The sequence below is a fragment of the Paraglaciecola sp. L1A13 genome (genome assembly GCF_009796745.1).
Taxonomy (GTDB): domain Bacteria; phylum Pseudomonadota; class Gammaproteobacteria; order Enterobacterales; family Alteromonadaceae; genus Paraglaciecola.
In genome coordinates this window covers 2190612-2305954 of record NZ_CP047024.1, presented here as the reverse complement: position 1 = coordinate 2305954, position 115343 = coordinate 2190612, and the positions used below count along the sequence as shown (strand labels likewise).

Genomic DNA, 115343 nt, shown 5'->3' with positions numbered 1-115343 from the left:
CGGCGCTAACCACGGCTGTTTTTATTAAAATACAAAATGGCGCACAAGGGTATGGGTTATCTGCGTTGCCCCCTTACGGCGAACAACCTATCTATTTACGGGGTGAATTTAATGAGTGGGACACGTCCTTACCCTTTGGTTACCAAGGTAACGACACCTATGCGGTGGATACAAACCTATTACAAAGAGATTATCAATTCAAAATTGCCGATCTAGACTTTGCCGCGGTCAATATAGGTGGAGAATTTACCGTACCTGTCGCAGAGTCAGCAATCCTAAGTAACGGAGCCAATAATTTAAGCTTGAGCTTAATTGCTGATGGTAACTATCATTTTGTATTAGATGCTGCCAATAGCGCTAATCCCACATTAACAATTATTCCTGATGATCCTAATGCGGTGCCGCCCCCCTATGGCAATCATGTGCCATTATTAAGAGGCGACATGAACGGCTGGGGCACTACTTCGCCACTAAACTATGAAGGTAACGGTATATATCAAGGGGGGTTTACACTGGATGCTGGTGGCTATAACTTTAAAATTGCCGATCAAGATTGGGGCGGTAGCGGGGGCTTAAATTTGGGGGCCGATATAGATGTCGCACTGGCCACTACCATCACCCTTTACCCAGACTCTGGCGATAACCTGTTTATCAATTTATTCAATAGCGCCGAATGGGTGTTCACCTTAGATGCCAGCGATCTGGCTAGCCCCACCCTAACGGTGACTGAGCAAGCGCAGTGAATAAAAAAAAGGAGCCCACGGGCTCCTTTTTTATGACTTACCGTAGATTCGTTTTGCCTAAAATCATATTTATACATTCGCTATCTTAAAGCGACGTTTAGCCACTATTTTTTCTACTATTAGCAAATCTCGGGTTTATTCCACACAATCAGCCGGCAAACGCAGCGCATTTTGGTCTACAGTATGTTGGCAACTGGGTTGCTCTTTGCCGCGATAATTGACGCAGCCCCAAAATGCCCCTCGGGCACTTTTACGCAATTGCATGTCGCCATCACACTCAGGGCACAGCGGCACACTATGTCCACAACTTATATCCAAGCACACTTTAAAACCCATATAACGAGTACGCGTCATGGGGCTTTGACATTGCGCACAACTCGGCTCCGTATGGTCACAAATAGGAAAGTGAGAACAACCATAAAAGGTGCCAAATTTTCCTAATTTCTCATTCAGGATCCCAGTTTCACAACTTGCACAGTTAATGTCAGCGAATAAGCGCTGCACCAACGAGCATGTGAATTCCGCTAATTCTACTCCGCCCGTCCCATTGCCCACGTTGGCTTGACTGGCTTGTTCAGTCAGCTCCACCACAAATGCACTCGCATTGGTCATATCCGCTAACACGTACACCCTATGTTTGGCTCGGGTAAGCGCAACATAAAACAATCGTCGTTCTTCTGCAAACGGGTAGACTTCAGCCTGAGGTAACAAAGCATCAAGCAATGGCGGAGTCACTTTGCTGGACGGAAACCCATTTTTTCCTTTGGTCATACCCATGATCACCCCATAATCCGCTTCCTTGCCTTTAGCGGCATGAAAGGTTAAACAGCTAATATGCATGCTTGGAAACTGGGCATTCAATACTCGTAAGGCTGATGCGTCCGGCAATTGAAACCAGAAACGCGCCAACAAATACACGGTCGGTTTGAGGTGATGACTAACAGGGTTGGGTTCAAACTCAGCCTGCGCGGGCTGCGTGTTCTCGTTAATCCGCTTAGTGATAGCTGCCAACGCTTGGGACAGCGCATCTGAGCTTGGCTCTTGGGACGTAGGGCCTTGCTGCGCGCCTCGGCGTAATATCGATACAGCCGGCTCGGAAACCTGTACCAGTGAGCGAATGTTTTTATTGATTTGGCCTGGATTTTGGCTCACAAACGCGGTAGCGACCTCTGCGATTTGGTTATTAAAACGAAACGTCACATCTAACACGCTCCCAGTGGTTGCACCAAAATATTGTGTAAAGTGGGTTGTTAAACTGACATCTGCACCGCTAAAGCGGTAAATAGCTTGCCAATCATCCCCTACACAAAAAAGTGATGCAGGATACGTTGTGTTCTGGCCGCTAGCATCTCGCAGGGCGCGCACTAAGCGTGCACGCGGCTCTGAAATATCTTGAAATTCATCCACCATAATATAGCGCCACGTGGGTACGTATTGCTTTTGCTGAACGTATGTTAGAGCCTTGGCGATCATATCTTCAAAATCAATCTCGCTATTTCTCGACAAATGCTGCTGGTAGCGGTTGTAAACCGGGTTGAGTAAAGTTAATGCCATGCGTATTTGTTCACTATCAGTTGCATTGGCAATCCGCTTTTTAAGACCCTGCTCGTCCAGACATGCCCCTTTGTACACGCCAATTAATTGGCCGAATAATGATGCCAGTTCGGTGATCCTGTTTAATTCGTGCAAAGTGGCGAGTATGGCTTCATCGGGTAAGGGTGAATACACCACTTCATAGGCTTGCAACGCACGCTCAAGCTCGGGTATCAACTGGCCTAAAACATGTTGGTGGTAAAACAGTTCAATACAAGTGGTGCCGTTGCTCTGGTGTAATTGGCGCTTCCAACACATTGCTGCGTGATAAGCATCTTTATCGATATAGTCGGCCGTATTACCCTTTTCATCAATGCCGTAATACTCGATATAAACGCCGTATTCAGGTAAATAAAAGTCAGGCTGATATTGGCGAAAATCAGTACTGGCTACATCGAATTCATATTTAGCTTCATAGCAATATTCAATGCCGTTTCTGAACAACCAATTAGCAATATATAATTCACCAAAGCTCTTAACACGCTGCCCTTTGAACGTGCGAATATCATTGTCGGTTAGGTAAGCGTAATACTCCCCTTGGGTAACAAAATCAAAAGGGCTCTTTTGCACGTAATAATAGTGGCTAAAGTATTCAAATAACTGCTGACGATAAGTTGGCTCGTTAAGCAAAGTTTCAAGGATGCTTTGTATCCATACATTTTTGGCTTTTTCGTCATTCACCCAGGCAGACATGCTGGGTTTTCGCCCTTCTACCTCGGCGATAATTTTCAGGCCCAAGCTATGAAAGGTGCTGGCTTTAATATTATCAATGCCCAGTTTAGCTTTGATACGTTCGTCCATTTCACTGGCGGCTATTTTACCGTAGGCTAGCAATAATATTTCCTGTGGCTCGGCTTGCCCACTTGCCAGTAAATAACCAGCCCGCCCGACCATAACACTGGTTTTACCTGTACCGGCACCGGCTAACAACAGATTATTATCGTCATCTATCACGCACGCACGGCGCTGTTTATCCGTTAACGGATTTGATTCCACCTGATCAAAATAATCGCCGTAACGGACAAGTTGCGTGTTTATAAAGTTTTGCCGAATACTTTCTAGCGCCTCATCATTCCAGCAGTGCATAGCGGTAAGTTTACGCAAAGCCGTTTTAACCTCTTCGCTTACGACTGCGTTTTCGCCCCATGGCAACCAACGCTTATATTCTCTAGCCACTCGCCCCTTGATTGCAGTTAGCCGAGACTGGCGCAAATAGCGCGTTTCAATCGTCTGCTCAATTTTGCCCACTAACGTGAGCAACGTATGTTGATGATACGCCGCCCATAATCGCTGAACTTGCTTGGCGCACCGTGCGGTGCTGCGATAACCCAAAAAGTGGTTTTCGTAAACGACACCTTTTGCCCTAATGATCATCGTAACCCCCAACCAGCGCCACTCGAACTGGGGTGGCGAGTCCAGTTGCTGCCACGATAAAGACTGGCCATTCGCTTGGCGGCTAACCGCATTTCCATCAGGTAAGGTAATACCTTGTGAATTAAAGACAACCGAGCCTCGTTGCCCTGAAAACCAGCGGCCAAACCAGCTCAATGCAATGCTACAGTCGGCTGCGTCATGTTGAGTACTATTTGCTTGCTTGGTGGACTGCTGCTTCGTACTCGCCGAGGTAATAACTGGGGTGGGTTTCGAACGCAAAGGTAACCTACTTCATAATGGTGTTGAGTTTAGCGGAAAATTAATCTGTGGTGATCACCACGTTCAGCCCAAAGGCTATAGATATCACGCGCTATTGTAGCAGTTACTAGGGGGTATACGCACAGTACTCTTTAAGCAAAACCGTGAATTTTAAAACAGAAGTTGGCCACGGTTATTTTGTCGTAAAGACGATATACCAATGACCAAAGAAACTCAGCATGTCCCTGTAGTTACCGTTCTAAAATAGCTTAAGCCTGAGGCAGTCTTCGAATTTGATTGGCGCATTCGGCTAAGACAATCGCCCCAGCGGTGGCCACATTTAACGAGTTACCCATGCCAAACATGGGAATATGGATATGTTGATGACTTAACTTCAATACCCCTTCACTGACGCCCTTGCGTTCATTGCCTAACACCAAAACGCAAGGTGAAGGGTAAGCAACCTCGCTGTAATCCACTGATGCTTGGCAAAGCTCAACACTGTAAATGCCGTAACCCTCATCCAATAGGATTTGCAAGCTTTCAGTGGCACTGTCGCTGTATTCAACACACACCCATTTGGCTTCATTTCTAGAGGCTTTTTTAAACTTTTTGTCAGAAATGGTTAGCGAGCCACAGACAATAACCTTCTCAATCCCAAATGCATCCGCCAAGCGAATAAACGCCCCAATATTATAGCTATTAGTCACATTATCTAACACCACCACTAATGGGATTTTACGCTTGCCGAGGTATTCATTACGGGTAGGTTTATTTTTTCGAAGTTCGTCTTTGCTAAGTTGTATTTTTGACTGCAAGGTGTTTTCTCTTTTAACTAAATGAATGTGCTTGTATTGCTAAAATGCTGTTTAAGCCTTCGTGCGACACTAAAAAACCAAATTAACAAGCTAGTGTTACTTTTACCTAATTTGCTATAAACAGGGACAATAACGTTATTGCCATGCACTTATCTTAGTGCCTTTGGTAACGTAAATAGAATAATCGTCTTACCCTAAACTGCCCATACAAATCCACCATGAAATTATAGGGATACCTTAGCTAGATGACCACCACCTATTACTAAATTCGGTTTATGCTTATCGTTCATGTTATGCAGATAGATTAGCAATTTAGAATTATTATTTGAAGTAACAAGAAGTTGGGTTTACGTCATGGTTGCCAGCATATAGATACGCGGACTAATCTAAAATACAGGACTTAAAATATGACGGTTTAAAATATAAGGGGTAAATTAATGGAAACACCATTTACCTTTTACGCAAAAAGAAATTTTAAGCGCCTGCGCACGGTCAAGTAACTCATAGAGTCATTCTTCAAAGGTGTATTAATGCGACAAAAAATAGAGTTTACCAGCGGGAAAAATCAGTTAAGTGGTTTGCTAGAGACACCAGAAACAGACATTAAATTCTATGCCTTATTCGCGCATTGTTTTACCTGTGGAAAAGACGTGGCGGCGGCATCGCGTATCAGCCGCGCATTAATGGCAAAAGGAATAGCAGTACTGCGTTTTGATTTTACGGGGCTAGGCAACAGCGACGGTGACTTTGCCAATAGTAATTTCTCTTCCAATATTCAAGACTTAGTCGCTGCGGCTGATTTTTTACGCGCAAACTATCAAGCACCTAAAATATTGATTGGACACAGTTTAGGGGGCGCAGCGGTACTGGGTGCTGCCAAAGATGTGCCGGAATCGACTGCCGTGATCACTATTGGCGCCCCATTTGAAGCAGCCCATGTCGCCCACAATTTTGCCATGCATATCGATGAAATAGAGCAAAAAGGTCAAGCCGAAGTGAGTTTAGGTGGGCGTAAGTTCACCATCCAAAAACAGTTTTTGGACGACATTAACAGTTATGACACCAACCACCTGCGTCAACTTAGAAAAGCGCTATTGGTGATGCACTCACCGGTCGACACGACAGTGAAAATAACCGAGGCCGAAAAGCTCTATCGTGCTGCAATGCACCCAAAAAGTTTTGTTAGTTTAGAAAATGCAGACCACTTACTTAGCAACAAACGTGATTCTGAGTATGTGGCAGAGGTCATCTCAGCCTGGGCATCGAGATATGTGCTAACTGAAAATGAAAGCTACCACGCGAATGTACGTCAAGGTCACGTTTTAGTAGAAGAAAAAGACCATAATTTTATGCAACACGTAAGCACAAATAGCCACTATTGGCTGGCCGATGAACCACTAAAAGTGGGCGGCAAAAATGCAGGCCCTGATCCTTATGAACATCTTCTTGCTGGGTTAGGTGCATGCACCGCGATGACGTTGCGAATGTATGCCCAGCGCAAGCAACTACCCGTGCAACATATCAAAGTAGAACTTACTCACACCCGGGATTATCAGCAAGATTGTGTAGACTGTGAAACGAAAGCGCAGGGTATTGAAGCTATTGTTCGCAGTATTAGTTATGTAGGTGATTTAGATGAGCAACAACAAAAACGCTTTTTAGAAATTGCCGACAAGTGCCCAGTACATAAAACGTTGCACAACAGCGTGATGGTAAAAAGTCAATTGTTGAAATAGAGCGGTTTCAATTGGCAATAAACAGCCGATAGCGACGAGAAGCAAAGAAGTATGCTTGTTACAGGTAATGTGATGAATGATGTCAAACCTTTGGGGTAAGGCGCAATGATTTAATCAACTAAAGCAAATATTCTTTCCTTAACTACTTGCCACTTCGACCGATAAAGGCCCGCGAGTAACCTTCGTGTGCCTTTATCGGTCAACATTTTTCTGCTTTAATCAGGCCTATAAAGGCGCTGTAAAACCGTTCATCGCTTTCTATTATGAAATTATTCAGTTACTTAGAAGTGTTTATATTTTGAATAATTGAGCGTTATATTATATTGCAATAATTTTATAGCCAACGCGTGGAAAGTGAACGTAAACCTCACCCGCTATTTCATCAATTCGTTTAATCGCAACTTCATCAGTCTTTGAAACGACCAATTTGCCGATAACGGGTGCAATACCGTAGTCATTGGGTACAATTTCAACACGATCACCAAACGTAAAGCCGTTAATCACTAAAAAATTATCTTTTGAAAACACGCCCTTCTGTGCCAACCGCGCGATATCAATTGCAGCAGTTGCATCGATATGGGTTTGTGACCCGTGCCCAATGGCCTTTATCATTTCAAACCACTGCTTAAGGTTTGGATAACCTTCTAATAATGGACTAACGCCCGCGTTATTATTGATAAACCAGAGGCAGTGATAAATTGAAAAATCTGCAATACTAATGTGTTCGCCACAGACATAAGGACCTGCATTACTAAGTTGTTGCTCAAACTGTTGTAAATAAATGGGTATTAGCTGCAACGCAGTATTAGCATCCATTGATAAGCCGGTGCCACCCTCACGCATTTTCGCTCGATCGTCAACGAAGGCTGCGACAAATTTTTCGGGAACCCGTTGACGAAACGCTTCAAATCCTGCGGGAGAAAATGCAAGCGCTGCAGCAACACTAAACAAGTGTTGATCAGCCCATTGAGCCAAGATATTTGACGTTAGTGATAATTCTTTCGGGAAAATGCTCTGCGTGGAAAATTGTTCATCAATCACTCGGGCCATTAGACGGGTGTCACAATAAATGTGCTTATTATGCTGCAGTACGGGTGTTTTACGATACCCTCCCGTAAGCGCAACAAGGTCTGGTTTGGGCATAATTATCGGTATGTTAACAACATTATAGCGCGCATTTTTATACCCTAACAGAATACGAATTTTTTCCGCAAAGGGAGAGGCGTCATAGTGATGTAAAATAAAATCATTCATCGACAGTAACCTTTTTGATTATTCTGACGCATCGCACCAGATTACATTAGTGATTGACTATAACGTGAGCGTGCGGTGAAGACTCATTCAAACATTGAATAATCGATTATTGATACAGACAATAGTGAAGTTAAACAAAATAACGCAAGAATTGGCTCAATCGGCACATATAAAACACCTACGCGAATTTTTTTTACTGAATAGAAGCCGCAGATGAAATATCCATCCACGGCTGCGCAGCCCAAAACATTACTTTCACGCTATACGTAAATAAGACCAATTTAACCAATCAATGTATATCGTTGCACTTTTAGCAATCTCGAAAAATGGTTTGTGTTTATGAAAGTCCCAGTTCCTTTCATTTCCTAATCGCACTAATACACGTTTAGTCACTACTATTAATTTTCATTATCCACAAAGCCATAACAAATATACCCAGCGAGCCGTTTGGGATTTTTATTCATATACAAGAAGTGCTCAAAGCCGATGGAAAAAGCAAATGGGTTAGCGTTGTAATCAGCGTAATATTGATCTCGCCCTAAACGAGCCTCATTCACGCCCGAGGCGAAGCCACTTAAAAAGTCTTCACGGTTGTGTAGCGTTATACTCGTAGCACCCTCACCACTTTTCACAAGTTCAAAAACACCTTCGTTTACGAACTTGTTGAGCAATGTTTCGTTAAACGATCCCGTGTAAAACTCGGTTTCAGGGTCAAAATCAACAACAGCCATGCTGTTATTGCTGCTTGCTTCCATTAATGAAGCAAACAGTTCACGTGTTTTTTTTGATATCACTTAATTACCCTTTTCAACTTTAACAACTTCGCATTGCCGATTGATCAGAAAATGAGCTAGGGCCTCTGGGCAGGCTTATCTGGCTTGCAATTATAAACATTTTCGCTGTGGATTTTACCAAATTTAACAAATGTGGTTTGTTAATCTTCATCCTCGATGTATCCCACCCAAGATAAATACTCAATAAATAACAAGTCTGATGGTTACTATTTTGGCTACTGAAGACTAGACATCGCATGGGATCTGAAGACCAAAAGATAACCTAGTTATTTTGGGGGTTTAGCTCATTCCTGCCAAAGGTTCTGTCCAATGCTTTCTCTTCCTAATTCGAAACACTAACATATATGTCTTGGTCTGCTATCCGTTTAACATGTTCGTATAGATTAATGGGAATACCTAAATGGCACGTTTCTTCCAGATAATTAATGCTGCCATCCCTTAGTGACTCGCGTCAGTTTTATTTATGCCATGGGCAATATTAAATTCAGAATAACGCCACGGTTTAGCTACGAGATACAAAATTACGATGTTGCTGTAACCCTATAACCAAATCCGAAAAAATAATCATAAAGTTGATTTAAAAAACACCAATACTGTATATAATTACAGTATATGTTGAAATTTATCCCTATTAAGGCCTCTGCAGGTATTGTCGGTTTTGAATCACCTGCCACAGAGTACACCCAGTTAAGTCTAGATTTAGACCAGCTGCTTATTGATCATCCGTCTGCTACCTATATTGGTATTGCACAAGGAAAGTCGATGATGGGCGATGGTATCTTCTGTGGAGACTTATTGATTGTTGATCGTGCCCAAGAGATTAAAGATCATGACGTGGTTGTGGCTAATCTAAACGGCGTTTTTGTCTGTAAGAAAATCGACAAGGTACAAGGTTGCCTAAGATCTTCTAGCAAACACTTCCCACCTTATTTTCTGAGCGAAGAAGATGAGTTTCAAATAGAGGGCGTTGTCACGCGCTCTATCCGATTACACCGACCATTCAAGAAACAGCTGTAATATGTATGCCCTGTGTGATGTAAATAGTATGTATGCGGCCTGCGAGAAGGTCTTTGACCCAAGCATTCGCAATAAACCGGTAGTGGTACTGACCAACAATGACGGCTGTATCTGCGCCGCTTGTGGCATTGCCAAGCGCATGGGTGTGGGAAAGAAGTTCGTGCCCTACTTTCAGGTCAAAAAAGAACTTGAGGCCGTCGGTGCTGTTATTCGCTCCAGTAACTATGAGCTGTACGCGGATTTAAGTCAGCGCATGATGGACACCTGCGCGCGCTTTGCCCCTGACATCAACGTTTACTCTATTGATGAATGTTTTTTGTATTATGGTAAACATGCCTCGTCCCCCTCAGTTGGCTGGGAAACCCTAGCGAAAAAGATCAGGCAAACGGTATGGCGAGAAGTCAGGTTACCCATATGCGTAGGCGTGGGCCCTACGCCTACTCTAGCGAAAGTAGCGAACCATGCGGCAAAGAATATTGAGGGCTTCAAAGGCGTAGCGGTAATCGATAAGGAAGATATGCGTAAAGCTGTACTCTCTCAAATGCACGTTACCGATGTATGGGGCATCGGCAAGCGCTTAGGCTTACGCTTAAATGCATTAGGTATTCATACCGCGTGGGAGCTAGCCAATCGAGACCCATCCCAAATCAGAAAAGAGTTTTCGATTGTCGTTGAAAACACAGTGCGTGAGCTAAACGGTGAAGTTCGCCACAGCTGGGATACGGTGCGCGCCGCCAAAAAAGAAATATACAGCACGCGCAGTTTCGGACAACGCATCACTGACTATCAACAGTTACGCAGCGCGTTAGCAAGCCATGGTGAAACCGTCGCAATAAAGTTGCGTAAACAAAAAAGCTTGGCGGGTAGCATGACGTTGTTTGCGACCAGCTCCCCCCATGACGATGAAGGGTATTTCAGGCGCTCATATTTTCATCACTTTATTGCGCCCACCAGTGATACCCGCAATATTATCAAAGTCGTCGAAGCTGCCATGTCACAGCTGTTTAAATCCGGGGTACGTTACTATAAATGCGGCGTAGGCTTAATCGATTTACACGACCAAGGCTTGGTTCAATTTGATATGTTTAATCCGTCAAATGACAACCCTCAACTGATGGCCTGTATGGACACCATTAACGCCAAATATGGTCGGGCAACTGTGCATGTAGCGGCCAAAGGATTTGAACAAAAATTTGCTATGCGACGCGCTTTTCTGTCCCCCCAATACACCACAAAATGGAGCGACATTCCGAAAATCATTTGTTAAGTTGCTCGAATATATGGCCTTGAGCGTATTAACCTAAACGACCTAACATTATGCTTATTTGCTATAATCTACTTTAAATGGACAAACACCGAGGCATGGTACTTAAATGAATAAACGAGGTTATGTTAGCTGGCTGATGTTTCTTACAGGGGCGTTATCAATAGGTAATACCAGCGCCGAAGACAAGTTGGCTGACTTTCAATGGCAGCATAGAGTCTTGATCACTCAATTGCCTTCTAAAGACGCGCTGGCAAAATGGCGGGCATATTTTACCTATCAACAACCCGACCTTGCGGCCCGTAAACTAGTTGCATTTGTACAAATTGATAAGACTGTCTATCGACTGACCCCAGAGCAAGCGCAATTTACATCTGTGCATTTACGCCAAGATATACTCGCCCTGCTCGATCGACATCCTGATACCGTGTTATTAATCGGCTTAGACGGAGGTATTAAAGAAGTCTACCCATTAAGAGACTTTAGCTTGGAGCAGGTGTTTGCTGACGTTGATTTGATGCCGATGCGCAAAGCTGAAATTGGCCGCTAAATAGATTACTCAATCATCGTTGGAATAGAGTCACAGTGGCGCAATGAGCCAATATCTATGGGTACATTGATTGGACCTTTAAACACACTAGAAACCAACTCCGCCATATTTTATATTCTAGTAGAAGCCGCGCTGCGTTAAGTTATAAAAATGAATTAAAGCGTAAAAGTGAGTGGCAGCAGCTTAGTCAAGAATACGATCAGATGATTTAGCTACAGTGGTGCACGACGCGCAATATTTGTCTCGGTATTTTTTGCCATTCCAGCTGGAGCGATGCGGTAAATGCAAATAAACTTGTTAGTTTCTAATGTTTATTGCAAAAATCATATAGAGTTAGATAACTATTGATTTATATAGGTTAGCCCTAACTATTATCTTGCTGGACTTGTGCAAACTGCTAAGCTGCAGCCCATAATATAGAATAGGAATACCCTTGATGTTACTGGCAGTTTTGGCGTTAATATTTGGCCTAGGACTTTTGGTGTGGAGCGCCGATCGGTTTGTTGACGGCGCTGCGGCTGCGGCCCGCTATGGTGGAATGCCTCCGTTATTGATTGGTATGTTGGTCGTTGGGTTTGGGACGTCAGCGCCTGAAATGGTGGTATCCGCTATGGCGGCTGCGGATGGAAATCCCGCTTTGGCGCTAGGCAATGCCTACGGATCAAACATTACCAATATCGCGTTAATAATCGGCTTAGTGGCTTTGCTTAGCCCTATTAATGTGCACTCTCAAGTACTTAAAAAAGAACTACCGCTGGTACTGGCCATTACCCTATTTGCTGGCTGGCAAATGTTTGACCACCAATTAAGTCGGTTCGACGGTTGGTGCTTACTGGGCGTATTTGCTGTTGTCATGACCTGGTCGGTTTGGCAAGGCATGCGCAATCCCCATGATCAAATTTCAAACGAAATGACCACTGAGTTAGGCGGTAATAGTATGACACTAAAGCAAGCCCTTAGCTGGTTGGTGCTGGGTTTGGTGTTGCTCGTTGTCGCCTCTCGTCTGCTGGTATATGGCGCTGTCTATATTGCACAAAGCTTAGGGGTGAGCGACTTAGTCATTGGTTTGACCGTCGTTGCGATTGGTACCTCTTTGCCAGAATTGGCCTCATCGTTAATGGCCATCAAAAAAGGTGAGCATGATATTGCGCTCGGTAACATTATTGGTTCGAATTTATTTAACACCTTAGCGGTAGTCGGTATTGCAGTGGTAATTGAGCCGATGCATATCGATGCGATATTCTTAAGCCGCGATTGGACCTTGACCTTTGCTTTAACAGTGGCCTTGTTGGTGTTAGGTATAGGTTATAAAAAACAGGGACGGATCAACCGGCTAGAAGGCGCTTCACTGCTGATAGTATTTTTTGCATACACGGGGTATTTGATCAGCAGCGCATTCTAAATTCGAGGTGAAGCAAGTCTAATTCTTTATTAGGCTTTTTTCCCTACGCTATTTCTTTACAGGAATATCTTGCAGCAGCTTTAAAATAGCGGGATTGTTGTTTAATTTAGCTAGGTCAATTAAATAGCTTTTTTCAAGTTCTTGCATAGGTTGGTCGCCCAATAATTCGATTACCGACTGTTCTTCTCCATTAGCGATAGAAGTTTCTAAGGCTGCAAAGTTCGCGATGCCGTGTTTAATTTCATCAGTCATATTTGATCTCTTTCGTTATGCTTCGTTAAATGTTCTTTAGTACGTTATTTTGCAATACTCTTACTAACAATATGACCGGGTATAATGCAATTCAACGTTTTGAATGAACTAAACACGTAATAAAAACTACCCGATAACAAATAAGTCCATAAAGCGATTTACTGGGGTGCTCTCAAGTTTGGCTTGATCTTTACAAAGCGTGAAGATGGTTTCGCATTGTTGAGCTGGAAAACGCGATGCCAAGTTAGATTTGAATTTTTGCTCTAGCAGCGGGAGCCCTTCTTCACGGCGTCGTCGATGACCTACTGGGTACTCTACAACCACCTCTTCTGTCTTGCTGCCATCTTTAAAGAATACCTGTATAGCATTGGCGATCGAGCGTTTATCAGCTTCCAAATACTCTGCGCTAAAGCGTTTGTCTTCGACAATTTCCATTTTGTCACGCAGTTCATCTATGATGGGATGCGCGTTGTGAAACGCATCTTCATAATGCTCAGCGATTAGATTTCCAAATGCCAACGGAACAGCAACCATGTATTGCAAGCAATGGTCGCGGTCGGCTGCGTTGGCCAGTGCGCCTGTTTTAGAGATAATGCGAATGGCTGACTCGTGGGTGCGTATCACAATTTTCTTGATATCCGCTAAGCGAGTATTTACTTGAGGATGCAAAATAACCGACGCTTCTGCTGCGGTTTGTGCATGAAATTCAGCAGGAAAAGAAATCTTAAACAGGATGTTTTCCATTACATATGAAGCATAGCCTTGAGAAAACGAAAATTTACGTTGCGCCTCTGGTTTTAGCGCTTGCTCTTTGTTCGTTTTCGAGAAAGATACAGCATAGAATCCCCACTGAGCTGCCGTTAACACGCTTGGTATGCCCATTTCGCCGCGCATTGACATGTCTGCCAAACGAACCGCTCTGGACGTCGCATCCCCCGCGGCCCAAGATTTACGAGAGCCCGCGTTTGGTGCATGGCGATAGGTGCGCAACGCAGAACCATCGACCCATGCTTGGGATATGGCCGCCATAATTTGCTCTCTATTGCCGCCCATCATTTTCGTGACAACCGCAGTTGATGCAACACGTACCAATAATACATGGCATAAACCAACTCGGTTAAACGCATTTTCTAATGCGATAACGCCTTGAATTTCATGGGCCATAACCATGGCTTCAAGCACTTCTCGCATAATAAGAGGCTGCTCGCCATTTGATAATCTGACTTGCGACAAATGATCCGCCACGGCCAAAATGCCGCCTAAGTTATCTGATGGATGCCCCCATTCAGCCGCCAACCATGTGTCGTTGTAATCAAGCCAGCGAATGATGCAACCAATGTCCCATGCAGCTTTTACTGGATCGAGCCTGTGTGACGTACCGGGCACTCGGGCGCCATTAGGCACAATAGTACCGTTTACAATGGGTCCGAGGTGTTTAGTGCACTCTGGAAAGCGCAGCGCAAGTAATCCGCAGCCTAAGGTGTCCATCAGACAGTTACGAGCCGTATTTAATGCTTCTTCGCGATCGACTTCAAAGGCCAGTACATAATCAGCGATGTCTTGAATGACGTCGTCATAGTCAGGGCGATTGTTAATATCTGCGTTACTGGTCATTTTGTATCCTTTTCGGTTACGGTCATGGCTTGATGTAATGTTTAAGCAGTATAATTTGATGCTTAGTCAGCGTGAACGCTTACGCTATTTCGACTTACTGACTAACTTCAGTAAATAGATCGGTAATGGCCGGATAACGTTATAAACAACATAAGCGATTGCCGCAAAAACCAAACCACCTATAAGCGGCAATACTGCACCAAATCCCACGCTTGAAACGAGCACATAACCCAATAGAAATGGGGGGTGATAAATGGGTAAAAATAACGCGGCTACTAGAATAGACGGCAGCACAAGCATAGAAATAAGTTCAACGTATCCGCTGTAAAATAGTATAGAAATGACCAAGGCGTAAACACTTGCACCTAACAGTTGCAGCCACACTTTTCGCGGGTAAACGTCACCATACTGTTTGGTAAGAAAAGTGGTTAAAAACCAAGTAAATATAGGCAGTATAATTAATCCCCACCAATTGGAAATGGCAGGCAATGAGGGATCATTCAAAACGTAGTGCTTTGGTACGCCTGACGTCAAATGTTGCCATATTAGCTGTACGAAAATATATCCTACAACTAGCGAAGTCAGTAATAAACGTGAGTTGTTACGCAAAGTCAGCATCATTTTTCTGCATTAGTTTTGGTTAACTTACGTTATCTGCTCGTTTTTTGGTATACCAGAGAAAGTTTGTTACAAACAATTTACCGCAGAGATAAGCTTTTGACGAAGGCGCTGTCATAACGTCAAACTTTTGTATTCAGCTGAAAACCTGATCCGAATAGGCAATATAAGAGCATGGAACTCTTGGGCTTGATGAACAACGTAACGTTATAATGCCCGCAATCAAGGTGCTATGCACAAAAAGGCTAGCGCATGTCCTCGCATTCCTGGTGACTGCTACTGTTTTTTAATGTTACACAGTGGAATAAAAACGTTTTGATCCGCAAAAACCTACTTTAGCATAAATGTTTCATACTCCCCCCTCGACAAACCAGATGAAATTCAATTAGTTACAATTAATTAACAGCGAATAAAATAGCTAAACTTTTGCGACTCACTTTAACATTTCTTCTTGTTCTCGATTTATATTGATGACAAGATTTGTCGCCTCATAGTATTAGAAAAAATATGGTCACAAGAATGCAATTTATAACAAATGATGAAAGGCATAACGTAGCGAAGCAAATCGCAAAAATACGACGAGTCGGTCACGCTTACATAGCATTATCAGAGCGTCGAAGCGATGGTCAGACTGACGAGGTAAACGCATGAACAAACCTAAGCTATTAGTGCTTGGCACTCAGACCGAGCGTATGGCCGAGAAACTTAACCAGGTCTTTGATGTGTTAAGCACTTCTGGTGCGGACCAAGAATCGATGATTGTGCAACACGGAAGCGAAATAGAATACGTGTTATCAAGGTTCCACGGAAATTTGAAACGCGTCGATATGGAGCGAATGCCAGAACTTAAGGTGATCTCGAACTATGGTGTCGGATATGACTCAATCGACACCAGGGCTGCTGTCGAACTGGGCATCATAGTTACACATACCCCTGACGTGCTGAACGATGAAGTCTCAAACACTGCCATTATGTTGCTGTTGGCTTGTGCTCGCAACTTGATTCAAGATGAAAGTTATCTTCGGGCGGGACGTTGGCCAAAGGAAGGCAGTCCACCGCTGTCAACATCGGTGAGCCATAAGGTGGTAGGGCTCGTCGGCTTCGGTCGTATCGGTCAAACCATCGCCGAAAAATTGCGCGTATTCGGCACCGACGCCGTCTACCACGCACGTAGTGAAAAAGACGTACCTTATAAATATTATAAAGATTTGACCCAGATGGCAGCGGATGCGGATTTCCTGATTGTGATTACACCCGGTGGGGCAAGTACGCGACACCTAATCAATACTAATGTAATTGAAGCGCTCGGTCCCCAAGGCTGTCTTATCAACATATCTCGGGGCAGCGTGGTAGACGAAGACGCATTGATTAGCGCTCTCAAGACGGGCCGCCTCGGTAAGGCAGGACTTGACGTGTTTGAAAATGAACCTCATGTACCAGACGCCTTAATAGAAATGGATAACGTGGTGTTACTGCCCCATGTGGGTAGCGCCACGGTCGAGACTCGACAAGCTATGGGAGATTTAACAGTAGAAAACTTGATCGCATTTTGGCGCACAGGTAAGACAGTGACACCAGTACCAGAATGTCGAGACATGTGAGCTATGGTGCGGCTACTGGGCTATGTAATGTTATGTGAAAATCAACAGTCATAGACTGGCAGCTGAATTTTCGTATAACACAATTCAACAGGCCATTAGCGCACATAATAGCAAGATGAAGTAGTTTGTAATTAATGGGCAGCTTGGTAATGACAGCCAAGCTTGCAGCAAACTACGGATAATGTGTGCTTCTTACTGTTAGCTGTTACCGATTTGCGCTGTAGGTTAAATTGGCTACTCGCATGGCCCCAATGTCATACAAATTGCCATATTGAATAGTCACGCGTAGCAGTCATACACAGTGCAGATTGTTCTTCACCTCACCCTTTGAAAAAGCTACATACAGAAGTAAAATTCTTACCCCCCACGTCGTAGTAACGATCTCTATTTAATAAAACAGAATTGCTTCATTAGCTAGCCAGCTTAGTAATGGTGCAGTTTTCAGCCCTAAACATAATGTTAAGTATGCTTATGCGCCCATTGGCACAGTACTTGATTTATTGAAGTCGATTTTGGCTGTTTTGCTTAGGCATTATAGATTTATGTCATTGAGTTAGGGCATTCGATTAGGGCTCAAGCGACTTGATGATTTCAAAGAAATAGCGAATTTTTGCATATTAACCAATAAAGCGAACGCCTGATTTTGGGCCGCGTATTCTGTGTTAGTAGCGAATGACCAATCACCACTAATTTGTCGATTATTATCATTTTGGAGAAAAATATGTTTTTTGAATCTTGGGGCGAAATCGTCCGGATTATTATTACTACCCTAATAATTTATCCCTTTTTAATATTGGCTACGCATTTGGTCGGCAAGCGCTCTTTTGCAAAAATGAATAATTTTGATTGGATTATTACGGTAGCCACAGGCTCTATTCTCGGCTCTGCAATTTTGTTGAAAGACGTTGTGATAGTAGAAGTATTAGTCGCCGTAAGTCTTCTTTTGCTACTACAGTACTTATTGACGTTATTGAGCGCTCATTTTTCTGCATTTGATAAGACCGTAAAGACCTCACCGCAATTAGTGTTCTTTAACGGTGAATATATGTCTAAAGCCATGAAGGATACGCGGCTTACCTGCACAGAGGTTGAAGCAGGTATCCGTAAGGCTGGCTTCGGTGATTCGAGTCGTGTAATGGCTGTTGTATTTGAGGCTGACGGCGAATTAAGCATTATAGCTAAAAGTGAAATAAGCAACGGTCTTATAACGAAGCTCCGTAATGAAAGTGCATGACACGAACGCTAAATTGACCTTCGCATGGGTGGCTGATGCTAAATAAAATAGCGTTACGCCATGACAAAAAAAACAAGAAACCAAAGATAAAGGACCTACAATGACATCTGACTATTTTCATTTCTTGAACCTTATTGGAGTCGCATTTTTTGCAGTCGCGGGCACTCTACTGGGGTATGAAAAAAAGGTCGGTGGCTTTGGCATAGTGGTCGTCGCTTCCGTTACCGCCTTGGGTGGCGGCTCTCTAAGAGACTTACTTTTGAACGAGCCTGTTTTCTGGGTGGCGGATCAAGCGTACTTATATTCCACGTATGCGGCAACAATTGTCGCTATTGTCTTTATTCGTTATTTGCCCCACCTATCAAACTATTATTTCTTGCTTATTGATGCCGTTGGCATGGCAATATTTAATATAGTAGGGATTGAAAAGTCTTTAATAGAAGGTACAGGCATGCTGATTGCCATAACCATGGGAACCACGACCGGTATATTTGGTGGTCTTATCAGAGATGTTATTTGTAGAGAGGTACCTTCTGTTATGCGCAGCGAAATGTATGCCTCAGCCTGTGTTTCAGGGGGGTTGGCCTATGGCGCGCTATTTTACTTTGGTGCACCATACATTTGGTGCATTTTCGGTTCACTTTTTACAACGGTATTTTTAAGAATGGGGGCCCTACATTGGGATTGGCAACTTAAATTTTTTAAAAAAAGGTACCGCCAATAGCAAAGTCAGTTTATTACCCTATAGGCTATCTCCCTGCCCTACAATTCCCTCAGTTGACGCGTTCAATTTTTGAGCGCGTTTTCAAATGGATTATATCCGCCATTTCATGATAAAGCCCAATGGGTTACTGAACACTGACATTTTTTGGTTCTTATGGCCGGATATAAAACGTAGACCCGCATCGCTTTATTAACTGCAGCATAATCCGGTTTAGGTAATTTCCGTAATGTGCTAGGTACAATGCCGAATAGCATATGACGAGGGGTTGAACGATTATTAACGTAGGCCATAACTTTTTTTAGAAGGAACCTCATTATGAAATCGAATAAACGATTAACCGAGTTACAAGAAAGCTATCACGCGATGGTTGATAGTGTTGAAGAATATGTGGTTAAAGAAGGGAAAACGTTACAGCAGGCTTTCCATGCCGCTGAAGAAAAGCTCGGCAATACAGCAGAAACAAGCAAAGAGAAAATACAGCAAGCGAGCAAAGAATTAAAAGATAATTTACGTTTATGGGGGGAAGCTGTAGAAGGTGTCAGTGAAGCCTATAAAGATCAATTAAAATTCGACTTAGCTTATGTAAATAGTTCAGCTTGGAGCAAGTTACAGAGCATCGCTAATACGAGTACAGCAGAGTTAATGGAGTTCACAACATCGCTTAAAGAGAAAGCACAAGCGGTTGTAACAGAAAATCATCTGGCTGCCCATCAAGAGCACACCTTGTGGGGTTCTGAACATGCTTTATGGCTAGATGAGATCGCCTTCTGGAATAAAGAACATGACCAAGCACTAACTAAACTTTCTGAAATTGAAAAGGAGCTTAAGCAGCAATCAATCTCTTTGGCTGAACATACTAAAGCTATTCAAGCGCATGCAGAAAGTGATCACCAGCACGAAAAAATTATGAAAGATGCGGAACAAGATGTTACCAGCAAAGTCTTCGAAGCCGCGGATGAAAAAGAAAATCCTGTGCATCAACACGAGCGTAAATTACATGCCAAAAATGCCGAAGCGCATCTTGCATTAAAAGCACAGCATTTCAAAGTAATGGCTATGATTAATATGCTTTATAAAGAAACGCATAAAGCCGTTTAGTAAATATACTTAGAAAAATCACCACTCGAATAAATCGTCACCTTGGGGCCATTTTTAGCCCGAAGGTGCGTTTATGAAGCGTTGTTATTGATAGGTTCTTTTTACCCAGCCAACCAGATACCAGCAATCAGCCGTATTCTTAGATTGCCTGATAGCGGAAATGTCTTCCAGATTTTTGAGACTGGTTTCTAATTCAGCTTCTGTCAGTGCACTGCGGTCGTAACGAACCAAATGGGTATTGATTTTAGTCAATAAATCTTTGCCGCTCGTTGTGTTGGTGCGCCGCCCCCTAACAAACCACATACACCAAATAACCATGGCATCATTTTCACTTAAGTTTACATCTTGTAAATCACTTACTTGGCGCAGCAATTCGATAAACGCAAAAATACCCAACCAAGGCTCACGTTTATTTGGCATGCCTGGAGGGTGCGTTTTCACAATCTGGTCAATCAAGGTATTAATACTAAGTTTTATATTGCCCGGCTTTTCCGGTTTTACTCTGGCAGGTTTCTCTGCTGAGCCTTCAGCTGGAATGGGTGTTTTAGGCGGTCTGACCAAGATAGACGGAGTAAGTGTCGTGTTGATAAAATCGTCAGTTGAGTCGGGCTCTATGCCCATCTTGATAAGTGAAGTACGTAGCAATACGTTAACTTCCTGTTGTTTGTTGTTTGCCACCTCATAGTTGGGTTCCATTAACATACCTCCTATTCATTTTTATTTTAGTTTGCTTTATCAGCGATGCTCACGAACCTAACGCCCTCAATTAAGGCAATCGGCCACTGGTAATACGGGCTGACTTGCACTCCTTTTTTGAGGAAATAAAAGGTTAATTCCTTCGTAAGCGATAACGCTCTCTCTAGTAGGCCCTCATAAGTGCTGGCAATCCGTCATACACTGAATGAGTTATTGGCCCTTGAAGCTTTCGTCTGTTGACATATGTTACCACAAAAACGACTGCAAATCTTTTCTCAGACAAGTATTGTGGGTTATAGAAGGGTTGTTTAGTAACGCTTTATAGCGAAATACGGGTCATTTATTAGCCGAACAAATACTTTAAATATGGTTTAATTTCAAACGAAATCAGCCTATTTAAAAGTCGATACCAAAAGCTCAACTCTAAACAGTCTGCCGATAAATAGCAGGGGGATATTGTCCTAAATGGCGAAATAGACATGCGTAATGACCGACAAAGATAAAATCTATCGCCTTTGACTTAGGCTAAGCATTTTGATAATTACGCTATAAAAAATAAAGCATTGTTTGACCGAGAGTCAAAGATATGTCCGCCAACAAAGCAACTTGACTAGTCTAACAACTGGCCCAACTGCGCATAAGATTATGGTATACCCCTGTCAAGCGTTTCACTTCTGGGTCGTTGCTGCCAAGTTCTACCGTTAAGTTTTGTATAGATTGGTCTAAATCAAACAACATACTACGTTGATCGTTACTTCGGACCAAGCTTTCTATCCAGAAGAAAGAAGCGGTTCTAACGCCTTTCGTTACTGGATTAACCTGATGCAGGCTATTGGCCGGATACAAAATAACGCTACCAGCGCCAAGCTTAATTTGTTGCAAACCGAATTGGGTTTCAATGCTCAGCTCACCACCGTCATAGGACCGTGGTTCAGATAAAAACAAGGTAGCAGAAATGTCAGTACGCAGCATTTGATGACTGCTAGGGATAGGCATCACTGAACTGTCTACATGCAAACCGTAGTGTTCGCCACCTTGATAGCGATTAAATTTAGGCGGATATATTTTATTCGGCAACGCTGAAGACATAAAAAGTGCATTACCGGATAGTTTACGAATAATATTATTTCGTAGTTCCATCGCCAACGCACTGGTGTCATCTAACTGTTGATTATATTTCACTTTTGAGGCTTGACTACCCGCTGTGTGCTTACCGTCTAGCCACTGACCTTTATCTAACGCTTGGGTAAATTGAGTTACTTCTTGTTTGGATAATAGATCTTCAATAACGGTTAACATTGGGTTCTCTTTATACAGGCTGTTTCTATCAATAATAAGTATCGCGATGAAGACTTAAGGGTTCTGTTACTTTCAATCTTAAGTAATTAATTTATCGAATAAATTAATTATGCCTAAGCCTGATTTTTGTTACGCCCGAGGGCAGTGTTAAAGCTACTATTTCAACGTGCTTTTTTAAAGCATTTTTTAATGTGAATGTGAACGATAAGACTAATAAATGCAATCAAGGGTGATATCGTCAATGGTTTCACACCCTGTTAGCGCCATGGCTAATTCTAATTCTTGTTGCAGTAAGGTTAGGCTGTGAGCCACGCCCAGCGAGCCCGCAACCGCTAAACCATTTAATACAGGGCGACCAATTAGTACCCCATTTGCCCCCAACGCAATGGCTTTAAAAATATCAGTGCCCCGACGAATGCCACTATCAAGTAAAATAGAAAACTGCTCACCCACGGCATTTCGTATGGGCGGTAGCAAATCAATACTGGGAGCAAGCCCATCTAAGGTGCGACCACCGTGGTTTGACACTACAATACCTGCACAACCACTTTGTGCGGCTAAAATCGCATCTTGTGGATGACTGATACCCTTTATCCAAATGGGCAATTTAGTATGTTGACGCAGCCATTGTATGTCATCCCAATCAGGTGCGTCGGCCATCAACCCATTTAGCAACACGCTTTGCCCTGGGGATAACGATTGAATTTGCGACGTGGGGTAATTAACCAAGTTGGCGGCCACCACACTTGCGGGTAAGCTAAAACCTGCCCGCTGCTGACGGTTGCGTAAACCACTAACAGGCGCATCAACTGTCACAACTATGGCTGTATACCCTGCATTTTCAGCCCGTCTTACAAGATCCAAGGTGTGTTCTTGATCAGGCTGCATATATAGCTGAAACCATTTGGGCGTTTGCTGTTTTGCCGCGATGTTTTCAAGTGGCACAGTGGAAAGTGTGCTGGTAAGCATACCCATATTAACCGCATTAACGGCTTCAACAGTAGCCAGCTCTCCCTCTGGATGTAACAAGCTTTGATAGGCTAAAGGCGCCACTAACATAGGCCAAGCGAAGGTGTCTGCGCTTAACGTAATAGCGGTGGTGCCCCTAGTGAATTTGCGTAATACACGCTTGTTCATGCCGATAGCGTCAAAAGCGCTTCGGTTACGATTTAAGGTAATGTCGTCCCCTGCCCCACCTGCAATATATTCATAGATATCGAGAGGCATATAATCTTTAGCCAAGCGCTCATAATCGCATATGGCAATGACATCTGCGGGGATTTGGCTGAGTTTGGGTAACACGTAATGATTTTCGTTCATGGTCACAGATTAACCTAAAAAGAAAAAGGGAGCACGTTGAAAAACAACCTACTCCCTTGATTAACTTACATAAAGTGTAATGAAACGTTTTTAGCTAACGTTAGAACTCATAGGTTAAGGTAAGTTTTGCATTACGAGCTGCACCAATGTAAGTAAACGCACCGCTGCGATAAGCTGCTAGGTAGTAATCTTTATCGGTAACGTTAGCTACATTTAAACGTAAGTTTAACTGCTCGTTAAAGGCGTACGTTGCGAACACATCGAATGATGTGTAACTCGGTACTTTATATGAGTAATCGTTAATATCTGTGTTAAACCCTGCGCCTGAATCAGGTTGGCCCGCATATAATTCACTTGAATAGGTCATCGTGCCGCCAAATGAAATCGCATCGTTTGCTTGATAACGCAACTGCCAGAAGGCGCTGTTATCTGCGAAGTTACTTAAGGTTCTGCCAACACTGTCAGTATCAAAAGATTCAAGTACTTCGGCATCCATAAAGGAGACGCCGAATTGCGTGCTTAGCTTTTCTGTAATGTTACCGACCACTGAAAATTCAGCCCCTTTTACCCGGTTTTTGCCTGTATTAAGGGTACCTATGCTGGCGTAATCATCATCGCCGATACTTTCCATTACATCATCTTTGGTGATTTGGAAGATAGCTGCCGTAATAAGCAGTTTATCGTTGAATACGTTCCATTTAGTGCCTAGTTCGAAGTTTTCAGTATCTTCTGGTTTGCTGTCAGTCACTTGCTGAGGGTCACCACAAATACCGCCGTAACCACAGTTACCACCTAAGTCAGACTCGCCGCCATTAATGTTGCTAGAAGTACTGTAAGTTAGATAAACATTGGCGTCTTCGTTGATGTTATATACCACACCCACATGGCCGTTCCATAACGTATCTGAGTAGTCATAGGCTGTGGTTTCACCGCCGCTGGTCACGACGTTATCGTAATCAAAGCTGTCAGCGCGTAAACCGGCAAAGACTGACCAAAATTCGTTAATATCAATGGTGTCCATCAATGACACAGACACAGTATCAATTGAGTAATCAGAGTCCTGGGCGCCTTTGGTAATACTGCGGCCCATCACACTGTTGATGTCATCGATATAGTTTCCGCTTGCGTCTACGATACAATAACCTGCTGAAGCGCCATTGCGACCTGATGTTACGCAGTTGGTATCGCCGGTGTTTTCTACATTATAAACGCCGTTGTCAACGTCAAGGGTGCTGTATTCGGCACTGACCACGAAGTTATGCTTTAGGCCGCCTAAGTCACGGGTTAAATACACATTTAATTGATCTGCGAAATACTCTACTTCTTGCCAGCCTTGGTGAGTGCTTAGGCTAACTGTCGCAGCGCCGGGTGCAAATGGATCCGTTTCATCACGATTTGTTCCTCGTGCACCGGTTGTAACATAACCATTGTCAGTTGTGCCATAGCGCATCATGTTTTCAACACGAGTGTTACTGTCTATTTCGTATTGGGCACGCAAGGTGAAGGTGTTAATTTCTGACTCTAAAAAGTCTTGTCCGTCTTGGGTGTACACAGGCAAGTCATGTACAGGCTTACCACCATTTGGCTCAATGTAAGTACCAAGGTCAGGGGTATCTTCCGCTTTTAAGTAGTAATAATCAGCAGTCAATTTAAGCTTATCAGTGGCCTGATAAATCGCTGACAATGCTAAACCGTTACGCTCTTGATCAGCAGGACTACGGTCTGGTATTTCTTTGTATGAATGTAGCAAGTTTGCCCGTATCGCCAAATCGTCATTGATGCGCTTATTGCTATCCAGGGCGATACGACGGTAGTCATCAGTGCCTAAGCCGCCTTCTAACTTATTAAAGTCGTATTCGGCGCTAGCTTGTTTGGTGATACTGTTAACCGCCCCACCTGTTGAGCCGCGACCAGCAAATGTAGAGCTTGGACCTTTGGTAATTTCAACTTGCTCTGTGGCAAAGCTTTCACGGGTTGTCATGCCAGGATCACGTAAACCATCAACAAACACATCGCTGCGCGCTTCGTGGCCACGAATAATATAACGATCGCCAAAAGCGTTACCGTTTTCACCTGTGCCTAGGGTAATACCCGGCTGGGCAGCAAGAATTTCTTTTAAATCGGTTTTACCCGACTCTTTAATCTGAGTTTGCGTCAATACGCTGATAGTTTGTGGCGTATCTGCTAGTTCTTTCACGTGACGTGAATCGCCAGAAACTTGCGCTTTATATGGTGCACCAGCTTGGGCATAAGGGTTGGTATCAACCGTACGCTCTTCAATTTGCATGGTATCCAATATAATTGGCTCATCTTCTTGTGCCATAGCCATCGGGCTTAGCAACATACCTGGAATGCTTAACGCTAATAGAGTCTTGTTAGTTTTAACGTTAGGCGAGCGCAAGCTCAATGGCGCCGAATAACAGGTTGTTTTTCTACTCATGGGTAACTATTCCTTAAATGCTGAGTTAGTGATAAGTGAATATTCAATGGGAATAACTAACGTGATGCGCTCACGTTTAATTGAATTGGGTACCAGTGGCAGTGGATTAGCTTTTTGCAGCATGTCCAAGGCGGCTTGATCAAGTTCGGCTGAGCCAGAGCTCTGTTTAATGCTTGAAGCTAAAACGTAACCATCACGATCAATGGTGAATTGAAGATGTACAACGCCTTCAATTTTTTGTTTTTTGAGCTCTTTCGGATATGTCTTATACTCTCTAAGATGAGCTTGTAATTCAGCAAAGAAGCTTTGCGCATTGCCTGCACGGCCACCAGAACGACGTGAGCTTGCACTTCCTGTTCCTCGTGTTGTGGCTTTTTGCGCCGCAGCTACCGATGCATTGTCATTAATTGTTGTGTTGTTTGATTGAGTCGTTTTATCCGGCAGATTTTCGCGTTCAAGGGCTTCAACTGCTGTTTCAGTTGAAGTGACAGGTTTAGCGTCGCTTGATTCTGGCGTTGGCGTAATCACCTTCTGGATCGCGTTTTCCGCTAATACTTGCTCAACAACAGGTACCTCCAAAGTTTCAGTTGCTGGGGCAGCTTCGGGTATTGGCTGAACTAGCGGTTTTGCTTCAGGTACCTTTTCGATGATGGGTTCGGGTTTAGCTTGCGCTTTAGGCTTAATTACCGGCTTAGGTTCGATAATAGGTGTAACTGGCTCATCTTGTTGCTGCGTCTCAACCAATTCTTGATCTTGATAGGCCCCAAGCATACCTAAACCTACTTCGATTCCGTCTTGACCTTCCCCGAGCGAACTGCCCTGTGCCACCTCAGGTTTAATCGACAATGCTGCAAATACCGCTGCGTGTATTACGAACGCAATCGCGATAGCTACCGTCCACTGATGTTTGTGCCCAATTGAAATAAAAACCGGAGAAACTGAAATGCCCGCTAGTTTAGCGTCATTGCCGCCAACTGCCTGGTCAGTATTTTTTTGAATGGCAGCACTCATCAACTTGGCTCTGTCGTTAGGGTGAACAAGTTGATGGTGCTAAAACCTGCTGTTCTAAGTGCATCGAGCACTTTATCTAATGCTTGATAGGTCACGTGTTTATCAGCGCGTACCGCTATATTAGCTGGGTGCTCAAGCAATAGATTGGTCAAAGCATTGGGCAGAGAGTCAAAACTGACGAGTTCGTTGTTCAAGTGAATTTCGCTGTCTTTTGATAACTGCAGCGTAATCGGTTGACTGATAGCAGACTTTGCATGGCTATTCTTAGGCAAGGTTAAGCCCGCATCATGGATCTGCTCGATTTTGCCCGCAATCATGAAAAATATAAGTAGCAAGAATACAATATTGATAAGCGGAATGAGGTTGTCGTCAGTGTTTGCTTTACGACGTGGACGAGATAGTTGATTAAACGCGTTCATTATTTTACGTCCTCTGCGCTGGCTGCTGCTTTACCTAGGGTCACATTTGTAAACCCTAAGATTTTCAAGCGAGAAAGCGCATCGACAATAGCTTGAACCTGTGTATCTGGTGCCGGTTGTAAAACGGTCGGTAGTGAACTATCAAATACGTTACCTAGAGCATCGTCACTTAAGTTAGCGCTAGCATTTGAAGTACCCATACCCGACAAATAACCGTCTTCACTTAAGTGCATAAATTGTGGCTTGGTGTCTGAAATAGTGCTCGCGGCTAAACTTGATTGCATTTCAACGGCACTAAATTTTGTAAAAGACGACGTCAACATAAAAAACATTAACAAGATAAACACCACATCAATTAGTGCCGTTAGGCTAATGCTTTGTTTACGTCTTTTGGGCATGACCAAACTTGACATAATGCTTACTCAGCGCCCTGTTTAGAAGAAGACGGTTGGGTACTCTTTGAGCCCATTTTTTTGGCAACAGGTTGCGCGTTCATACTGGCATATAGCGTAAAAACACGTTGAAGGTCATTTTGAATGGCTTGAGCTTCGACTTCCGCTTTGCGCTCAAAGTAACTGTTAAGCATGGACACTGGTATGGCTACGGCTAAGCCCACTGCTGTGGTTAGTAACGCTTGCCAGATACCGCCAGACAGCACCGCTGGGTTAACCTGAGCACCAGCAGACTCCATAGCTTTAAATGCTTCGATCATGCCAATTACTGTACCGAAAAGACCCATTAATGGTGCTAATGTGGCAATAACTTCTAAAATACGTAGATAACTATTAAGCTGCGCAATGGCCAATTGAGCTTGGCGATATACTTCGTCTTTGATGTCATCTATTGCTAACGACGATTTGTCGATTAATTGAACAGTACTGCTGATCAGTGCCGCGCGGTAATTACGTTGACCATTTACCAGTAATAACGCTTGGGCATGTTTGCCCTGTTGTAAAAATCCAAAGGCTTGTTCAATAGCATCAGCAGGTTTAGCGCGAGTACTATAAAACTGCCACCCTTTGAGCACGGCTACACTTAAGGCGATCACTGAAAGGCTGATTAGTAGCCAAACCACAACTCCACCATTAACGAGTAATTCAATCACTGCAACATCCTAATAACAATCTAAATGAGAACGATTATCACTTTATAGATTATTGTGATTCAAGGCAACCATTTATTGAACTATAATGGTCATTAATTGTCATTTTTAGAATATTTTGGTTGTTAGTTAGGCATATCAAAAGGTGATATATAACGGGTTAATTACAATAAAGCAGTAGTAAATATTGCAAAATTAATAATTAACAGGAGGAACGAAAGTAATGATACTCACTAGCAATACCGAATTAAGGTAGATAAATTGACCAACAAAGATATTCAAAAAGGCCTCTGAGTCGTGGTTATTTACCCCAGAGTGTATTCACTGATGTGACAAAAGCTATTTAAAGGACTAACGGGCATGCATTTTCACATTGTTTTTTTGTCTAATAATTCCTGCAGCGGCAGAGGCAAAGAATGACGTAATCTTTGAGTCACCGCTTGCTCATTTTTTTGCCAGATGATGCCAAGATAAACGATAGCAAAGCCTAAAAGGGTTAATATAATTGGAAATAGCCAACTATCGCTGAATACGTCGTAAGCCAAGTACCCTATATATCCACAGACCCCAAATGCACCAAATATGACTAAAACACGGCGTACCAATACTATGCCTATACCCATCATAAGTAGGTTTACACAACAGTATAGAAACTTAGATAATTCACTGGTGGACTCTTGCATAGTCAAGCCCCCCCAAAACGCTATCGTACCGAGTAAATACAACCAAAATGCATAGTCACCTGAATGTCTGGACCGTATATCAACGCAAAATGCCAAGCCCAACATTAATAACCCGACGTACATCGATACCAATGCTCGTACTTCATATTCAGGCCGCTCCCCAGTTAGCATGACGGCTAGGTCCATCGACAAATACCATAACGTTACGGCTATCGGCATTACCAAAAAAGGATATTTATAAACTTTGGCTAATATTACTCCTACTGCCACTGTGCCAAGCTCCATATATAACCAATGCCACTGGATATAACGATGATAATCTTGATAATTGTCGTTGCCTGGCCATACACCTAACGCGTGTTGCAATCCGAAAGTTGCCAGTGGTGTCAATGTAACCACAAATGTGGCGCATATTCCTGCGACAACCGATAATCCCTGTCGCGTAAATCGATTAGTTAATAAAATCCCCGCAATGGCATAAATAGCGCAAAGCCCAAGGACGCCTATACCACCGAATGATTCCCATCCTAAGTTCATAAAGACCGTCATTGCACCGATGGCAACGAGACCACCGAAGTAATACATCAAGTGGGTAAAATCAAACTTTGCTTCGCCCTCGGGTAACACCAATATATAAGCAGTTAAGCGATGGGCTTGCTCTGAAGTCAAAATCCCCTCAGCTACCGCCATATTTAGTTGACGATCGCTAATCCGCATTCCATTTGCTCCTTTAAGTGGCGGTATATTTTAAACTAAAACCGAATTCGCTAACGTTGACTCGAACCCCAGTGGCCGTATCAGCATTGTGCCTCAATGTTTATTAACGTCTTTAAACGTTTACTGGTGCGGTTTTCCCTTTGCTAACTTTATCGAGCAATAACATTAGTGAATGGTAAGGAATGCCGCTGTGCTGGCTTAGCCCGATTTCGCAAGTACGACTATTACTGAATCCTTCAGTACAATCTGCTGGGATCTGATCCTTCAAATGGCGCAGCGCACTGGCATTTAGTTCAGGTACAAACATTCCCTTATCACCGGCAAAACCACAACATTCAATGCCGTTGGGCTGTATAACCTTTTCACTACAAGCGTTAGCCAACGTTTGTAAATAAGGACCAATGCCCATTTTACGGCTGCTGCAGGTTATGTGTAACGCTATAGGCTGCGTTTGCGGCGTAATCTGTAAATCAGCTAATACATGCTTAACCATAAATTCGCTGGTTTCAAAGATGGTTAATCCATGCTCATTGTTTAGCCCCTGCATTTGCTGCTTGCACGGGCTGGTATCAAACACAATTGGTATTTGCCCTTGGCGGCTAATACTCAGTAAACTATGTGCTAACTGTTCCCCTTTTTGCTGAGCTAAATCAGGGAAACCTTTACTACTAAAAGGCATACCACAACATAGTTCGCTCATCGCATCAGGTACTATCACGTGGTACCCCGCTTTGGCGAACACAGACCGAGCCGCATCATAGGTAGAACGCGATTCGGTGTCAGAGGCTGCTGGGCCCATAGTACGACTGGCACAACTAGCAAAATAAACAACTTGTTTGCGTTTTAGACTAGCATCAAACCTAATCGGCTTTGCCTTACTTGGCCACTGACTCTGCCATAGTGGTAGTCTTTTCCCCGAAAATCGATGCACACTTTCGCCAACTTTATTCGTTAAATCGTCTCCGAGTATTTTAGTCGCCGTACTAGACGCTGCAAATCCTAGGGCCGCGGCTTTACTCACCAACGAAAAGTGATTTGCGCTGAACTTAGCGATCGTTTTGCCGAATTTTGTTTGTTTTTCGCTGCGTAATTGCCTTATTAAGTCACCGGTATTGATGCCAACAGGACAGCGCTGCGCACATAGCCCAGTAGCCGCGCAGGTATCAATCCCCATATACTCGAAGTCATGCTCTAATTGCCTTAGCTCTTTGTTTTGTTCTTCGGCTTGCTCTTCGATATCAATTACAGCCTGTTTATTAGGCTGATTACTTACTTTAGTAGCACTTCGAGTATGTTCTCCAGATGTTGTGATTGCCAACGCCCGTAAATGTTGAATGCGTCGCCATATAGCGATGCGTTGCCTCGGTGTATAACTTAATGCTTGGGATGGACAAACCGCTTCACAAAAACCACATTCGATGCATTTATCAACAATGTCATTTGCTTTTGGTAGAAGTTTAAGGTTTTTAATATGACTTTGCTGATCGTCATTTAAAATCACACCAGGGTTTAAAATACCTACTGGGTCGACAATTTGTTTGATCTTACGCATGACATTATATGCTTCCTCACCCCACTCTAGCGCAACAAAGGGTGCCATATTCCGTCCTGTTCCATGTTCGGCTTTAAGGGATCCTTTAAATTCAACAGCAACAAGCTGTGCAACGGCTTGCATAAAACTGTCGTAGCGTTCAATTTCGCTCTGAAGTTCAAACGACTGGGTAAATACAAAATGTAGGTTGCCCGCTAAAGCATGACCAAAAATAATGGCTTCTGCGTATCCAAACTTATCGAATAGTTGGTGTAACCGCCCTATTCCTTCAGCCATATTTTCGATAGGAAAACATACATCTTCAATGATGACAGTAGTACCCGTTTCGCGCACTGCGCCAACTGCCGGAAAGGTGCCTTTACGTATTGCCCACAGCTGCTGATTAAGCACACTGTTAGTACTTAACGCAATGGATTGCATGGGGTGATGCTCAGCAATACATTGTTCAATGCTTTGCATATTTAGATTAAGGGCCTTATCACTATTTGCACTGGTTTCTAGTAGTAACGCGGTGTAGTTGTCATTGTCGGTACAAAAAGTGTCGGGTAATCCCGGCTGTCCCTTAACTGAGTTAAGGGCGCGTTGATCCATTAGTTCAATAGCGTCGACATTTTGCTGCGCTAACACTTGTACCAAAGCACACGCCTGCTCTGCACTAGCAAATAAATACAAGCCACTGGCTTTATATTTATGTTCTATAACCGTCTTATACGTAATATCCCCAATAAACCCGAGCGTGCCTTCTGAACCAATCATCAGGTGTAGCAAGATATCCAACGGATCTTGGTAATCGATTAACGCATTAACGGCATAACCGCAGGTATTTTTAAGACGATACTTATAGGTAATTAACTCCCGTAGCGACGAATTTTGCTGACTCGCAAAGGCCAATTTCTGCAACTCGTCAAGCATAACTTGGTGCTTAACTCGAAAGTTTTGTACGCTGGTTTCATTAGCGGTATCAACCATGCTGCCATCAGCCAATACTATGGTCATATCTTGTACCGTGTAATAACTGTTATGGGCAACGCCGCAACACATACCTGAGGCATTATTAGCAGCGATACCACCAATTTTGCAGCTGTTGATAGACGCGGGATCCGGGCCAATTTTACGTCCAAAAGGTGCAAGTAAGCGATTTGCATCAGCCCCAATAATCCCTGGTTGTAACTTTATTCGCTGGCCTTTATCTAATACGTCATAACGGCGCCAATCATCACTTAAAATGATTAATACAGAATCACTCACCGCTTGCCCTGATAAACTTGTGCCCGCTGCACGAAACGTAACACCCACTTTGTGCTGTTGACTAAGCGCTAGAACAGTCTGTACTTGCTCTAATGAATTAAGCCTCAGTACAAGTTTAGGTATAAGTTGATAAAAACTCGCGTCAACTGCGAGAGCTCGCAGACGGCTGATATCTTGGATGATTGATTTGGCCGGTAAAATAGCCTCAATTTGGCTCAGGTATTCGGCAGGCAACCGTGTCATTTGTTGGTCCTTTAGCTAGGCGTGGTAAGAGTCGAGTCTGGAAAAGTTGGTTCTTTCGGACTCGGAAAAAGTGTTTTGACACTTGAGTTTAACGTGGCAAGAATCGCATTTTGGCGCATTTGCATCAAGCATAAGACGTAAGCTTTTGTAAGCGACTATTTATCACAGCGAATACAGGCTTGCGCTATTTTCAGGCCTGTTCTCATTGTATGATGACTATTTTAAACGCTCTGTTTCACATCAAATAACAGAAACTGATCTCGATACCGTAACCTTTCACAATAGATATCAAAAATGATCATTATAGTTATTACACTATATTCCCCCACGAAACTGTTGTTAATAGCTCCAGCTAATACTCCATTGCTTTAGAAAATCTCATTAAACGTAACAATCTTGTAAATTAGTACTATTAATCAGATATTTAAACTTTATCGACAAATATTCTTATTTTCCAAGGTGATACGTGAAAATTTTTCTTTAGTCATGCTTTTTATCCCTAAAAAGCGCTCTAAATATGTATTTGCGTGGATTTCATAACAGTTTATTTCGAACTTATGAAATTAAGGGTGTTTTATTACGAATTGGGCTTCATAATAATTGCATACATGTTTAAAATAGCTGCATCGGGCGGATTCATTAGCATTGTCTGTCAACCACATCATTGACAGTTACGTATTTTTCGCCCTAAAAAGTTTTTAAAAACCTCAAATACATACACCATCGAGGATTTAACTTACAGTTTCACCGCCACCATCAAACGAAGGGTTAGTTAATGAATATACAAAAATTGTCCGCAGATTTAGCCAAACTTGGTATTAATGCCACCGAAATTCTACATAATCCTTCGTACGATGTCTTATTTGAGGAAACCACTCACCCTAGCCTTGAAGGGTATGAAAAAGGCGTCGTAACCGAATTAGGAGCGGTTAATGTTAACACAGGCAAATTTACCGGACGCTCACCAAAAGACAAATATATAGTACGTGACGATGTAACCAGGGATACCGTTTGGTGGTCTGATCAAGGCAAAAATGATAATAAACCCATGACACAACAAGTCTGGAACGATCTCAAAGCTTTGGTTATCGATCAACTCAGTGATAAGCGCTTATTTGTGGTAGATACTTATTGCGGCGCTAACGAAGATACGCGCCTAAAGGTCCGCTTCATCACAGAAGTCGCTTGGCAAGCCCATTTTGTAAAGAATATGTTTCTTCGTCCTACAGAAGAAGAACTTGTAAACTTCGAACCTGACTTTGTGGTTATGAATGGTGCAAAAACAAATAACCCTAATTGGCGTTCTCACGGGGTAAATTCAGAGAATTTTGTGGCATTTAACCTAACTGAAAAAGTGCAGTTAATTGGTGGTACTTGGTACGGCGGCGAAATGAAAAAAGGTATGTTCTCAATGATGAACTATCTATTACCCCTTAGGGATATTGCGTCTATGCATTGCAGCGCAAACGTAGGTAAAGACGGCGATGTTGCGGTATTTTTTGGCTTATCAGGTACTGGTAAAACTACCTTATCGACTGATCCTAATCGCGAGTTAATTGGTGATGACGAACATGGTTGGGACGACAACGGCGTGTTTAATTTTGAAGGTGGTTGCTATGCTAAAACCATTAATTTAAGCAAAGAAAACGAACCGGATATTTACAATGCGATTCGCCGTGATGCATTACTTGAAAATGTCACCGTTGACGCAAACGGTAAAATAGATTTTGACGACAACAGTAAAACTGAAAATACTCGCGTGTCATATCCCATTCATCACATTGACAATATTGTTAAGCCAGTATCTCGCGCTGGACATGCAACCAAGGTGATTTTCTTGACTGCTGACGCATTTGGCGTGTTGCCCGCTGTATCTAAACTCACGCCAGAACAAGCACAGTATTATTTCTTATCTGGTTTTACCGCTAAATTAGCGGGTACTGAGCGTGGAATTACCGAACCAACTCCAACTTTTTCAAGCTGTTTTGGCGCAGCATTTTTAAGCTTGCACCCTACTCAATATGCAAAAGTGCTTAAAAATAGGATGCAAGCATCAGGTGCGCAAGCTTATTTAGTTAATACGGGTTGGAATGGCACTGGGAAACGTATATCGATCAAAGCTACACGAGCTATCATTGACGCCATTTTAGATGGCTCATTAGATGACGCGACTACCACGACCTTACCGGTCTTTAACTTACAAATTCCACAGCAATTAGGTGAGCTGGATGCCGGTATTCTGGACCCTCGCAAAACATACCAAAACGAAAGTCAGTGGAGCAAAAAAGCCAATGATTTGGCTGAACTATTCGTTGAGAACTTCGAAAAATTCACTGATACTGATAATGGTAAAGCGCTTGTATCGGCAGGCCCTAGCTTATTTGCGCACGCCAAAAGTGCGTAAATGGTAACGCTTTAGCCGCTACCGAATAGAATAGGCGCATTTTACTGCGCCTATTTTTTTGTGCCTCCATGCCTGTGAAATCTAAAACATTAGTGAGACTGCAATTATCAGTATTGTTGTTCTCGATGATGTTTCAACTAGAAATATTATGCCAATATACGTAATGTCTTTCCTGCAATCATTTACTTATCAGACTTCAGGGGTTCCATATGTCATATATCGACGGTTTTGTCGTCGCTGTGCCTACGGCAAATAAAGAACAATACAAAGAATACGCTAAGCACTGTATTAAAATTTTCAAAGAAGAATACGGTGCACTGTCGTGCACTGAATGTTGGGGAGAAGACGTACCTAATGGTGAAGTCACTTCTTTCCCTCAGGCAGTGCAAGCTAAAGATGATGAAACCGTTGTCTTTTCGTGGATCACCTGGCCGTCTAAAGAGGCGAGAGACAGCGGCATGCAAAAATGCATGAACGACCCGCGATTCGACCCAAAAACAGCCCCTATGCCCTTTGATGGGAAGCGCATGATCTACGGTGGGTTTGAAGTGTTAGTAGACGAGTAATTAGGTCTAATTTTCGTCCCCCATTTTTTAGCAGCAGACGCTGAAAAAATGATGTGTAAATTTAAGCACATCCCCTATCAGCGGCTGCGAAAAATGACTCGAGTTATAGAGTCATTAAAGCCCGCCTCAACCAACTGTAAACATACGCCCCATGCATAAATCTCCCAGCCTTGACACGCGCTTGAGAAATTACGTTGCCTACTTTTTCTTTTATCACAGTTCAATATCCCGTATTAAATTCTTTCAAAAGTAATACTGGTCGTAAACAAGCAGGAATAGTTAGTCAAACATAACAATTTTAGCAAATGAATTTGGGTTAGGCCGCTGCTTGATAAAAATGAATAGACTTCAACCTATTATTGATCGAGGTCATATTCGACCTGGTTTAATTTGACAACGTAAAGCAAAAAATCGGAATAGAATCTTTTAATTTTTTGTCATTGATCCCTCATATCGTTAAAGGGACAGCGGGTGAAGAGCTCCCGAAAATAGCCAAAAAGATAGATGCAGACTTAATCGTCATGCGAACCGTTGCCCGCACCGGAATCGCTGGGTTGGTAATTGGCAACACCGCAGAGACCATTATCAACCAACTAAACAGTTCGGTAATGGCAATCAAGCCTAAAGGGTTTGCTTCTCCAATAAAGTCAATGAGGTAATGTGTATGAATCGCTCGTATCTCAGCATTCTTAACCAACAAATAATTGGCTTGAACGTAAACAGCCGACAAAGAAATAGAACTAACTTGAATACCAAAGCGGTCAACAACAGGCTGCTAGCTGTTACCTTTCAGACAAATAAACTCAATCAAATATCGGCAATACCCACAGAAAAATTGCCCCATATCAAATTGGGTTTGAATGCTATTGATACGATAAATCTACACGCTCTTCTCTAATACAGCTCAATCTCCTAAATAAACGAGGCCAACATGCAAAAAACTGACGCAGATATTGCACAATCTAAATGGCACAGTACTTCGGCAGAGCAAACTCTTAAAAGCGTAGGAAGCTCGATTGACGGCTTAACACAAGCTGATGCTGAAGCTCGTTTGTTAGCTCATGGTGCTAACCGTTTGGCACAAGCTGCCCGCAGCAATCCATTGGTCCGTTTTTTAATGCACTTTCATAATATTTTAATTTACGTGTTAATCGGTTCTGCAGTGATCACTGCTGTGCTTGGGCACTGGATTGATATGAGTGTGATTTTAGCGGTGGTTATTGCGAATGCTGTGATAGGCTTTATTCAAGAAGGCAAAGCAGAACAAGCGATGAATGCCATCAGGCAGATGTTAGCCCCTCATGCCAACGTGATCCGTGATGGAGAGCGTAAAAACGTTGATGGAGTAGATTTAGTTCCTGGTGACATAGTGTTACTTGAAGCTGGTGATAAAGTGCCTGCCGACCTGAGAATGCTATCTGCTTATGGTTTAACAATCCAAGAGGCTATTTTGACTGGTGAATCAATACCGGTCGAAAAGCAAAATAAGATCGTTGAAATAGGTGCCTCACTGGGTGATCGCACATGCATGGCTTATTCGGGAACGTTAGTCAGTACGGGTCAAGGCAAGGGTGTAGTGGTCGGTACAGGGAAAGACACAGAAATAGGTCGTATTAGCGGCTTGTTATCGAAAGTAGAAACGTTAACCACGCCTCTAGTTGAGCAAATGGCGGTGTTTGCCAAATGGTTGACTATAATGATCCTTGCTGTTGCCTCTATGTTACTGGTGTTTGGGTATTTTGTTGAACACCATGACTTTACTGAAATGTTTTTAGCAGTAGTTGGGCTATCGGTAGCAGCTATACCAGAAGGTTTACCGGCTGTTCTAACCATAACGTTAGCTATTGGTGTTAAAGCCATGGCTCAACGCAATGCCATTGTGCGTCATTTACCCGCTATTGAAACATTGGGTTCGGTATCAGTTATTTGTTCTGACAAAACAGGCACATTAACTCGCAACGAAATGATGGTGGCTTCAGTACTCACTCAGCAACACTTACTCACCTTAGGAGGCAATGGTTATGAACCTAAAGGTAAATTGACTCTAGAAACTAAAACCGTAGCTATTACTGATTTTGTACCTAATGAATTGGCGCAAGCCGCCGCGCTATGTAATGACGCGGCGCTGCGAGAGCAAGACGGAAACTGGCTAGTTGAAGGTGATCCGATGGAGGGCGCGTTACTCGCATTTAGCGGGAAAATGGCCCTCAACCTAAAAGAAACCAACGCCACATGGACCCGCACAGACGCCATTCCTTTTGATGCCAAACATCGCTTTATGGCTACGCTTAATCACAATCATGAGCAACAAGCCTGCATATTTGTTAAAGGCGCCCCAGAACAAATTTTAACCATGTGTACAAATCAAAAAGGTTTGGACGACAAGTCAGAGCCAATAGATATCGCCTATTGGAACAACCAAGCTGAGACCATCGCTGGACTTGGGCAACGTGTATTAGCGTTTGCCGTTAAAACAGTGACACCATCACACACCGTTTTAGAGCATGCTGATGTCACAGGCTCATTAACCCTAATTGGTATGTTAGGCATGATAGACCCTCCTCGCACAGAAGCGATTACCGCAGTCGCACAATGCATCGAAGCTGGTATTCGAGTCAAGATGATAACCGGCGACCATAGCAAAACCGCAGCAGCTATCGGCAAGCAAATTGGCTTACAAATTACCGATAAAGTATTAACCGGTGCGGAACTTGATAATATGGATGAAGGCGCGATACGAAATGCTGTTCTTGGATGCGATATTTTTGCTCGCACCAGCCCAGAGCACAAACTACGATTAGTGATGGCGTTGCAATCTCATGGCATGACGGTAGCGATGACCGGGGATGGTGTGAACGACGCCCCCGCATTAAAACGAGCCGATGCGGGGATTGCGATGGGTCAAAAAGGCAGTGAAGCTGCTAAAGAGGCTGCAGAGTTAGTGCTGGCCGACGACAACTTTGCATCTATCGTATCTGCAGTGCGCGAGGGTCGCACCGTCTACGACAACCTCAAAAAAGTCATCAGTTGGACACTACCCACTAATGCGGGTGAAGCTATGACCATCATTGTCGCATTGTTAATGGGCATGACGTTGCCTATTACCCCTATTCAAATCCTCTGGGTTAACTTAATTACGGCAATAACACTTGGCATTGCATTAGCATTCGAACCAAGTGAAGAAAGCACCATGCGCCGCCCTCCTCGAGGGCGTAACGAACCTCTGTTATCAAGAGAAATGATTTGGTATGTAATCTTAGTTTCTGTTTTATTCCTATGCGGTGTGTTTGGTATTCATATGTACGCCATTGATCGCGGCTATTCGTTAGAACTAGCTCGAAGCATGGCATTGAACACCTTAGTTGTTATGGAAATTTTTCAATTGTTTTTCATTCGCAATATCTACTCTACATCATTAACTTGGCAGGCTGTACGCGGTACTAAGGTAGTCTGGTTAGTTGTATCGATTATTACTGTGGCACAATTTGCCATAACCTATTTCCCCCCTTTGCAAATCGTATTTGCTACAGAAGCTATTCCTTTATTCGATGGTTTTCTGATCATAGGCGTAGGTGCCGCCCTGTTCGTTATTCTTGAAATAGAAAAACAGATGAGGCTTTCAATACAGCGAATTAAAACTACGTAAGGCCTAACAGATATCAAACAGGCATCCACAAAATCGAACCATGTTCAATCATCTCGAATTGAACTACCCAGTCAGTAGTGCCATTCAAGATAAAACGCTATGACCGCTTTATATTGAGTAAGAGAACATCATTCATCGCGATAGCAAGGAGAAAAAACGGTTTTGTATAACGGAAACCTGTTGCAATAAAGGTTATAAAGAGGTGATTAACTAATTATCACAGGCAGTGCATGGTGTATGTTCGTATCTTGTTTTAGTCACGGTTCGTTAGCGACAAGGCAGCACAGAAGCAAACTTACCAGCTGAATAGCTTCTTAAGCATTGCCATTGTTGCTGCACTTAAACACCGTTCGACTTACTTTTCGATGAACGCTTGTTCAATAACATAGTGCCCTTGAGAGCGTGAATTCGCTTTACTGAATCCCTTCGCATCTAAGATGGCGGCTAAATCTTTTAGCATGGCATCGTTACCACACAACATAAACCGGTCATTATCAGGACTGATATCCGCTAAATTCAAGTCGTTGGTGAGTTTATTCGACAGCAATAAATCAGTAATACGACCTTCATGATCTCGCATGCCGTCTGATGTCTTTAAGCTGTTATATTGGTATGGCTCACGCGTCACAGTGGGGTAATAAAGTAACTTTTCCTGCACTATATCCCCAAAAAACGGATTATTCGGCAGCCCTACTTCTATTTCTTGTTGGTAAGCTAGTTCTGATGCCCAACGAACGCCATGAACAAGTATGATTTTGTCAAATTGGTCGTAAATATTAGGATCTTGAATAACACTCATAAATGGCGCTAATCCTGTGCCAGTGCTCAGTAAATAAAGATTTTTACCCGGTTGTAAATATCCCGCGACCAGCGTACCGGCTGCTCGGGTAGTCAACATGACCTCATCACCCGCTTTGATCTTCTGTAATTCTGAGGTCAACGCACCATCTGGTACTTTAATACTAAAGAACTCTAATTCGTCGGCGTAATTAGCGCTGGCGATGCTATAGGCACGCATTATCGGCTTACCGGCAAGCTCTAAACCAATCATCACAAATTGACCACTTTCAAACGTAAACGACTTCTGGCGTGTTGTTTTAAAGCTAAATAACGTTTCGTTCCAATGATGAACGAAGGTCACACATTCTTTAATTACATTGCGCATTAAATTGATTCCCTCCTACTTGATTAATGACGTATTATGTCACACTATTACAAATGATAATAGTTCCCATTTGTATTTAAGTGTAACAACTATTGTTGATAGATGACTAACCGGTTTCACAATTGCACCATAAACTTGCACCGTGCACGTTACGTACAAAATAACGGGGAACCCATCTAAACTTATTCGATTAAGCCACGCGAAATATCGGTTATCCCTGATAGAAAATAGCGAATAGATGGGCAAATATAACAATCCCTAGATAATATGTACGCTCAAGCGCTATGAAAAGAGCATTTTGTACCTAAATTCGCCTCACACTGCCTTATTAAGCCATAATGGCGTATTCTTTGCTGATTTTAAGACATTGAACATGCGTTAAAATTATGTCTTTCAAAATTTATATTTGTCATTACCGTATAGCGATCATATTTGTGAACCACAGTTAGATTAATCTGCACTTTTCGGAAGCCTTTTCCCGTTTCCCTGAATTAGTTAGGACATTGAATGCAAAACTTAGAATTGAACACTCAGCTCGACGCTTATTATAAGCAGATTAAATCCGTCATATTAGAAAAGCAGCATCCTGTTAGTGGTTTATTGCCTGCTAGCACAGCCATCACCGTGCACGGTAACTACCAAGATGCTTGGGTACGCGATAATGTGTACAGTATTCTGGCAGTCTGGGGACTAGCCCTCGCCTATCGCAACGTTGATAATGACAATGGCCGCGGCTATGAACTACAGCAACGGACCGTTAAACTTATGCGTGCTCTATTACGTTCGATGATGGCGCAATCAAACAAGATAGAAAAATTCAAGAAAACGCGTCAGCCAATTGATGCCCTACATGCCAAATACGATACCGCTACTGGCGACAGTGTGGTAGGTGATTCAGAATGGGGCCACCTACAAATCGATGCTACATCCGTTTTTCTGCTCACATTGACTCAGATGATTGCATCAGGTCTAGATTTGATCTGGACAGATGAAGAAGTCTGTTTTATTCAAAACTTAGTGTATTACATCGAGCGCGCTTATCGTTCACCAGATTTTGGTATCTGGGAACGAGGAGCAAAAAGTAACAGTGGTAGCGTTGAGCTAAATGCGAGCTCTTTGGGAATGGCAAAGGCCGCTCTTGAAGCCCTATCAGGGTTTAACTTATTTGGTGCTAAAGGCTCCTTTAGTTCGGTTATTCATGTTATACCCGACAACATTGCACAGTCGAACATTACTCTAAGTGCGATGTTACCCCGTGAATCAAATACGAAAGAAATAGACGCTGCTTTGCTTAGCGTAATCGGATTTCCAGCATTTGCGGTCCAAGACAAAGCCCTGTCTGATCGAGTACGCAACGACATTGTAACTAAGCTGGAGGGGCGTTATGGCCTAAAACGCTTCCTACGGGATGGCCATCAAACCGTACTCGAAGATGAAGGTCGCTTACATTATGAGGATAAAGAACTAAAACAGTTTGAGAATATTGAATCTGAGTGGCCGCTTTTTTATGCCTACTTGTATTTAGACGCTATTTTTACCGATAATAAACCGCAAATAACCCATTATCGCGACCGTTTAGACAAAGTGCTAGTTGAACAAAATGGCTTTAAACTGCTTCCTGAACTGTATTATGTGCCTAAAGAATCTATTGATGCTGAGCGTGCTAACCCACAATCGCAAGATCGATTACCCAACGAAAATATCCCCTTAGTGTGGGCACAGAGCTTATATTTGCTCGGCTCAATGCTAGAAGACGGTTTACTGCGCCCAGGTGACTTAGACCCATTAGGGCGTCGTCACGTCAAACCGACTATGCAGCCCGTTGTGCAGCTAATCTTTTTATCTGAGGATGAAACCTTACAGCAAGAACTTGCGGCCCATGGTGTAGCCACTGAAACACTGACAGATATTGCGCCGGTGAAAGTATATCGCCCTGAGGATATCGCTGCAGTGCACGGTCAAGTTGGTCGCTGTGACAGCTTAGGGTTAACCGGCCGTATACCGCGCATGCTTAAAAGCTTAACGACCAGTAGAGTATATATGTTCAACAAGCAACGAGCGGTCTGTTTAACGCCATCATTTATGCAACATGAATACTTTTTAAGTTACGATATCGACTTCTTAGTACGACGTTTTAAAAGCGAGTTGAGCTATTTGCATCGCAACTGGACCGAAGTCGGAAGGCCAACGGTTACTGTTTTGCTGACCCATAATTTATTAGGTGCAGATCGTAGTTCATTTTTTGAGTTAATGGCCCAAATCGCCACCGGTGAAGTCGGTGATGTTCCCGTTAAGCATGGCACTATGGCTCAACTTACCCCCACATCCGCGGTCGAGCGAATTAACCAGCTTAACGATTTGGTGTTGCCCACAGAGCCTTTACAAGAGTTGTTTTCTCACTCATGTACCCTTTCAATATCAGGAAGTAATGTTGAACTGACATCAGACCAAGAACGTGAAATTGATTTGCTCACGGATATAAGCGAACTGCATGCACGTTTAGAAAAATCTGATAACTTGTATCAACAAATAGCCTTATTGGATGCCCTTAATAAGTTACAAAGTCTAGACAGTTCGATAACTTATCATGGACTACACAACACCATTAAGTCCTTGATTGAAGAAGTCTACCTACAGGCAGGTCGCTTACGACTTTGGTCGGTATTGCGCCAAGCATCAGGTTTGTTAGGTAAAATAAATGGTGATTTAGGCCTTGCGGTGAGTGCCTTGCTCGTTGCCCAGAAGTTTATTCAGGTTGGGCGTGCTTACAGCGATGAATCCCTTATTACAAAACCCTTACAAGATGATGAGCTACTCACAAAAATTAAACAATTTTGCCGTGAAGATGTACGTGATCAAGTATTAACCCAAGAAGTGCTTCTCTCGTTGGGTATGCTAGTTAAAGCGCGACCAGAACTGTTCAGCGAATTGCTTACCGTTCGTGTTAGCTACTTAATTATTTTGCTCACCAGCCAGATTTCTCGCGAGCAAAATAAAACACCAGATGAAGCTTACGAACATATTATGAGTTTGGCGCCTTCTGTTATTCAGGATCGCATTGAAGCAGTACTAGAGGAATATCAGAACTTAACCGACTTGCCGTTAAAACTCGAAGAACTGCACGCTGAATGTCATTCCGGTAAGCTAGACTGGGATCAAAATCTTGGCCTAGAAAAATTAACCGAGCCCTCTGAAGGCTGGTATGTTTGGCGTCAGCATCAAGGGGTTATTGATAGACGTCCCGCTGGCTTTATCCCACAAGTATGGACTATTTTTAAACATACCACAGGCTTGGTGATTGGCAATAAGATGGACAAACGTAACCGGATTGCTAGCGATATGGTACTGAGTGATATGACGCAAGGTGAAGCAGCGTTTGTGTTACTTGTTGAGCAAATGCTGAATAATATTCAAGCCCCTGAATATCGTCAATTAACCGTTGAGACTCTCAGTGCGCTGGGTAGCTTCTTTGAGCAGAATCCCAGTTTGCAAATTGATGAAGCGTTGACAATTGATGTCACCATTGGTCACGCCGTAAATTTAGCTTATAGTGATTTACACCCGGAGCGGGTGGATAATTACTCGGAATTCAAAAGCCAAGCGTGGGATAGTTTTTATAATCTATCTCCCCTTGAGACCACTTTTTTCATTATTTCGGCCCTACGGAAGCTACTGACTGTGCGCCCTGTGAAGAGTGTGGTCGCTGTCGACGCGCTCATCGAACCAGCGGACAAGGAGATCCCGTCTTAGTTATAGTTTTGTTATTGGCGTAACATTCGTGAATAGCACCATTCGGCACTGGGGTTTACTGCTAAATCCTAGTGTCATTCCTTATCACTCAGATATACATTTTTAATTAGCTCTGTTTAAAGTCGCACTATCTTACTTAGCATCAGCTTTTAGGTCGCCTATTTACTAGACTTATATCTTTAAAGGTCATCTTACTCGTTACATCAGTCGATGTGCCATTATCATTGTTAACATACTGTTAAGTATGGATATTCAATATCTTTTTTTGCAAAGAATCGACGTAAATAATTAGCTTATACGCTAAATATTAGTAGACTGGCGGACTCAGTTTTACGTCAACTATTATGGAACGTCTCAATGCCAGACTTAGCAATACTTGCGGTATTTATTCCGACTTTTTTCTTTGTTTCAATTACCCCAGGCATGTGCATGACCCTAGCGATGACATTGGGCATGAGTGTGGGTGTGCGCCGTACGTTGTGGATGATGCTAGGTGAAGTTATCGGTGTGGCGCTGGTAGCCGTTGCTGCAGTTGTGGGTGTGGCCAGTGTTATGCTCAATTACCCTGCTGTATTTCAAATTTTTAAATGGATCGGTGGCGCATATTTAGGCTATTTAGGTTTAAAAATGTATTTTGCTAAAGAGCAGATATCTGTTGAAACCTCCTCCAGTAACGGCACCTCAAGGAGCGGTTTAATTTCTCAGGGTTTTATTACCGCCATTGCCAATCCAAAAGGTTGGGCATTTATGATTAGCTTATTGCCCCCTTTTATTAGCTTAACGAAACCCGTAACAGGGCAACTTATGGTATTGGTGGGGCTTATCATGCTCAGCGAATTCACCTGCATGTTAATTTACGCTACTGGCGGTAAAAGCTTACGTATGTTCCTTAATCGCGACAATAATATCCGTTGGATGAACCGCATCGCAGGCAGCTTATTAATCTGCGTAGGTGCGTGGTTAGCATTTCTTTGATTGCTGCATCAAATGCTTTTAGCCGCTATGACTAAACCTACCTGCGTGAAATTTAGGGTTTTACTTATCGACCAACCCATGGTCGACGGCGTAACAAATTAGTTCAGCGAGTGATTCAATATTGAGCTTACTTTTCATATTCCGTCTGTGTGCTTCAACGGTACGAAAACTGATATTTAAAATACGCGCAATTTCTTTGCTCGATTTGCCTTGGGCTACGTGAGTGAGTATAAGCTGCTCTCGAGTGGTGAGCTTTTGACTGGTGTCGCGAGCAGGCTTATCGATCAGCATTTTGGCAATTGAACTGCTGAAATGTGTTTGGCCTTTGGCCACCGCTTTTATGGCGTAATACACCTCTTCTGACGTGGTGTCTTTTAAAATGTAACCCGATGCACCTGCTTGGATTGAGCTGGTGACGAATTCTGCACTGTCATGCATGCTAAAAATCAGTACTTTGGTGTCTTCTAAACTATCCGTGATAATTTCTGTGGCATCAATCCCATTCATTGACGGCATACTGATATCCATCAGGATCACATCAGGCTTTAATATTAGCGCTTTCTCCAATGCGTCTTTACCATCATGGGTCATACCAACAATTTCAATATCGTCATAGAACGACAAACAGGCGCTCAATCCCCCCTGCACCATGGGATGGTCATCGACCAATAAAATACGAGTGGGTTGTTCAGAATGTGTTTGATTCATGCAGAGTAACCTTTTGTCGCGGATGGATTGTTCGCGTAGCTAATTTTGGGGATACGCGCCTTTACAATAGTGCCACTGGCAGAAGACTGCACGCTAAATTCACCTAAATGATATTCAACCCGCTCAGCCAAATTTCGCAAACCAATACCATAATCATCAGCTTTGTTATTTAGCTCGGTGTCAAAGCCGCGCCCATTATCGCTGATACTCAAAGTTAACCATTTGTCTTTTATCGACATATCAATATTAACTTCGGTGGCATGGGCATGCTTTTGTACATTGATCAGCGATTCCTGTACCACTCTATAAAGTGTGGTGCTAATACCGTCCTGAACCAACTTACGCACCGCTGGCTTAGTCACGTTAACGGTTATCCTAGTTTGTTCTGCGTACTCTACTGCCAGAGCGTCCATGGCGGCAGACAAGCCTAACTCATCTAAGATCCTGGGGTGTAAATGATGTGAAATACGTCTTATTTCGTTGATCGCGTCACGTAAATTGCTTTGGGCGTGCTCCAACGGTTGAGGCTTTGCTACCTTTGCTTTAGCCAACCAAAGCCCGGTAGCTTCTAATGAATACTTAATCGATATCAATACCTGAACAATGCCGTCATGTAGTTCTCGAGAAATATGGCGCCGCTCCTCCTCTTGCATATTAATTATTTTAAGCCCTAATTCACTTATTTTTTGGTCAGTCTTTTTCTTCTGACTGAGATTTAAAATCAGGCTAAGGAGGAAGATAACAAAGATGGATGACATGGCCACCAGCAAAATAATCTGTTTGGTCTTGTTGATATGCTGGTCAATTTCCTGCTGAAGCTTGTTGAGCTGACTATTTACATCATCTAAGTAAACGCCCGTACCTATCATCCAATTCCATTTCTCTAGGTACACCGAATAGCCCATTTTCTCAGACATTATATTTGAAGATGGCTTACGCCAAGGGTAACGATGAAAACCACCACCAGCCTTTGCGTTAGCGACTAATATTTGAATAGTCTTATCGCCGTTTTCGCCTTCTAACTCCCACCAGTTCTTTCCAACTCGGTATGGCTCTTTTGGGTGCACCACTCCGTTACCTTCACCGTCGTAGACAAAAAAGTATCCATCACGCCCGCTGTAGGTCATATCATGAATAATTTCAGTAACCCGCGCTTTTGCTTGTTTATCATCTATATCACTGTTTTCGTATGCATCAGTCATGGCTGAAACAGCAAGTAGAGTGTAATTTTTTAGTTCTTGATGCTTTTGCTCGATTAGGAAGTTTTCAAGGGTATCAACACTTTGACTTGAAAGACCACGATATTCATCTGTGACTAAGTAGTAAGTTATTATGGACGTTAAAACGACTTGTAGTACTGCTACAAACAGTAGTCTCAAGGGTAAGGTCATATCTATAGCGCCTTGGAGCCGAGCAAAACCGACGTGTAAATTTATTGTAAACGAATAAACTGGATTATTTCAGGCTTTAGCATCACGCGCCAACCTATTTATACCTAGGCAGATCTACCTAGTACAAATGGGTGTTCATACGAATGGTTACAGACTCACAAACATTTAACATCCCTATAACAGTTTTTTATTTGGTGTTGCCAATTCACCAAAGTGATTTTTTAAACGCTTATGAGGATATCCCATGAAAGCAAAATACATATTACTTACCGCCTTAGTCTTTACCTTAGGACTCAGTGCAACGGCCAATGCAGCAGATGGCAAAAAATACCGCTGGCGCTTAGCAGAAACCTGGGGCCCGAATTTCCCAATTTTTGGTGATGCGAGTAAAAACATGGCGAAGATGGTTGAAGAAATGTCAGATGGTCGTTTAACCATTCGAATTGATTCAGCTAATAAACATAAGTCAGCGTTAGGTATATTCGATTTTGTTAAAAGTGGTCAGTATCAAATGGGTCACTCTGCTTCATATTATTGGAAAGGCAAAGACTTCAATACGCTGTTCTTTACTACCATTCCCTTTGGTATGACCGCGCCTGAACAGTACGCTTGGTTTTACTATGGCGGCGGCATGGAACTAATGAAAGAAACCTACGATAAATACGGTATTTTATCATTCCCTGGCGGTAACACTGGCGTCCAAATGGGTGGTTGGTTCAGAAAAGAAATCAACACTGTTGATGATTTAAAAGGATTAAAAATGCGCATCCCTGGTTTTGCCGGTGAAGTACTGGCAAAACTGGGCGCCAGCCCAACTAATATCCCTTCAGCAGAACTTTACACCGCCCTTGAACGCAACACCATTGATGCACTGGAATGGGTTGGACCATCATTAGATTTACGCATGGGTTTCCACAAAATAGCACCTTATTACTACACAGGTTGGCAAGAACCCGCTACTGAATTGCAATTTATGGTCAATCAAAAAGCGTATGACTCATTACCCGCAGACTTACAAAAAATATTAACCGTCGCCATGAAAACAGCCGCCTATGACATGTATTCACAATCAACCCATGAAAATGGTGTGAACCTTAAAGCGTTGCAAACTGACTATCCGAACGTAAAAATTCGTACCTTTCCACAGCCTGTCATGAGCGCTATTCGCAAAGCAAATGACGAGTTACTTGCTGAATTTGCAGCTAAGGACCCAGAGACAGATAAAATATTAAAGTCCATTACCGGCTATCAAAAGCAGGTACGTGCATGGACTAAATTTGCTGACCAAGCTTATTTAGAAAGTTTTGAGGATCAAAAGTAAGCTCAGAGTTTAGTTGCTATCAGCGCCATCCTTAGCGCTGATAGCCCATTTCGTGTTAGTTATTTTATTTAATTTTGCGACGGCTGTTCACGTCCCTTATTCAATGGGTGCATTGTGCAAGAACGTCGCATGTCAGAGATTTATTATGAATTCAGTCGTTAAATTACTAGGTAAGTTTATAGATGGCGTTGGTCATTTATGTAGCTTGCTGATGATGTTAATGATTTTGAACGTATTTTATGACGTGGTCATGCGTTATTTTTTCAACGAAGTTAGTATTGGTATGCAAGAGCTAGAATGGCATTTGTTCGCCGCCATGTTTATGTTCGGAATTGGCTATACCTTAAAAACCGATGGGCACGTGCGGGTTGACGTATTTTACGATAATTTCAGCCCTCGCCTTCAAGCCTATATTAACCTTTTCGGCGCTCTGTTATTGGTAATGCCGGTAACCATTTTGATTCTTTACTACAGCTGGGACTACACCCTTGAAGCTTATAAAATGGGTGAAGGCAGTGCTGACCCCGGCGGTTTACCCCACCGTTTTATTATTCGCGGCGTAATTCCGGTTTCCTCGATATTTCTTATTTTATGTGCCTTGTACGTCATGCTTGAACAAATACAGCGCCTTAAGGGAGCTAGCAAGCCATCGGACCAACATAAGGATGCATTATAATGACTGGTTTAGTTTTATTTGGCGTTGCCTTGTTATGCTTATTTCTTGGTTACTCTGTGGCATTCACTTTTGCCGGTGTTTCTGTATTAATCGGTGTCATCGTATTGGGCACAGACCTGTTCGCTTTCATGCCTTATCGCATTATGAGCATTATGGAAAACACCACTATGATGGCAATTCCAATGTTCGTATTTATGGGCATCGTACTGCAAAAAACAGGACTGGCGGAACGTTTACTTGAGTCATCAGCTAAGCTGTTTGGTGGTATTTCAGGTGGCGTGGCCGTTTCAACCATTATTGTGGGCGCTTTACTAGCGGCTTCCACTGGCGTAGTGGGCGCAAGTGTTGTCGCTATGGGCGTTATCTCGCTTCCAGTTATGCTTAAAAATAATTATCACCAACCCACGGCAGCTGGTGTAATATGCGCCGCCGGCACGTTGGGGCAGATTATTCCTCCGTCGATTATTCTGATCATCTTAGGCGATGTGATGGGCGTGCCCGTAGGCGATCTGTTCCGCGCAGCAGTCATACCTGGCGTTTTACTTATCGTTGTATACACCCTCTATATTTTAATTTTGGGTAAAGTAAAGCCAGAATATTGTCCTCCGATTGAAGTCACCGAAGATAAGCGAACCATTCTTGTACAAGCTGTTAAAGACATTTTCCCGCCGTTATTACTTATTGTTACTGTTTTGGGTTCAATATTTACTGGTATTGCTACGCCTACCGAATCATCGGCTATCGGCGCAGTGGGTGCATTAGTGTTATCCGCTATTTACGGTAGATTTTCATTCAAAAGCCTGCACAACATTTCTCGAGAAACGGTAAAGGTCACCGCTATGATTTTTGCAGTATTGGTTGGCGCTACCGCTTTCTCCATGGTGTTTAGTTACTCAGGTAGTGAATATCTTGTGGAAGATTTTTTCACCGGATTACCGGGGGATAAATGGACCTTTATCGTGTTAGCGATGGTAACAATTTTAGTACTTGGTTTCTTTATCGACTTTATTGAAATTTCCTTTTTAGTCGTGCCAATTCTAACCCCTGTCGCCATGGTGTTAGACATCGATTTGATTTGGTTCGCTATCCTTATTTCAATGAACTTACAAACGTCGTTTTTGACCCCCCCCTTTGGTTTTAGTCTGTTTTATCTCAAAGGTGTAGCACCTAAATCGTTTAAAACGACCACTATATATAAAGGCGTTATCCCATTTATTTTGATGCAGATATTGGTTTTATCACTAGTCGTTTTATTCCCTGAATATCTTATATTGCAATAACACACAAATAGGACACACACATGAAAAAATCTATGATCGCATTAGCCATGCTATCTCCTGTTCTTGCTAGCCAATCCGCTCAAGCCGAAGTCACCGCTTATGGTCGAGTGCTCTATAACATTATTAAAGACGATACATCAGACGACGTATATTTTGGTCGCCACGAGTTCGCCGAGTCAACCATTGGAGTTAAAGGGTCAGTGAAATACAAAGAACTGACATTTGGCGCACAAGTTGAAATTGGCTTGGACGAAGGCGTTTCAAATATACTGCATGACGGAACTAACTCACGTAACCGTATTCAAGAATTATGGGTTCAGGGCGATTTTGGTAAAGTAAAACTGGGAACAGGCGCGAGTGTCACTTGGATTGTATCTGACGTCGATCAATCAGGAACTTGGTGGTCTGATCCACTTGGCATGAGCCAACGTTTTGGTTCAACCCGTCGCGGCCCTGGCGGCGAAAGTGAAACTCCGTTCGTTCAGGCACAATCAATATTCAGTGAACGCATTGTGTATGAATCGCCCACGTTTCTTGAAGGAGCAAAATTTTACGCTCAGTACGGTGAAGACAGCAGCTATGAATTAGCAATCAAATACGCAGCCAATGGTTGGCGGATTAACGCTTGGTCTGTCGATTACGGTGATGCAGATAACGATGAAGATCCCCAAGCCGATATCGATGGCAACGGTACCTTAGGTTTTTTTGGTGCAGAAAGTGGTTACGGTATTTTGGCAGGCTACCTGCACGATTCAGGCGTTAACTTTACTACGACGTATGGCGTAGCTGATCAAGTCGCTGGAGGCGATCGTGATTTCTTGAACTGGAAACTCGGCTACACCCAAGGCAAGCACGCCGTGAGTTACAGTATGGGTAATTATGGTTCTGAAGATGCGTCTGGTGTGTCAGGCGCCGACCATACTCGGAGCACGGTTGCTTATCACTTCACACCCGTGGGCGGTGTAAGTTTGTGGGTTCAAGCAACTCAGGGGGATACTGACGACGAAGAAAGTTTCAATGCTTTTGCCCTTGGAGGCATGGTTCGTTTTTAATAATACGTTATTAAGCTAAATTGCATATCGAAAAGTCTGGCGTCAATAACGATACACACGTTATTGTCATCTGGCTTTTTCTGCTTCCAACCTAGATAAAAGGTTTATTATGTTTATATTTAAATCCGGTGTCCTTATCGTGACACTAACTAGTTTAATCTCTCTCCCTGTAACAAGTAATGCCCTTGCCCAAGAAGAACTTGAAGGCCCGGGTGTGTTTTCTGGTGAGAAAGGCGAATTTTCATTGAGTAAAATTTTTTCTGGTAAAGATGCTAAAAATACGTCAACGCTCAAAGCAGGCGGGTCAATGGAACCTAAAAACGACGCTTCGGATAATGCCAAACTTAATCCAACAAGCACAAACCAACTAAGCAACGTTAGCCAGCAAGTTGATGAATTTGCGTTATTTAAAGCCTGGAAGTTAGCAAAAAGCCAAAATGATAGTGATTATCAAGAGTTTAAATTGTGGCTTGAGTACAAACATTATCAACAACAAAAAGCGACTCATTAGCCGCTTTTTGCTTATGCTTCACTTGGTGCTTATGCGCACTCATTGAAGACTTTTTATTCAGGAATAACGCCGCAGGCAACACGCGCTCCACCGCCACCTAATGGCTCTGGTGAGTCGGAGTAGTTGTCACCATCTGCGTGGATCATGATTGCCTTCCCTTGAATATCATCAAGTTCAAGCTCTGGGGCGAATACTGGGTGCAACGCACTGCCATCATTATCAACGAATAAGGCAGGCAAATCGCCTTCATGACCTTTTTCTGACCAAGGCATATCATGTTTATCGGTTTTTTCGGGGTCGAAATGACCGCCTGCTGCTCCACCTAACACTTTTTCCCCGTCTTTCATGGCCACGGAGCAATCACCATTTTGATGAATATGGAAGCCATGCAATCCAGGCGTTAATCCTGTTAGGTTAGGCTTGAACACAACACCGTCATCGTCATAGCTGCTGACCATGATCGTACCCATGCTCTGCCCACTTTTCAGATCATTCATGGTGACGGCTAGACCGTCTTCGCTTGCGAAACTTGCAGCGCTTAATGTCAAAGAAATTGAGCCAACTAAACTGGTTAATAAATGCTTATTCATAATGTCCTCCGTTGTCGTCGCGATCATTACCCCGCGAACTTAGGGTGATAAAATTCTTCTATGCATATACAAGAGAGCATAAAGCACACCAGAGTTAAATTTAACGAAAACCAACCATCCCCGCCGTGTTTTCATTAGGCTTAGTCCTATAAGACTATTTCCACTGGCTTTAATGAAAAGCACTAAATACACCACTTTTACAGCGTCCTATGAATATTTTACGCATACATGAATATTTATTGATGAATAGCTCAATGCCTCCCATCGCCCTTAATTAACTGCTGCATAAAATGGGTGATATATTTTGCTATTTCTACGGGTTTTTCTTCAACGGCAAAATGCCCAGCATCTAACAGGTTTAATTCTGCGTTAGGTACATCTCGCAAATACGCCTGAGCACCGGCGGCAATAAATGCTGGATCTTTTTTGCCCCATACAATCAGTGTAGGAGGTTGATATTTACGCAAATAAGCTTGCCATAACGGATAATCCAACACGTTATTGTAATAGTCCTGTAGCAATTGCACTTGAATCAGTCTGTCTTTTTCACTGTGCAAAAAATGTAGATCGTGACTCCAACTATCCGGGTTCATTTTTTCTGGTGCCGCTTGCACATCGCGTAAATATTGATTGTTAACTATGGCTTGCTCGCCAGTAAATGTATAAAGCTGTTCTAATTTTTGCCTTGAGCGGTCTTTATTGGCAGCTTTGAAGAATGTTTGCCTAGCGGGTGTTAACCCATCCAAATAGGCATTTCCATTTTGTACGATTAAAGCTTCGAGGTGATAAGAGTTGTTCAACAGCATCCTAAAACCAACGGGCGCACCGAAATCTTGAATATAGAGCGTAAAACGCGTCACGTTAAGCGTATCTAATAATCCAGAAACGTGTTCAGCAAGCAGGTTAAACGTGTACTTCTGTATCGCCGGATCGGGCCGCTCACTGTAGCCAGAACCTAGGTAATCAGGCGCAATGACATGATAACGGCCAGATAGCAATGGGATAAGTTCTCGATAAGAATGTGATGACGAGGGATACCCATGAAGCAGGACTATTGTCTGCTTGTGTTGTTCCCCTGCCTCTCGATAAAAAATGCGCTTTCCTTCGACAGTGACGAAACGATAAGATGTTTTTGCAGGCCAGACAGCGACCTCTGTCTCAGCTGTCGATGCAAACGACGGTAAGCTTATAAAAAACCACATCGTAAGCACCATAATAAAGTGATAAAACGCGACAACGTGTCGTTTTCGGTTGCCGTCCAATAAGACATTCAAGGCAAATTGTGTATTTATATAAGAGACAATTACGGGTGTCATGAATACCTTCATTTAATGTTAAATTTTGTATTGGTTACGTTTTACATGAGCGAAGAAGTTCAATGAGCAGCTTAACCGACTGAGTTTCGCTTTACGGCTCGGTTGCCTTGCGGCTGCACTTAGTTAAAAGCTATTCTTAGTTGAAGACTCTTCCCTGTTGAAGACTCTTCCCTGTTGAAGAGATACTAACGTCTCGTTTAAAAGACCCAGCTAATGAGGATTTCTATTCACGCAAAGTCACTGACGAGATTGAAGTTGATGCGACGTAGCGAAAAGTGGTTGTTCGTATACTATGAAAAGGCTTCACTTCCATGTTCCCACTATCAATGGTGATGCGCTGACATTAAACCTGACTGAGATCAAGATTTAGTCCATTAGTTGCGCCGAGAACCTAATGAGAGCTGATCTTCTCTCGACTGAAAATCAAAAAACCTTCACTCTACTATTTTGGCGCATATAAGCGTTTTTAATCAGCATGCTAAGTCGGTTTAAATCAGCTCAAAATAATCAATGGGGATGATTCAACAATCGAGTGATGACGCCAGCAGTAATTACTTAGCCGAACCTATTTATTAAGCATATTAAGGAAAAAAACGATTACTTCCGCGATCTGAAATAAGTGAAAGTCATGATCACCATCCGCCCATGTAGCACGCCTTCATCACCCTGGTATGGGGCACTCGTTACACTAGCTGTTTGATCATCACTTTGCATTATTTTGCCTGTTAACTTAATAAGTTGACGTACCCGAATTTAATTCCACTATTTACCATGGGTGTAACATGAGTTCCTATCAAAAAACGTTCAGTATAAAAAAACTTTGGATCATTCTGTCTGTAGGAATGATTATAATGTTCGGTATCTTGTTGTTGCTGGGTCAGCAAATATATCAACAAGCACCACCTATTCCAGCCTTAGTAAAATCAGTTTCAGGGGAAATTATCTATACCCGAGACGATATTGAAACCGGGCAGAACGTCTGGCAATCAATCGGCGGTATGGAACAAGGTTCTATTTGGGGGCACGGCAGTTATCTGGCGCCTGACTGGAGTGCTGACTGGCTTCATCGTGAAGCGTTGGCATTGTTAGAAATAAATATCCACCAATCTCAATCAAGCCTAGCCCCTGATCAAGAAATGGCGATGCAAAAGGCTCTACTACCAGCACTCATGCGCAAAAACACCTACGACGTGACGACTGAAGCTATTACAGTCAGCGACAATCGTGCAATAGCTATAAAGCAAGTTGAAGACCATTATTTGAGGCTTTATCAAGGTAGTGATGAAGAATCATTAGCACTAAGACGCGACTATGCATTTTCGATTCATGGTTTGCTGGATGCACAAGAAGCGAAACAACTTGCTGCGTTTTATTTCTGGACAGCCTGGGGGGCAACCACCAACCGGCCCAATGATGAGATTACATACACGAGTAATTGGCCCCACGAGCCACTCGTCAACAACAAACCGACGACCGGTACATTAATGTGGAGTATCGCCTCTATCATATTATTGCTAGCCGCATCTGGAGCGCTCGTTGCGTATTACGTTAAACAGTTTGACGACTGGCGTGATGATATTTTGCCAGAGCAAGGTATGGCTACCAGCGACATTTTATCTAAAGCCACGATTACACCTTCCATGCAAGCCACCGCTAAATATTTCTGGGTAGTGTGCGCGATGTTTGTGGGACAAGTGCTATTGGGCATAGTCACTGCCCATTATGCGGTTGAAGGACAAGGGTTATACGGATTACCGTTCGCGGAGTATTTACCCTATGCGGTCACTCGGACTTGGCATACACAACTTGCCGTATTGTGGATTGCTACGGCGTGGCTAGCGACGGGGTTATATGTTGCACCTATGCTCGCGGGCCGTGACCCGAAATTCCAACGTTTTGGGGTCAACTTTCTGTTCATCAGCTTGTTGATTATCGTTATTGGCTCTTTTGTCGGGCAATGGGCTGCCGTTCATCGTTTTTTCGAAAATTTAACCGCCAACTTCTGGTTCGGCCATCAAGGTTACGAATATGTCGATTTAGGTCGATTTTGGCAGATTTATCTTACCATTGGCTTGTTGCTGTGGGTTGCATTAGTTGTGCGTGCATTATGGCCAGTGCTACAAGAAAAAGGCGATAAATCACTCATCTATTTAGTATTGGTCTCAGCACTAGCGATTGGCCTACTGTACGGCGCCGGCTTAATGTGGGGACAGCACACCAATATTGCGATAATGGAATACTGGCGTTGGTGGGTAGTTCATCTTTGGGTAGAAGGAATTTTTGAGGTGTTTGCCACTGCTATAATATCCCTATTGTTTGTGCGCATGGGAATATTGCGCACCTCTACCGCGACAGTGATGGTGCTGTTTGCCACGATTATATTCTTATTTGGTGGCGTACTGGGAACCTTTCATCACCTATACTTCAGCGGAACACCAACGTCTGTTATCGCTGTTGGAGCCATGGTGTCAGCACTCGAGGTGGTCCCTTTATTGGTCGTAGGATTTGAAGCCTATAACCGATACAAAGTTGAGCGCGTAGAGAAATGGGAGCTGGCTTATCACTGGCCATTTATGTTTTTTACGGCTGTGCTGTTCTGGAATTTCGTTGGCGCTGGCTTGTTCGGATTTATGATAAATCCACCAATTGCGCTGTATTATATGCAAGGGTTAAACACCACAGCCAACCATGGTCACGCCGCATTATTTGGTGTGTACGGTATGCTCGGTTTGGGGTTAACCTTATACTGCATGCGTGGATTAACAGATGTCACGCGCTGGAATCAACAATTGATAAAGCGCTCATTCTGGTCCCTTAATATTGGCTTGGCGATGATGACGTTTTTGTCATTGTTACCCCAAGGTGTGATTCAGACTTATATCAGTATTGAGCAAGGTTACTCATTCGCTCGCTCAGCTGAATTCATGCACAGCCCAATCATGGAAGCCTTGGTTTGGGCGCGAGTGCCCGGCGACATTGTCTTCAGTGTTGGAGTGGGTTATTTCGCCTGGTTTATGCTTAAAGCCTTCACTGGAAGTAAAAGCATTAAGGCGTCAACGCCCGCTTAATATACGCGCTAAAAAGTATGGGTGGCATACCTGTGCACTGAAAGAAACGAAGTGACAAGGACGTCTCACGTTTGAATCAGTCAGGGTAACAGCCTTGATAGTTTATACCCCTCCATTGACCAGTGATAATTAGTAACGAGGTGGCGCCTATTTACATGCATCAATCAAAATCGAATAGGACACATGTCGGGTAACCGTAAGCTACGTCATAAATCACTATTTATCATTCATAAAGGGTATTTTCAAAGCGCACATAGAGATGATATAGAGCTTATGTCGATAAAACTTCCCTCGCCTTACATTGGTTTTTGATTACAGCGATCGCGAACAGTGAGCATATAGTTGTGCTATATAATTAACGTAATTAATGAGTTCTCCGTTTTAGTCTACAGGTCGGGGAATAAACGGGAGATAATATGAGTCTTGAGCATGGTAATTATTCAATCTCGGTAGAGGGGAATATCATCATCCTAGAACTCAGTGGTTGCTTTAATGAGTACGGCACACAAGCATTGACGAAAAATATAATCGCCACAATAGAGACCTTTCATGGCGCCCCCTTTTCAATCGTGGTCAGTAACTTAGCAGTGGAAGGCTTTACGCCCGAAGCCTATACCGAACTCAATAGATATAACATTTGGCTGAACACACAAAATATGGTTGCTAAAGCGATGGTATCCAAGATAAACGCTTTAGTGAAAATAGATGATATACGAATTCCAGCGAAATCTGCGCAAAATGTAGCTGTTTTCAATAATATCCCAGACGCAATCAAGTGGTTACATAGTCAATCATGACACGTCAAAACGATAACAAAAAAAGCTGCGTACCATTTAATTGATACACAGCTTTTTAACGTTACATTTGCAGTATAGAGCATATCTGCTCACGGGGTTCTACCAGATAAAGCAACTATGCTTTATTGTGACGTTTACTGCGTTTTTCCTTCATTGCGTTGAACTTCTCAAGTTGTTCAGGCGTTAAAATTTGATTGATCTTCATACGCATGTCAGCGGCTTTTAAAAACTGTGTTTTGGCCCGCTCGGCACGTAAGTCAGCCAATTCGTTTAGCTTTTGTTCATAATTTGCATCACTTGAATCAAGCTGAGCTAATTGAGCTTTCATTGATGTGCCGCTACCCTTTTCAGGTCGATTGGCTTTCATTTCGGTTTTTAGCGCTTTAAGTTGGCTTGCTTGCTCATCGCTAAGATCAAGTACCTTAACCATCTTGTGTATAGGGAAGAAGCCCTGACCTTTGTGATCATCTGAATGTTGGCCACCAGCTAATGCGCTACCTGCGATACATGCGCTTAATAAAACTCCTGCTATTAATTTTTTCATAATAATATTCCTACTTGGTTTGTGTCATTCACGTGAATGACGGGGTAAATGTAATTTGTTTCATCAACGGAGCTAAGTATGCACAAAGGGTTCGATAAGTAGGGTTAAGCTAGTGTAAAGTTCAGTAAAGTTAGTTAGACCTTATAACAAAGCGGTTAGACTCAGTCCCATGGAAAATGATAAATACAAAATATTGCTAGTCGATGATGACGCTACATTATGCGCCCTACTAAGCGAGTTTTTACAAGAAGACGGTTTTGCAGTGGAAACACTCAATAGCGGCGATGCTGCAGTTGCGCGATTACTGGAAAGCGATGAATTCGATACCGTAGTGCTCGATATTATGATGCCTGGTATGTCGGGATTAGATGTACTGCGCACTGTGCGAGCCAAACAACAAATACCTATTCTGATGCTAACCGGCCGTGGTGATGATATTGATAGAATTGTGGGCTTAGAAATGGGCGCAGATGATTACTTAGCCAAACCTTGTAATCCTAGGGAATTAGGTGCTCGTATAAGGGCTATCATTCGTCGCACCCAACAAGGAAACACTAACCATATAGTGCATGCCCAATTACATGGCATCTTGCTAGACAGTGGCGCTCGAACAGCGTTAGTGAACAATGTAGCGTTACCTCTAACAGGTGCAGAATTTAACGCATTGAGCTTATTAATGGAGCGAGCCGGACAAACCATTAGTAAACAAGATATGACACAAGAAGTCTTGAATCGTCCACTAGAAGCCTATGACCGGGCAATGGATGTACATGTTAGCCGCATAAGGCAAAAACTAGCAGCCGCAAACATACATGATGTGATTAAATCAGTTCGAGGCGTGGGTTACCAAATGCTGACCGAGCCACAATTACAGCAAGAAAAAGGCTAGTTTCAGTGACGCTAACAGGCTTTTGGAGCACGGTAAAACACACTTTTGGCGTGAAACGTTTATTTTGGCGCATATTCATTGCATTCTGGCTAGCAAGTATACTGGTTATGATTGCAACTGGCTTTGTGTTAGTAAATAACTTTTCGTCCGATGAATATAACAAACGATTTTTCAATGACGTAATTAGCCAAGCTGAGCGTATTGTTTGGCGTTATGAACACGAACTAGCTACGCCGACTTTTCAAAAATCCAAATTAAAAAACTGGATCAGCAACAAAAATAACCGCGATGGGCACCTCATCCCAATGATTATTAAAGATGACGGCGGCAAAATAATCTACAAACATAGATTAAACAAAATTAAACTTGAAGATCGCGCTGAGCAGCGCGTGTCAGGTCCTTCCAATCGAAACTATCAAGTACAAATCAGAAAACCTCAGGCACCAAGAATATACAAACAGGTTTTATATCGCTTTCAGTCTTTACAGTTTGGTTTTATTTTTATCGCATCCGCCCTAGTCAGCGCACTGTTAAGTTGGAGCATTATTCTGCCGCTCAACTATTTAGGCGCATTTAGTCGCCGTTATGCGAATCAACAGGAAGTGGTCTCATTGCCGAGAAAACTACTCGCTAGAGGTGACGAGCTAGGGGATTTAGCACTCGACATTGACTTTATGGTGAATAAAACCCACGCCGCCGCCAGTGCCCAGCAACAGCTTTTACACGATGTATCACATGAACTACGCGCCCCATTAGCACGATTACAGGTTTCAGCTGCGTTGATTGAACAGAAAACCCCAGACAGTCGTCACGTCAAGCAAATTCACAATGATTGCCTGCGTATTGATCAACTCATACAACAAATCCTCGATTATTCAAAGCTCGAACAAAGTAGCCCAAGCATAGAAAACAGTGATATCAATGCATTGTGCCAGCAAGCAATTGATAATATGGCGGTCAATTACCCTACGATAGCGGTGAATTTTTCCCCTGACGATAAAGTTGAAATTTCGGGTTACCCGGAAGCGTTGTTGCAAGCCTTTGACAACATAATAGGTAACGCATGTAAATATTCTGACGATGGTGGACTGGTCGAAATCAGTACGTCTGCCAGGGAACATAGCGTGATTGTTACTGTGCGTGACCATGGGCCTGGAGTAGATGAACAAGAGATGTCAAAACTTCTGCAACCGTTTTACCGAGCCGGAAATAAAATGCACACCAGTGGATTTGGTCTAGGTCTGAGTATTGCCGTTAAAGCCATTGATAAACATAAAGGTGAGCTACGCATAAGTAGTCCAGATGATGGTGGCTTATGTGTAGAAATTGTATTACCCCGAGAACTTATCTAGGCAACAGCAATGGCGGTAATGTCAAAGATTAAGTGTTGCTGACTAAGTATTATGTCAATCGTGCATCTACAATACTGAAAAACCTATGCCTTGCATAAGATTATCGTCAGCATTTCGGTTTTCCGTATTATGGACTTAACATTTTAACCTTCGGCCTCAAGCAAATGTATTGACGATATTGGCAGTCAAAACAGGTGTATTATCCATAAATAGCAAGCGTTCGCAGGCGGTCATCAAGGGTTTTATAGGCACAAGAATGTTACGGACAGCATGAGGTGGTTTTCTAACATTGAGAAACAGTATTAGACTGCCAAAGCAGTATAAGTCTTTCGATTCGTTAATTGAGCCAACCCACAACTAACTTGGCTCAAACTTAACGGTTTATGTTTTGTCTTACATGCTACAAGGTATGTAAGAATCGCTCAGAACGCGGTAAATAATATTTATCGTAATTTAAAGACACTACAACCTGTTTGGCGCGACCGATGATTTCATGCCGAGGTATGAGTCCAATCACCCGAGAGTCGGCACTGTTGTCACGGTTGTCCCCCATCGCTAGATAATAACCGGCAGGTATAGTCACCGCCGTGAAGCTCGATAACGCTGACCCACGATTCGCAATACGGATACGATGTTGTACACCCAGTAAATCTTCGGTTTTCTCAGTAAAACGCCCGCTGTTGATGTCATCAACATAATCTAGTTGCTGGTCGTTTATGTAAAGCGTGTTGTCAATCAAGGAGATTGTGTCACCCGGTACACCCACCACCCGTTTGACTAATCTTTTATCTGACGCCTCAGAGTCGAAAATAATAATATCACCATGAAGTGGGTCCGCTAATTTATACAAAGAGTGATTGCTAAAAGGCGTTTGAACATCGTACGCCAACTTATTTACTAATATTCGGTCACCTTCAACAATAGTTGGCTGCATTGAGCCTGTTGGCACTTCGTTCCAATCCGCCACTGCGCTTCTAAACACACACATCAAGAAAATGAATAATATAAATGATTTGTTTTCTGTATATAACGTTTTCAGTTTAATCTGCATAATTTTCCCTTATGGCAATAATAACACCGAGATTACCCGTACAAAGCGCGCTTATTATTTTGATATAGAATTAGTATTGCTGACAAAAATGAGAAATACCTGAGTTTATTGTTACTAAGCGTAAAGTTGTGATTATTTGATCAATCTAAGAACGTGGGAGACGAAAATGAGATTGGCGTTAATTGACTAACACCGTTTTATATCAATCATAACAAAATTTTAGTCGTGCAATTCTGACAAGGTTAACGATATAGTTCATTTTGGTTATCAATGGAGCACCCCTTTGGCTGTACGCATACGTTTGGCAAAACCCTGTGCGTTATTAATGTGCGCATTATCTCTGCATACAAGTTTGTCGGCGCAATCGGATAAAACGGCCTTGCACTCTGAAAGTGAATTACTGAAAGAACAAATTGAGCAAGCCCGCAAGCGCGGAGAAATGACTCACGCGGAAACCTTAACCAATCAATTTCACCAACTTGCCATCCACGAAAACAGTACCTCTTCATTGGCCGATGCCTATTATGAACAAGCCAGAAATGCCATGGAACGTAATCTTTATGAGCCAGCATTGGAGCAACTAAACGAAGCTATTAATTTATACCAGGCTCAGGATGATCAAACAGGTTTAGCGAAGTCTTATCGGCAATTGGGACTAACCTACCGTTACCAATCGAATTATCCTCAAGCATTAGAATACATCTATCTGGCTATGCAGATTAGTCAGCAACAAGACAATACGCCTGCTGTCGCTTCGACCTATAACAGTATTGGCTTAGTGCTTGAAAAAATGGGTGTTTATGAAGGTGCAGCCCAAGCCCATCAAAGCGCATTGGAGCTGCATAACCAATTAAATGACAAAGACGGTATCGCAAGTGACTTATATAATCTTGCCGATCTGCGCCGGGTAATGGGTGATGATCAGCTCGCACTCACTTATTTTCAAGATGCGTTAAAAATCGATATTCAATCCGGCGGCAAAAAATACATTGCCTACAGTCATAATAAAATTGGCTACCAATTGACGATACTCGGCGACTACAAAAAAGCACGGGAGCACCTAACGGAAGCCTTGAGTTTATTCACAGAAATAGAGGCTCCTCGTGACACCGACTGGGCACTCACCTCAATGGCCACCCTTGAAATGAAAGAAGGACATTATCTAAATGCTCGGGAAATATTAAACGGGGTTATCCTGAGGGCTAAAGAGCAGGACTATAAAAGTTTATTGGTGGACGCTTATCGGGCTTCCGCTGAATTAGCTATACTTGCAGAGGATGCGAACTTAGCATTAACGCATATAAATGCGGGCTCAGAACAAGCAAAAAACAATAATGAGCCACATGATGAAGCATTATTCGAAGCACTTAGAGTTAACGTTTACTTGAAAAAAGACGAATTTAAACAGGCATTCAATGCACTGTTGAAGCAAAAAACACTCGACGACGAGTTACTTAACACAACTCGAATTGAAACGATTGCTACCCTTCAGTCTCAAACAGAATTCGTGCGCAGAGCGCAGCAAATTAGGTTACTTGAAAAAGAAAAAGCATTAAACCAAGCTACCCTTGAACAAGCACAATGGAACCGAACCGTATGGTTAGCATCCATAATAATAGCGGTCATTATGTTAACGCTTCTTTATGGTCGCTTCTCTCAGCGACGTCTGAATAAGCGCCTAAGTGAAGAAGTCGCTTTGCGCACTCAAGAATTAAATCAAAAAAACGTAGAGCTTCAAGCTGCCTACCAAGAAATGGAAGCCATTAGTTTAACTGACAAATTAACAGGGATACATAACCGACGTTTCCTAGAAAATCATATTGAATCAGACTTAGAGAAGAGCCAGAGAGTCTATAATGACTGGCGAAATGGCAAGTCCCCGTCCCCTCATCACGCCGATGTTGTTATTTACATGATCGACATGGATCATTTTAAACACGTCAACGACAAACACGGCCACAGCGCAGGTGATGAAGTTCTCAAACAACTCACTCAACGCTTAGCGCTGGTGTTTAGACAATCAGACTATGTAGTCCGCTGGGGCGGTGAAGAGTTCGTTGGTGTAGCACGTTTTATAGACCGATCCGATGCACCGTTGTTAGCTCAACGTTTGCTTGATGAAGTCAGCGCAACCCCCTTTACATTAACCGACGGTATCACCTCTTTACACACCTGCTCTATTGGATATGTCTGTTACCCCACGTTATTGCAACATGAACAATCAACAGACTGGCAGACATTGATTGCACTGGCAGATAACTGCCTTTATCAAGCGAAAAATAGCGGGCGAAACGCTTGGGTTGGAATTGAATGTATTAATGAGCCTATACCTAATCTCGTAGAGTTATGCACTAAACATTTCGATTCTGCGGTTAAGTCCAAGAGAATAACAGTGATGACATCTATCAAATAGCCAGACGCTATTAATTTATACCAGTGATGATCATGTAACATTTCTATTGACTCGCAAGCCCTACGTCCCCATGGTAATTTTTTAATATATTAATAAAAACCATCTTTGCTGCCCGATAGCACAACATCGGGCTCAAAGAGCAACCTGACAGGACTACAGTATATGAACAAATCAAAACAGCTGTTTACCCAAATTTCATCTGATGGTGAGCTGACAATCAAATTACACGAAGTCGATGTACCAAAACCCAAAGCACACGAAATTGTTGTTCAAATGGAAGCATCACCCATCAATCCATCTGATATGTGGCCGATGTTTGGTCCAGCTGATCTGTCTAAAGCAAAATTAAGTGACGATAAAACAACATTAACCGCGCCCGTTCATAAAGGTATGTTGCCGCGGATTAAATCTCGCCTAGACCAGACATTGCCAATTGGTAATGAGGGTGCGGGAGTTGTTATCGCTGCGGGTGATAGTGAACAGGCTCAAGCACTTATTGGCAAAACTGTAGCGGTATTAACAGGCGCCTGCTATAGCCAATATTGCTGTGTTCCAGTACAGGCGTGTATTGTTCATCATGACGATACAACGGCTCATGCAGCGGCTTCATCCTTTGTTAATCCCCTCACTGCATTAGGTATGGTTGAAACCATGCGTATGGAAGGCCACACAGCACTTGTTCACACTGCTGCGGCATCTAGTTTAGGTGTTATGTTGAATAAAATATGCATTGAGGAAGGTGTACAGTTAGTTAATATTGTACGCAAACAAGAACAGGTCGACCAGCTAACAAAGCTAGGTGCAAAATACGTGGTGAATTCATCAAGCGAAACCTTTAAGAAAGATTTGTACCAAGCCATTGCTGCTACGGGCGCCACGCTAGCATTTGACGCTATCGGCGGTGGCGAGTTGGCAAGCGATATTCTAACGGCAATGGAAGCCGTAGGCAGTAAAGATGCTACAGGCTTTAATACTTATGGTTCTCTTGAGAACAAACAAGTATATATCTATGGCGGCCTCGATTTCTCACCGACTATTCTAAATCGTGCATTTGGTATGACTTGGAGTGTCGGCGGTTGGTTATTAATGCGCTTCCTTGGCAAACTAAACGCCTCGAAAATAGCAGAATTGCACAAACGTGTGGCGGATGAAATTAATACCACCTTTGCTATCGAATCAACAGAAGAACTAACATTCGAAGAAGCATTAACGCCTGAAACCATCATCAAATACAATGCTAAAACGACAGGTGGCAAGTATATTCTAAACCCTAATAAGGGTTAATCTCGCCAACTTACGCAAAATAGAAAGGGCCAACTTGGTTGGTCCTTTGTGCATTTACACTGGTCATCAATGAATACTATCGTCGTTGCCGTGATCTAACATTCAAATCCTGCTGTAACTGAAAACATCATCAATTGTGTGGAATAGATAGTTTTTTTCGGTAGATCTACAGGGTTAAACCAATTCAATAATTTCGCTTTCAGGTAAGCGTGACTTTGGTAAAGAAGCGTTAAAATCTGTCTCTTTTCGATAGCCTAAAGACACAATAGCCAGCGCCGTGTAGCCTTTATCACGTAACCCAAATTCTTCATCTATGGCTTTTGCATCAATTCCTTCCATAGGGACAGCATCAATCCCCATCGCAGCGGCCCCTAACAATAATGTCCCCATATTTAGGTAGACCTGTTTTTCCATCCAATGTTGAAAGTCTTTTACATCATAGTGATGGATGTCGGCAAAAACTTTTCTCCCCATATGTTGACCTTCCCTAAATTGTTTTTGAGCAAAACGGCCATCTTTATCTTCTTTGTCTAATAAATGGGTCAGAAATGCTTCGTCAGCACTTGTTCTTGCACATACCACGATGACATGAGATGCATTCAACACTTTGGCTTCATTAAAAATAAAAAAGCCTTGCGTACCCCTGCTGATGCGTTTTTTTCCTTCATCATTATCGCTGATAACAAAATGCCAAGGCTGCAAGTTAACGCTAGATGGACTAAAGCGAAGCAGCGCTTTAATTTGGGTAAAATCAGTGTCAGAAATCTTTTTTGAAGCATCAAATTCTTTTACTGAGTAACGTGTTTGTACTACATCAACGAGGTTCATTATCATTCCTTATTTATTGGCTTAATTTCATACGCGGTGTTAGGCCAGTGCCGTTATTTACCGCATTCAATATTCATGACTGCATAATATCAAAATCACTTTTATTGAAAAACAAGGGTAGTCATGAAACACTTTCAAAAATTTTTTGAAAGTGATATTTATCCAATGAAAAACCTGCAGGACTTACGACTATTTTGTGAGATCGCACAACAAGGCAGTTTATCGGCCTGCGCCAGAAAAATGGATTTATCGCCCGCAGTAGTCAGCGCCTCCTTAAAACGGCTTGAAGCAGACTTAGGCGTACTTTTATTTATACGTTCAACACGAAGTATTCGTTTGACCCAAAAAGGTCAACAATTTTTGCAGCACTGCAAAGACGCGCTGGCTATTTTGGACAACGCTACCACTGAAATACATAAAGAAGATCATGAGTTGAGCGGCGTGATTCAATTGTCAGCGCCATCGGATTTAGGGCGGAACTTGCTGGTACCATGGCTTGATGAATTTATGATGTTGCATCCAAAATTGGCGGTGCGCTTGCAATTATCTGACTCTCAGGCGGATCTTTACAGTCAGCCGGTAGACTTGGCCCTTCGTTATGGTCAACCTAAAGATTCTGCCCTGATTGCTATACCTATTGCAGCTAATAATTCACCCGTATTGTGTGCATCACCCGCTTACATTAGCGATTACGGCATGCCAAAAAGCCTAGAAGAATTAACCGACCATAATTGTCTGTGTCATGGTCACAATGACACACTTGATACGCGGTGGTCTTTTCGCAAGAGTGACAAAAGCATCACCGTCGATGTACAAGGTAATCGCCAGTGCAAAGATGGCGACATTACTCGTAGATGGGCGATCTCAGGTAAAGGGATCGCACGTAAATCCCGTTTGGATATCGTTATGGATTTAATACATGGCCGGTTAGTTGAAATAGATATCGATGGTTGGCAAGGCCAACCATTCCCGTTGAATTTAGTTTGCGCTGAAAGACGGCTTTTAAGTCCAACAGTCCACGCCTTTAAAAACCATTTATGCGCGAGTGCTAAAGCGTTAACAGACCTACTTTAATCTAGAGCAGCATACCCCCCTAACAAACGATAAACTTTTGCCTAACGGCTGCTCCTTTAATCTTCAAATGGTATACCAGCTAAAATAAAAATTATCTGGTATTAAGACGATACCCCACCCCCTTAACGGTAAGTATCCATTTTGGTATATCTGGATCCTCTTCGACTTTTTTGCGCAGTAAATGCATATATTGATATAGGTCTGACTTATTTGCTCTGCGTGTATTCGGCCATAATTTTCCGATTATTTTTTCAGTGCTACACACCTGATTATGTACCTCCGCCAATAACATAAACAACGTAAATTCTTTGGCCGTTAACGCTAAATCACGATTATTATAACAAACTGATCGGCTATTTTTATTCACTCGGAATGGACCAAGCGAAAAGCGCTCAAGCTCTTCGTTTGAGCGCTTGCTGTTCGTATTTGGATTATCATTTATATTTACCGTAGCACTGACTATGGCTGCTATGCCACGTCTGTCAATTGCACGTCGACGCTCTTGACTACGTCTTTCATTAAACATATCAGCCGAGCGAGTGATGAGGTCGGTTAAGTAACGGTCGAGCTGAGCAATTAAATCAACATCATTAAAATAGCTAACCCAGGATAAACAGGGATGAAAATCTGAGTCATTTTGATTGTAAATAGCGCAAACCGGTACACCGTGTTGGGCATTAACTTGCTGTAGGATTGCGAAATGAGAACGCATTAATATAGGTGTAAGATTGCGTAAATCTATTAGTACCACGCGACAAACGGGTTTAACGCTGTCGACAGTTAAGGGGTTAGTTACGGGCAAAGAATGAAAAGAAAAACTGTTGGCGACACTAAAACCAGTGAGTAACCCCACTAGAAAGTTGTCATTTGAGAGCACCAGCATACCCTGCTGCGTTTGTGCATACGTCATAATAAGATCCTTTACTAATCATAATCAGACGGACTCCACACACAAAACAGCAAATATTTGGAAGAAGAAAACAGAATCCCTTGTAAACACAATTTTCTGATTAACTTACGTTGCAAATTTAATAATCGATACTTTTGATAACCGATATCGTTAATTCAAACAAAGCAATAAACAAACCAAATTTAATAAACCTAACAAATACGGCAACTTAAATAAAATCCCTCATCGGTACTGATCATAAAAATACTTTCTTTGTAAAATAAACAGACAGTATTATTTATTACTGCACCCATTTAATTCAAACATTAATAATTTAATTTCTTATTGAAACAACGGAAGAGGTTAATAAACTACTCGCCATACAATTCTAAACTCCGAATCATCTATTCATAATAAACTGATTTTAAATGAGTTGAAAATTACTCAATGCTTTATTTCTAACACGTACGAAATATTAATAATTTAATTTTTTGATGACAATTTAATTATTTATTGATGGAATTTTGAGTTAGCCATTAACTACAGTTGTTGCGTGAGTTTAGACACGCAATGACGCGTTCTTTCTCTGGTTATATTTTAATATATTAATGCGTTGCTATTTTCAGGTTGATTTTGCTGAATGGTAACAAATCGTTTTTTAATGGAGCATAAAAGATGAAAACATTTAATAAAAGTTTATTAGCCGCTAGCATGGCGATCATACTGGGTTCGGCAACCAGCGTATGGGCAAACCCAACTAACACAGCGAATGAAGTGGCGGATTCTCAAACCGCCACAGCAAGTGCAGATAGCACTGGCGATTCTTCAGCAGCAGCAAACGAAAATTCATCCGCCAATACGGATAACAGCACTGATTCGTCTGACAACAGCGATGGCAGTTCTGCATCAGGTTCAAAAGTAGCAGCAAATAACGGAAGCATGGCTGCCACTGATAACAGTGATAATTCTGATAATAGCGACGACTCAGATAACAGCGATAATTCAAACAGCAGCGATAACAGTGATGGCAGTTCTGCATCAGGCTCTGAGGTAGCGGCAAACAATGGCAGTATGGCTGCCACTGACAACAGTGATAATTCGGATAATAGCGACGACTCAGATAACAGCGATAATTCAGACAGCAGCGATAACAGTGATGGCAGTTCTGCATCAGGCTCTGAGGTAGCCGCAAATAACGGAAGCATGGCTGCCACTGACAACAGTGATAATTCGGATAACTCAGACAACAGCGACAATTCTGATAACTCTGACAACAGCGATAATAGCGATGGTAGCTACGCTTCAGCCACTGATAGCGCTGCTAATAATGGCAGCACGGCTATGACCGACCGTTCTGATAATTCAGACAACTCAGACAATAGCGACAGTTCGAGTTCTGACAGCAGCGATAATAGCGCCGCCACTGGTACCGAAGCGACTGCCAACAACGGTAGTATGGCAATGAGTGATCGCTCTGATAATTCAGACAGCAGCGACAATTCAGACAGCAGCGACAATTCAGATAACAGTAATAATAGTGATAATAGCTATGCCTCTGCATCAGATGCGGCAGCAAATGGTGGAAGTACAGCGAGCTCAGATCGCTCAGATAACAGCATGGCAAATGCCAGTGCAATGGGCTCAGCAGCCGCGAATGGAGCCAGCACTGCGACAGTAGATAACAGTGATAGCAGTGACAACAGTATGGCCAGCGCGAATGCAATGGGCGCAGCTTCAGCTAATGGTGGCAGCACAGCAAGTACTGATAATAGTGATAATTCTGATAACTCTGACAATAGCGATAACAGTGACAACAGTGATAACTCAGATAATGCAGATAATAGCTATGCGAATTCGGCCACAAACGGTGCATCTGCTAACGGCGCAAGCACTGCAAATGTCGATAATAGCGATAACTCGGACAACTCGGACAATAGCGATAACAGTGATAGTTCTAATAATAGTTATGCTAACGCAGCTGAAGGTGGCGCATCAGCAAATGGCGGAAGTACTGCTAGTGTAGACAACAGTGACAGCAGCGATAATAGCGATAACAGCGACAATAGTTACGCAAGCGCAGCTGAAGGTGGCGCATCAGCAAACGGCGGAAGCACAGCTAGCGTCGATAATAGCGACAATTCTGATAACAGCGACAACTCTGACAACAGTGATAATAGCGATAGCAGTTACGCTTGGTCTGAAGGCTGGGGAACATCTTCGGCTAACAACGGCGGTGTGGCAACCACAACCTATAGTGTTAATGAGTCAAACTTAACGGGTGCTGTCACCGGCAATTATGTTACTTATAGTTTCGACAATCAGTCGACTATTGCTAGCAACAATAGTATGTCCGACACCTTTAACGGTACAGCTGGCATAAACCAAAACGTGCAAAACCTTGGGCATAATGCCTTAGCCCAACAACAAGTATCATTCCAGGGAAATGTAAATGTAAATCCGCAATAAACTTTTCTATGTAGGTTTCATTTTAAGGAAAAAGTTGCTGACGGTGACGTCAGCAACCACTGAAAAGGACTCAGGCTATGAAAACAATATATTGCAACATCAGCATCTTAACTCTAGTTGCCTTATCCACACTTGTTTCATTCAATGGTTATACACAATCAATTGCCGATAAATTCCCCCCCGTTCTGCTTGACGATTTAGAACAAGAAAGAGGCATGGGTGGCGTACTTGATGTGACCAACAACTCACATTTAGAGGCGATATTAACCGACAACTATACGTCTAATAGCATTACTGGAAATAATACGATAGATCAGGGCTCGTTTAACGAAGCCGCCGGCGTTTTCTCAATTATCCAAAATACTGGTAACAACGTCATTATTCAGGATTCAACGATAATCACCGTCACCATTACCCCAAATTAACGGATGAATAGGTGTGCATTTATGAGACTTTATTTATGTTTAGCGATGTTGTTAACAACCCCTTCAGTATTAGGCGGTTTCGTTGATTTCAATGGACAATTTACGGTAAAAGTATCGAGTATTGCCGAACAACGTTTTAAAACAATCTATAAGCAAAAATACGATTTCAGTTGCGGCTCAGCGACTCTGGCAAGCCTACTATCATTTCACTATGACGACGTAGTCAATGAACTTAGCGTATTCAAAGATATGTTTGAACACGGTAATAAAGCAAAAATTAAACATCAAGGTTTCTCTTTGCTTGACATGAAACGGTATTTGTCGCGCCGCGGTTATCAAGCGAACGGTTTCAACATTAGTTTAGAGCAACTGTCTAGCGCACAAATCCCTGCAATCACGATTATCAACAATAATGGATATATGCACTTTGTGATTATAAAGGGCAGTACCGACAAAGAAGTGTTGGTTGGCGATCCCGCCATCGGCTTAAAGTCGGTGAGAAAAGACAAATTCGAGGACATGTGGGGACAACGTATTGTATTTGTTATCCAAGATCGTAAAGAGATTGCGGTCAATCATTACAAGCATGATCAAAAATCTGATCACCAAGTACGCGCTAATTTGGGTTTAGCCATTGATCATGCCAGCTTAGGGTTATTGAACGTTTTACAGCCTTCTAGCATGGATTTTTAGGATTAGGGATTGCTTATGAAACTTTATTTATTATCATTTTTCGCAAAATTTATGCTTTTCTTCATTTGCGGTCCGTTAGTCAGTGTCACGAGTAATGCCAACACAAATACGTTGCCTGAGTCAGGACAATCATTTTGGTTACCTGTGCCAGATGCCACACTATCGACCCTGCGCGGAGGTTTTGTATTGAGTAATGGCGTTGTGGTAGATATAAATTTTCAAAAAAATATTTTCAGAAACGGCGAGTTAACGTCACATTCTTACTTCCAATCCCCCCAAGACATCAGCTTTTTAAATAAAGATGATTTTAGGTTAAGCTCAGTGATACCGAACGACAGCCTGAATTCAGTATTGCAAAATACACTCGATAATCAGACTCTTTCAGCCATTACCAATATCGATATTACCATCAAAAATTTACAGCAAGCGCAGCAGGCCTTTGCCCACAATGAGCTGTATAGCACCTTTTTTAATGCGCGTACTCACCAGTAATCGCCATTTTTCGAATACTAACTGGCTGTTGTTCAAAGATACGTTTCTAGATGACATCAACGTTGAGGTTTTAGGTGCGATTACATTTTGATATAAGCGGACTAAGGAACCCCCTAAGAATTACTCTCAATAAAACAATAAAATCCGCTTTAAAATACGGCCTAACTATTAATTTTCAGCAACATTTAATATGAATAGCGCTCTTAAAACGTTACTGGGACTCTAAAGTTCAAACGAGTGTCTTGCGCATCGTCCGTCACACCTATGGCTAAAGAAAGACTTAAATTAGTCAGCTCTGAGTAGCGAAAAGAATAGCCGATAATTAGTTGGCCAATATCAAGCTGACTTCCATCAATCTTCATATTGTTTATTTTGGATTTTAAAACGTGTTTATGAGAATAACTTAGGCTCATGGAGGTACGTTCATTTAGCGATACACCTAAACCAAAACTTACCCCTGCACTGTCACCTAGGTCCACATTACCTACATTTTCATCGGTGTCCATATTGTAGCCATAACTGACATTACCAAAAAAGACGCCTGGGTCTGTAGCGTATATAGCCGTTAGGCTAGGCTGAATGCTAACGTATCCCGAACCTGTTGGCAGCTCAGTTGGGAAAACCGCCCCGGGAGTTGATTGCACAAATTCAACCTCAAATGGGCTAGTGCCGGTGGGTATAGTTGCCACTAAGTTAGCTACATAAATTGGGCCGCCATCGGTCGGAGCATTCAATTGATATCGCGTAGACAATTCGATATCGCCCATTCCGTGTCCGCTAGCATTGAATATTTCATCTTCGCTGACACCAATACTGACAGGTCGCGAACGCTGACTGTCGTTACGCGCAATATAAGGAAGTTTTACATCCAGTTCCCACCGTTCGGTTATGCCATACCTTGCAGAAACACTGCCAATAAAACTGTGGCGCTTAATTTCGCGTAAATCGATTAGTCCCACAACAAGTGCTGGAATAAATGAAAACGCATCGAGAAAAACCCGATTATTATCCGTATACGAATACCCGATTGATGTTTCTAACACCAGTGAGCCCTTTCCCGTTAATACCCCACTGACATTGTCATTTAATTTAGGTATCGCATTAACGTCAATTGCATTGGCGTTTTTTGGCGGGGCTTGACCTACAGGTTTATTATCAGTCCTTGATAGGCTCGTTTCTTTCGCGACTTTTCGCGAAATATTGTTAGCCACCACCACTTTACTCGCATTAACCGGCTTACCTGCTTTTTTAACACGCTGTTGAGTCGCCTGAACTTGCCGATTTTCGGATAACGCATTAACCATTCGCTTTAATTCGGCTATTTGTTGCCCTTGTTCTAGCAGCATCGTACGTTGCTTCTCAAGCTCTACTTGATAGAAATCAATAAGTTCGTCATCATCAGAAGTACTTTGTGCTGCGTTACAAAACTGAGGCACCGCTAAATATAAAGAAAGCGTAATGAAAGAAAAATGAATTGTACGGTCGAGACGTAACTTAGTTGGCACACTTTTCATAAATAATCCTTTATTCGAATATGAAAAAATTTAGCTTTAATACCGTATGCACTAACGTGCGGCTAGTTTAAAAATAGTTAATAATCTGTAGAATTTCAAATAATAACCATCTTAAACGTACCCTTATATTACTTTTAGTGACTTGTAACTTTTGAATATAAAATAAAATTTTATTTCTTTAATTTTTATAAATATGTTTAGAAGGGAATTTCAAAATGATTAGAAAACTAAATATAACTATGATTAATCGCTACACTGGTTATTATCAACTTTAAATAGCACTCGCTAGCCACATTGTGCATACTTTTTATGCACAATGGTTTATTGATTAGAAAAATAATCACTCACGAGAATATTGACGAGCCGCTGCGTATTCAGGGTGTCTGATGTTATTCCTGCTCCTCTGCAGGCGTGCCAAGAATAACACCAATCGAAGCGGCTGCTAGGCGACAAAAATTAATCGCACGGGCTATGACTTAGACCGGACGAAAGTGGATATGCTGGATTACCAATCATGCTCCCCACTAGCGCAGGACACGACTGGATAATGACGACTCTATTTAGTCCGGTTATCTAAACTGAACGGGCCTGTTCCTCGAGCAGATAGAATCAATAAACCCGCCATAATAGCCATATTTTTAACAAAGTTTTGCGTTTCGTGAGCCACGTTCCCACCTTCAGGTAAATTCCAGAAATTATGCATAAATACGCTTATGACCAAAGTCAGACCGGCCAAGATAAACGCCGCGATACGCCCTTTAAAACCAACAATAATGGCTAGGCCAGCGGACAATTGTAAAACGATCGTCAGTACTAGCAGAGGTGTGACAACAGGAACATTGTGCTGTGCCATGTATTGGCTCATGGCGTCGAAACTGACGATTTTTTGCAACCCAGGCAAGATAAAATACAAGCCAAGTAACAATCTACCGCCCAATAGACACGCAGTTTCAAATATATTCATAGTAGTACCCTGTGTATTATTTTTATTATAGAGCTTTGTTGCATGCTCAGTCTTGAACTTCAATTTATAACATACTTGTTTTAGCTATGCTCGCAGATAAATATGCAGTGGGTAAAGCGGGTCAATTCTGCTGAATATGATAGAATACGCCGCTTATATTTGGCCCTTTTTACACTGACGATGTTTCATTAATCACTGCTCATGCTTTTAGGCTCGTCGCTTCAAAGCTGACAACATTGTGCCGCCAATTGACTTAACCCTATTTAGAACCAACGACATATTTGCCAATGACCTCTACTAACGCGCCCTGCTTTATCACATTCACATCTGACGTATCAGCGCACAGTATGCCAGACAAATTCACCTTTCCATTTTATTATCAGCCTCATCCCTTATGTGTATTAGCCGCCCAAGAACTTCAGCAGCATTTATTGACACAAAGTGAGTGGTACCACAACTTTGGACTAAATGACGATCCCACGCTAATCATTGGCAAAATGTTTGGTGTGTTATTGGTTAGAAATAGCAATGGTCAATTAGGATATTTGTGTGCCTTTTCAGGTAAGTTAGCCGAGCAAAATCATCTACCTATGTTTGTACCGCCAGTATTCGATCTTCTCGCCCAGGACAGTTTTTTTCATGCCCAACAGAAAGTTATCAATCAGGTCACAACAGATTTGAACCATTTACTTTGCAGCGACGAATATATTGAAGAGAAAAACAGCTTTTTTAAACTGAAAACATTTTGTGATGCTGAAATTGAAAAACAGCGCAACAACGTAATTGCTAATCGGGCAAATCGAAAAATGCAACGGGATTCAGTAACCAGTGATTCTGATTCTGATAAGGTATTAGCTTTGTATGAAAAGCTGGCTAAGCAAAGCATCGAAGATAAGCTTAAATATACCCAGCTAAAAACAGATTTAACCCGTGAAGTTAATGACGCCAAACACGTATTGATCATATTCGAAGTCCGTATTCAGGCGCTAAAAAAGCAACGAAAAACCTTATCAGCCACGTTGCAGCAACGTATTTTTGAGCAATACCAGTTCTTAAACGCACAAGGGATAAACAAGTCCTTGGCGGCAATATTTAGCGAAACAGTTATGCGAACCCCGCCCGCTGGTGCCGGAGAATGTGCGGCACCTAAGTTACTACATTACGCTTTCAAACATGACTTAACGCCAATAGCGATGGCTGAATTTTGGTGGGGTGCATCACCAAAGTCACAAGTTCGTCGTCATAAACAGTTCTACCCTGCCTGTATTGGGAAATGCCAACCCATACTCGAGCACATGCTACAAGGCCTTACAGTGGATGAAAACCTTCTGCTCAAGAATGTCGGCGGCAAAGAAAAAATTGATATCATATATCAAGACAATGAGATGCTTATCATTAATAAACCTGCGCAACTGTTATCAGTGCCCGGCAAGCATATAACTGATTCTGTATTTAGTCGCATAAGAGACCTGTTCCCCCATGCTACCGGTTCATTGATCGTCCACCGGTTAGACATGTCGACCTCAGGGCTCATGGTCATTGCACTAACCGGAGCATCGCATAAAGTATTGCAGAAACAATTTATCAGTCGCCAAGTAAGCAAACGTTATGTGGCCCTGATTGAGGGTTTAATAGAGGGGGACCAGGGCGTCATCACCCTTCCCTTAGCGGGAGATTTTTACGATCGGCCACGTCAGTGTGTTTGTGATAAAACAGGTAAGCCAGCCCATACCACCTGGCAAGTGATTGAAAGGCAACAACACCTGCAACGAACTAAAGTCTACTTACATCCCAAGACCGGTCGAACCCATCAATTGCGCGTGCATTGTGCCCATGAGCGAGGCTTAAATATGCCGATAGTGGGTGACGACTTATATGGTAATCGCGACCGTCGTCTGCATTTACATGCCCAATATTTAGGTTTGTTTCATCCCGTCACACAACAGTGGCTTGAGTTTACCTGCGAGCCCGATTTCTAAGCTAATAGCAAAAGGCTTTTTTGATCATGATGTTATTGAGACAATGTTAAATACTTTGTCTTTTTCCATAGCGAATAACCCGCCAGCAGTTTTTTGTGAGTAAACTTCATTGAGGTTTGCTAAATGCCGATTAATCTAAATTTCTTCAGTGAAACTCAAGACGCCAGTGGGTATCATGTCCCCTCTTCTAGTCACTTTCGGCGTGTATGGCTTCTTTATTTGCTTCATTTTCAAAACTTCCCTTAACCACTGTTGCACTTATTGTTGTATGCGCGGGGTCATTTATTGGTCCTTTGGGCATGGCATCGGTCAATATTGCCATTCCTGATCTCGCTGCAGAATTACACGCCAACGCAAAAATGGTCAGTTGGCTACCCACTATATTCTTACTCGCTAACGTGGCGCTTATGCTGCCATTTGGAAAACTCGCCGATAACTACGGCCGCAAGCGTATTTATAGCTATGGGTTAGTGCTTAATATACTGTCTTCTACCATGTGCGCTCTGGCGTACAATATAGAATGGTTGCTGTTTTGGCGTTTTATGCAGGGCGCGGCAGCGGCTATGATTTTTGGTACGGGAGTGGCGATACTGACCTCCGTTACGCCCGCTGAGAAACGTGGTTTCGCTCTCGGTATTGCAGCTGCGTGTGTTTATATTGGCTTAACTGTTGCGCCTGCAGTAGGAGGTTGGTTAACGGAGTTATGGGGCTGGCGCTCGGTGTTTTTGTTCCAAGTACCATTGGTAATCATGCTGCTTGTGTTAATCAAATTACAAATGCACGGCGAATGGAAAAACGAACGCAAAGTAAAATTTGATTGGCGCGGTTCTGGTATTTTTATCGTCGCAGCTACTTGCTTAGTGTTTGGTTTGAGTCAATTGCCTTCAATGATAGGTGTTGTACTATTGAGTATTGCGGTTATTGCCATGGTGCTATTTGTTGTGCACCAGTCTAAGCGAGATCATCCCCTTATACGCGTTCAAATGTTTAAAGAAAGCCGTGTTTTTTCGATGTCGCTCATCACGTCGTTATTAATGTATGCCAGCAACTACCCGCTCACCTTTCTACTCAGTTTATATTTACAATATGTAAAGGGATTCAGCCCATCGGAATCAGGACAAATAATATTACTTCAGGCATTGGCTATGGCATTTCTGGCGCCGTTGTCGGGTCGCTTATCCGATAAAGTGCAGCCTCGCCTGCTCGCCACTACAGGTTGCTGTATCGTTGCATGTGGGTTCTTTATTTTAAGCAGAATGGATATCGACACTCAAGCTTGGTATATCGGTAGCTCGCTATTACTTATAGGCATTGGCTTTGGTTTATTTTCGACCCCGAACAACAACGCCATAATGGGAGCAGTACATAGCAGTGAACTTGGAGTGGCCTCAGCTTCACTTAATCTAGCCAGAACAATAGGAAATTTAGTTGGTATGAGCCTAGTGAATCTATTGGTACATCATTACATAGGTGATGCGCAAATTGTGCCTGAGCAATACCCGGCGTTGCTACAAACCGTCTTAGTTGCTCTGAATATATCCTTCGGTTGCGTTGTTATGGCGTGTATTATTTCAGGCTTTCGTGGTCGTGAAAAAAAGCCAGATTATCTCGCTTCGACTGTCAGTAAAGATGATGACTAATAATAATCATTAATACGTAAGGGCGATGGAACATCAAGTATTTTACCGTTGAATAACCTTTTATAGTGCAGCTAACTAAAAAACACAGCCATTAAAAAAGCGAGCTTAAATCTTTAGGCTCGCTTTATAAATTTATTCAGTATTTTTATTTGTTAGCCCATCGTTAACGACCTAACAAACCGCCTATTTACTTGGGCGTTTCGCTTTTGGCTTTGCCTTTGGCTTGACTTTAGCGCCTGGGGTTTTATCCATGCGTATAACAGTTTGCGAGACCTTATTGGTCCGGCTATTTTTACTGTGTTTACGCACTGTTTTTAACAACGACTCACGATTACTTACCGCAAAATCAGGGCGTGAAATACGTTTAATCTTACTGTTAATTAAACGTTCGATACGCTCTACGGTGCGCTCCTCTTCCCGACTAACAAACGAGATAGCATTACCTTGCTGTCCCGCTCGCCCGGTGCGGCCAATACGATGCACATAGTCTTCTGGCAGGTAAGGTAAGTTGTAGTTTACGACATGATCAAGGCCCTGAATATCGAGACCACGGGCAGCGACTTCAGTAGCAATTAAGACCTGAAGTTTCGCGGATTTAAAATCAGCGATAGCACGGCGACGAGCACCTTGGCTTTTATCTGCATGACAAACAGCCGCATCAATTTTACTGGTTTTCAAAGCGGCCATAAGTTTATCGGCTTGCTCTTTAGTACTGGTAAAAACAAGTACCTGGTACCAATTTTGCTCGGCTAGCAAAGTTTTGAATAGACGCGTTTTGTCTTCTTCTGCCACAGGGTACATTACATGTTGAACTGTATCAGCCGCGCTGTTTAACTGAGTGGCACGAATTTCTTGATGATTTTTAAGCAGCTTATGAGCTAGCTCATTCACTGTTGGAGAAATAGTCGCTGAAAATAATAGCGTCTGGTGCGCCGAAGTGATCTGAGCAAGCATTTGACGGACATCAGCAATGAACCCCATGTCCAGCATGCGGTCTGCTTCATCAAGTACTACAAATTCTACCTTCGCTAATTCAACATTTTTTAGCATCATGTGCTCAAGTAAACGCCCAGGAGTAGAAATAACAATATCCACACCGGCTTTAAGTTTACTGGCTTGTCCCCCTAGCTTCACGCCACCATAAAGTGCCAACACTGAAATCTCGGTAAATTGCGCGTAGCTTGCAATGTTAGTCGCAAGTTGTTCCGCGAGCTCTCTGGTGGGTGTTAAAATAAGTACGCGAGGAGTGCCCGGTACGGTCGCTTTTGGCTTAGCTAACATTTGCTGCAAAATAGGCACTGCAAATGCGGCAGTTTTACCGGTACCTGTTTGGGCGCTGGCTAAAACATCACGACCACGACGCGCAACCACAATGGCTTGCTGTTGAATTGGGGTCATTTTCTTGTAGCCACAAGCATCGATTGCTTGTTGTAACTCTGGCGCTAAATCTAATGATGAAAAGTTCATGCTAATTTCTCTTTCGGCAGACAAAAACATAGACGCAACTTGTTTACATGCTATCTGTGTAAATAGTTGCCATGACGTTATATTGGTAAGCGTAACGTCTGAATGTTGAATTTGCGTGATTGGTTTAAAAAACGATGGCGAAATATACAGGAATTTAGTCCGTTAAACCTCATTGTTTAACAAATATATCGGTAAAAAACCAACTTATTGTGCACAAATAAGCTCATCACTGCCTAAATTAGCTATTAATACCAGACTAAGGGTAAATCATCTTATTGGGCTATTAGGTTATGACAGCCAAAGCCGTCCAGCAAGGCGTGATATTAACAAAGATGCGCTGGACAATAATCATTCAATTGTGATTGCTCCCACTCGATTGGACCTGATTAAACAATAAGTGTTTTATTTCAATCCGTGAATGGCTCTTAACGGGTTACTTGGGGCAACTTTCAACCTTTATATTTGATGCTGTTAACACAAATTCCTCGCTTTTTAGCCTAATCCTATCAGTATAAAACGAACAACATACGTTGTTCGTTTTATCCTTGCTAACGCAGTAGTATTCACGGTAATTAATAACGTTGAAAATTATGGCTTATGTTGTTGTAAATACGCTAATGCTCCAGTCACTGCTGCGACTTGGGCTAATATACACTCTTCGGGCGTTGCATTAGCGCTGTCAGGATAAACCTCAGTGGTCGTGGTATAGGTCGCATTAGTAAATCCTGCACATAAACCCAAATCTTTTAACGCATAATTAATAACACCATGTTGCATCATGGGTGAACCAATTAACTTGCCTGTGTCATCTGGCAAAGCAATATGGGTAACCTTCTCAACACTTTCGATCACAGCTCGTTGAAATGCTTCCTGGGGATTGTTCGTATCTCCGACCGTATAAAAACCATCTGGGATCTGCCAATTTTCCTGAAAGATACCATCGCGAGCGGATAGTGCTGGCCGAAACTCACTATTATCGGTGTCAGTGGTTTCATGCAAATCGATATGGGCATAAATTGGCGTACCTAAACTACTGACGTATGCCATAATTTGCGCCGCTTCCGGTGATAAAGTATTAGGTATAAAGGAGCGATTAGGATCGACCGCTATAGGATTCCAGCGATTAATCGTTTCGTATCCCCAAGGACTGATACATGGCGCAATAATTAGATTGAAATCAGTTTGATATTTTACCGCATGTTGTAACGCGAAGCGCAGAGCACCTTGTACACCACTTGTTTCATAACCGTGTACACCACCGGTCACTAATATCGTCGGTTTTTGTTGGCTAAATTCTTTAGTGCAAACAACATAAAGCGGATACGGACCATTGGCGTATTCGAGAACACCATATTGCTCAACATTGAAATCACCACGCAAACTGTCAATGTGCACGACAACTTCGTTATGGTAGCTGCGCTTGATAACTTGCTGCCCAAGCCATTGTTCTTTTTCTAAGAGAGTCCAAGGGATACCGGGTTTACCAATGCTGTAACTAAGCTGTTGAGTCATGAATTACCTATAAAATATTGTGAGTCGCTACATAATAGCGGCGATAATGAAAACACGAATATAGTAAAGTATTTATAAGTAATAGTCAGACAAGGAAAGATTTATTCTTTTTAAACGATACAGGTTTTTGTCAGGAATTATTGACTAATAGGTAACGAATAAGTAGCGAAGAAAAGCAATATAAGGGCACAAAATTCGGTATCACTTGAATGGTAATACCGTATTAAATCGAAATTATACAGATGGCTCCCGGGTAAAGCAGCGACGTCGAGCTTGGGTTCGTTTATTTTCATTCGATAATAATAAATCGATTCCGTCTTTTTTCATCGGTGTTTGTTCACAGCGGGTTAATTCACCATCGGCAACCAATGACAAATAACGACCGCAACACACGCGTAAAAATGACGTAAAATTACTCAAGTCTAACTCGGCTTCCTGAGATTCAAAGTACAGTTTTGTTATCAGTTGATTTACAGACATTTCATCACGAAAGGCAATTTCTGCTAATACATCCCAAAAGAAATTTTCTAAACGAATTGATGTTACCACCCCCTCGATCCGTAACGACTTTGTTCTACTTAGCCACTGTTCGGCTTCTGCCCCAATAAACAACTGACACATACTAACGCTCCTTTTAGAATGTCCTACATACTTTTATAATCTTAAACACGATCCACAATAGAACGATCTATATAAAGTTAATCATGAACCTCTTACTCTAGGGTAATAAAACTATACTACAACTATATTCACCTGTTTTTTACCACGTGCTATACACCGATTTCGTGACGTAATTGGCGAATATATTGGTGCATAAAATCGGTACGAAGCCGCGCTTCTCTCTTTGCTTCTTCTGTATGTAATGTCTCTTCAATTTTAAGTAATTTTTGATAAAAATGGTCTAAGGTAAACTGCTTATCATCTATCTCCCGATACAGTGCAAATGGGTCTTTTGACTCATACAAATCACGGTGTAAAGCGCTTCCGACTTGCAAACAACGTGCTATGCCAATTGCGCCAAGGGCATCTAGTCTGTCTGCGTCTTGAACCACACATGCTTCTAAGCTTATAGGCGCTATATTGGCACTAAAACTGTGTGCCATTATTGCATGGTGAATATGGGCAAAATGTTCCGTTGGATAGTCAATATCAGCTAAAAAAACCAATGCCTTATCGGCTGCCAATGCTGAGCTCGACGCGCGCTGAGGATGATCTTTAGGTAAGGTTACACAATCGTGTAACCAAACTGCAGGCATAACCACCCACTCATTGGCTCTTTCTGCTCTGCTTAACTGCTTAGCGTTAGCTACCACACGCCTAACATGTTCAAAATCATGAGCGAGATCAGTGACCATCTCAACTTTTATGAACTCAGCCATTTTAGCTAAAAATACGTCCATGAGAATTACCTATGCTATGCGTGTTTTTGCCAAATCAAACACGTTAAAATACTGGTCGCTTTTTGACCGTAAAGATTAACGAATAAACGAAAGAATAAAGCACTATTATTTGAATTTTATTAATTAAAATCGCATGTTTTTTTAAAAACGACTGTCATTTTCACAAGGAACACCGTCGTTATCACCGTCCATACGAGTATCGGGGCAATGCTGCAAAAAATACTCGGCTTCGGCTCGAGATGTCATTTGCGCACAATATTGCCGACCGTCACAGCGGAAATTCATTATCGTAGGAGCTGGCTTACGCGTGATTTTTTTTTCAGATTGTGCAGTATTTTTTGCTGGAATGATCTGTTTTGTGCTTTGTGTAAGCAAATCAGTGTGATTTGATTGTGCATTAAGCGCCGCAATATTTTGAATCGTTGCGAAACATAATAACGACAAGACAATTAATTTTCTCATTGTCTCACTCCCTTTCGATGACTTAGCGACAGCATATAATAATCCAGTAGAGCAAAACCAGTATAGATATGTATATCAATACGTACTAGAGCATATTTATCACCTGAAAAATTGCGGTTAATTTTCAGGCGCTACCTTAGGGGGGTTATCCATCGCTAACGTCTTACTGTGTACAAACGCCTTATGTTTGAAGGAGTACCTCTCTAAGAGGCTTGATAACCATACGCGGTATTGTTCCGAAGCTAAGACCTTTTCCACGTCATCAAGTAAGCCAATATGCGGAGATTCTTTTGACATGGAGAAAAATAAGTTACCTGTTAGTAAAGGCGTGGGTACATCAACTATTTGCGTATTTAAATCATATAGGTTAAGCAGATGTTGCCCAGATTGGCGCCCAACAATCACTGCATCAATTCTTTGTAACGCGAGCATTGAAAATAAGCTCTGGTGGTTTGCGACTCGAATTACGTAGCTATTATTAAGTAAATGATTATCTAGCGTGCTACCAAGACTGACACCATGGACTAAGCCGATAAACTTTGCATTTAACGATTCTGGTCCTTCGTAATCAAAATAGCGTTCTTTGTTTACAAACAGTGCATTTTCATTGGTTGCCATGGGTATTGCAGAAAAAACAGAATAGCTTTTACGTTCTAAATTTATGAAAGAACATATATTGAGATCGACATCGCCCTGTTCAATTAATTGCTGGCAGCGCTTCCATGGGCCCACATACGTCAAATCGACGTGATAACCAAGCTCACCGAAAAGTTGCGTGGCCACTTCGGCACAAACACCGACAATATTGTCCCCGTCTAACCAATTCCAGGGAGCGTAATCGTGATGACCGCACGCCTTTAAAGTCTGCTTTTCACTGCCGATTGCAACTTGACTCATTAACAAAATTGAAGCAACTAAAACGCCTTTTCGATATTTCAAGCAGTCCATTCTCTTTGGCTTAATGACCCGTTTTACAACGCCAAAATTTGACGCTAATACTTAAAGTAACGCAGAGCGCAAAACTTACCAACTTAAACGATGAAATATTTGTTATCGGCATTTTGATTATTATTGAAATAACGGGCGGTCACGTCTTGACCAGAATTATTGCCGCCCTCATTTCATAATGTGTAATTAACAAAACTAAACTCGACGCCAGCAACAACATTACTGTACGAATACAACACTGTCTTTTTGCCAACTAAATTTCATTTCAAGCGTATTGCTCTCACTGTCCCACCTTGCCCCGCGGTTAGCATTTAAAAACGCCGTTTTGTCCTCGATCAACTCTAGTTGATTTTCACCAACCTTCACCTGATTAATATTCTGCGACCAGTTATGAACCCACAAAGTGATCATGCGGTTACTTGGCATACCTTTGAAGGTTCCTTTTCGATTTAAACTGAATTCAAGTGTGTCATGGTCTCCCTTTGCATCTTTCCCACGCTTGGCAGAGAACGTTAACGTTTCAAATGTACCGTCTCGTATCGCGTGCCGGTTTTTACCATCATCGTTGTACATAACGCCACTAGAGTGAGGAACGCTTTGATCAGCATAATAATGTAAATCCAACGACTCAGTAGAATAGTTATCAGTACTCAGTACCGGTGTCGTCATCGGTATGATTGCCCCACCTCGAGCAAATACCGGTAATAGTTTAATATCCGTGGTGACGGTGATGGTTTGGCCACCGTCGTAACGCTCATCGCTCCAAAAGTTAAACCAGGTACCTTTGGGTAACTTAACACTCACTTCTTGCATATTTGCGCTGGTGATCGGTTTTACCAATAACGCATCGCCCCAAAAATATTGATCCTTTTCGTCAATCAAAGTCAGATCACTCTCATCCTCAAAGAACATCGGACGCATTAGTGGCATGCCCGTTAAACTATTTTCATATGCTAACGAATAATTGTAAGGCAACATGGCGTAGCGTAATTCAACATAAGAGCGCAATATTTCTTTGGTTTTGCCTTGATGATAGACTGGCTCAGGGGCTATATTATCTTGAGCGTGAGGTCTAAACACTGGCTGAAATACGCCATATTGTAGCCATCTTATATACATCTGCGGGTCAAAAACCTCCCCACCAGCGAATCCGCCTAAATCAGAATGGGTGTAGGCCAATCCGAATAAACCCATTTGCAGTGACAACTCGACCTGAGGCTTTAAGCCGTCCCAAGAGCGACTCACATCACCGGTCCAGGGGATCATTCCATAGCGCTGTGAGCCAACGAAACCAGAACGCATCATAATAAACGGGCGCGCATTGGGCGCTAATGAAAGTTGGTGTTGGTAGACTTGCTCAGCCCATTTATGTCCATAGGCATTGTGAACTTCATCAGCTGTGGCAACGATACCGTTCAGATTATGTAACATATCACTGGGGTGTACCTCAGGTTCGCCCAAATCCCCCCACCAGCCTGCAACGCCTTGCTTGAAAAGTTCGGTATAGGTTAGGTTAAACCAATCTCGTGCATCTTGATCAAATACATCCACTAAGCCAGTGTTGCCAAAATAGAAGTCAAACTGATAAGGCTTACCTTCGTCATTCAGTGCCAGTGCATTATTGCTCACCGCATCTTGCCATTTTTTTGATGACGATAAGATAAAAGGCTCGGTAATCAATATTGTTTTAACGCCATCGCGGCGCAAATCACTGATCATTTTCAGTGGCGTAGGAAACGCCTTATTATCCCAGCTTAAATTTCCCATATGGCCTTTAATATCAGCTCCAAACCAATATAAATCGAGCACAATGGCATCTAATCCAAAACCAGAATCCTGATATAGCTTGACCGTATCACGCACTTCTTGTTCACTTCGATACCCAAAACGTGAAGCGAAGCTACCCAGTGCCCAACGCGGAGGCAGTGGTTGTTTTCCGGTTACGGTAACATAGTGCTCAATAAGCTGCGGATAGGTATCCCCCGCCACCACAATGTAACTAGTACGCCCGCCCATAGCCTCAAAACGCATCTCATCAGAATTTGTAGCACCTAAATCCATATAACCACTAGCCGAATTATCAAATATCAAAACGTATTTTTTGCTCGACATGACCGCTGACAAACCAAAATACATTTGTTTTGATTCAGTGGTGTAGCCGTAATGGGCTTTGTTATATAACGGAAAACGCTGACCACGTCGATCCATCCCTACAATTCGTTCCCCTCCACCGAGTAGCTTTTCATTTTTTTGTAAGTCAAAGCTAAAGCCGCGCTGTTTATCATTGATAAACAAACCACTTTGTTCAGCCAATAGCAACTTATCGTCCCGGTAATAACGAATGCGCAATGGAGATTTTTCAATTTCAGCACGTATGCCTAGGGCTGAGAAAATAATGGTTTCAGCCTCATTTGATATCGTTAACTTGGCAGGTTTTGCTACCCCGTCAATGGCAAACGAAGGTAATTGCTTCACATCAATTGGCTGATAAAACACTTCGAATGCGTCATCAGCCAACGCAGTAATGCTCAGCTCGCCTTCATCGGTTTGAATTTGCAGTACTTGCCCATTAAGCGAGTGAGATAAATACTCGCTGCTTGAAACCGAGAATGTCAAAAGCAGCAGGCATAAGCCGATAGATCGTAGTGTCATTTTCCGTCCATTTGAAATGTGTGTTTTAGCTATATTATCTTATCTAAAGTAGCACTTAAATTAACTCGTTTTATCAGTGAATTTGAAATAACCACTTAATTGCATCGGTCAAAGACTGACCCCATAATTGCTCGTTGTGTTTGCCCTGTGGCACACTGACAAACTTCATGTTATTGCGAGGATGACCTTGTTGTTTCAATAGTCGCTGCATTTTGTCCGCATCAGAAATCATTCCATCCCCTTCACCGCTGCCATATAACATAAATAAGCGCGCCTTATTATTTGCTCGATGCAATTTGGTATCACTAAACACGTCCTGTGAATACCAATAGGACGGTGAAAACATGCCCGCCTTACCAAATACATCAGGATAATTATGAACAGCATAATGAGACATTAATCCGCCCATCGCACTCCCTATTATAGCGGTATTTTGCACATCACTTAGGGTGCGATAATTACTATCAATATACGGCTTTACGACTTCAACTATCAATTGCATATACTCGTCACCTTGCGCTTCACCGAACCGCTCATTGGGCCATGGACTCATTTCGTTCATGCGAAAGTCACCGCCATTATCGATACCAACAACGATAAATTCTCGCCCAGATTTTTTAGCCAATGCATTCAGGCTTTCGTCCACTCCCCACTCATCAGCGTATGCCGTTGCGTTGTCGAAGAGGTTTTGACCGTCGTGCATGTATATAACGGGATAAGATTGCGTTTCATTGTTGTAATTTGGTGGTAAATACAAGCGCACAATGCGCTGACGGTCAAGACCTGGAATGAGAAATGGATAAGGCAAAACGGATACATTGGGCGCAGCGGTTGAAGGCCGTTGTTCTACTTGTCCGCAGCCAGAAACACCCATTAGCGCAACAATGACAACCATAATCGATAGCAACATTCTACTCGCGCTACGTGTCCACATACCCATTACAACCCGCCTTATTCAGTTACTTAGCTAAAAATAGAGCCTGCCCACTTTATACGGCGAGACTCAATACCATAGATTGTAACGATCCTAAGCCCATTGAGATATGACCTTTTTGATTTTCCACGACAAAATCTATTTTTTGTCCAGTAAGTAAATCAGTCATCTGATAACGGCCATCATTAACATCCCACTTTTGAATCATATTAAGCGGTACCGTTAATTCAAAACGTTTTGGGGTTTGTGCGAAATTACTCACCACAACCATTTGTTGCAAAGGATGAAAACGGGTATAGGCGAAAAGCGTTTCGTCGTAATCACCGTTTAACGCGATATTGACCTTATGTAGGTCAACATATTCACCCTGCATTGCAATCTGGCTCGCTGAAATGACTAACACTCGGCGATAGTATTCCCGCAATTCTCGCTCTTGAGATGAAAGCATTGCACCATCAAATTTACCTTGATTCGTCCAGCGCTGATAAGCGGGTACGCCGGCATAATCAAATATGGTGGTGCGAGACGGTAAACCAAAACCCATGTTCTCGCTGCCATCCTCCCCTACTTCTTGAGCAAAGTAGATAAGCGTGGGCGAGCGACTAATCAACGCTGATACGACTAGCGCCGGTTTGCCTTTTTCACTGGTGCCAGCAAATTCCGGGCTCGCGATCCGCTGCTCGTCATGGTTTTCAAGGAAATGCAGCATATGTTGCTCGATGTCCATCACGCTCGCTTGCGCATCAATCAACACTGAAGTTGGGGATGTTTCTTGCATTACACCTTTTAAACTGTCGTAAAATCCAACTTTGTCATATAGATAATCCATCTTGCCTAAGGCAATGTAATCTCGATATTTGTCTGGGTTGTAGACTTCAGCTAGTAAAAACGCCTGAGGGTTAGTTTGTTTAATCTGTGAATTAAGGTAACTCCAAAATTCAACCGGCACCATCTCAGCCATATCATATCGAAAACCATCTACCCCTTTGGCGAGCCAATATTGTGTGATGTCACGAAATTTAAGCCATGAATTCGGCACTGTTTTGTCCGCCCAAAATGCCACATGCTCGCTAATATTTTTATCGCGATAACTATCGGGTAAGGTGTCGAAATCAAAGCTACCGTCAGGCTTTACGCCATAATTTACTTTAACCGTTTCGTACCAGTCATTTGCATCGGGTTGCGCCTTGCGTGAACCATTACCGGTCCACTTAGCCGGTGACTCTATAAACTTACCATCAGCTAAAGGATGGGATTCGCCCCCAAGAGGTCGGTAACCGTCAACACCCATAGGTACTTTGAAATCTTGACCAACGACATAATAGAAGTTGTTATTCTGGGCGTATTCCACAGACGTATCATCATTTTCACCAAAATCCGTTAGCCCATCAGGCTTGGCAAGCGACTGATAATTTCGAGCGACGTGATTCGGAACAATGTCAATGATCACACGCATTTCGTTGGCATGTGTGCGCTTTATCAATGCTTCAAATTCCGCTATGCGGTTAGCGGGGTTATCAGCAAGATCAGGATTAACCGAGTAATAATCCTTCACGGCATAAGGCGAACCCGCGCGCCCTTTCACCACATCAGGATCATCTTGCGAAATGCCAAATTCAGTGTAATCGGTAATCACGTCATGGTGCGGCACGCCGGTATACCAAATGTGGCTTACTCCAAGCTCCTTAATTCCTTTAAGCGCTGTATCAGTAAAATCACTAAACTTACCCACACCGTTTTCGTTAATGGTGCCCCAAGGCTTGTTGGTGGTATTTGTATTACCAAACAGTCTGGTAAACACCTGATAAACCACTGGCTTACCGTTTCTTACATCAGGGGCTTTCACCTTATCGATAGTTTCCTTTGAATGCTGGTCTGTCTGGGTTTGTAATTCATATGAACAAGCTAGTAATCCTGCGGCCATAAATATTAGACTAAATATTCGGCCTCTATTATTATATTTTTGAATGTGTGCATACATGGTTTCGATATCCTAGAACAGCCGCACATTTCACTCACTGCAATTCACACAGTATTGTAAAACTTAGCTTAAAACGTTAACAATTTAATCACAAATGATACCCTTGAGCACATGCTTCGAACAGCAGACTACATACGTATTCATGGGTAAATCAGCAAACAATTGCGTATTTATATAACGTAATGGCAATTTATAAAGTTCTACGCAATAGAATTATTGTCAGTAGCCTCACATATTTGAATATCGTCATTAAGATGTTTATTGTTCAATGACGAAATAAGGCAGAAAAAATCATGAATAACGATATTCAAGCATTATTGGCGCGCTATCCACCACAAGCAGTCAGCCAGTTTATGTCCGTTAGACAATTAATATTTTCGCTCGCCAACGAGAATGAATTAAATCCTGTTGAGGAAACGCTAAAATGGGGGGAAGCAAGTTATAAAGTTAAAGGTGGCAGCGCCATTCGAATAGGCTGGAAAGCCAAGGATCCGAATTTCATCAAGGTGTACTTCCATTGCCAAACAATTTTACTTGAGACGTTCAAAGAGCTTTATCCAAAAGACTTCGTTTACGAAGGCAATAGAGCGATAACCATTCCCCTAACCTGCATAATTAAGCACACACCTCTGCGCCATTGTTTAACGCTTGCGCTTCAGTATCACACCCTTAAGCAACAGCCTTTACTGGGTGCGTGAATACAAAAATACATTGGAAATAGTTTAGCGAAGATAGCAATAATAATTGCAATTATAATTGCAATAACTTAGCGAGTAATGATGTGATTCCGTCCCTGTTCTTTTGCTTGATAAAGTCGACCATCGGCAGTCTTATAAATCTGCGCTAAACTACTCCCATCCGCAGGCCAACGGGCAACCCCAATACTGACAGTAATATTCAGTGTACAATTATCGATGGTTATATCTTTTTCTACTGCCTTTCTTAAACGTTCAGCGATTTGTTGTATCTGTAGCTCACTTGTATCAGGTATTAGCAGACAAAATTCCTCACCACCAAAACGAAAAGCCCAGTCGTTTCGACGACGCATATCATTTATCAACTTAGATACCTTCACCAGTACCGCATCACCCATATCGTGACCGTATCGATCATTAACTCGTTTAAAATGATCCAAGTCTAGCAACAACATTGACACGGATTGCTGCTTTTCGGGGACACTTTGACACAGTATTTCAAAGATGGAATCAAGATGCAGACGATTGTTTAAGCCCGTTAACGGATCAATGGCTGCCATCTGCTGCAAGCGTTTTATCATAGCAGCCCTTTTAAATTCGTAGGTATAAGATAACACCCAAATTGCCGTCAGACATAAAGCAATATTAACAATAGCAATAGGATTGATATCAGGATTACTGAGTAAATGAGCGAAAATAAGCATACCCACCCCAGCTCCCAAATAGACGATGGTAAATAGACTGCCTAATTTAATGCCAAGCAACAGATACGATAAAACGGGGATAATATATAACCACGTATATAGGGTTGAATTAAACGAAGTACTATATATTCCAATCAATATTACTGAATATAAGGCAAGCAAAAAAACTGAAGACCATAACGTAAGATTAGGGGTTTTCTGATGGATAGTAAGGATACCAAGCGCCAGGAGGACTAGGCCTAATTGAATTACCGCATAGACTTTAAAACCCATTAGCCAGTTATTGACTATAAAAATGCAGCCAGCAAATATTATTACGATTAACACAGCCTTTAACACATTGCGCCGATAATCGAATTCGTCGACCCATAACTTGGAAATCGCCATTAACTATTTATTCCTCTGTGACAACCACAACTGTATTGAATTTCCCAGTGATAGAACTAATTAAACGTTAACCAAATCCTCATAGATTAACGTTCATTATCAAACATATAGCTGATATGTTAATCAAAATAGCCCCCCCGATCGTAATTGTCTGTCTTTATTATCGCGACGACTAATGGTCAACGGAACCACCGGTTTTATTCTGCTTCAGATTGATAATCAACGCATAATATTATACTAGGGATCACGTCTGTGCGAGCTTGTGGAAAACGCTTATCACATTACTCAAAATTTCAGCACTGTGTCATGCTGACAAATGACTTTTCACAATCTCAACTGAGTCCTCTGTACTTGTATCTATTTGTTCTTGAACGGTCCGTCTATCACCCATCCCCACTCAAATATTTAAATAATTGATAATGTTTAATATAGATCATTTACTCGCACTCAACCGTTCCCGCCCAGCGTTATAAGGGAATAGTTAAATTGCAGTATAACTTGGCAAGTAAATTTTGCTGTGAATAAGGCTTAAATTACCCCCTTACAAGCAATTAATATTGTATATTCGTTGCGCTAATAGCATTGAATGATAGACATTCCAAACAGACTTACTAAGATACAACTTGAGAAGCTAGGATGCTGTGTCTCGGATACCTTTGTGTATTGATTCTTTTCTTTCTTGAAATGTGAACAAATAACGACGATATGATCTGACAACATCAAGTAAGGTGCAAACTCACCATCTTTAATCGTGTCAGCTATTTTATCATTTTATTTCAGAGTGAGTTAATAAGCGACTTGGTAATTGAATGCGTATGAACGGAAAACGTAGTAGTCAATTTAAAATGTTAGTTAAGCGTGAGCAGCAAGCAAAAATATGGATGCAATGTTCACCCAAAATCACAAAAACCATACTATTTGTCCTGATAGTTGCAGTTTATCCTGTAACCGTATTTTCCGCGCAAAATGATCAGAACGAAACACCAACGATACTCAGTCAGTCAGGAAGCTCGTGGTATACTAAAGGCGAATACGACAAAGCCATTGAATACTTTCAACAAGCGCTTGCCAGTAATATTGAAACCTATGGTAAAGCGCATCCAAATGTAGCAACAATCCACAATAACTTAGCGCTCGCTTGGAAAGCTAAGGGCCAATACGACAAAGCTATTTTCTATTATGAATTGGCCCTTGCCAGCACCCTAGATTATTTTGGTAAAGACCACCGAGAGGTGGCGTCAATAAGAAGTAATTTAGGCTTGGTCTGGTATGCCAAAGGGCAATATGACAAAGCAATTGATTATTATGAATTAGCGCTCGCTAGCAGCCTTCTTAATGTAAAACAAAATCATTCGTTCATTGCAACTATACACAGCAATATCGGGCTGGTTTTACAAGCCAAGGGGGAATACGACAAAGCCATTCGCAACTTTGAATTAGCCCTTGAAGATGGCATTTCCACCTACGGAGAAGATCATCCCTCAGTTGCCATAAGGCGCAGTAATTTAGGCAGTGCTTGGGAAGCAAAAGGTCAGTACAAAAAAGCACTCAAGTATTACGAACTCGCGTTGCAAAGTGGTATTTCAAACCTTGGTGATAACCACCCAACCGTAGCGACAAGACGCAATAAACTAGGGAGCGCATGGCAAACACTTGGCCAATATGGCAAAGCAATTCACTATTACCAATTAGCGTTAACCAGCAGTGTTCGTTCAGTTGGTGTGAACCATCCCTCGGTAGCCATTATACGTAATAGTTTAGGCAGTGCATGGGAAGCAAAAGGCGAGTATGCCAAGGCAATTGAACAGTACGAAAAAGCCCTTGCCATTAACGTTCGTACCTTTGGTAAAGACCATCCTGATGTATCAAGCACACGTCGGCAACTGGGACGCGCTTGGCAGGAAAAAGGACAGTATAAAAAAGCCTTGGAATATTATGAACAAGCCTTGGCAAGTGATATAAAAACGTTTGGGATGGAACATCCCAGTGTAGCGGTTTCACGCAGACTACTTGGCAGCCTGTGGCAGGCAAACGGTCAGTACGAGAAAGCGATTGAATTTTATGAACTGGCGTTATCCACTAGCCTTTTAACATTCCGCGAAAGGCACCCTGACGTGGCGAGCATTCGCCGTCAGCTCGGCAGCGCGTGGCAGGAAAAAGGTCAGTATGAAATTGCATTAGAGTATTACGAACAGGCCTTGGCAAGTGATACACAAATTTTTACAGAAGAACACCCAAACGTAGCGGTGACAAGAAGCTTGCTTGGCAGCCTGTGGCAAGCGAAAGGCCAATACGATAAGGCGATTGAATATTATGAGTTGTCCCTTGCCAGTAGTCTTCTGACATTTGGAGATAGTCATCCTGACGTGGCAAGCACTCGTAGACGGCTTGGCAGCGTTTGGCAGGAAAAAGGCCAATATGATAAAGCCATGGCATATTATACGCAGGCGCTGGCAAGTGATATACAAACCTATGGAGAAGAACACCCAGATGTAGCTCGCACGCGAAGGTTACTTGGCAGTCTATGGCAAGTACAAGGTCAATACGAAAAAGCGGTCGCATATTACGAATTAGCGCTTCACCAAGCGCTACTTATCTTTGGGGAAGACCACCCTGACGTGGCAAAAATTCGCAATAATTTAGGCAGTGCATGGCAGGCTCAAGGTCAGTACGAAAAAGCCAGTGAATATTATGAATTAGCATTGCAAGGTGCGCGACGATCTTTTGGCGAAGAGCACCCTATTGTGGCTACAACGCGTAGTCATATAGGTAGCCTTTGGCTGGCAAAAGGTCAATACGATAAAGCTTTTGAGTTTTATGGACAGGCGTTGGCCAGCAATATACAAATATTAGGTGAAGATCATCCTGATGTCGCTGAAATACGCAGTAGTCTCGGCCGGATATTAAAAGCCAGAGGGCAATATCGTGAAGCTATTAAGTATTACGAACAAGCGCTTAATAGTGGAATCAAAACCTTAGGTGAAGATCACCCTTCGGTTGCAATTAGGCGTAGTAATTTAGCTAGTTTATGGGCAGCTCAAGGACAATACAATAAAGCCATCGAATATTATCAATTAGCGCTTGCCAGTGGGATCAAAACATTTGGTGAAGATCACCCTTCAGTCGCGATTAGGCGCAGTAATTTAGGCAGTGCATGGGAATCATTAGGTGAATACGACAAGGCGATTAAATATTATGAGTTAGCCCTTGAAGGAGGCATTAAAAACTTTGGTGAAAACCATCCTTCAGTGGCCAAAAGACGCAGTAATTTAGGGAGTGTATTCAAATCTTTAGGCCAATATGACAAAGCCATTGAATATTATGAACAGGCTTTAAAAAGTGGCATTTTAATGCTTGGTAAAGACCATCCCTCTGTCGCCATCAGGCAGAACAATTTAGGCAATTCATGGCAAGCAAAAGGCGAATACGACAAGGCGATCGAATATTATCAACAAGCTCTGGCAACTTATATCTTAACCTTGGGTGAAAACCATCCCAATGTGGCCACTACGCGAAGCAATCTAGGTAGCGCGTGGCAGGCGAAAGGAGAGTACGATAAGGCCATTGAATATTACGAGTTAGCCCTAGAAAATAGTCTTGATAATTTTGGTGAAAATCATCCGTCTGTTGCGACAACTCGTTCTAACTTAGGCAGTGCATGGCAGGCAAAAGGACGATATAAAAAAGCCCTTAAGTATTATCAATTAGCATTAAAGTCGGGGCTGGAAATATATGTAAAAGACCATCCTTTCATAACGACAACTCGCAACAACATAGACATTGCAAAGGATGCACGCTGGCAGTGATGCAAAACAACGATACTAATTTTTTAGTACCGAGTGATAAATACATATTTGGGCTTTAATTGACGTAAAAAATAACCGGCATAAGCCGGTTATTTTTTTCTGTTCATCCCCTTATCTAGTCATTAAAAGCGCTTATGTAATGTTACCCCAAACGTAGCAGGATCAGATATATAGGCGTTGAGTTTGCCTTCTTGCAGGGGGGTGTTGAAATCTATGTGATTAAGATATTCCTCGTCCAATACGTTACGCCCCCAAAAGACCAAGTCCATATCGTATTTTTCGAAGTTCATAAAAAAGCGCAAATTAAGCAAGTTGTATGAATCTTGAACCGCAAAGGGATCATTGCTGCCGTCCAAAACGATGTCGCCGGTGTAACTAAATTCGGCTACCACATAAGCGTTGATATCATCTCGAATAGCAAAATCTTTCTTGACCTTAATCATCGCATAGTCTTCAGGCTCGCCACCTGGTCGATCACCTGAACGGTCACAATATGGATTAGGGGCTGCCGGATCGGTGCTTTCCTGTCCTGGATCAGCTATACCAGTATGCCAGGTATATGCAGTCCAGCAATTTCCTCGCATAAAGTTATCGTATTCAGCATTGACACGAGCGTAAACAAAATCGACTTGTACCGTGTCTGTTGGTAACCACGTCAACTCGATTTCCAAACCTGAGGTCTTATAATCACCTGCATTTTGCAGATTAAAGCCGGTGCCCGTAAATGTACTGGCTTGTATATCATCTACTACAGTTGAGTGAACAGCAACATTGACCCGCAAATCATGTGCAGGGAAGTCTTTCTTAAGACCTAGTTCGAAAGCCCGCGAGGTTTCCGCCCCAAAAATAGGATCAAAACCCTCTGCTATCCTATCCGTATTCGTTCCACCAGACTTATATCCGGTACCGTACGACGCATAAAGCAAGGTATTCCGGTCTGGGAAGTAACTCAGTTTTAAGGTCCCAGTTACTTGATCATCGCTTAACGAATCTGCAATATCTGACCTGTTTGCGGTAATAGCACCAAGAGGATTAAACCCCCACCCTACACTTTGAAATGGCGTTAAAGCAGTAAGAGCCGCCTGCCCTTCGGGGCTAGTAATATCAATAACATTCGTTTGAATGCCCGTTAATACATTTCCAGCCACCGCGGCGCCATAAAGTAGTGTATCTGGAACAATTGAAGTCGGATTTTCAGGATCACCCACAGAAGTAAAAAACGTAGGGAATAAGGAATCGTCCGCTAAATTCTCAGTAAAGACCGTTGATAAGTCTTTACTTTCATCGGTGTAGCGCAAACCAGCGGTGAGGGTAAACTTTTCAGTTAGTTGATAATCAACCTGCCCGAAAATCGCATAACTTTCGTGTGTTTGTTTAGCAATGTGATCAAATGTCGAAAAAGCAGGCGCAGGTGCAGCCGACGCAGCAATAAGCCCATTAGTTGAAGCACTCAGGCTATCGATGCCAGCAAGTAAGTCGTTAAACGCTCCTTGAGCGAAGCCTGACAGAAAAAACTCATTGAATTGCTCCCCCGTGTACAAGCTGTAATCCAAATCTAGATTCTGATGAAAATAGTAGGCGCCGAGTATGCCCGACATGTTTTCACCGTTATAATCAATGCGTAACTCTTGAGAAAAAGAGCGCTGTTGTGAATCATTGCGAGTGCCAAACAAATCGGCATCGGTAAAGTCACTATCAATATTGTCAACAGAGTCAAAGTTGCGATAAGCAGAAATCGATACCAACGTGTATTGTTTATCAATATTCCAGTTAATCTCAGCTGACAAACCACGATCTTTCATGCTTGACTCTGGTAAAAACGAAAGCGCAACCTCTCGCTCAAAAAAATCATCGCCGTCAAAAATAGTCGCGTTAAATGGCGCTTGTGATAGCAAACTATCCGAACCAAATTTACCTTCAATTCCAGTCGCTTTAGCATTACTCATCTGTACTGGAGCAGCGCAGCATACTTCATCTATCTCTGAATAATCTGCAATGATTCGAACGGATACATCTTTATTTGGCGTATATAGGGCTTGTAACCTGCCCCCCCAACGATCTCTATCATTTAGTACGTCATCACCGAAGTTAACATCGCTAACAAAGCCGTCACGTTGACTACCAAAGCCCGTAAAACGAAAAGCGAGAACATTATCAATGGCAGAAATTGATGCAGCACCGGAATAATTCACTAAGCCGTAATTACCGACTGTTGCTTCGACAAAATTGTTAGCGCCAATATGATCAGGGGCTACAGTACGGATCAACATTGCACCTGATGGCGTATTTTTACCAAATAAAGTTCCTTGAGGACCGCGTAGCACTTCTACAGCTTCAATATCGACGAGGTTGTTGACCATAGAGCTCTGACGTGCACGATAAACTCCATCAACATAAAGCCCAACTGACGACTCTAAACCAAAGTTCTGTGAAGAAGTGCCAATTCCACGTATTGAAAAGCTTGAATTAGTCACATTCTGCGTTTGAAATGCCGATGACGCCGGCACACCCGCTGTAACATCAAACACATCTTGTAGCACAGCTTCAGTCATCTGCTTACCGGAAATAGCACTAACTGACACAGGCACTGCTTGCATATTTTGTTTTCGTTTTTGCGCTTTAACCGTAATAGTTTCTAGGCGTAATGTTTCTACTTCTTCTTCAATTTCCTGAGCACAAACAATTGGGATCGTAAGGCCCAAAGAAAGTGTAACCAATACCGCAATCGGATTTCTTATAAATTTAGGGGGTGCTATTTTATCCATGTGTGTGTCCTTTTCCTGGCAGTTTATCGTTTTAAATCGATTTTTCGTTTAATTTTTGGCTGGTCACCGTATGCGCACTACGCGCAACATTTACCAACGTTTTCTATTGAAAAAACCTAAGGCTGCATGTTTATAATTCTGAGTTGAATCATTCAGATAAAGCAAACATAGTTGCCTGAAAATCCACTTTCCAATCATTATTACGGGTAGGAAGACTGTTATTGCAACATCGAAAAAGTATAAAATTTTGGCGGTATTGAGATGTTTTGACTCGTTCATTACGAAACGATGGATGAGCAATACATCAAAGATATAGAGCTCGATCTGGGGGATAATACCCAGAGGCGCATTTAACGATGTTTTAAATTGCATGCTGTTATCCTTAACAATCCATATTAAGCGAAGTAAATAACACCTGTAGCTATCATGACATTACTGTTTGTAATACCCGTCTGACCCTTTAAATTCACCTTGAATATCTAGTTGATAAATAAAATTTCACATAGATAAAAATAGGATCCAAATAGCGCGAATGAAGAGCGTACGAAACACTAAGAGTATAGCTTTTCGTCAGCAGTGGTTGGCAGTATAAAATAAGCCTGTCTTACCTATCATCAGTAAAACACCTCTACAACGCATTGTTAAAATGGCCCCTATGGGATCAGTAATAATCAAACCTAGGTTACTTTATAGCAACTGGATTTAGTGTATGCAACGACAAGCTGATTGGATAATGATCAGAAGAGTGAATATTCGTATGCACGTGGGCATTCACAACCTCTAATCCGCGAAAGTAGATATGGTCAAGATGCTGAAATAAATGGTTTAACCTAGGCTTACGGTCCATTTTCACCTCCTCTAACGAAAACGACATTGCGAGCTGATTAAAATAGCGCAATCTTTTCCCATTCCAAGTATTAAAATCACCGGCTAACAATATGGGCCCATTGTGATTCTCCAACGTGTGGAAAACTTGATCCAAATGCGCCCTAAATTTTTCGAAAGAAACAAAGTTAATAAGATGGGAGTTCACTACGAGCAACGACTGCCCTAATGTGGGTAACGGATATAAAGTTGCTAACAACATTTTTTTTGTCTGTGAAACAGGTTCACTATACTTTGACACCGAAAAATAATGTTGCTGCGCCGCAACAGTCGATCCCGTTTTAACACCCGTTACAATATTCGTTTTTACGTTCTTGAAACTACGCGCCATCATCCACTGATGCTGTAACGACTTTTTAAAATCGATATCAAAGGGGGAATTTAATATCGCTTCCTGCAAAAGAATTAAATCTTTGTCACACGTGAGTGTTTTGAAATCTTCTAACCAGCCCTTTTTTTTGCATTTAAAAACATTCCACAGCAGTAGCTCAATGTTTGGCCCCATCACTTGGTTGGGTGCATGCCCCATTATTTTTAAGGATTCCACTGGACTATAACGACTCTTAAGCATGAATATCTTGGCCTTTAACAAACAGCATTACAGTGAGATTTACTCGTTTATGGACCTTATCAAAGATAAGGTGAAAATAAACGAAACAAGTTGTTGCGAATTTTCTTATAGGACGGTAAATCGTTAATTCCCTCTTGCGAAACCTGTAATGTATTTTGTTTTTTCGAGTTAAAAAAAGCGCTCAACTTGGCATTTAGTTGTTTATCAAAACATTCTAGATTGATTTCAAAATTGAACTCCAAACTTCTGGCATCCCAGTTGGTGGAGCCCACAAATGACCAAATATCATCGATAACAACAATTTTACTGTGGTCAAACGGCCTTTTGTTTTTATAAATTTTTACACCATGTTCAATTATGCGCGAGAAATTTGCTTCCATCACCCAATCCACAAAAGGAATGTTACTGTGTTGAGGCACAATTATTTCCACTGATACACCGCGCAATGCAGCTGCGTGTAGAGAAGTCATTAATGTCTGGTCTGGTATAAAATAGGGGGTCATAATTTTCACACTGGTTTGGGCGCAAACTAATGCGTTAACCAAGGTCCAACGTATTTTATTATGGTCTTCATCTGGACCATCTTGAATGACCCGGGCGACAACCGGTTTATTGCTTGGTTGCTTCATTGCATTTTGCACGAAAGAGGGAAATTCAATTAATTCACCCGTCGCAAAAAACCAATCTTCTACAAATACCTGGCTAATCTGATCAATCACCGGCCCCATCACTTTAAAATGAATATCATCAATGGGGTGTTCTGCCGATTTCACCTCATTATCTTTACTTATATTCATCCCACCTACATAGGCCACTTCACCATCTACGCAGAGTATTTTTCGGTGGTTTCGTAAATTAATAAAACGAATACTGGTAAGCGAAATGGCAGGTAAAAAACGAGCAGTCTTTACCCCTAGTTTCTTTAACGCTCTGTCTGATTTATGCCAGCTATAGCCAATGCCAACACCGTCCAATAAAACGTTAACGATAACACCTCGTTGATGCGCATCAGACAAAGCATTTACAAATTGACGTCCAAGTGAATCGCAGTCGAATATATAACTCGATAAAACGATATAGCGTTTCGCGCTATGAATAGATTGAATCATTTCAGGGTAAGCTGTATCACCATTAATCAGCGGTTCAACGCTATTATCTGAAACATAGTCAACGGGATGGATGGTATGTCCTGCAATGATTGCCGGATGCCAATGATTAGGTAGATGGGGTATTTTATTAGGTTTTTCTTGAGAGCGAAAATCTTGCTTAAGTATTTGTGGATGTTTTTTCTGCGCTGAGCGTTTAATACGGTTTATACCAAACAGCCAATAAAATAGACTGCCCACGACGGGCGAAAATATAACCAATCCAATCCACGCTAATGATGTTCGTTCGTTTTCTTTGAACAGAAGTACATGTAACGATGTCATAATGGACAAGCCAATATGCAAAACAACTATTATGGTTACCCAATGGATGTTAATCCATTCAACCCATTCTTCAACTATTTGCATAAAATCCAACTCAAATAATGTGCATCTAAATCAATTTCGGAAAACAAAGTGCTAACAGAATATTACAACAATATTGCAACCTATTTAACTGAGACATTTGGCGCAAATTTTATATTCTTAACCATTTTGCTAACGACAACGGTTTCTATTGGTTATTTTATATTGATGAGTTACATCATTACACACATGGATAAACGATACTTTATCCGTAGAAGGATCAAAGATAATAAGGCTAGCATTCTTCCTCATCTATCGGTGGGCAAAAGCAGTATAATCTTCATCGTTAAAATGGCAAAAATTATCGTTGGCATAGGCTTGGTCGTATGTGGGATCATCATGTTGGTTTTACCTGGGCAAGGTTTAATTACCATGTTAATTGGTCTGAGCTTGATCCCCTTCCCAGGTAAAAACAAACTCGAACAGAATCTTCTTGCGAAAAAGTCAGTCAGATCGTCCTTGAATTGGATCCGCGCTAAAGCCAATAAAGAACCCTTCATTTTTGATTAATTTACAACCGTTTTATGAATAGTGGTAAAACGCAAACCGTGACCTTATTTTAGACTGAATTTGTCTACTTCACATTGCCGTCCAAGCGTCTTTAAGCCGTTATTTAGGCGTAATTTAAAAGACATAAAATCTGTTTTTAAGCAATATCTTCGGACTGACAGTCGATACATATGAGGTTGACCGCTTATTAAATACTCTTCATAAGAACGGCTATATGTAGCTGATAAAAGTGATAAGCCATTCTTCAATACGCACAAACTTAAAACGCTTAAAAAGTGTCCGTTTTTTTTCCACTTATCCTCTTTAATCGAGTTAAGTAATTGATTTTACTAGAAGGCTCGAAATTTGCATTGCTTCCATTAGCATGAAAACTTCTATGCGCTTTGGAGGTATTCTTGGCTGATGCGTATCCGCGTGGGGTACAAATAACAATAAATTCTACATGGCGTCATCTAGTTAAGGCGCGCCTAAAGGTAATTTAATGAAAATAATAACCAATCCACTCGCTAGAGGTCTCATTTTTTTTGGGAGCAAAGTAAAACAAACCATTTCTTTAACTGCGGCTTCTCTGCTACTAGTTGTCAGCGCGACAGCGTCAGCTACACCAATCAGCAGCCTTAATATTTTCGGCGATTCGCTGTCAGACACAGGAGCACTTACTTATCTTGCCCCAGCAGCGTGTCCTCCAGATCCCTATTCTGAATGTCGATTCTCCAATGGCCCGGTTTGGGTTGAACTTCTTGCAGACGAGCTAGGCTTATCTGCCGCTACCGCTTATGCAGGCGGTTCGAATTACGCTATCGGCGGGCAAAGATCTGATAATGTTCTTGAACAACAAATCCCTGGATTTCTGGCACAAAATGGTGGCGTCGCAGACCCTGATGCACTCTACGTTATTTGGGCTGGAGGTAATGATTTTCTGCAGAACGATCCGGTTGGCTCTTACAGCCCACTTAGTGCTGTCACTAACATCGTCGATAGTGTTTTATCTCTCTCAGCAGCAGGTGCAATGGACTTTTTAATTCCCAACCTGCCTATCGCAGATCCTTGGGCTTTCGCCTTTAATTCCGCGTTAGCAAGTAGTCTTGGCACAATTGGTGGCGGATTAAACATTACTCAAGTCGATGCGTTCAGTACCTTTCTTGACATAACGCTTAACCCGAATGATTATCCATTCACTAACGTATCAGAACCTTGTTTTGACGGCGTTACCGCTTGTGCAAATCCTGATGAATACTTGTTATGGGACCAAGTACACCCTACCGCAGCCGGCCACCAGTTTATTGCGGCAGCGGCACTTGCGGCCTTACCTGTATCGGAGCCAGCCATGCTGGCTATTTTCAGCATTGGATTAATTGGACTGATGCGCACAAAACGTAAAATCTTAGCCTAAAAAATATAGTGGAATAACAACTAGCCCTCTACGGAGGGCTTTTTTGTTTTAGCTGAATAGCTACACTCGACACGCACTTATGTTTCCTATAGCTAGGTCAATATTAACCCACCAAAATCACTATAGGCGTGTTCTTGTCACGAGAGATTCTAAACACGTAGATAGCTTTACAGATCCCATACTCCTTGCTTAGCGTTATACAAAATAAATGACTCAGCGAATTGTTACATTAAAAGCAAGGCCAACCAACGCTGTCGCAACCATTGCCAATGACCCCCAAAAGGTCACTCTAGCGACACCGGTTATAATTTTGGCCCCGCTCAGATACGCAGATACAGCACCCAACATGGCCAGAAAAACCAGTGACAATAAGGCAATAATCAAGGACAAGTTATCTGCTGAGTAAAAATATGCAGTGAGCAAGGGCAAAACTGCACCGAGGGTAAAACTCAGCGCCGAGGCAAACGCTGCAGATAATGGATTGGCTGACGTTAGCTCAGAAATACCGATATCATCCCTAGCATGTGCACCAAGGGCATCGTGAGCCATCAATTGTTGCGCTACCGTCACAGACAACGCCTGCTCAACTCCGCGCTGTTGATATATTTTTGCCAACTCGATTACTTCTGACTCGTAATCACTTTCAAGTGATTGCTTTTCTAGTAATAGATCCGCTTTTTCTGTGTCAGCTTGAGCACAAACCGATACGTACTCACCAGCCGCCATGGATATCGCCCCAGCAACCAGACCTGCTGTGCCGGCGACTACGATGGAAATATGGCTAGAATTAGCAGAGGCGACGCCTATAATCAGGCTTGCCGTTGATACAATGCCATCATTTGCGCCAAGTACCGCCGCTCTCAACCAACCCACTCGATTCTGGCGATGAGGTTGCGAATGGGACATCAGGTAGTTTTCCTTAAATCGTTTTTAGTTTACGTTAACACCAACAATTCAAATAACTAAGCATCATTAGCATTACTATTTTACACTCCCACAGTATGCGGCTAACCATTCTATGTTTTGATACATACTATCCAAAAAAAATCATTCGCACGGAGCATTAGTTAAATTGATCAGTGCGGGTAATGCCAAAGTTGAGCAATATTGTTGTAATCGTTGCTATCCCACCACAACCTTATTAATTTACTTTGGGTATGCCATTTGGCGGCGGGTTTTGCAAAGTGTCAGATCTAGGTTTTTCTGGCGTCTTTTTGACAGGATCGAATATTCGATAAGCCAATAACTTTACTCGATCATTAACGAGGAACCACAACAGTGCATATCCCCACACAAACCCCGCCCATCCCCAGCCCAATGGCGTCATAAACACACCATAAACGGCTATTAAAGTTGCCACTATTTGCGTACCCAGTACTGCGGTCCATAGAATTTTTGCTGGGCGTATCGACCAGAACGGCTTACGTGTTCTTGTTAGGAAAATAGTTAGGTGGCCGGCTACTGACAGTTTTAAATACATCAATGTCTGGATGTGCGCCCGGTCGAGATGAAACACGCGTTCACCAAGATAGAATAAACCAAAGGCAGAGATGACACCCATGACACCTAAGACACTTGACACACCCAGCACCATTTTCATGTTCCATTTCTCTGGCTGATTTTTGTAGTGTACCTTGTCATACGCAATGGACAATATTGCGCCGTCGTTGAGCAGGGCTAACATAACGATCATCACTGCAGTAAGCGGGTAAAAGTTAAACACAAGGATCGCAAGCGTCATGAATAGCAGTACGCGGATCGTCTCGGTGATACGATATATCGCATAGCTGTTCATCCGCTGGAAAATCCGCCGACTTTCTTTTATCGCATCTATAATCACCGCCAAACCTGGGGTGGTTATCACTATGTCCGCTGCTGCACGTGCTGCGTCTGTTGCTCCTGAGACCGCAATCCCACAGTCGGCTTTTTTAAGCGCGGGCGCGTCGTTCACGCCATCGCCGGTCATACCCACGATGTGGCCGCGCTTTTGCATTACATCAACAATGTGATATTTGTGTTCGGGAAACACTTGAGCGAATCCGTCAGCGTTCTCTATAGAATTGGACACTTCGGCGCTTTCTAGCTTTTCTGAGTCTCCCAAGCCCGTGGCGTTGAGAATGTTTGAACCCATGCCTAAATCTTTAGCGGTTTCTTGAGCGATAGCCAAGGCATCACCGGTCACCATTTTAACTTTTACACCCATTGCCAACGCCGCAGCGATAGTCGCTTTAGCATCTTCCCGCGGTGGATCAGACAGGGGTAAGACTCCCAAAAACTGCCATTGTCCATCCCCCTCGTCGCGTGCTACGCCCAGCGAACGAAAACCACGCGCCGCGAATTCATTCACTGCTTTTTCAACAGCTTCATTCACTTGACTTGCATTAGCCGACAGTTTCAAAATGACTTGCGGTGCCCCCTTGGTCACCTTGAATGTTTTTCCCTCTTTGTTTTTAACGGTGGCTTCTGTACGTTTATGGACTGGGTCGAACGGCTGAAAATGCACCACCTCATATGCACTTAACGCGTCCTCAGTTTTTAATCCACTGAGCACCGCCAGATCAATAGTGTCGTTATTTTCTGCGCGCGACGCCAATGCGCCGTTAAGGATGACATCCTCTGCATCAACGTCGTTTACCCCAAACGGATTGCCCAATTTTAATTTATTTTGGGTCAAAGTGCCGGTCTTGTCTGAGCAAAGTAAATCCATGCCAGCCAGTTCTTCGATGGCCACCAACTTGCTAACAATAGCCTTTTTTCTAGCGAGCAAACGCGCGCCAACTGCCATCGTGACCGACAATACTGTTGGCATCGCCACAGGTATTGCAGCCACTGTCAGCACTAGAGCAAACTGAATAGTAGTAAGTATCGGGTCACCGCGTAATATAGCGACCGTAACAATTAACGCTACCAAAGCTATCGCCAAAATAATCAAGTAATTACCAATCTTCAACACTGCCTTTTGGAAATGACTAACAGAATGTACTTCCTTTACTAATTGAGCGGTCTTGCCGAAGTAAGTTTTCTCGCCAGTGGCATAAACCAACGCTCCAATTTCGCCTCGGCGAATAATAGAACCGGAAAACACAGCGTCGCCAGATTTAAGCGTAGTGGGTAATGACTCTCCCGTTAAAGCAGATTGATCAACCTCGACACTGTCGCCTTCTAACAAACGCGCGTCCGCCGGCACAATATCACCTAATCGCATGCGTATTATGTCACCGGGCACCAACTCTCGAGCGGGAGGAGTGATCCACTTTCCGTCGCGCTTCACACGCGCTTTGCTCGCAAGTTTATCCTTTAAAGCCTCGATCGCATTACCGGCTTGGCGTTCTTCCCAAAAGCCAATTACGGCGTTGGTCAAAAGTAAAATAAGGATAATAAAGAAATCCGGCCAGTGTCCGACCGCGGCTGAAAGAATAACCGCAACTTCGATCATCCAAGGGATAGGCCCCCAAAAATAGCTGAGAAATTTTAGGAATAGATTGGTCTTCTTTTCTTGGATCTCATTGGGCCCGAATTTGCTCAAGCGTTTCGTTGCGTCCAGTTGCGTAAGACCTTCAGGCGTCGTCCCTAATATTTTTTCCACCTCACTGATGGGCAAAGTCTTAAGATCGTCATGAGTTCCTGATGATTCACCGTTTTCCAGCCCCGGTGCTTTGGATTGGTGAGCATTAGTTTTCATATTATTCGTCTTCTCATAATGTTGAATTGTAGAAATTAAATGCTTTATCCTCGCTTTTAGCAGATGTTCCCAACAGCTTCTGACAATACAATTAAAGTGCGTCTATTAACGTAAGCCTTGATTTACCTTGAACCAAAGCTTACGCAACACTCATCGTTAGACACCGTTGGTACCCTTTATCAGTGCTCCCACAGAATGTGGTTCACTTCTAGGGGTATTGATACACCCACTCGAGAAGGTACTATTCGCAGCGTGTATTGCGATAACGCGTGCAATGCGGGTAATGTGACGCGATACAAGTGAGCGCCCATATTGTCATCAGGTAAATAAACACAATCCATTGATTGGTGCATCGCATCACCACCGCCACTACCATTGGCATAAAGTTCAACCGTCACATCCTGTGGAGCTAAACCATTTAGCAATACATTTGCAGCAAATATGTACTGTTCGCCCTCTTGCCTTGCGGTAAAGCCATCCACACGTAATCCCACCCATTGTTGCTCTAGTGTTTGCTGCCAATCGGCTATCTGTTGTGCCACTTTGCCGTTGTCGGCTGCCCGGGCACGAAAGGCCTCGGCGGCGGGAAGGTAACGTTGTTCAGTGTATTCACGCACTACGCGATTGGTTGAAAACTGTGGTGTAAGGCGCGCCATGCTTTCACGCATCCGTGTTGTCCAAGCCACAGGAATGTCTTCAGCATCTCGCTGGTAAAATTCTGGTATCACCTCATTCTCAAGCAAATCGTAAAGCGCTTCTGCCTCAATCGCGTCCCAAGCAGGATCATTACCATGTTCTTTGCCATCTCCTAGCGCCCAACCAATGTCAGGACTATAGGCTTCGGCCCACCAACCATCCAATTCAGACAAATTAATGCCACCGTTGACCAATACTTTCATACCACTAGTACCACTTGCTTCCCAAGGACGTTGCGGCGTGTTTAGCCATACGTCAACGCCTGCTACAAGATGCTCACTTAAAAACATATCGTAATCGCTAAGAAAGATAACATGTTGACGCACTTGGGGCTGACGAATGAACTGCACCCATTGTTGTATCAACGCTTGCCCAGCCAAATCAGCTGGATGCGCTTTGCCTGCAAGAATAAGCTGCACAGGACGTTCAGGATTAGTCAACAGACGCAGCAAACGTGCAGGATCATGTAATAGTAAATTGGGTCGCTTATAGGTAGCAAATCGTCTAGCAAAACCTAATGTAAGTACCTTGGGATCAAATAAATGTTGAGCTTCGTCAACCTCAGCCAATGATGTACCTGAAGCAGCCATCTGACGCGCTAGGTGGTCACGCACATAGGTCACAAACGTCTGACTAGCGGCAGTTCTAAAGTGCCAAAGATCTGCATTAGAAACAGCCCTAATAGATTTCCCCAAACTATCCGTCGTGCCAAGCCAGCGCTCTTTGCCACAGGCTTTAGTCCATAATTCATCCGCACCAGCAGAATCCCAACTAGGCGTATGCACACCATTGGTTACGTGACCAATAGGTACTTCATCCAAAGGCCAGCGCGGAAATAATGAGGCAAATAGTCGTCTGCTAACCTCACCATGCAACGCACTCACCCCGTTTACCGCTCCACTCCCCCTAATCGCCAAGTAAGCCATATTGAAATCATCATCTGCATGGCTCGAATCTTCCTGCCCTAGGGATAACAGCTCTGCAGTTGAAATACCCAACTCTACATTGGCATAATCGCCTAGCCATTGCTCAATCAAAGCCGGCGCAAAACGATCGAAACCCGCCTCTACCGCAGTATGTGTAGTAAAAACATTACCTGCGCGCGTTGCCGCTAGGGCTGCCGAAAATGATAGCCCAGTCTTATGCATAAAGCCCCGAGCCCTTTCTAAAATAGCGAATGAGGCATGCCCTTCATTCAAATGACATACTTCAGGCTCAATACCGAGTGCATTAAGTAAACGCCAACCACCAATACCCAGCACTAATTCTTGCATAAGGCGCAAATCTGCACTGCCACCATAAAGCTCACTAGTGATAGCACGAAAAGGTGCATAGTTTGCGGTGTCGTTGCTATCCAACAAGTATAATTTTGTTCTGCCAACCTGTACCTGCCAGGCTCGCAACCAGATAGGGTGTCCGGGTAGATCAAGTTTTATCCGCAACCACTCACCATTAGCGTGGCGTAAAGGAGTAATCGGCAATTGTCCAGGATCGTTGTAGGGATAAACGGCCTGCTGTAAACCATTTGTGTCTATGATCTGACGAAAATAGCCTTGCTGATAAAGCAGCCCTACCCCTATCACGGGCACACCTAAATCATTGGCGGCTTTTAATTGATCTCCCGCAACGTTCCCCAAACCACCGGAGTATATGGGCAGTGCGTCACTCAACATAAACTCCATACTGAAATAAGCCACAGTATTTAGCGCTGAGTCAGGATACGTTTGCTGAAACCACGCGGGTGATTCTGCCGCTTCACGTTTGGTTTTGACCAACGTATCGAGCAATGCACGATAAACTGGATCAGCCAACAGTTTCGCAATATGATCTCGCGATACCGTTTGTAATACCCCCCATGGATTATGTGTTAAGTCCCAAAGCTGGGGATCAAGTTGTCGCCAGATTTCATCCGCAGCATGATTCCACGACCAACGTAAATCCAGCGCCAATTCTGCCAACATATCAAAGCCTTCAAGCGCTCTTGGAAAAAGAGCATGCAATGGCGAACTGCACGGTATTTGTTTGTCCATTTTGTTTCCTGTTGAATCTGTTGGGGGCATTGTTTTGCACCGAGTTTCTATCTCAGCTGTTTTGTCAATTAAACGCTTAGCCTGCCGAACGATTGGCATTTTAAATGATCACCACTAATAGTCCGAACATCATCCAACAATATATTGAAAATCGACTTTGTACGTTGCGTAAATTCAAGTTATTACGATCCATACAAGAAATTACTGGTGAACTTTTAGGTCATCGATTAACGGTAAACCATTCCACCATCAATCAGAGGTGCTTGACCTGTCATATAATCAGAGTCTGAACTCGCTAAGTATGAAACAAAGTTAGCCACGTCTACTGGAGTTTGTGCTCGTCCTAATGCAATACCTTCCACATATTTTTTATACGTTTCACCTTCGGGTGCGCCGGTAATTTCGGAAAAGCGTTTATCAATCTCCACCCACATATCAGTCCCAACCACACCGGGACAATATGCATTTACTGTGATACCTGCACTGGCATATTCCTGCGCAGCTGCCTGTGTTAACGCACGCACCGCAAATTTAGTTGCTGAATAGGCGCCCAGTAACGCAAATCCGTTGTGACCAGCAATGGAAGACGCGTTGATGATTTTTCCTTTTTGCTTACGTTCGATGAATTTTTTTGCCGCTGCCTGTATCCCCCAAAGCGTGCCATTTACATTAATTTTTTGAATTTTATCCATTTCCTCTTGGGTAATATCAGCAATGGCTTGCACTTGCGCAATACCTGCGTTATTCACCATAATATCGAATCCACCCAAGGTTTTTTCTGTATGTTCAATGGCCGCATACACTTGTTTCTGATCACTGACATCCGCTTTGAAAGTTGTCGCTTTTCGCCCCAAGATTTCAATCTCACGAGACACTGCCAGCATCTTTTCTGTGTTTAGATCAACAATTGCTATGTCTGCTCCATCTTGTGCTAAACGCAATGCAATGGCGCGCCCGATTCCTTGACCTGCGCCTGTTACTAGCGCGACTTTACTGTTTAATGACATACCTGTGTCCTTATTGAAAATAGGATGGAGACGACGAATTAATCGTCTTGGGAATAACCAGAGTATTGTTAGTTTACAAGATCATGGAAGATGAATCGTAGACACAGATCAATTTGAGCAACCATAATCAAAAATTAATCATGCTGGTTTCAGGTTTTACCTTTAGGCCTCTCGCAGCGTAAGTCGCAGCTTTGTCAGTACTTGAATATGATGTCGGTGAGCAACCTTCATGTTTTGCATAAAGGAGTTGATAATCGTTTTTTACAAATTGGGTTACTGTTGAATACTTTGTCGGATATTAAATTAAAAAAAACCAGAATTTTATAAAAAATGCCCACTACATTTAATAACTAAAAAGATGGGCAGAATATAAAATATGCTTATGTGCTACTCATTAATGTTCATCAAGTGTCTTCGATGCGTTCACACAAATTTGGCTAAGCCACTTGAACTTGATGCACTATGTCTATGACTAATGCTATTTTAAGCCTAACACCACCTTATTTACGGGTGAGTTTTCACCTTATAAAATGCCCATACCTTTAGAAACGCCACTTGCAGACTAATATCAAATAAAGCTATTTTGTCCGCCATAAAAAATTACCCTTAAAAATCTATTTTGAGACAATAAAATTGACTAGGATCAAGTCGAACTAGCACTAAAACTTTTACATTACTCGGCTTGCAATTATTATCTGCAGGATTAACTTTGGCTTATCAAAAGGGAAATTAGCGGTGAAAAAATTAGGCGCCTTATCGATAGTGCTATCTTGGTTCGTTTATTTGATTGCCCTAAATTTGCTGGCTGATAAGCCCACAATGTTTAAGTGTACTTTACGATGGGAATTTATTTTTGCTGCGATAGGCAACTTTGTTAGCCCTGTTGAGTATTGCGCTCAACCAAGGCGCACATGCCGACATTAGTTTTATAGAAAATTTTTTTCGTTTGAGTAATTTTCTTCGCTATCGCTCAGAGAAAAATATACCTATCCATGAACGTCATTACTGGATTAATAATAACATGACAATTGAAATCTGAATTGGGGAATCGAATATGGTTGAGGTTATTACGCAGTCGGCTTTCTCTGAGATTGCTACCCTATTGGTACTGGCGGCGGTTATTGGTTTTATAGGATCATTACTCAGGCAACCTCTTATCGTTAGCTTTATCGCCGTAGGTTTGCTTTCTGGTCCGTCTGCACTGGATATTGTGCATTCAAAAGAACAAATTTCACTGCTTTCTGAATTGGGTATTGCAGTTCTGTTATTTTTGGTCGGTATTAAACTCGATGTAAAACTTATTCGTTCTATCGGTGTTGTATCCGTATTTACTGGTCTTGGGCAAGTGTTATTTACCTCAATTATTGGATATTTCATTGGGCTTGCTGTTGGCTTAGACCGCGTTACCAGCACATATGTCGCCGTAGCCTTAACCTTTTCTTCCACAATTATCATTGTAAAAATTCTATCTGATAAACGCGAAATTGATTCGTTACACGGTCAAATTGCACTTGGTTTTTTGATTGTTCAAGATCTTGTCGTCGTCATGGCTATGATCGTTCTGGCAACAATTGGTATAGGGGCCGGTCATGAACGTGAAGCTAATGGCTCTATATTGCAAGTGGCACTGTCAGGCATTGGGCTTTTATCATTTGTTATCATATTCGTTCGATATATTGCTAACCCGCTCACTGAACAGATTGCTAAAAATAAAGAGTTGTTACTCATCTACGCGATTGCTCAAGCTGCACTGTTTGCAACGATAGGAAGCATGGTGGGGCTTGGAATGGAAGTTGGTGGCTTGTTGGCTGGCGTAGCGCTAGCGTCAACACCTTATCGAGAAAGCATAGCGGCAAGATTGGCGCCCCTGCGTGACTTCTTACTGCTATTTTTCTTTATAGCCTTAGGTGCCAATCTTGACCTTTCCCTATTGGGCTCGCATGTATCGGATGCCATAGTATTTTCATTGTTTGTTCTGATTGGTAACCCGCTCATCGTATTAATTATCATGGGCATAATGGGTTATCGAAAAAGAACGAGCTTTTTGGCGGGGCTAACGGTTGCCCAAATTAGCGAATTTTCACTTATTTTTATTGCGATGGGTATCAGCCTGGGGCATCTGGCACAAGACATTCTCGGCTTGGTGACATTAATAGGTATGATAACGATCACTTTATCGACTTACATGATTACCTACTCTCACCAACTTTACGCCATCTTTGAGCCGCTGTTAGATGTATTTGAACGAAAAGATACCAAGCGCGAGCAATTATCGGAACATCAATCCGATGATCACCACCAAGTTATCATTCTCGGGTTAGGCCGTTTAGGAACCGCTATCGCTGCTCGCCTCATAGATAAAGGCGTTAATGTACTAGGGGTGGATTTTAACCCGTCGGTTACTAAGCACTGGGGACAATTATCCGTGGATACGGCATATGGAGACGTAACTGACTCCGATTTTTTACAGGAACTCCCTCTACGCCACGCACAGTGGATTGTCTCGACCATTCCGCACCACCACAGTGGACTAACCTATGAAGACACAAGAAATACCATATTGCAGGCAATAGTTTCGAGTGATTTTACTGGGAAACTGGCAGTAGTATCCCAGAGTAAGCAAGAAACCAAGGAACTAGAGGGTTTAGCAATAAATCTAGTGCTGGAACCATTTCAAGATGCAGCTGACCGAGCTGTCGAGCTATTGCTCGAAGGACTTGACACTCGGTCAAAGTGACTACAGAAGTGATAAGGAGATTCTATGAAAAAGTTTAACAATATTGTTTATGTTCTCAGTGACCGTATGAATGAATCATCAACAACATTCCTTCGTGCTGTCAGTTTAGCGAGGATAAATCAGGCAGATTTAACCTTGATGAGAATAATTCCAAATATGCCGACGGTTATTTCTTCGAAATTAACAAACAGCAGTGAAAAAGAGCTGCAAAATAAGGTTATTGCCCGAGAGCATGCCAAATTACAAGTTCTTATCGCTTCTTTAGACGCTGCACTCGATATAAAAACTGAGGTAAAGATTGGGAAAAAGTACATCGAGGTCATTCGCGCAGTAAAAGCGCATAAATATGATTTGTTACTTAAAGAGGTAGAAAGTATTGATTGGCTTGAACGTCTTTTTGGTAGCGAAGATATGCATCTATTGCGTAAATGCCCATGTCCGGTTTTGTTAATGAAAAAAAATGAAAAGTCTGCATACAAAAATATTATGGTGGCAATCGACTTTGATGACGACTTTGATAAATATGAATATAGCTACAACGATGAGTTAAACCAAAAATTAATACAATGCTCCATTTCGCTGTCCCTTTCAGATTTCACTACACTGCATTTAGTAAACGTTTTCGATGTACCGCACTCTGGATATATCAGTCTTTGGGCCGATCAGCCAGACAAAATTGAGAAAGAGTTATTTGAGACAGAATACCGTAATAGGCAGTATAAAATGAATGCACTTATAGAAGCGTTAAAGCTTAATATAGGGGCTGAACTGTTTGAGTATTTGTCGCCTAAGACCCAACTTGTTCAGGGCACCCCTAGTCATGAGCTACCCAAATTGGCAGAGGCTATTAATGCTGATTTAGTCATAATGGGTACAGTCGCGCGCTCTGGAATTGCTGGTATTCTTATCGGTAATACTGCAGAAAATGTACTGTCACAACTCCAATGTTCGGTACTTGCCATTAAGCCCAGAGACTTCGTTTCCCCGGTTTCGTAGCTTAAGTACTAAAGTGATATTTTACCGCGCTGTGATTATTCCAAAAGCGAGACGCGTCTGCTTCTCGCTTTTGATGTTTATAATAAACACATTTAGCTACTCTTGTTGACTTCACTGAGTGTTGTTAGTTGTGGGGCGTATAGAGCTTATTGACTTTTAGGACCTTTTTTAGCTTTATTCTTCTGTGATCTGCTTTGAAGGCCTTGATTGCATTGCGTCTATCACTGACACCTTTAAGGTTTAGCTAAATGAAAGGTCTTTACGCATGTTAGAACGGAAAATGGGCTACTATTCACAGACCGCCCCGCTCGATATTCCTAAAATAGATCGTAATTTTATAACCTGGCAATGTTGCCGAGCTCTCACTTCGAAATATGCCTAGATTAATACTATTAGGTAGTCGCAATACTATGATTTTGCAGTATATTAGTATGGTATCTATTTTTTCCATTATGGTGTTCATGTTACTGATCAAATTACTGGAACAGTTACTGAAGCAGTTACTGAACCAAAGGACCAAAACAATCTATATGACTCGCGGTTATTACATTATTGGATTTACCTTTTTATGGCTTTTTTAACAAAAAGAAAACTCCAACGTTATTTTTTTCCGGCAATAGGATTGGGGTTTATCTTGTTGTGGCTGCTATCAAGCGCATTATTTTGGAGTAATTGGAACACTGAGCAACAGCGTATTCGAGAAACACTAGCCCGTGATGCAGAAATATCACTTCAGGGTAAAGCCACTGAAATTGAAGGAATACTGCAGCAAATCTATCACTCCGTGCGCACGATTTCATTACTGCCAGGTGTGCGCGACACCGCACCTAGTAATCGAAATTCTGATGACGAAGACATTGTTGAAATGGGGCTTATTTCAGCAGCCAATTACGACACCGTGCAGCAGCTTTATAATCATGTTGCCTCTTCAGTTGCATTATCTGAAATATATATTGTTTATGACGGCTTTAACCCTGAAGTTGGTCAGGTTCCTTTCTTGATGTTTGATCATGTCATTGTTGATAATTTCGCTAAGCTGACTATGTCATTAGACGGCCACCATGAAGGAGATTTTCCTGAGGAGGATGAGACCGAAGAATACGAGGATTATGTTCGTCAGTTGGATTATTTACGTCAGCAAAATTTTGATATGCCAAATCAGTCCCTCGACAGTATTACTGTCATTAATTCAGGTTTGTTGCGAACCTGTGACAATACACAATTT

The 115343-nt window shown here is 42.5% G+C and carries 86 protein-coding genes (2 of these 86 cut by a window edge); 41 read left to right on the top strand and 45 right to left on the bottom strand.

Features of this window, described 5'->3' with window-relative positions; translation table 11 throughout:
- Positions 1-743, top strand: the 3' end of a protein-coding gene (locus GQR89_RS09560; protein WP_158769836.1) for an alpha-1,6-glucosidase domain-containing protein. Its footprint begins 3310 nt before the window's first position; only the last 743 of its 4053 coding nucleotides appear in the window; its start codon lies beyond the left edge, outside the window; its stop codon occupies positions 741-743.
- 135 nt (positions 744-878) lie between these two features.
- Here GQR89_RS09560 and GQR89_RS09555 read toward each other — a convergent pair whose 3' ends face one another.
- Together GQR89_RS09555 and GQR89_RS09550 are read right to left on the bottom strand one after the other, a co-directional pair.
- Complete coding sequence (locus GQR89_RS09555; RefSeq protein WP_370461071.1) at positions 879-3965, bottom strand: UvrD-helicase domain-containing protein; 3087 nt, start codon at positions 3963-3965, stop codon at positions 879-881.
- Positions 3966-4237: 272 nt separating this feature from the next.
- Positions 4238-4786 carry a TrmH family RNA methyltransferase gene (locus GQR89_RS09550; protein WP_158769834.1) on the bottom strand — a complete coding sequence of 183 codons (549 nt, stop codon included), beginning with the start codon at positions 4784-4786 and terminating at the stop codon, positions 4238-4240.
- A gap of 530 nt (positions 4787-5316) precedes the next feature.
- On the opposite strand from GQR89_RS09550, the gene GQR89_RS09545 reads away from it, so the two are divergent.
- Positions 5317-6522 carry a bifunctional alpha/beta hydrolase/OsmC family protein gene (locus GQR89_RS09545; RefSeq protein ID WP_158769833.1) on the top strand — a complete coding sequence of 402 codons (1206 nt, stop codon included), beginning with the start codon at positions 5317-5319 and terminating at the stop codon, positions 6520-6522.
- A gap of 318 nt (positions 6523-6840) precedes the next feature.
- Here the strand turns inward: GQR89_RS09545 and GQR89_RS09540 are convergent, their stop codons facing one another.
- Both GQR89_RS09540 and GQR89_RS09535 read right to left on the bottom strand, forming a co-directional pair.
- A complete protein-coding gene (locus GQR89_RS09540) occupies positions 6841-7776 on the bottom strand; it encodes a glutathione S-transferase family protein (protein ID WP_158769832.1) in 936 nt (311 codons plus the stop codon).
- 398 nt (positions 7777-8174) lie between these two features.
- The gene (locus GQR89_RS09535) at positions 8175-8570 is read right to left on the bottom strand and encodes a hypothetical protein (protein WP_158769831.1); all 396 of its coding nucleotides are present in this window, start codon (positions 8568-8570) and stop codon (positions 8175-8177) included.
- Positions 8571-9182: 612 nt separating this feature from the next.
- Between GQR89_RS09535 and GQR89_RS09530 the strand changes: the two genes are divergently transcribed.
- From GQR89_RS09530 to GQR89_RS09515, 4 genes are all read left to right on the top strand, one after another.
- Entirely contained in the window at positions 9183-9587 is a 405-nt protein-coding gene (locus GQR89_RS09530) for a LexA family transcriptional regulator (RefSeq protein WP_158769830.1), read from the top strand.
- Between the two features lies 1 nt (position 9588).
- Complete coding sequence (locus GQR89_RS09525) at positions 9589-10854, top strand: Y-family DNA polymerase (RefSeq protein ID WP_158769829.1); 1266 nt, start codon at positions 9589-9591, stop codon at positions 10852-10854.
- Positions 10855-10960: 106 nt separating this feature from the next.
- Complete coding sequence (locus GQR89_RS09520) at positions 10961-11401, top strand: DUF4174 domain-containing protein (RefSeq protein WP_158769828.1); 441 nt, start codon at positions 10961-10963, stop codon at positions 11399-11401.
- 436 nt (positions 11402-11837) lie between these two features.
- Entirely contained in the window at positions 11838-12803 is a 966-nt protein-coding gene (locus GQR89_RS09515) for a calcium/sodium antiporter (protein WP_158769827.1), read from the top strand.
- 48 nt (positions 12804-12851) lie between these two features.
- Here GQR89_RS09515 and GQR89_RS09510 read toward each other — a convergent pair whose 3' ends face one another.
- The 3 genes from GQR89_RS09510 to GQR89_RS09500 form a co-directional block, all read right to left on the bottom strand.
- A complete protein-coding gene (locus GQR89_RS09510) occupies positions 12852-13055 on the bottom strand; it encodes a hypothetical protein (protein WP_158769826.1) in 204 nt (67 codons plus the stop codon).
- 126 nt (positions 13056-13181) lie between these two features.
- Complete coding sequence (gene prpD, locus GQR89_RS09505; RefSeq protein WP_158769825.1) at positions 13182-14669, bottom strand: 2-methylcitrate dehydratase; 1488 nt, start codon at positions 14667-14669, stop codon at positions 13182-13184.
- A gap of 84 nt (positions 14670-14753) precedes the next feature.
- Positions 14754-15290: a hypothetical protein gene (locus tag GQR89_RS09500; protein ID WP_158769824.1), complete on the bottom strand. Its 537-nt coding sequence runs from the start codon at positions 15288-15290 to the stop codon at positions 14754-14756.
- 644 nt (positions 15291-15934) lie between these two features.
- On the opposite strand from GQR89_RS09500, the gene GQR89_RS09495 reads away from it, so the two are divergent.
- From GQR89_RS09495 to GQR89_RS09480, 4 genes are all read left to right on the top strand, one after another.
- Positions 15935-16888: a 2-hydroxyacid dehydrogenase gene (locus tag GQR89_RS09495; RefSeq protein WP_370461058.1), complete on the top strand. Its 954-nt coding sequence runs from the start codon at positions 15935-15937 to the stop codon at positions 16886-16888.
- Between the two features lie 721 nt (positions 16889-17609).
- On the top strand, positions 17610-18122 hold the full coding sequence (locus GQR89_RS09490) for a DUF421 domain-containing protein (protein WP_158769823.1): 513 nt from the start codon (positions 17610-17612) through the stop codon (positions 18120-18122).
- A gap of 100 nt (positions 18123-18222) precedes the next feature.
- Positions 18223-18846 carry a trimeric intracellular cation channel family protein gene (locus GQR89_RS09485; RefSeq protein WP_158769822.1) on the top strand — a complete coding sequence of 208 codons (624 nt, stop codon included), beginning with the start codon at positions 18223-18225 and terminating at the stop codon, positions 18844-18846.
- 315 nt (positions 18847-19161) lie between these two features.
- Positions 19162-19944 (top strand): hypothetical protein, encoded by a 783-nt coding sequence (locus tag GQR89_RS09480; protein WP_158769821.1) that lies wholly within the window; start codon positions 19162-19164, stop codon positions 19942-19944.
- Positions 19945-20028: 84 nt separating this feature from the next.
- On the opposite strand, the gene GQR89_RS09475 is transcribed toward GQR89_RS09480, so the two are convergent.
- The 10 genes from GQR89_RS09475 to GQR89_RS09430 all read right to left on the bottom strand — a co-directional run bounded on the left by GQR89_RS09475 (position 20029) and on the right by GQR89_RS09430 (position 32674).
- Positions 20029-20640 carry a hypothetical protein gene (locus GQR89_RS09475; protein WP_158769820.1) on the bottom strand — a complete coding sequence of 204 codons (612 nt, stop codon included), beginning with the start codon at positions 20638-20640 and terminating at the stop codon, positions 20029-20031.
- Between the two features lie 615 nt (positions 20641-21255).
- Entirely contained in the window at positions 21256-21939 is a 684-nt protein-coding gene (locus GQR89_RS09470) for a Fe2+-dependent dioxygenase (protein ID WP_158769819.1), read from the bottom strand.
- A 210-nt stretch (positions 21940-22149) separates the two neighbouring features.
- On the bottom strand, positions 22150-23259 hold the full coding sequence (locus GQR89_RS09465) for an alpha-hydroxy acid oxidase (RefSeq protein ID WP_158769818.1): 1110 nt from the start codon (positions 23257-23259) through the stop codon (positions 22150-22152).
- Positions 23260-23359: 100 nt separating this feature from the next.
- Complete coding sequence (locus GQR89_RS09460; protein ID WP_158769817.1) at positions 23360-25699, bottom strand: TonB-dependent siderophore receptor; 2340 nt, start codon at positions 25697-25699, stop codon at positions 23360-23362.
- Positions 25700-25705: 6 nt separating this feature from the next.
- Positions 25706-26710 carry an energy transducer TonB gene (locus GQR89_RS09455; RefSeq protein ID WP_158769816.1) on the bottom strand — a complete coding sequence of 335 codons (1005 nt, stop codon included), beginning with the start codon at positions 26708-26710 and terminating at the stop codon, positions 25706-25708.
- On the bottom strand, positions 26710-27129 hold the full coding sequence (locus GQR89_RS09450) for a biopolymer transporter ExbD (protein WP_158769815.1): 420 nt from the start codon (positions 27127-27129) through the stop codon (positions 26710-26712). Before GQR89_RS09450 ends, GQR89_RS09455 begins: the two co-directional genes overlap by 1 nt.
- Positions 27129-27542, bottom strand: a complete 414-nt coding sequence (locus tag GQR89_RS09445; protein WP_158769814.1) for a biopolymer transporter ExbD — start codon at positions 27540-27542, stop codon at positions 27129-27131. Before GQR89_RS09445 ends, GQR89_RS09450 begins: the two co-directional genes overlap by 1 nt.
- Before the next feature lie 5 nt (positions 27543-27547).
- Positions 27548-28234 carry a MotA/TolQ/ExbB proton channel family protein gene (locus GQR89_RS09440; protein ID WP_158769813.1) on the bottom strand — a complete coding sequence of 229 codons (687 nt, stop codon included), beginning with the start codon at positions 28232-28234 and terminating at the stop codon, positions 27548-27550.
- A 365-nt stretch (positions 28235-28599) separates the two neighbouring features.
- Positions 28600-29631 carry a DUF2157 domain-containing protein gene (locus tag GQR89_RS09435; RefSeq protein ID WP_158769812.1) on the bottom strand — a complete coding sequence of 344 codons (1032 nt, stop codon included), beginning with the start codon at positions 29629-29631 and terminating at the stop codon, positions 28600-28602.
- Positions 29632-29743: 112 nt separating this feature from the next.
- A complete protein-coding gene (locus GQR89_RS09430; RefSeq protein WP_158769811.1) occupies positions 29744-32674 on the bottom strand; it encodes an FAD-binding and (Fe-S)-binding domain-containing protein in 2931 nt (976 codons plus the stop codon).
- 775 nt (positions 32675-33449) lie between these two features.
- Between GQR89_RS09430 and pckA the strand changes: the two genes are divergently transcribed.
- From pckA to GQR89_RS09410, 4 genes are all read left to right on the top strand, one after another.
- Complete coding sequence (gene pckA, locus GQR89_RS09425) at positions 33450-35078, top strand: phosphoenolpyruvate carboxykinase (ATP) (protein WP_158769810.1); 1629 nt, start codon at positions 33450-33452, stop codon at positions 35076-35078.
- Positions 35079-35287: 209 nt separating this feature from the next.
- Positions 35288-35644: a DUF1428 domain-containing protein gene (locus tag GQR89_RS09420; RefSeq protein WP_158769809.1), complete on the top strand. Its 357-nt coding sequence runs from the start codon at positions 35288-35290 to the stop codon at positions 35642-35644.
- A gap of 434 nt (positions 35645-36078) precedes the next feature.
- On the top strand, positions 36079-36303 hold the full coding sequence (locus GQR89_RS09415) for a universal stress protein (protein ID WP_370461057.1): 225 nt from the start codon (positions 36079-36081) through the stop codon (positions 36301-36303).
- Positions 36304-36575: 272 nt separating this feature from the next.
- On the top strand, positions 36576-39290 hold the full coding sequence (locus GQR89_RS09410; protein ID WP_158769808.1) for a cation-transporting P-type ATPase: 2715 nt from the start codon (positions 36576-36578) through the stop codon (positions 39288-39290).
- Between the two features lie 355 nt (positions 39291-39645).
- On the opposite strand, the gene GQR89_RS09405 is transcribed toward GQR89_RS09410, so the two are convergent.
- Complete coding sequence (locus GQR89_RS09405) at positions 39646-40455, bottom strand: ferredoxin--NADP reductase (RefSeq protein ID WP_158769807.1); 810 nt, start codon at positions 40453-40455, stop codon at positions 39646-39648.
- Positions 40456-40962: 507 nt separating this feature from the next.
- On the opposite strand from GQR89_RS09405, the gene GQR89_RS09400 reads away from it, so the two are divergent.
- Both GQR89_RS09400 and GQR89_RS09395 read left to right on the top strand, forming a co-directional pair.
- The gene (locus GQR89_RS09400; RefSeq protein ID WP_158769806.1) at positions 40963-44205 is read left to right on the top strand and encodes a glycoside hydrolase family 15 protein; all 3243 of its coding nucleotides are present in this window, start codon (positions 40963-40965) and stop codon (positions 44203-44205) included.
- 357 nt (positions 44206-44562) lie between these two features.
- Complete coding sequence (locus GQR89_RS09395; RefSeq protein WP_158769805.1) at positions 44563-45180, top strand: LysE family translocator; 618 nt, start codon at positions 44563-44565, stop codon at positions 45178-45180.
- 60 nt (positions 45181-45240) lie between these two features.
- Here GQR89_RS09395 and GQR89_RS09390 read toward each other — a convergent pair whose 3' ends face one another.
- Positions 45241-45888 carry a response regulator transcription factor gene (locus GQR89_RS09390; protein ID WP_158769804.1) on the bottom strand — a complete coding sequence of 216 codons (648 nt, stop codon included), beginning with the start codon at positions 45886-45888 and terminating at the stop codon, positions 45241-45243.
- Positions 45885-47279, bottom strand: coding sequence for a cache domain-containing protein (locus GQR89_RS09385; RefSeq protein WP_158769803.1), 1395 nt, complete (start codon positions 47277-47279; stop codon positions 45885-45887). The genes GQR89_RS09390 and GQR89_RS09385 overlap by 4 nt, the downstream gene beginning before the upstream one ends.
- A gap of 244 nt (positions 47280-47523) precedes the next feature.
- Between GQR89_RS09385 and GQR89_RS09380 the strand changes: the two genes are divergently transcribed.
- From GQR89_RS09380 to GQR89_RS09360, 5 genes are all read left to right on the top strand, one after another.
- Positions 47524-48600: a TRAP transporter substrate-binding protein gene (locus GQR89_RS09380; RefSeq protein ID WP_158769802.1), complete on the top strand. Its 1077-nt coding sequence runs from the start codon at positions 47524-47526 to the stop codon at positions 48598-48600.
- A 145-nt stretch (positions 48601-48745) separates the two neighbouring features.
- Positions 48746-49276 carry a TRAP transporter small permease subunit gene (locus GQR89_RS09375; protein ID WP_158769801.1) on the top strand — a complete coding sequence of 177 codons (531 nt, stop codon included), beginning with the start codon at positions 48746-48748 and terminating at the stop codon, positions 49274-49276.
- Positions 49276-50556, top strand: coding sequence for a TRAP transporter large permease subunit (locus GQR89_RS09370; protein WP_158769800.1), 1281 nt, complete (start codon positions 49276-49278; stop codon positions 50554-50556). Before GQR89_RS09375 ends, GQR89_RS09370 begins: the two co-directional genes overlap by 1 nt.
- Before the next feature lie 20 nt (positions 50557-50576).
- Positions 50577-51608: a porin gene (locus GQR89_RS09365; protein ID WP_158769799.1), complete on the top strand. Its 1032-nt coding sequence runs from the start codon at positions 50577-50579 to the stop codon at positions 51606-51608.
- A 109-nt stretch (positions 51609-51717) separates the two neighbouring features.
- Positions 51718-52119, top strand: a complete 402-nt coding sequence (locus GQR89_RS09360) for a hypothetical protein (protein ID WP_158769798.1) — start codon at positions 51718-51720, stop codon at positions 52117-52119.
- A gap of 53 nt (positions 52120-52172) precedes the next feature.
- Here the strand turns inward: GQR89_RS09360 and sodC are convergent, their stop codons facing one another.
- Both sodC and GQR89_RS09350 read right to left on the bottom strand, forming a co-directional pair.
- Positions 52173-52709, bottom strand: coding sequence for a superoxide dismutase family protein (gene sodC, locus GQR89_RS09355; protein WP_158769797.1), 537 nt, complete (start codon positions 52707-52709; stop codon positions 52173-52175).
- Between the two features lie 251 nt (positions 52710-52960).
- The gene (locus tag GQR89_RS09350; protein ID WP_233269133.1) at positions 52961-53911 is read right to left on the bottom strand and encodes an alpha/beta fold hydrolase; all 951 of its coding nucleotides are present in this window, start codon (positions 53909-53911) and stop codon (positions 52961-52963) included.
- A gap of 965 nt (positions 53912-54876) precedes the next feature.
- Between GQR89_RS09350 and GQR89_RS09345 the strand changes: the two genes are divergently transcribed.
- Together GQR89_RS09345 and GQR89_RS09340 are read left to right on the top strand one after the other, a co-directional pair.
- Entirely contained in the window at positions 54877-57093 is a 2217-nt protein-coding gene (locus GQR89_RS09345) for a nitric-oxide reductase large subunit (RefSeq protein WP_370461056.1), read from the top strand.
- Between the two features lie 416 nt (positions 57094-57509).
- On the top strand, positions 57510-57890 hold the full coding sequence (locus tag GQR89_RS09340; RefSeq protein ID WP_158769795.1) for a hypothetical protein: 381 nt from the start codon (positions 57510-57512) through the stop codon (positions 57888-57890).
- 115 nt (positions 57891-58005) lie between these two features.
- Here the strand turns inward: GQR89_RS09340 and GQR89_RS09335 are convergent, their stop codons facing one another.
- Positions 58006-58434, bottom strand: a complete 429-nt coding sequence (locus GQR89_RS09335) for a Spy/CpxP family protein refolding chaperone (protein WP_158769794.1) — start codon at positions 58432-58434, stop codon at positions 58006-58008.
- Positions 58435-58603: 169 nt separating this feature from the next.
- Between GQR89_RS09335 and GQR89_RS09330 the strand changes: the two genes are divergently transcribed.
- Both GQR89_RS09330 and GQR89_RS09325 read left to right on the top strand, forming a co-directional pair.
- Entirely contained in the window at positions 58604-59323 is a 720-nt protein-coding gene (locus GQR89_RS09330) for a response regulator transcription factor (protein WP_158769793.1), read from the top strand.
- A 5-nt stretch (positions 59324-59328) separates the two neighbouring features.
- Positions 59329-60675 carry a HAMP domain-containing sensor histidine kinase gene (locus GQR89_RS09325; RefSeq protein ID WP_233269132.1) on the top strand — a complete coding sequence of 449 codons (1347 nt, stop codon included), beginning with the start codon at positions 59329-59331 and terminating at the stop codon, positions 60673-60675.
- A 400-nt stretch (positions 60676-61075) separates the two neighbouring features.
- On the opposite strand, the gene lepB is transcribed toward GQR89_RS09325, so the two are convergent.
- Positions 61076-61726 carry a signal peptidase I gene (gene lepB, locus GQR89_RS09320; RefSeq protein ID WP_158769792.1) on the bottom strand — a complete coding sequence of 217 codons (651 nt, stop codon included), beginning with the start codon at positions 61724-61726 and terminating at the stop codon, positions 61076-61078.
- A 283-nt stretch (positions 61727-62009) separates the two neighbouring features.
- On the opposite strand from lepB, the gene GQR89_RS09315 reads away from it, so the two are divergent.
- Positions 62010-64139 (top strand): tetratricopeptide repeat-containing diguanylate cyclase, encoded by a 2130-nt coding sequence (locus GQR89_RS09315; protein ID WP_233269131.1) that lies wholly within the window; start codon positions 62010-62012, stop codon positions 64137-64139.
- A gap of 162 nt (positions 64140-64301) precedes the next feature.
- Entirely contained in the window at positions 64302-65423 is a 1122-nt protein-coding gene (locus GQR89_RS09310) for a zinc-binding dehydrogenase (RefSeq protein WP_158769791.1), read from the top strand.
- Between the two features lie 174 nt (positions 65424-65597).
- Here the strand turns inward: GQR89_RS09310 and nfsB are convergent, their stop codons facing one another.
- Positions 65598-66254, bottom strand: a complete 657-nt coding sequence (gene nfsB / locus GQR89_RS09305; protein ID WP_199271427.1) for an oxygen-insensitive NAD(P)H nitroreductase — start codon at positions 66252-66254, stop codon at positions 65598-65600.
- 162 nt (positions 66255-66416) lie between these two features.
- On the opposite strand from nfsB, the gene GQR89_RS09300 reads away from it, so the two are divergent.
- The gene (locus tag GQR89_RS09300) at positions 66417-67325 is read left to right on the top strand and encodes a LysR family transcriptional regulator (RefSeq protein ID WP_158772208.1); all 909 of its coding nucleotides are present in this window, start codon (positions 66417-66419) and stop codon (positions 67323-67325) included.
- A 91-nt stretch (positions 67326-67416) separates the two neighbouring features.
- Here GQR89_RS09300 and GQR89_RS09295 read toward each other — a convergent pair whose 3' ends face one another.
- A complete protein-coding gene (locus GQR89_RS09295) occupies positions 67417-68235 on the bottom strand; it encodes a winged helix-turn-helix domain-containing protein (RefSeq protein ID WP_158769789.1) in 819 nt (272 codons plus the stop codon).
- Positions 68236-68889: 654 nt separating this feature from the next.
- On the opposite strand from GQR89_RS09295, the gene GQR89_RS09290 reads away from it, so the two are divergent.
- From GQR89_RS09290 to GQR89_RS09275, 4 genes are all read left to right on the top strand, one after another.
- Positions 68890-70680: a dentin sialophosphoprotein gene (locus GQR89_RS09290; protein WP_158769788.1), complete on the top strand. Its 1791-nt coding sequence runs from the start codon at positions 68890-68892 to the stop codon at positions 70678-70680.
- 77 nt (positions 70681-70757) lie between these two features.
- Positions 70758-71105, top strand: a complete 348-nt coding sequence (locus GQR89_RS09285) for a hypothetical protein (protein ID WP_158769787.1) — start codon at positions 70758-70760, stop codon at positions 71103-71105.
- A gap of 21 nt (positions 71106-71126) precedes the next feature.
- Positions 71127-71798 (top strand): C39 family peptidase, encoded by a 672-nt coding sequence (locus GQR89_RS09280; RefSeq protein ID WP_158769786.1) that lies wholly within the window; start codon positions 71127-71129, stop codon positions 71796-71798.
- A gap of 15 nt (positions 71799-71813) precedes the next feature.
- Positions 71814-72290, top strand: a complete 477-nt coding sequence (locus GQR89_RS09275) for a hypothetical protein (protein WP_233269130.1) — start codon at positions 71814-71816, stop codon at positions 72288-72290.
- A 203-nt stretch (positions 72291-72493) separates the two neighbouring features.
- Here the strand turns inward: GQR89_RS09275 and GQR89_RS09270 are convergent, their stop codons facing one another.
- Together GQR89_RS09270 and GQR89_RS09265 are read right to left on the bottom strand one after the other, a co-directional pair.
- The gene (locus GQR89_RS09270; protein WP_158769785.1) at positions 72494-73804 is read right to left on the bottom strand and encodes a transporter; all 1311 of its coding nucleotides are present in this window, start codon (positions 73802-73804) and stop codon (positions 72494-72496) included.
- 556 nt (positions 73805-74360) lie between these two features.
- Complete coding sequence (locus GQR89_RS09265) at positions 74361-74768, bottom strand: DoxX family protein (RefSeq protein WP_158769784.1); 408 nt, start codon at positions 74766-74768, stop codon at positions 74361-74363.
- A gap of 287 nt (positions 74769-75055) precedes the next feature.
- On the opposite strand from GQR89_RS09265, the gene GQR89_RS09260 reads away from it, so the two are divergent.
- Together GQR89_RS09260 and GQR89_RS09255 are read left to right on the top strand one after the other, a co-directional pair.
- Complete coding sequence (locus tag GQR89_RS09260; RefSeq protein ID WP_158769783.1) at positions 75056-76747, top strand: RluA family pseudouridine synthase; 1692 nt, start codon at positions 75056-75058, stop codon at positions 76745-76747.
- Positions 76748-76953: 206 nt separating this feature from the next.
- Positions 76954-78387: an MFS transporter gene (locus tag GQR89_RS09255; protein WP_158769782.1), complete on the top strand. Its 1434-nt coding sequence runs from the start codon at positions 76954-76956 to the stop codon at positions 78385-78387.
- 183 nt (positions 78388-78570) lie between these two features.
- Here the strand turns inward: GQR89_RS09255 and GQR89_RS09250 are convergent, their stop codons facing one another.
- From GQR89_RS09250 to GQR89_RS09210, 9 genes are all read right to left on the bottom strand, one after another.
- Positions 78571-79854 (bottom strand): DEAD/DEAH box helicase, encoded by a 1284-nt coding sequence (locus GQR89_RS09250; protein ID WP_158769781.1) that lies wholly within the window; start codon positions 79852-79854, stop codon positions 78571-78573.
- 588 nt (positions 79855-80442) lie between these two features.
- The gene (locus GQR89_RS09245) at positions 80443-81366 is read right to left on the bottom strand and encodes a M14 family metallocarboxypeptidase (protein WP_158769780.1); all 924 of its coding nucleotides are present in this window, start codon (positions 81364-81366) and stop codon (positions 80443-80445) included.
- A gap of 234 nt (positions 81367-81600) precedes the next feature.
- Positions 81601-81987: a ribbon-helix-helix domain-containing protein gene (locus GQR89_RS09240; protein ID WP_158769779.1), complete on the bottom strand. Its 387-nt coding sequence runs from the start codon at positions 81985-81987 to the stop codon at positions 81601-81603.
- A 149-nt stretch (positions 81988-82136) separates the two neighbouring features.
- On the bottom strand, positions 82137-82766 hold the full coding sequence (locus GQR89_RS09235; protein WP_158769778.1) for an HD domain-containing protein: 630 nt from the start codon (positions 82764-82766) through the stop codon (positions 82137-82139).
- A gap of 141 nt (positions 82767-82907) precedes the next feature.
- Complete coding sequence (locus GQR89_RS09230) at positions 82908-83228, bottom strand: excalibur calcium-binding domain-containing protein (protein WP_158769777.1); 321 nt, start codon at positions 83226-83228, stop codon at positions 82908-82910.
- Between the two features lie 117 nt (positions 83229-83345).
- Complete coding sequence (locus GQR89_RS09225; protein ID WP_233269129.1) at positions 83346-84167, bottom strand: ABC transporter substrate-binding protein; 822 nt, start codon at positions 84165-84167, stop codon at positions 83346-83348.
- Between the two features lie 228 nt (positions 84168-84395).
- The gene (locus GQR89_RS09220; protein ID WP_199271398.1) at positions 84396-86828 is read right to left on the bottom strand and encodes a TIM-barrel domain-containing protein; all 2433 of its coding nucleotides are present in this window, start codon (positions 86826-86828) and stop codon (positions 84396-84398) included.
- Between the two features lie 73 nt (positions 86829-86901).
- Positions 86902-87723 (bottom strand): alpha/beta hydrolase, encoded by an 822-nt coding sequence (locus GQR89_RS09215; RefSeq protein WP_370461070.1) that lies wholly within the window; start codon positions 87721-87723, stop codon positions 86902-86904.
- A gap of 94 nt (positions 87724-87817) precedes the next feature.
- Positions 87818-89743: an alpha-amylase family protein gene (locus GQR89_RS09210; protein ID WP_199271397.1), complete on the bottom strand. Its 1926-nt coding sequence runs from the start codon at positions 89741-89743 to the stop codon at positions 87818-87820.
- A gap of 293 nt (positions 89744-90036) precedes the next feature.
- Between GQR89_RS09210 and GQR89_RS09205 the strand changes: the two genes are divergently transcribed.
- The gene (locus GQR89_RS09205) at positions 90037-90441 is read left to right on the top strand and encodes a DUF1801 domain-containing protein (protein WP_158769774.1); all 405 of its coding nucleotides are present in this window, start codon (positions 90037-90039) and stop codon (positions 90439-90441) included.
- Positions 90442-90509: 68 nt separating this feature from the next.
- Here the strand turns inward: GQR89_RS09205 and GQR89_RS09200 are convergent, their stop codons facing one another.
- Complete coding sequence (locus GQR89_RS09200) at positions 90510-91529, bottom strand: GGDEF domain-containing protein (protein WP_158769773.1); 1020 nt, start codon at positions 91527-91529, stop codon at positions 90510-90512.
- An 815-nt stretch (positions 91530-92344) separates the two neighbouring features.
- On the opposite strand from GQR89_RS09200, the gene GQR89_RS09195 reads away from it, so the two are divergent.
- On the top strand, positions 92345-95335 hold the full coding sequence (locus GQR89_RS09195) for a tetratricopeptide repeat protein (RefSeq protein ID WP_158769772.1): 2991 nt from the start codon (positions 92345-92347) through the stop codon (positions 95333-95335).
- A 122-nt stretch (positions 95336-95457) separates the two neighbouring features.
- Here GQR89_RS09195 and GQR89_RS09190 read toward each other — a convergent pair whose 3' ends face one another.
- The 3 genes from GQR89_RS09190 to cls form a co-directional block, all read right to left on the bottom strand.
- Positions 95458-98100 (bottom strand): TonB-dependent receptor, encoded by a 2643-nt coding sequence (locus GQR89_RS09190; protein WP_158769771.1) that lies wholly within the window; start codon positions 98098-98100, stop codon positions 95458-95460.
- A 682-nt stretch (positions 98101-98782) separates the two neighbouring features.
- The gene (locus GQR89_RS09185; RefSeq protein ID WP_158769770.1) at positions 98783-99556 is read right to left on the bottom strand and encodes an endonuclease/exonuclease/phosphatase family protein; all 774 of its coding nucleotides are present in this window, start codon (positions 99554-99556) and stop codon (positions 98783-98785) included.
- A 59-nt stretch (positions 99557-99615) separates the two neighbouring features.
- A complete protein-coding gene (gene cls / locus GQR89_RS09180; RefSeq protein ID WP_158769769.1) occupies positions 99616-101070 on the bottom strand; it encodes a cardiolipin synthase in 1455 nt (484 codons plus the stop codon).
- 48 nt (positions 101071-101118) lie between these two features.
- Between cls and GQR89_RS09175 the strand changes: the two genes are divergently transcribed.
- Entirely contained in the window at positions 101119-101577 is a 459-nt protein-coding gene (locus tag GQR89_RS09175) for a hypothetical protein (RefSeq protein WP_158769768.1), read from the top strand.
- Between the two features lie 481 nt (positions 101578-102058).
- Positions 102059-102970 (top strand): SGNH/GDSL hydrolase family protein, encoded by a 912-nt coding sequence (locus GQR89_RS09170; protein WP_158769767.1) that lies wholly within the window; start codon positions 102059-102061, stop codon positions 102968-102970.
- A 213-nt stretch (positions 102971-103183) separates the two neighbouring features.
- On the opposite strand, the gene GQR89_RS09165 is transcribed toward GQR89_RS09170, so the two are convergent.
- The 4 genes from GQR89_RS09165 to GQR89_RS09150 form a co-directional block, all read right to left on the bottom strand.
- The gene (locus GQR89_RS09165; RefSeq protein ID WP_158769766.1) at positions 103184-103876 is read right to left on the bottom strand and encodes a VIT family protein; all 693 of its coding nucleotides are present in this window, start codon (positions 103874-103876) and stop codon (positions 103184-103186) included.
- Positions 103877-104111: 235 nt separating this feature from the next.
- The gene (locus GQR89_RS09160; RefSeq protein WP_158769765.1) at positions 104112-106652 is read right to left on the bottom strand and encodes a plasma-membrane proton-efflux P-type ATPase; all 2541 of its coding nucleotides are present in this window, start codon (positions 106650-106652) and stop codon (positions 104112-104114) included.
- Between the two features lie 179 nt (positions 106653-106831).
- Entirely contained in the window at positions 106832-109378 is a 2547-nt protein-coding gene (glgP, locus tag GQR89_RS09155; RefSeq protein WP_158769764.1) for an alpha-glucan family phosphorylase, read from the bottom strand.
- 227 nt (positions 109379-109605) lie between these two features.
- Positions 109606-110385: an acetoin reductase gene (locus GQR89_RS09150; RefSeq protein WP_158769763.1), complete on the bottom strand. Its 780-nt coding sequence runs from the start codon at positions 110383-110385 to the stop codon at positions 109606-109608.
- Positions 110386-111439: 1054 nt separating this feature from the next.
- Between GQR89_RS09150 and GQR89_RS09145 the strand changes: the two genes are divergently transcribed.
- The 3 genes from GQR89_RS09145 to GQR89_RS09135 all read left to right on the top strand — a co-directional run.
- On the top strand, positions 111440-113122 hold the full coding sequence (locus tag GQR89_RS09145) for a cation:proton antiporter (protein WP_158769762.1): 1683 nt from the start codon (positions 111440-111442) through the stop codon (positions 113120-113122).
- A 24-nt stretch (positions 113123-113146) separates the two neighbouring features.
- Positions 113147-114118, top strand: a complete 972-nt coding sequence (locus tag GQR89_RS09140) for a universal stress protein (protein ID WP_158769761.1) — start codon at positions 113147-113149, stop codon at positions 114116-114118.
- Positions 114119-114686: 568 nt separating this feature from the next.
- Positions 114687-115343, top strand: the 5' end (the start) of a protein-coding gene (locus GQR89_RS09135) for a bifunctional diguanylate cyclase/phosphodiesterase (protein WP_158769760.1). It continues 1887 nt past the right edge of the window; only the first 657 of its 2544 coding nucleotides appear in the window; its start codon is at positions 114687-114689; its stop codon lies beyond the right edge, outside the window.

Coding starts and splice junctions, on each gene's coding strand:
- GQR89_RS09545 (WP_158769833.1), top strand. CDS start 5,317: ATGCGACAAAAAATAGAGTTTACCAGCGGGAAAAATCAGTTAAGTGGT.
- GQR89_RS09540 (WP_158769832.1), bottom strand. CDS start 7,776: ATGAATGATTTTATTTTACATCACTATGACGCCTCTCCCTTTGCGGAA.
- GQR89_RS09530 (WP_158769830.1), top strand. CDS start 9,183: ATGTTGAAATTTATCCCTATTAAGGCCTCTGCAGGTATTGTCGGTTTT.
- GQR89_RS09525 (WP_158769829.1), top strand. CDS start 9,589: ATGTATGCCCTGTGTGATGTAAATAGTATGTATGCGGCCTGCGAGAAG.
- GQR89_RS09520 (WP_158769828.1), top strand. CDS start 10,961: ATGAATAAACGAGGTTATGTTAGCTGGCTGATGTTTCTTACAGGGGCG.
- GQR89_RS09515 (WP_158769827.1), top strand. CDS start 11,838: ATGTTACTGGCAGTTTTGGCGTTAATATTTGGCCTAGGACTTTTGGTG.
- GQR89_RS09510 (WP_158769826.1), bottom strand. CDS start 13,055: ATGACTGATGAAATTAAACACGGCATCGCGAACTTTGCAGCCTTAGAA.
- prpD (WP_158769825.1), bottom strand. CDS start 14,669: ATGACCAGTAACGCAGATATTAACAATCGCCCTGACTATGACGACGTC.
- GQR89_RS09500 (WP_158769824.1), bottom strand. CDS start 15,290: ATGATGCTGACTTTGCGTAACAACTCACGTTTATTACTGACTTCGCTA.
- GQR89_RS09495 (WP_370461058.1), top strand. CDS start 15,935: ATGAACAAACCTAAGCTATTAGTGCTTGGCACTCAGACCGAGCGTATG.
- GQR89_RS09490 (WP_158769823.1), top strand. CDS start 17,610: ATGTTTTTTGAATCTTGGGGCGAAATCGTCCGGATTATTATTACTACC.
- GQR89_RS09485 (WP_158769822.1), top strand. CDS start 18,223: ATGACATCTGACTATTTTCATTTCTTGAACCTTATTGGAGTCGCATTT.
- GQR89_RS09480 (WP_158769821.1), top strand. CDS start 19,162: ATGAAATCGAATAAACGATTAACCGAGTTACAAGAAAGCTATCACGCG.
- GQR89_RS09475 (WP_158769820.1), bottom strand. CDS start 20,640: ATGGAACCCAACTATGAGGTGGCAAACAACAAACAACAGGAAGTTAAC.
- GQR89_RS09470 (WP_158769819.1), bottom strand. CDS start 21,939: ATGTTAACCGTTATTGAAGATCTATTATCCAAACAAGAAGTAACTCAA.
- GQR89_RS09465 (WP_158769818.1), bottom strand. CDS start 23,259: ATGAACGAAAATCATTACGTGTTACCCAAACTCAGCCAAATCCCCGCA.
- GQR89_RS09460 (WP_158769817.1), bottom strand. CDS start 25,699: ATGAGTAGAAAAACAACCTGTTATTCGGCGCCATTGAGCTTGCGCTCG.
- GQR89_RS09455 (WP_158769816.1), bottom strand. CDS start 26,710: ATGAGTGCTGCCATTCAAAAAAATACTGACCAGGCAGTTGGCGGCAAT.
- GQR89_RS09450 (WP_158769815.1), bottom strand. CDS start 27,129: ATGAACGCGTTTAATCAACTATCTCGTCCACGTCGTAAAGCAAACACT.
- GQR89_RS09445 (WP_158769814.1), bottom strand. CDS start 27,542: ATGTCAAGTTTGGTCATGCCCAAAAGACGTAAACAAAGCATTAGCCTA.
- GQR89_RS09435 (WP_158769812.1), bottom strand. CDS start 29,631: ATGCGGATTAGCGATCGTCAACTAAATATGGCGGTAGCTGAGGGGATT.
- GQR89_RS09430 (WP_158769811.1), bottom strand. CDS start 32,674: ATGACACGGTTGCCTGCCGAATACCTGAGCCAAATTGAGGCTATTTTA.
- pckA (WP_158769810.1), top strand. CDS start 33,450: ATGAATATACAAAAATTGTCCGCAGATTTAGCCAAACTTGGTATTAAT.
- GQR89_RS09420 (WP_158769809.1), top strand. CDS start 35,288: ATGTCATATATCGACGGTTTTGTCGTCGCTGTGCCTACGGCAAATAAA.
- GQR89_RS09410 (WP_158769808.1), top strand. CDS start 36,576: ATGCAAAAAACTGACGCAGATATTGCACAATCTAAATGGCACAGTACT.
- GQR89_RS09405 (WP_158769807.1), bottom strand. CDS start 40,455: ATGCGCAATGTAATTAAAGAATGTGTGACCTTCGTTCATCATTGGAAC.
- GQR89_RS09400 (WP_158769806.1), top strand. CDS start 40,963: ATGCAAAACTTAGAATTGAACACTCAGCTCGACGCTTATTATAAGCAG.
- GQR89_RS09395 (WP_158769805.1), top strand. CDS start 44,563: ATGCCAGACTTAGCAATACTTGCGGTATTTATTCCGACTTTTTTCTTT.
- GQR89_RS09390 (WP_158769804.1), bottom strand. CDS start 45,888: ATGAATCAAACACATTCTGAACAACCCACTCGTATTTTATTGGTCGAT.
- GQR89_RS09385 (WP_158769803.1), bottom strand. CDS start 47,279: ATGACCTTACCCTTGAGACTACTGTTTGTAGCAGTACTACAAGTCGTT.
- GQR89_RS09380 (WP_158769802.1), top strand. CDS start 47,524: ATGAAAGCAAAATACATATTACTTACCGCCTTAGTCTTTACCTTAGGA.
- GQR89_RS09375 (WP_158769801.1), top strand. CDS start 48,746: ATGAATTCAGTCGTTAAATTACTAGGTAAGTTTATAGATGGCGTTGGT.
- GQR89_RS09370 (WP_158769800.1), top strand. CDS start 49,276: ATGACTGGTTTAGTTTTATTTGGCGTTGCCTTGTTATGCTTATTTCTT.
- GQR89_RS09365 (WP_158769799.1), top strand. CDS start 50,577: ATGAAAAAATCTATGATCGCATTAGCCATGCTATCTCCTGTTCTTGCT.
- GQR89_RS09360 (WP_158769798.1), top strand. CDS start 51,718: ATGTTTATATTTAAATCCGGTGTCCTTATCGTGACACTAACTAGTTTA.
- sodC (WP_158769797.1), bottom strand. CDS start 52,709: ATGAATAAGCATTTATTAACCAGTTTAGTTGGCTCAATTTCTTTGACA.
- GQR89_RS09350 (WP_233269133.1), bottom strand. CDS start 53,911: ATGTGGTTTTTTATAAGCTTACCGTCGTTTGCATCGACAGCTGAGACA.
- GQR89_RS09345 (WP_370461056.1), top strand. CDS start 54,877: ATGTTCGGTATCTTGTTGTTGCTGGGTCAGCAAATATATCAACAAGCA.
- GQR89_RS09340 (WP_158769795.1), top strand. CDS start 57,510: ATGAGTCTTGAGCATGGTAATTATTCAATCTCGGTAGAGGGGAATATC.
- GQR89_RS09335 (WP_158769794.1), bottom strand. CDS start 58,434: ATGAAAAAATTAATAGCAGGAGTTTTATTAAGCGCATGTATCGCAGGT.
- GQR89_RS09330 (WP_158769793.1), top strand. CDS start 58,604: ATGGAAAATGATAAATACAAAATATTGCTAGTCGATGATGACGCTACA.
- lepB (WP_158769792.1), bottom strand. CDS start 61,726: ATGCAGATTAAACTGAAAACGTTATATACAGAAAACAAATCATTTATA.
- GQR89_RS09310 (WP_158769791.1), top strand. CDS start 64,302: ATGAACAAATCAAAACAGCTGTTTACCCAAATTTCATCTGATGGTGAG.
- GQR89_RS09300 (WP_158772208.1), top strand. CDS start 66,417: ATGAAAAACCTGCAGGACTTACGACTATTTTGTGAGATCGCACAACAA.
- GQR89_RS09295 (WP_158769789.1), bottom strand. CDS start 68,235: ATGACGTATGCACAAACGCAGCAGGGTATGCTGGTGCTCTCAAATGAC.
- GQR89_RS09290 (WP_158769788.1), top strand. CDS start 68,890: ATGAAAACATTTAATAAAAGTTTATTAGCCGCTAGCATGGCGATCATA.
- GQR89_RS09285 (WP_158769787.1), top strand. CDS start 70,758: ATGAAAACAATATATTGCAACATCAGCATCTTAACTCTAGTTGCCTTA.
- GQR89_RS09280 (WP_158769786.1), top strand. CDS start 71,127: ATGAGACTTTATTTATGTTTAGCGATGTTGTTAACAACCCCTTCAGTA.
- GQR89_RS09275 (WP_233269130.1), top strand. CDS start 71,814: ATGAAACTTTATTTATTATCATTTTTCGCAAAATTTATGCTTTTCTTC.
- GQR89_RS09270 (WP_158769785.1), bottom strand. CDS start 73,804: ATGAAAAGTGTGCCAACTAAGTTACGTCTCGACCGTACAATTCATTTT.
- GQR89_RS09265 (WP_158769784.1), bottom strand. CDS start 74,768: ATGAATATATTTGAAACTGCGTGTCTATTGGGCGGTAGATTGTTACTT.
- GQR89_RS09260 (WP_158769783.1), top strand. CDS start 75,056: ATGACCTCTACTAACGCGCCCTGCTTTATCACATTCACATCTGACGTA.
- GQR89_RS09255 (WP_158769782.1), top strand. CDS start 76,954: ATGGCTTCTTTATTTGCTTCATTTTCAAAACTTCCCTTAACCACTGTT.
- GQR89_RS09250 (WP_158769781.1), bottom strand. CDS start 79,854: ATGAACTTTTCATCATTAGATTTAGCGCCAGAGTTACAACAAGCAATC.
- GQR89_RS09245 (WP_158769780.1), bottom strand. CDS start 81,366: ATGACTCAACAGCTTAGTTACAGCATTGGTAAACCCGGTATCCCTTGG.
- GQR89_RS09240 (WP_158769779.1), bottom strand. CDS start 81,987: ATGTGTCAGTTGTTTATTGGGGCAGAAGCCGAACAGTGGCTAAGTAGA.
- GQR89_RS09235 (WP_158769778.1), bottom strand. CDS start 82,766: ATGGACGTATTTTTAGCTAAAATGGCTGAGTTCATAAAAGTTGAGATG.
- GQR89_RS09230 (WP_158769777.1), bottom strand. CDS start 83,228: ATGAGAAAATTAATTGTCTTGTCGTTATTATGTTTCGCAACGATTCAA.
- GQR89_RS09220 (WP_199271398.1), bottom strand. CDS start 86,828: ATGACACTACGATCTATCGGCTTATGCCTGCTGCTTTTGACATTCTCG.
- GQR89_RS09215 (WP_370461070.1), bottom strand. CDS start 87,723: ATGGTTGTCATTGTTGCGCTAATGGGTGTTTCTGGCTGCGGACAAGTA.
- GQR89_RS09210 (WP_199271397.1), bottom strand. CDS start 89,743: ATGTATGCACACATTCAAAAATATAATAATAGAGGCCGAATATTTAGT.
- GQR89_RS09205 (WP_158769774.1), top strand. CDS start 90,037: ATGAATAACGATATTCAAGCATTATTGGCGCGCTATCCACCACAAGCA.
- GQR89_RS09200 (WP_158769773.1), bottom strand. CDS start 91,529: ATGGCGATTTCCAAGTTATGGGTCGACGAATTCGATTATCGGCGCAAT.
- GQR89_RS09195 (WP_158769772.1), top strand. CDS start 92,345: ATGAACGGAAAACGTAGTAGTCAATTTAAAATGTTAGTTAAGCGTGAG.
- GQR89_RS09190 (WP_158769771.1), bottom strand. CDS start 98,100: ATGGATAAAATAGCACCCCCTAAATTTATAAGAAATCCGATTGCGGTA.
- GQR89_RS09185 (WP_158769770.1), bottom strand. CDS start 99,556: ATGCTTAAGAGTCGTTATAGTCCAGTGGAATCCTTAAAAATAATGGGG.
- cls (WP_158769769.1), bottom strand. CDS start 101,070: ATGCAAATAGTTGAAGAATGGGTTGAATGGATTAACATCCATTGGGTA.
- GQR89_RS09170 (WP_158769767.1), top strand. CDS start 102,059: ATGAAAATAATAACCAATCCACTCGCTAGAGGTCTCATTTTTTTTGGG.
- GQR89_RS09165 (WP_158769766.1), bottom strand. CDS start 103,876: ATGTCCCATTCGCAACCTCATCGCCAGAATCGAGTGGGTTGGTTGAGA.
- GQR89_RS09160 (WP_158769765.1), bottom strand. CDS start 106,652: ATGAAAACTAATGCTCACCAATCCAAAGCACCGGGGCTGGAAAACGGT.
- glgP (WP_158769764.1), bottom strand. CDS start 109,378: ATGGACAAACAAATACCGTGCAGTTCGCCATTGCATGCTCTTTTTCCA.
- GQR89_RS09150 (WP_158769763.1), bottom strand. CDS start 110,385: ATGTCATTAAACAGTAAAGTCGCGCTAGTAACAGGCGCAGGTCAAGGA.
- GQR89_RS09145 (WP_158769762.1), top strand. CDS start 111,440: ATGGTTGAGGTTATTACGCAGTCGGCTTTCTCTGAGATTGCTACCCTA.
- GQR89_RS09140 (WP_158769761.1), top strand. CDS start 113,147: ATGAAAAAGTTTAACAATATTGTTTATGTTCTCAGTGACCGTATGAAT.